Below are 81,115 nucleotides of genomic sequence, written 5' to 3'. Positions count from 1 at the left end.
ACCCAGGGATCCTGACCTGTCGTCCTGACCAGACAGACACCGGGGTTACGAGACGTCCCTTAGTGAGAACCCGAGGTCGGCCCGTTCACTCTCGCCCCGCTCACATCGGACACAGCATCCCGAACCGTTCTCTCAATGCTGGAGATCCGGTTCTGACTGTCGTGTCTCTGATGCCGACCTGGTGGCGAAGCCGCTGCAGTCGGGGCAGGTCGACACCACCGGGTGGGCGCAGGCGAGTACGTGGTCAAGGAACTCCTGCGCGGCCTGCAATCGGCGGATCTGGCCGAGGACCCGGTCTCGCCGGTCCCGCACCAAGGCGGCGCGGCGCTGACCGTCGCCGCGATACAGGTCTCCGATTTCGGCCAGTGACATGCCGGCCCGCTGGCAGAGCCGGATCAGACGCGCCCGCGTGATCGTCTCGTCGTCGTAGATCCGGTGTCCGTTGGCGAGCCGGGCCGGTTCGAGCACCCCGACTTCCTCCCAATGCCGCAGCACATGCGTTGGGACGCCGACCAACGCTGCCGCGTCTCCGATTCGCCACGTCGTCACGCAGGCTCCTTAGGAATTGACTTCAGGTCGACCTGAACTTCTACGGTGCTCCCCCTGGCGCGTGGTGCGCCAGGGTAGGGGAGAAGCTCATGATCCACGGGGTACGTCAGGCTGCGGTGGCGGCCGGTGCGTTGGCTGCGGTGCCGTACCGCATGATTCGGCCGCGCCCGATCGACCGGCACTTCCTGGCCGGGCTGTCCGACGCCGGTATCCCGCGCGGGGATGTCGAGGTCGAGCTGATCGCATTGGACCAGACGGTGCGGACGGTGCCGACGCCACTGATCGCCGAGGCCGTCCGGAAACCGCGCCGGATCGGCAACGCCCTGACCACGTACGTGATCCGGCATCCGGAGGTCACCGTGCTGCTCGACCCGTCGGTCTGTGTCGACGTCAGCGACCGGGTGATCGGCGAGCTGCCGTGGACGTTGCGGCCGGCGGTGCGGCCGCGCTATCAGGTGTTGCCGACCACGACGGCGCTGGAACGGGCCGGCATCCCGGCCGACACGATCACCTTCGCGCTCCCCACCCATCTGCACTGGGACCACGTCTGCGGACTGCTCGACCTTCCCGGCCTGCCGGTGATGGTGCGCGAGCGGGAGCGGGACTGGATGATGTCCGGCGACGCTGCACCAGCAGGCGGCGTCCGCGCTGCCCTGCAGGGCCGCCAGGTGGACAGCTACGAGCTGGAGGGGCCGCCGGTGCTCACCTTCGAGCGCAGTCACGACCTGCTCGGCGACGGGTCAGTGATCATGGTCGAGTTGGCCGGGCATACGCCGGGAAGTGCCGGCGTCCTGCTCCGTACCGCCAGCGGGCCGGTGCTGGTCGCGGGTGACGCCGCCTGGCACGGGTTGCAGATCGAACACGTCCGGCAGAAGGCGCCGTACCCGGGGCGGCTCGTCGACGACGATCGCGACGGAGCCTTCCGTACGCTGCACCGGCTGCACGCCGTCCGGAACCAGGTCCGCATCATCCCGACCCACGACCCGAGCGCCTGATCCCTGGTCCGAATCAGCTGCCTCAGCGGTGTTGTGCACCGTTCGTCAGCGCCGTGAGAAAGGCGGACCATCCGGGACGGCTGAACTGAAGGCTTGGGCCAGCGGGGTCTTTGGAATCGCGTACCGCCACCTGGGAAAGGTTGGTGGCGACCTCGACGCAGTCGCCGCCGTTGTCGCCGCTGCGGGTGCTCTTGCGCCAGACGGCGCCGGTCAGGTCAGTCATGCCGCATCTCCCCAGCGATTTGCTTGATCATGTCAGTCGATTCTGCCTCGCCGAGGGCCAGCGCATCCAGCCCTCGCCAGACGCGCTCGTAGGCGGCCAACTCGTCGGGCTTGTCGAGGTACAAGGCACCGGTCAACGACTCGCTGTAGACCACGGACGGTTCCGGCGCGGTACGACCGCCCTTTGTCGCCGGGAAGTCGAGGATCACGAAGGATCCCGCAACCGCGCCAGGCTGCGGGCCTGCTGCCAGGGGCAGCACCCTGACGCTGACGTTCGGTAGCTCGGACAACTTGGCGAGGTGAGCGAGCTGCTCGGTCATGACGGGCGAGCCGCCAACACCACGCCGAAGCACCGCCTCAGATAGCACGCATTCAACCCTGGGAGCTGCCGGCAGGCGCCGAAAGAGCAATGCCTGCCGTTGAAGCCGGACCTGAACTGCCCGCTCGCGTTCGTCCTCGTTCAGCATCCCGCCAAGGCGATAGAGCGCGCGGGCGTACTCCTTGGTTTGAAGGATCCCAGGGATGAGCGACTCGTCATAACGACGGAGGTGCGCGGCGGCGGATTCCAGGCCGACGTACAGCTCGAACCAGTTCGGCACCGCATCGCCGTACGCGTGCCACCAGCCCTTCGACTTCGTCTCCACGGCCAGCCCGCGCATCGCCTCGGTCATCTCGGGCGACACCCCGTACAGCTCGCACATCGCCTTGACGTCGAGCACCCGGACGGAGCCCTGGCCGCATTCGAGGCGCCAGATCTTCTGCCGGCTGTATTCGAGGGCTTCGGCGGCGGCGTCGAGCGTCACCCCGGCCTCGTTGCGGAACTGCCGCAGCAGCCGGCCGAGTTGCCGGCGCGGGACAGTCGATCCAATGTCGTCGGGCATCCGCACACTCCCTGGTTCCAACACGCAACACTGCGTGACCTGCTCCTGCAACTCCTACGGGTTTCAGCAAAGAAAGTCAATGCACAACGGGGAAATCGCGGTATTGAACGTTGCGTTTCCGATGCGGACTGTCGCAGGCTGGTCACAGCACGGCGGCCGGCCGGTCCCCCCGAACGGCCGCCGTGCATCCCCGAAGATCCCTGCGCGGCGGGAAGGCAGGCAGACATGAACGCCAGAAACCAGCGACCGGAGCCGCCGCGCGGTGGCGCTGGCTACCGCTCCGCCGCGTACACCAGTCTGTTGCCGTGGCAGGTGCGTGAGCGTCGCTTCGCACCGGTCGGGCTCGGACGTCGCGGTCTGAACCCCGACGACGTGTACGCCTTCCTCGACCGGGTCGCCGTCGACATGGCCGCCGTCTACGCCGCTCTCGCCGAGAGCCGCCGCGAGACCGCCCGGATCAAGGCCGGGCTGCGTCGCTGGCAGACCGACCACGCCGGCACCCGCAACGAGCGGGACCAGGCCCGATGAGCCAGCGGTACGTCGTCCACCTGCCCGTCGTTGCCAACGACCTGCCTGCCGCGCAACGCCTGGCCCGGGTCATCGGCCGATGGATGCTGGTGCTGCCCATGGCGGACCCGGGGGAGACTACCGTTTCCGAGGAGGACCAGCAGTTCCTCCGTCACCGGGTCTTCTGTGACCTGCTGATGCCTGGCGGCCGGCGTTGTCTCCTGCGCGACGGCCACGATGGCGACTGCTTCCGCCGCCTGCGCCGGTGAGGGAGGCAAGCGAGCCGATCACCTTGGTCGAGGCGATCGAACGGCTGAGCAGTGGAAGGCAGGCTGGCCAGTTGAGCCCGGCGCTCATCATCACTGAGAACGGCCGGAGGACAGACAAGCCGCTGCGGCTGGTCGCCCCCTACGACCTTCCGCTGCTGACCGCCGCCCTCGCCATTGCGTGAGCACCCCCGTAAACCAAGCGGATGCGCGCCGCTGGTTCGGTAAGCAGGAGTCCGATCCAGCGGCGCCGCTAACTGAACCGACGAGGGTCAGCCCGCGAGGGAGCCCAGGCTGAAGCCGTCGAGCAGGTTGATCAGCTCGTCGTCGCGGGTCACCTCGTAGCCGCGTTGGCGCAGCTCGGCCACCAGTTCGCCCTCGCCAGCAACCGGAACCTCCAGGTAGTCGCCGTCGTGCACGGTGGCCCGGCGCTTGCCGTAGCGGTCCTGGAGGTCCTGTGGCAGCACCGTGAACGCCCGCACCGTGACCATGGGCGGCCAGGTTCCGTCCTCGACCGCACCCACCGCGGTGATGGTGAAGGGCTTGTCGTCGGCGTACCCGTCCTCCGGCTCGTGGTATTCCGGGCCCGCGGGGTTCCACAGGTGGGTCATCTGGACCTGCCGTGCCTCGCCCCAGGTTTGCGCGGCGGCGAGCGCCCGGATCTCCGCGGCCTCCTCGGTCGCGGTGCCGGCGTCGGCGAAGGCGAGGCAGTCGTGCGCCGTGGCGTGGCCGTAGACCAGGCGCTGGGTGTTCGGGTGTTGCGTCGTCATGGCGCACATCCTGCCTCAGACCTACGACTTCCAAGATCGTCTTACGGCCGGGGCCCTCTCCACCGGTCGGTTGACCGAGAGGCCGGCCCTTCCCGGTCTCCCCACCTGGAGAAACGCCCATGTCCGACAGCGTCTTCGCGCAGCGCACCGCCGACGACGACCAGCTCGAAGTTGGGCTGACCGAGCCGTGGACGCGTACGCTGGCCGGCCCCGTCGCGGCCCGGGGCGGACTGCTCCGGTACGGGTCGCCGTGACCAGCGGTCGGCTCCGCTACGACCAGGAGGGCCGCCTCGCCAGAGGCTGACGACAGCCAACACCTCGAACCGGCAACAAGAGCAGGGTGAGTACCGGGTTGGTCACGGCGGATGACGTCGATCCTCTGCTCGATCTGCGGCAGGTGCCGGCGTACTCAGTCGGCTCCGGTCGGGAATCGCTGGCGCCCGCTCGATCCGTCGTCAGGTCACGAGACGGTAGTCAGGAACGTGAGGGTGGCGTTCCTCGATGGGCTTGTCCATCGGTCGGACGGTGACGCCGTCTGGAATAGGCGCCCGACACACATGGATCCCCTCCCTGCAGGTGTCGCACCAGAACGAGACGTACCCGGCGTTGGCTGCGGGCTGAGCGGTGAAGACGATCCGTAGGGTCCGCCGCCCGCAGTTCGGGCAGGCGAGATCTGACGCCGCCGGCAGCGCACGGTAGACGACGTCGTACGCCGTCTGCCACTCATCAAAGGTTGCCATCGCGCCGCACTACCTGGTCGGCCCGCAGCGTGACCATGGCGAGGGTGCGGCCATCGGCGTCGGTGAACTCGACTTCGTAAATAGGCGGGGGGCCTTCGAAGACGTCAACGACGGTTCCCACTGCACCCGCAGACAGTTGTTCACTTGGCCGGGCCTCTCGGAGCTCGACCACGTCGTGCAGCGCCAACTGGTCATCCTTCCTCTTTCGGGAACTGGTGATCGGTCTCCGGCAGTTGTTGCTGGCAGCCGTCACGAGACCGTTGCGCCAGTGGCTGACGATCTCCTGCCGTACGGCGGCCGGTAAGTCGTCGATCCACAACGACCCGAGGTTGTTGTCGACGATCTCCTGCAGGCGATTGGTGGTCTGCCGGTCCGAGAGGCGGGAGATCAGGAACTCCAGCGTCCAGTCGAACAACCCTCCGGTCGCGATCCAGTCGACGCCAGGTTTCAGGACGATGAGACCAGCCATTACTTCCCCACAGTGAATACTCGTGGACCAGGCATCAGTCCAATAGGCGCCGCCTGTTGCGAGTTGAACCTTCGAACGTCTAGGTGACGCATGGGTTTGGTCCTGGTCCTGTGTGGCGTCAGTGGTAGCCGAGGATCCGTGTCCTGCCTCCTGCGCGACGGCCACGACGGCGGCTGCTCCCGCCGCCTGCGCCGCTGACGTTTAGCACGGTCTACTACGGTTGCGCAGCCCGTAGAGACCGGCGCCATTCGCTCAGCTTGCGAACAGCATTCTCGTCGGAAACTCACCGCTCGATCGCCAAGCCTTGACGATCTTTGACGCGATCGCACCCGCAGCTGAGTTGAAATCGCCATCTTCGACACGGGCGTCGAGGGTGTGCGGATCGATCGTGAGGATTCGATCAAACCTGTCATCCAACCCGAACTCGTACCGAACCTCGCCTGCGGCCGCCTCCACGCGCCGTGCGGTCACCATCATCCCCACGTTCTAGCCTCCAATACCCGAGTAGTCTTCGTAGGTCGGCCCGGGTATGAACGTCTCCCAATTGGACACCTGGTTGGCGGCAAGATGGGCTTCCCGGTATGCCGCCTGCGGGTGTGTCCGGTAGTACTGCAGTTCTGCCAACTCGTGCTCCAAGAGTGCGTAATCCTCGGGCAGTGGGCTACCTCGCCGTAAACGCAGCCACGCCTCAGCCATGGGCGGGCTCGGATCGTATCGTTGGTGGATGACTCCGCCCGCATAGTCATCCATTGGGTGGGCGTCGAAGAAGACGTGCCGGCGGATCTGCTCAATCTCCTCCTGAGAGAAACCTCGGGAACCGTCCAGGCGGGGCGCGTCTCCGACGTGGCCAGCTATGACGTCGGCATCGGCCTGCTGGCGGATCGCCTCGTACGCCTCCTCCGCCCAACGGTCCTGCCCTCCGTAGTCTGCAAGGTTACGAGGTCGAGTGGTGTGGCCTCCATGAACGCCGCGAGCCCCATCTGCTGTGTTCGCTGGACGCCCGCGCGGAGTGTCGCCAAGTCGGCCCAGGACTTGCTTGAGTTTCTCGATGAGGTCGCCGAGCCGGCGTACCTCCGGGATCAGCCGCCGCAGACTCGCCAGCAGCCCGCGTAGCAGCCGCGCGATCCGCGCCCCCCAAGACGCGACCAGGGTCGTCACCTGCTCCACGACCAGCGGCGCGGCCAGCCCGCCGGTGATGAGGAGTTCACCCGCGTATACGATGATGCGGGACACGCAGGTGGCGATGGCGTCGCGGACCAGGAGCCGGACGGCCGCTACCAGGCCGGCGGCGCCTTCGGTGATCGCGGCCAGGGTGTCGGCGCCCTGGGCGAGGCCGGTGATGGCCTGGTGTTGTTCGTTGGCCCAGGCCCGGTAGGCGGGGCCGGCGCTGCCTCCCCAGCCAACGACGTCGGTGCGGACGGCGCGAGCCAGTTCGGCGGCGTCGTCGCGCAGTGACCCGGCGACGTTGCGCCAGGTCTGGGCGTGTGCGGTGATCTGCGCGGGGTCGCCGGCGAGCCAGTTCAGCGCCTCGCTGAGCGGCTTGACGTGTTCGATGAGCCAGGCGATCCCGTACTGGAGCAGGGCGCCGACCGGGTCGGAGACCAGGGCGAGGGCGTCCAGGCCGGCGCTCACGACGCCGAGGCTGCCGTCGATCCAACTGCCGTTGCGGACGCCCTGCGCGATGAGGTCGATGTCCTCGCAGATCCACACTCCCGCCCAGGCGCTGGGCGGGGTGTCCGCTGCGGCGGCGACGAGTGGGTTCGACGTCACGGACGCTGCCGCACCCCGTCGGGCCGGTGCTGCCGCACCCCGTCGAGCAGGTTCTTGGCGTGGGCGTCGGAGCTGCGGTAGCGGTCGGCGCCGACCCGCAGCTTGCCGGCGGTGTCCCGTACCGACGTGGCGGCGGTGCCGATGCCGTCGACCAGGGCCTGCTGTAAGCCGTCGAGCAGCACCGGCATCATCGCGCAGAGCTGCCCGTAGGCGTCCGCGCCCAACCGGACGTGCCGGCCTGCCTGGTGGGCGGTGTCGAGGCTGCCGGCGCAGCGGTCGAGGCGCGCGGCATGGGCGGTCAGGTCGTCCGGGTCGACCTGGATGCCGTCACCGGCGGGCATCGTTCGACCCCTGGTCGGGGAGAAGCCGGCTGCGGTACGAGTCGATGATGGCCTGCGCGCTCGCGTCGTCGCCCAATGCCTCCGTGGTTGCGTCGCTGACCTTTCGGAGCAGGTCGGCGCGCGCGGCAGTGGTGGTCTCCAGGATCTGCCGCGCGGTGCGCGCTGCGGGCTGTTGCCGGATGCGCTCGTCGAGTTGCAGGTCGATCAGCAGGCCGGCCGAGTCGACGCTGACCTCGACCGTCCGGTCGGCGTTGCGGGCGGTGCCGGTCAGGTTCCGCGTCGTCGCCGATAGCGTTTTCGCTCGTTCCGCCCGCTCTGCGAGCGACGTTTCCCACTCGTCGAGCCGGCGCTCCGCCGCGTCGAGCGCAGCGTCATCCGCCCACATGCCGACCCTCCCCAGGGGAGCGCCGCCGGCGGCAACCAGCGACATCACCGGCACGCTACCAACCGGTGGCGCTGCGTGCATGCCCCTCAGGGTGGTCACAACGGGCCCGCCCGCTCCGCGCGATCTTGCACTTACTGTCGCGACAAAGGAGTCAGAATCCGGCATCTCGACGACCGAAACTGCAAGATCGGCGCGGTGGGGCGGGGCGGGGCGGGGCGTCCGTATCATCTCGGCATGACGCGGTTCAGTCGGCGGGCGGTGTTGCTGGCCACCGGCGGGCTGCTGGTGGGTTGTTCGCGGCGGCCCGAGGCGGACGAGGTTCACCTGCGGCTGGCGACCGGGCCGGCGGGGGCGGTCTACCGGCGGATCGGCGGTGCGTTGGCCGAGCACATCTCGGCGCGGGTGCCGGGTGCGACGGTGAGTACCGTGCCGAGCGGCGCGTCCACCGACAACATTCGAATGCTGCGGGCTGGTGCGGTGCACCTGGGGCTGACGAGCCTGGACGCGCTGATCACCAGCGACGGCAGCGCGCCCGCCGGCCTCTCGGCGATCTGCCGGCTCTACGACAGCCACCTGCATCTTGTGGTCATGGCCGGTTCGGCGATCGACGAGTTTCGCGACCTTGCGGGCAAGCGCGTGTCGCTCGGTGCGCACGACTCGGGCACCGAGTTCACCTCGCGGCGGGTGCTGCAGCTCGGCCCGGTGCGCGCCGTCGGCCGGAATCTCAGTCAGGCCGAGTCGGCGGCGGCCCTGCGCGACGGCACGATCGACGCGATGTTCTCGCTGACCGGCGTCCCGACCCCCGCCATCACCGAGTTGGCGCAGCGGCACCCGATCCGGATGATCCCGTTGGACGCGCAGGCCGGCGGGCTCTTCACGGCGTACCCGGGTCCGTACGCTCCGGCGACGATCCACGCGGCCGCCTACGCCGGCGTTCCGGCCACCCGCACCGTCGCGGTGCCGAACGTGCTGCTTGCGCGCGACGACCTGCCCGACGACCTGGTCTACGCCATCACCGACACGGTCTTCCGGCACACCGGGGCGATCACCTCCGCTGACCGCGACGATGCCGGGACCCTTCCGGAGGCGTGGCAGATCAACGTGCGGACCGGGATCTCCACTGCATCGGTCCCACTCCATCCGGGCGCGGCGGCCTGGTTCCGCGACCGCAAGCGCTGACGCCCGCGACCCGCCGTCAGACCGGCGTCGATGCGGAAGCGTCGGACGGTGAGGCCACCCGGGGAGCGACCGGCAACACCACCACCGCGGCGAGCCCGTGCCCGGACCCGTCCGGACGCGGCAGGCCCTCCTCCAGCCGCAGCTCACCCCCGGCCGCCCCGACCAGGTCGGCGCAGATGGCCAGGCCCAGGCCGGTCCCGGACACGTTCTGGTGCCGAGGCGACCGCCAGAACCGTCGCAACGCCTGGGCCCGCTCGGACCCGTCGATTCCCTGGCCGTCGTCGCGAACGGCGAGCGTGACGGTGCCCGCACCACCGGGTACGACCCGTGCGGTCACCTCCACGGCCTGCGCGTCGGACAGCCGCAACGCGTTGCTGATCAGCTCGTCGAGGATGCTGCCCAGGCCGCCCGGTGGTTCCAGCAACCACAACCCCGGGGGTACGTCGACCGCCAGCGTCTGCCCGGCCGTGGCCGTGAGCGCCCGCCACCGGTCCACTCGGGTCGCCAGCACCTCGTCGAGGTCCACCGGCGACGCCGTCCGCATGCTCGTTATCCGCGCGCTGGCCTGGAGCGAGCTCAGCAGCCGCTGCATCGCCTTCAATTCGTCGACGGCGACGTCGTACACCTGCTGCCCGTCGCCGTCGGGCCGCAGGTGGGGTGCGAGGCTCTCCACCGCGAGCCGGAGGCTGGTCAACGGGTTGCGTAACTGGTGCGACGCGTCGGAGACGAAGGCGCGCTGTCGCTGCGCGGCGTTCTCGACGGCGTCCATCATGGTGTTGAACGACTGCGCCAGCCGCCGCAGCTCGATGGGGCCGGCCTCGGCGTCGGCGCGGATGGTCAGGTCGCCCGCGGAGATCCGCGAGGTCGCGGCGTCCAGTTTCCGCACCGGCCGCAGCACCCACGCGGACACCGGCCAGGCGACGGCCGTCAGCGCGAGCAGCGGCAGCAGGCCGAGCCCGGCCAGCCGGGCCCAGCGGACGAGGATGAGCTCGCGCGTCTTGGCCAGGTCGGAGATCGTCACGACGGCGCCGACGACCTCACTGTCCCGGCCCACCGGCTCGGCCACGACGAGGGCGGCGTCGTCCCACGGCGCCCACTCCCCGGACGGTTCGGACCGCGCGCCGGCAAGCGCCGCGGTCACGATCCGGGGCAGTGCCGCCTCAACGCGCGCCGCTTCCTCGTACGCCTCGGCCGGCCCGAGCAGCACCGCGCCCGACGTGTCGATCAGCGCGACCGGGATGTCGTAGAGCTCGTGGTAGCGCGTCAACTCCTGCTGCAGCGCCTCGGTACGGCCGGTCGACAGGGCGGTCTCGGCCAGCGAGGCGAACCGGCCGACGTCGTTGAGCCGATTGACGTACGTCTCCTGCATCTCCCGTTCGGCCACGGTGACGCTGAGCGGCAGCCCGAGCGCCGCGACGAGCAGCACCGCGAGGGGGACCAGGACGACGAGCAGCCGGCGGTGCACGGCGGGTCAACCGATCAGCTCCGGCTGGTCGGCCAGCAGCCGATAGCCGACGCCGTGGACCGTCCGGATGACCACGTCCGGCCCCAGCTTGTGCCGTAGCGCCGCGATGTGGGTGTCCAGGGTGCGGCTGGACGACTCCCAGCTCGCGCCCCAGATCTGGTCGAGGATGACGTCACGGCTGACCACGTTGGGCGCCCGCCGGGCCAGCAGCAGAAGCAGCTCGAACTCCTTGCGGGTCAACGACACGAGGGTGCCGCCGACGGTGACCTCGTGGGTGCCGACGCCGATCCGTATCGGGCCGAGGACGAGCGGTTCGTCCGACTGACCGAGGGCGCGAGCGGCCCGGGTACGCCGCAGGACGGCGTCGATCCGGGCGAGCAACTCCGGGATGCCGAACGGTTTGACGATGTAGTCGTCGGCACCGGCGCGCAGGCCACGGACCCGCTCGTGCTCCTCGGATCGCGCGGTCACCGCGATCACGGCCGTCTGTGGGTGGTCCCGCAGCTTGCGGATCAGGTCGAGCCCGTCGCCGTCGGGAAGACCCAGATCGACGAGGACCACGTCGGACGGCGCCGCACGCCCGGCCGCCGCGGCGGTCGCGACGCGGTGGACCTCGAAGCCCGCCTGGGTCAGGACGGTCACCAGACCCCTCGCCACGCGGTCGTCATCCTCGATGACGGTTATCCGCATAGCAGCGGATTGTACGGCCCAGGTCGATGCTCGTGCCGCCCCGCTTCTTGGGATTTTTCTGACACCATCCCGGCCCCGACCAGCCGAGACTGGGTCCACCAACGCACCGAGGAATGTCCATGCGCTGATGGGAGGCCGTCGTATGCGAACGACCAGCAGGTACCGGGCCACCGCGCGAATGATCGCCGCGATCGGTGTCGTCTCGCTCGCCGCCGCCTGTTCCGGCAACGGGGGCGCCGCCGGTGGCGGCGACGCGGCGAGCTACCCGGACGACAACATCACGATCGTCGTGCCGTTCAGCGCCGGCGGCCCGACGGACACGGTCACCCGCATGATCGCCGAGCCGATGGCCGCGAAGCTCGGTGGCAAGATCGTCGTCCAGAACGTCGAGGGTGCCGGTGGCACGGTCGGCGCCGGTGAGGTGGCGCGGGCCAAGCCGGACGGCTACACCGTGCTCATGCACCACATCGGCATGTCGACCGCGCCCGCCCTGTACAAGAGCCTGGGCTACCGGCCTCTGGAGGACTTCGAGACGGTCGGGCTGGTGACCGAGGTGCCGATGACGATCGTCGCCCGCAAGGACTTCGCCCCCGCGACACTCCAGGACCTGGTGACGTACGTGAAGGCGAACGCGAACAAGGTCACGCTGGCCAACGCGGGCATCGGCGCGGCCTCGCACCTGTGCGGTCTGCTGTTCCAGACCACCACCGGTGTGAAACTCCAGGAAGTCCCGTACCAGGGCACCGGCCCCGCGCTGACCGACCTCGTCGGCGGCCAGGTCGACTTCATGTGCGACCAGACCACCAACACCAGCGGTCAGATCGCCGCGGGGAAGGTGAAGGCGTACGCGGTGACCACGCCCGAGCGGGTGAAGAGCCTGCCCGACCTGCCCACCACGGCCGAGGCGGGGCTGCCGCAGCTGAAGGTCAGCGTCTGGCACGGTCTCTACGTGCCGGCCGACACGCCCAAGGAGATCGTCCAGAAGCTGTCCGAGGCGCTGAAGGTGGCGCTGGCCGACCAGGCGGTCATTGACCAGATGGCCAAACTCGGCACCGCGCCGGTCCCGGCCCAGGACGCGACAGCGGAGGCACACCGGGCGAAGCTCGACGAGCAGCTCGGCACCTGGGCGAAGATCATCGCCGACTCCGGGGTCAAGGTCTCCTGAGATGGAGCGCCGTCGGTCGTTCCCGGACGTTCTCGCCGGGGGCGTCTTCGTCCTGATCGGTGGCGCATTCGTGGTGGGGGCGCTCGGCTACGAGTTGGGCACCCCGACGCGGATGGGCGCGGGCGCCTTCCCGCTGCTGGTCGGCGCGGCCGTTGTCGCGCTGGGCCTGGCGATCGCCGGCAAGGGGCTGATCGCCGGTGAGGTGATCTCGTTCGGGCCGATCCCGTGGCGGGCGGTCGCCGCCATCGTGCTCGCGGTCCTGTTCTTCGGGGTCACCATCCGGCGCCTCGGGTTCGTGCCGACGACGGCGGTGACCGCACTGCTCACCACGCTGGCCAGCGCCCGCGTACGACTGCTCACCGCGGTGGCCGTGGCCGCCGGTCTGACCGTGGCCAGCACGCTCATCTTCGTCGTCGGACTTCAGCTGCGGATCCCGCTGTGGGGCCCGTGGCTGGGGTTCTGACGCGCCATCCGGATTGAGGCATGGAACTCCTCGACAACCTCGCGTTGGGCTTCTCGACGGCCCTGCTGGTCCAGAACGTCCTCTACTGCTTCGTGGGAGTGCTGCTCGGGACGGCGGTCGGCGTGCTGCCCGGCATCGGGCCGACGGCGACGGTGGCGATGCTGCTGCCGATCACGTTCAGCTTCGAGCCGGTCACGGCGTTGATCATGCTGGCCGGGATCTACTACGGGGCACAGTACGGCGGGTCGACGACCGCCATCCTGATCAACCTGCCCGGTGAGTCGTCCGCGGCGGTCACCGCGCTGGACGGGCACGAGATGGCCCGCCAGGGCCGGGCCGGCCCGGCCCTGGCGGCCGCGGCGATCGGGTCTTTCGTCGCCGGTACGGCCGCCACCGTGGTGCTGGCCGCCGCGGCCCCGCCCCTGGCCAGTGTGGCGTTGAGGTTCGGCCCGGCCGACTACTTCTCGCTCGTGCTGTTCGGTCTGATCGTGTCGATCGCGCTGGCCCGGGGCGCGGCGCTCAAGGCACTGGCGATGATCGCGCTCGGCGTGCTGCTCGGCACAGTCGGCCAGGACCTCTACACCGGCACGCCGCGCTTCGTCTTCGAGCAGCGCGAGCTGTACGGCGGCATCGACTTCGTGTCGGTCGCCGTGGGCCTGTTCGGGGTGGCCGAGATCCTGCGCAACCTGGAGAACGAGCAGACCCGTACGGCGATCGTCAGCCGGGTGACCGACCTCTGGCCGACCCGCGAGGACCGGCGTCGCATCGTCGCCCCGATCCTGCGGGGCACCGGTCTCGGCGCCGCGCTCGGTGTGCTGCCCGGCGGCGGTCACGTGCTGGCCTCCTTCACCTCGTACGCCGTGGAGAAGCGGATCTCGAAGCGACCGCAGGAGTTCGGGCGGGGCGCGATCGAGGGTGTCGCCGGCCCCGAGTCGGCGAACAACGCCGCCGCGCAGACGTCGTTCATCCCGCTGCTCATCCTGGGTCTGCCCGCCCACCCGGTGATGGCGCTGATGATCGGTGCGTTCATCGTCCACGGCATCACCCCCGGACCGAACGTCATCAACGACGAGCCGGCGCTGTTCTGGGGCCTGATCGCGTCGATGTGGATCGGCAACGTGCTCCTGTTGCTGCTGAACCTGCCACTGATCGGCCTCTGGGTGCGCATGCTGCGCATCCCGTACCAGGTGCTCTTTCCGATGATCATCCTGTTCGCCGCGATCGGCACCTACTCACTGAGCTTCAACGCGTACGACGTCTACGCGATCGCGTTCTTCGGGATCCTGGGCTACATCCTGATCAAGTGCGGGTGTGAGCCGGCGCCCCTGCTGCTCGGCTTCGTCCTGGGCCCGCTGCTCGAGGAGAACCTGCGGCGCGCGCTCATCATCTCCCGCGGCGACCCGTCGGTCTTCCTGACCCGCCCGATCTCCGCGGCGCTCCTGGTCCTGGCCCTCGTCGCGCTCGTCGTCGCCATCCTCCCGACGATTCGCCAGCGCCGGGCGGTCGTCTTCGCCGGGGAGGAGTAGCAATCCGAACCGCGTGACGGTCAGGTCGGCGAAGATTGTCCGCGTGACGAGCGACAACATGCGCCGGGGCTGGACCAGCCGCACGGCCTGGGAGGGGCGGTTCAACGCTCCGCTGCGCGCGTTCCTGCGTACCGAGACCGGCGGCGCGCGGGTGGTGTTGATCGCCGCGGTGATCGCCCTCGGCTGGGCGAATCTGCATCTGTCGTCGTACGAGTCGGTCTGGAGCACCTCCCTCTCGTTCCAGCTCGGCGGCTGGAACGTGTCGCACGACCTGCGTACCTGGATCAACAGTGGCCTGATGACGCTCTTCTTCCTGGTCGCCGGGTTGGAGCTGCGCCGCGAGTTCGACATCGGCGAGTTGCGGGAGCGGCGTCGCCTGGCGTTGCCAGTCCTGGTCGGGGTCGGCGGCATGCTCGTGCCGATCGCGATCTATCTCGTGATCAACGCCGGGCAGACCACCATGGCGGGCTGGGGTGCGGTGATGGCCACCGACACGGCGCTCGCGCTCGGCGCGCTGGCCGTCTTCGGGCCGCGCTTCTCGGAACGGCTGCGGGGTTTCCTGCTGACCGTCGCCGTCGTCGACGATGTGGTGGCGATCGCGGTGCTGGCCATCGCGTACCCGCACCATCCCTCGCTGACGGCGCTGGTCGTCGCGGCGGCGATCTTCGGCGTGGTGCTGCTCGTCCGGGCCTGGGGTGTGCGGTTCGGGCCGGTCTACGGGCTGTTGGGGGTGGCGGCCTGGCTCGCCGTCTCGATGTCCGGTGTCGATCCGGTCGCGGTGGGCCTGGTGATGGGGTTGCTGACCTACGCGTACGCCCCCGGCCGCAGCGACCTGCAGCGGGCCAGCGACCAGTTCCGGCTCTTCCGGGAACAGCCCACCCCGCAACTGGCGCGGACGGCCCGGGCCGGGCTCACCTCGGCGCTGTCGCCGAACGAGCGGCTCCAGACGCTGTACCACCCGTGGGCGAGCTACCTGATCGTGCCACTCTTCGCGTTGGCCAACGTCGGCATCGTGATCGACGGCGAGCTGCTGACCAGGGCGGTGACCTCCCCGGTCACGCTCGGAGTCGTGGTGGCGTACGTCGTCGGCAAGCCGGCCGGGATCGTGCTCACCGCGTGGCTGGTGGCCCGGCTCAGCGGCAACCGGTTCCGGCCACCCGTCGGCTGGATCGCCGTCGTGGGGGTCGGCACGGTTTCCGGCATCGGGTTCACCGTCGCGCTCCTGATCGCCACCCATGCCCTGCACGGCCCGGCACTGGACGAGGCGAAGTTCGGCATCATCGTGGCGACGTTTGGCGCGTCCCTCGTCACCTGGCTGGTGTTCCGCGCCGTCGGGAGGCTCTCGCCGGCGCGGCGCTCACGCGCGCTGCTGGGCGTCACCGAGGGGATCGTCGACCTGATGCCGCCGGTCGATCCGAACCGCGACCACCTGCGCGGGTCGCTTGACGCGCCGGTGACGGTGGTGGAGTACGGCGACTTCGAGTGCCCCTACTGCGGTCAGGCCGAGCCGGTGGTCCGAGAGCTGTTGGCGGATTTCGCCAACGTCCGGTACGTCTGGCGGCACCTGCCGCTCACCGATGTCCACCCCCATGCGCAACTCGCCGCCGAGGCCGCCGAGGCGGCGGGGGAGCAGGGCGCGTTCTGGGAGATGCACGACCTGCTGCTCGCCCACCAGGACGCGCTCAACCCCGCCGACGTGCTCGGCTACGCCGAACAGCTCGGCCTGGACCTGGACGGGTTCCGGGAACACATGGTGAAGCGGGTGGGCGCGGACCGGATCGCCGAGGACGTCGACTCCGCCGACCTCAGCGGTGTCACCGGCACCCCGACCTTCTTCATCAATGGCCGTAGACACCACGGCGCGTACGACATCGCGGCCCTCTCTGCGGCGGTGAAGGCGGCGTTCGCGAGCGCGAAGCTCCGCCCCGAGTACCGCCCTCGCGATCCCGGGCACCGCGCGGGCGGCCAGGCGAGCTGACCGCGCGGGCGCTGGTCGTCACCCGGCCAGGTGGTCGACGGGTACGGATGGACTCCTCGCCTGGTGCCTGGTGCCTGGTGCCTGGTGCCCGGTGCTCGTCGCCCGGTCGGTGCTCGGTGTCCGGTGCTTGGCGCCCAGCGCCCAGCGCCCAGCGCTCGGTGCTCGGTGTCCGGTGTCCGGTGCTCGGTGCCCGGCGCTCATGGCTCGGCGCTCGTGGCTCGTGGCGCCAGCGGATCGATGGCTGAGTCGCTGGCGGGCCTTCGGGTGTATCGGCGGCTGCGCGGGCGCTGTCGTGTGGGTGGGCAGCTTCTGGGCCGAGCCGTGGACCGAGGGGATGGTGGTGGTCGTTGCCTTTGGAGCTGAATCGTTTGCGGCATCGCCGGCCAGTTGGTGTCGGTGGCCTGAATCGTTTGTGACATCAGCTCCAAAGGCAACGGCTAAGCCTGTCGCCCGGGAGCCGCAGGGCCGCGGAGCCGCAGGGCTCCGGGGTCCCGGGGTCCCGGAGTCCCGGGAACCCCGGGAACCCCGGAACCCCGGAACCGCGAGGCCCAGAACCCCGGAACCGCGGGGCCGCGGGGTCGCGGAGCCCTGGAGCCCCGTCGTCGGGTCGGTGGCGGAGTTGGCACGGGTGTATGCGACGGCGAGAATCGCGATGTCCTGACCGACTCCGATTTCGATTCAGACGCCGACGCCGACGCCGACGCCGACGCCGACGCCGACGCCGACGCCGATTCCGATCACGACCAGCGGCAGCGGCAGGCGGCGTCCGGCCCCGTTGAGCCGCCGCCAGCCTCGCGTTCTACGATCCCCGGCATGCCAACCGAGCCTCCCGGCGTGGCCTCCGTGGCCCTCGACTTGGGATCGCTCCCAATCACCTCGGACATCGCGGACGTCTACCGCGACCTGCTGCGGGTGGCACCCGTGCCGCAGCGGGAGTTCCTGTCCACCGCGTCGCCACGGGCCGCCCGCGCGCTCGCCGGGTTGCTGAGTAGCGGGGCGGTGCACCGCGACACGGCCGGTGTACTGCACCTGCGGCCACCGCGAACCGCCCTCGAGAGCTGGGCCGCCCAGCGCGAGATGGAGGCCGCCCGGGCCCGTGCCGCCGCGGAAGCGCTGTCCGGTCTGTACAGCGCGGTCCACGGCACCGGTGCCGCATTCGTCGAGGTCGTCGAGGGCAAGCACGCTGTCCGCGAGCTGTTCCGTCAGCTCCAGGCCGGTGCCCGCTCCGAGGTACGCGGTCTGGAGCGCGGGCCGTACCTGCGCGACACAACCCGGGTGCCGGAAGAGGTCCAGTACGACGGGCTGCGTCGCGGCCTGCGCTATCGCTGCGTATACGAGGGGGAACTGCTGCACGACGAGTCGATGCTGGCTGCGGTACGCGCCGCGGTCGCGGCCGGTGAGCAGGCGCGGGTCTTCCCGGAGCTGCCGCTGAAGATGATGCTGACCGACAGTGACCGTGGCCTCGTCATCCTGCCGCGTGGCAGCGGGGAGGACACCGACGCGTTGCTGGTGCACCGCTCCCGGCTGCTCGACGGGCTCGCCGAGCTGTTCGAGGTGTTCTGGCGACTGGGCGCGCCGATCCACGCCAGCACCGACGCCGCTCAGCCGGACGCCGAGCCGACGGCCGCCACCCAGCGGCTGCTCGCCCTGCTCACCGCGGGCCTCACCGACGAGGCCATCGCCCGCGACCTCGGCGTCAGCAACCGGACCGTGCACCGGCGGGTCAGTCGCCTGCAGGAACTGCTCGGCGCGCGCAGCCGGTTCCAGCTCGGGGTGCAGGCCAGCCGCCGCGGCTGGTTGTGACTGGCCGAATCCTGCCATGGCCGGTCTTCGTCAACGGGAGACCGTCGCCGCGAAACACTCCTGGTCCAGGGTGGAGCCACTCGATCAACCGCTCCACGAGAGGACGGGACGATGCCCCACCTCACGACCAGCTCGCGTCACCCACGTCGGGTGCGCCGGCCGGCCGCCATCCTCGCCGCGACACTGGTCGCGGCCGTCCTGAGCAGCGCTACGGCCGGCACCCCGGCCGCCGCGGCGAAGGCGGCCGAGCCGGACACCGCGGCCCTGGCCGCGACGCTCGCCAGTCAACGGCTCGCCTGGGAGCCGTGCGGGTTGCCCGATGTCAGCGCCGAGGACGAGGCGCAGTTGCGGCTGACCTGCGCGACGGTCACGGTGCCGCGTGACTGGCACAACCCCGGTGACGGCAAGACGATCCAGGTCCGGATCAGCCGCACTGTCGCCTCCGGTAGTGACCGCAAGGGCATCCTGCTGGTCAACCCGGGTGGCCCCGGCGGCAGCGGCCTGTCGCTGGCGCCGTACGTGGCGCGGTCCGCGCCCGCTCTCGCCGAGCACTACGACGTGATCGGGTTCGACCCGCGTGGTGTCGGGCAGAGCACCCCGCTGCTCTGTACGGTCACCTACCGCGACACCGACAACACCAACGACCTGATCACCCGGGCCAACGTGGCCGGCTGCCGTAGCACCGAGCTGACGAAGTACATCACCACCGAGCAGACCACCTACGACATGGACTTCATCCGGGTGCTGCTGGGCGAGCGGAAGCTCAACTACCTCGGCTACTCGTACGGCACCTGGCTGGGCACCTGGTATGCGGCGACGTTCGGGAGCCGCACCGACCGGATGGTGCTCGACTCGGTGGCCGCGGTCGGCTCGCGCACCCTGCAGGAGACCTGGGACCTGCAGCCGTTCACCCGCGACCGGGCGTTCCAGGAGCAGTTGTTGCCGTACATGGCCCGCCACGACGATCTGTACGGCCGGGGCACCGACCCGATGAAGATCCGGGAGATGTTCGAGCGGGCCGGTGGCACGCGCATCGGCATGGGGCCGTTCATGTTCGGCTGGTTCATCCTCGGCGCGCTCTACGACACCCAGAACTACCCGACCGCGGCGGCGGCGGTCAACACGGTGATCCAGTACTACGAGGAGTGGAACGGCTGGACGCCCGAGCAGATTCTCACCGCGGCCACCGCGAAGATGCTCGTCGCCCCGGGGATCACCGCCGACGACCGGGCGTACATCGAGCAGTCGCGGGTCAGCGCCCAGGCGGCGCTGAAGACGCAGCGTGACCGGTCACTGCTGGCCCAGGGCACGGACGAGTACACCTACGACATCGACTACGTCTTCGAGGTGATCCGCTGCCAGGACGGGCAGTGGAACGACAGTGTCGGGTACTGGAACGCGTTCAGTCGGCGACTGACCCGGGACGCTCCGCTGGTCGCGCCGTACCTGCAGAACCCGCCGGCCTGCGCGTACTGGCCGACGAGCAACCGGATGCCGACGTTCGACCGGAAGACCTTCCCGAAGGTGCTGATGCTCCAGGACGAGCTCGATGTCGCCACGGCGTACGAAGGTGCGTTGGCGGCGTCGAAGAAGCTTCCCGGCGCGTCGATGATCAGCGTCGACAACGAGGGCAGTCATGGCGTCTTCCCGTACTACACGCCGTGCGTGGACGACCCGGTGTACGCCTTCCTGCTCGACGGTCGCCTTCCCTCGGAGACGTACACGGGTTGCCAGGCGGTGCCGCTGCCGGGCGAGACGGAGGTGTTCGAGGTGGGCGGCAAGCTGACCGGTAAGGGAACGGTGCGGACCCATCTGATCACCGACGAGATGCGGGCGGCGAACCGCATGCTCAAGCGGATGCTGCGGACCGAGCCGGGGCCCTCGTACCCGGAGTGACCGGCCGGGGTGCGGGCGGCGCAGGCCCGCCCGCACCCCCGTCTGACCGGTGGCGCTGCGCCGGGAACCGGCGACGGCAACTGCGGGACGTGTTCGTGGAACCACGATGGACGCGAACTCTTGACTCGCGGGAAACATCGGTCCACGGGCCTCCGAGGCCGAGGACAACCAGTGGATCCAGGTCAATCTCGGCGCTCCGGTCAGCTTCGACCAGGTGGGCACTCAACAACGTGCCGAGCACCCGACTGTCGACGTCGTCGAGCACCGTACGGGTCGTGGACGGGCGCAACACCGTCACCACGACGGTCCGCAACCAGGGCCGTACGGTCGCCGCGTTGGTCCGGCTCGCCGTGCGTGACCAGCGCGGTGAGCGGGTCCTGCCGGCCCGCTACGACGACAACTACTTCTGGTTGCTGCCGGGGGAGACCCGTGAGGTGCGGATCTCCTGGCCGGCGCGCTCGGGCGTCGCCCGCCAGGTCACGGTGACCGCCCAGGCGTACAACTCCTAGGAGTACGCGGTGGGGGGCGGCGCGGTGCGGGCCGCTTCCCACCGTGGCCCGAGCGGGCCACCTGATGGGGGCGTTTAGGCCCGATACCGCGCCCGGCGCGGAACCGGGACCCATGCTGTACGAGTGACACGGTCCGGTTCCACGTCCGGCGCGGTGCGGGTCGCGTTCGCGTTCTGGATCACGCTCGTGGGCACCACCGTGCCGACGCCGCTCTACCCGCTCTACGAGATGGAGTTCGGGTTCTCGTCGTTGACCGTGACGGTGGTCTACGCGTTGTACGCGCTGGGAGTCGTCGTCGGGCTGCTGGTCTTCGGTCGGCTCTCCGATCAGATCGGCCGACGCCCGGTCATCCTCATCGCGCTGTTCCTCTCCGTCGTCGCCGACGCCGTGTTCCTGACCGCCGTGGACCTGGCGATGATCATCGTGGGCCGGATCATCGCCGGTCTCTCCGCCGCCCTGGTCATCGGAGCGGCGACCGCCGCGCTGGCAGAGCTGATCAGCCCCCGGCACCCGAAGCGTGCCGCCACCGTGTCGATCTTCGCGAACCTGGGTGGCCTGGCCACCGGCACCCTGCTGTCCGGGATCGTGTCGGACGTGGCGCCCGAGCCGCTCCGGTTGCCCTGGGCCATCGTGCTGGTGCTGGCGGTGATCGCGTTCCTCGCGATGATCGGGGTGCCGGAGACGATGCGGGAGCGTTCGCCGGTGACGCTGCGGGTGCAGCGGTTGCACGTGCCGGCGGCCATTCGCGGCGACTTCGTCCGCTCGGCGATCACCGCTGGCGCGGGTTTCGCCGCGCTCGGGGTGCTCACGTCGGTGAGTGGGCTGTTCCTCGGCATGGTCCTGCACGAGACCTCACACACCCTGGCCGCGCTGGTGGTCTTCGTGGCGTTCGCCGGCGCGGCGTTCGGTCAGCTGCTGACCCGCGTGCTGTCCTCGACCGCCGCGCTGGGCAGCGCCTGCGTCGGCCTGGTCGTGGGGGCTGGCCTGCTCGGGTTCAGCATGTGGATGGCGTCGCTGGCGACGCTGCTCGTCAGCGCGGTGCTCGTCGGGGTCGCGTCCGGGGTGGCGGTCGGCGACGGCATCGCGACGATCACGATGCGGACCGAACCGCGGCACCAGGCCGAGGCGGTGTCGACCTTCTTCGCCATCCTGTTCGCCATGCTCGGGGTGCCCGCCGTCGGGGTCGGCGTGCTGATCCGGACGATCGGTCTGCGCCCCGCGGGCGAGATCTTCAGCGCGGTGGTGGCGGTGCTCGCCCTGGTTGTCCTGCTCAGCCTGGCGAGGGGCGGCCGGGCTCGGCCCGCGAGCTGATCACCGGCCGGGCTCGTCCGGCGCTCACTCTGGGTGCCCGGTAAGCACCCGAGGAGGTCTTGCGGCGGTCATCGTATACAACATACGCTCCCCGAATCGCCCACTCGAGGAGCTCTCCATGACGAACCTCTCCCCCCGCGAAACGAACCTGCCCCGCCGTCGGGTGCTCCGGGCCGCCGTTGCGGCGGCTGCCGTCGTCTGCGCGGTCGTCGCCTGCTCACCGGTGTCGGACAACGGCGGCGGCGACCCGTCCGGCGGCGACCAGTCGGCAGGCCAGGATTCCTTCGGTACGCCCGCGGACCCGGCCGCCGTCAAGCAGGGCGGCAAGCTGGTCATCGCCCTCTCCGCCGAGCCCGACGCGCTGGACCCGACGCTGTCGAGAAGCCTCTACTCCCGCTACGTCTTCCAGGCGATGTGCCAGAAGCTCTACGACGTCGACGAGCAGGCGCAGGTCGTACCGCAGCTCGCGACGGCCCTGCCCACCACGAGCGACGACGGCCGCACGGTGACCATTCCGCTGCGGTCCGGCGTGCGCTTCGCGGACGGGACGGTGTTCGACTCCGCTGCCGTGAAGGCCACCCTGCAACGGCACCTCACCAACGCCCGGTCGGCGCGCAAGAGCGAACTCGGCCCCATCGACGGCATCGACACCCCGGACCCGCAGACCGTCGTCCTGCGGCTGAAGCAACCGTTCGCGCCGCTGGTCGGCGCCCTCGCCGACCGGGCCGGCATGATCATGAGTGCGCAGGCGTTGCAGAGCCTCGGCGACGACTTCGCCTCGGCACCGGTCTGCGTCGGCCCCTTCAAGTTCGCGAAGCGGGTGCCACAGAACTCCATCGAGGTCGTCCGGGACCCCAACTACTACGACGCCAGCAAGGTCCACCTGGACACCATCTCGTGGCGAATCCTCACCGACGCGAGCATCCGCGCCGCCAACCTGCGCTCCGGCGACGCGCAGGTGGCCGATTCCGTCTCCACCCAGGACGTCGCCTCGCTCCGGCAGGACGCGGCGGTCTCCGTCCTCCAGTCGCAGTCCCTCGGATACCAGGGCATGACCATCAACGTCGGCAACGTCGACGGCATCGGCACCGCCCCCAAGCCCATCAACCGCCCCCTCGCGCAGAACGCCAAGGTTCGGCAGGCCTTCGAGCACGCCATCGACCGTAAGGCCCTGGTCGACGCGGTCTTCAACGGTCTGCACGCCGCCGCCTGCTCTCCGATCTCGCCCGCGAGCACGTTCTCGTCGCCCGAGGCGCAGACCTGCCCGGCGCACGACCCCGCCAAGGCCAAGCAGTTGCTGGCCGAGGCCGGCGTGCAGACCCCGTACACGGTGACGATGCTCGCCTCGAACACCCCCGACACGCTGCGCCTCGCCCAGGCGTTGCAGTCCATGGTCAAGGACGGCGGCTTCGACCTGAAGATCAACCCGGTGGAGTACTCGTCGCTCCTCGACGAGCAGGACCGCGGCAACTTCGAGCTGCTGCAACTGGGGTGGAGCGGCCGGATCGACCCGGACGCCAACATCACCAACTTCGTCGGCACCGGCGCCAGCCAGAACGTCGCCGGCTACAGCAACCCGCAGCTCGACACCCTGCTGACCCAGGCCCGCCAGGCCGGTGACATCGAGCAGCGCCGGAAGCTGTACGGGCAGGCGGTCACCCTGCTGCAGCAGGACGACGCCCTGATCTACCTCTACCGGCAGCGCAACCTGACCGCCGTCAGCAAGCAGATCCAGGGCCTGCAGGTCTACCCCGACGGCGTCATCCGGGCGGCCTTCGCCGGCTTCGGCAAGTAGGTCGTCGTGGCCCGATATCTGTTCACCCGCGCCTGGCAGTCGGCCCTGACCCTGCTGTTGTCGACGATCGTGGTCTTCGTCGGCGTACGGGCGCTCCCCGGCGATCCGGCCCTCGCGCTGGCCGGGGAGGACCGGTCACCGGAGGCCCTGGCGGCCATCCGTCAGCACTACGGGTTGGACCAGCCGCTGCCGGTGCAGTTCGCCCAGTACGTGGAGCGGATGGCGCAGGGCGACTTCGGGGTGTCGATCCGCACCGGTACCCCGGTCTCGTCGATGCTCACCACCGCCCTGCCGGTGACGGTCGAGCTGTCCGTCCTGGCGATCCTCATCGCGGCGGCGCTCGGCGTCGGTGCCGGGGTGCTCGCGGCGGTCCGTCGTGGACGTCCGGCGGAGTGGTTCGCCAACGGCCTGGCCCTGATCGGCCTGTCGGTGCCGCACTTCTGGCTCGGGCTGCTGGCGATCCTCTACCTGTCCGTGGCGACCGGGCTCTTCCCCGCCTCCGGCTTCGTGCCGATCCTGGAGGACCCCGTGGACAACCTGCACCACATCATCCTGCCCGCGGTGATCCTCGGCACCGGCCTCGCCGCCATCATCATGCGGCAGACCCGGTCGGCGATGCTCGACTCGCTCTCCTCCGACTACGTGCGGACGGCGAAGGCAAAGGGCCTACGACCGCGCGCCGTCATTACCCGGCACGCCCTGCGCAACAGCCTCATCGTGGTGGTGACCGTCGTGGGTCTCCAACTCGGTGGGCTGATCTCGGGCGCGGTCGTCACCGAACAGATCTTCGGGCTGCCGGGCTTCGGCAAGATGACCATCGACGCGGTGTTCCAACGGGACTACCCGGTGATCCAGGCCGTCGTCCTGCTCACCGCGGCGGCCTACATCGTGATCAACCTTCTCGTGGACCTGCTCTACTCGGTCATCGATCCACGCATCCGGGTGACGGGAGAGCCGGCATGACCGTCCTTACCGTATCGATGGCGGAGACCGGCACCGCGAGCGTCACCCGGCGTGCCCGGGTGCTGCGGCGGCTGCGCCGCAACCCGCTCGCCGTCGCCAGTTTCGTCGTGCTCGCGCTGGCGGGCGTCATCGCCCTGTTGTCACCCTGGCTCGCGCCCTACTCGGTCGACCAGACCGACTTCGCCCGCACCTTCGCACCTCCCGGCACCGCCGGGCACCTGCTCGGCACCGACGACCTCGGCCGCGACGTCCTCTCCCGCATCATGCTCGGTGCGCGGGCGTCGTTGCAGGTGGGGCTCCTGGCGGTGGCCACGTCGCTGGTCATCGGGGTGCCGCTCGGGCTCGCGGCCGGCTACTTCCGGGCCTGGGACGCGGTGATCTCGCGCTTCACCGACCTGCTGCTGGCGTTTCCGTTTCTGATCATGGCGGTGGGGTTGGCGGCCATCCGGGGCGCCAGCCTCGGCAACGCCGCGGTGGCCATCGGCATCGCCCAGATCCCCGGGGTGATCCGGGTGGTCCGCTCGGACACCCTGCGCCTCAAGTCGCTCGACTTCGTCGCGGCGGCCGTCGTCGACGGGGCGAGCGACCTGTGGGTGCTGGCCCGACACGTCCTGCCGAACGCCACATCGGTGATCCTGGTGCAGGCCACGGTCGCCATCCCGGCGGCGATCCTCGGCGAGGCGGTGCTCTCCTTCCTCGGCCTCGGCATCCAGCCCCCGGCGCCCAGCCTCGGCACCATGCTCGCCACCGCCCAGCAGTTCGCCGCCCGCGCACCGTGGGCGGCCGTCCTTCCCGGCGTTGTGATCATGGGTCTGGCGCTGGCGTTCAACGTCTTCGGTGACGCCCTGCGCGACGCCCTCGACCCGAAGGGAGACCGGCGATGACCACGGCCTCCGCGCCCGTGCTGGAGATCCGCGACCTGTCGGTGTCGTTCCCCACCGAGACCGGCACCGTCTCGGCGGTCGACGGTGTCAGCCTGGACCTCGCACCCGGGGAGATCGTCGGGATGGTGGGCGAGTCGGGGTGCGGCAAGAGCGTCACCGCGATGAGCATCGCCGGGCTGCTACCGGGCAGCGCCCGGGTCACCGGTTCGGTGCGACTGGACGGCACACAGCTGGTCGGGGCCCGCGAATCGGCGCTTCGTCGGGTCCGGGGCCGGGAGATCGCCTACATCTTCCAGGAGCCGATGACCTCGTTGAACCCGGTGCTCACCGTCGGGCGGCAGATCGGCGAGGTGCTCCAGGTCCACGAGCGGATGTCCCGACGGGCGGCGCGGGCGCGCGCCGTCGAGCTGTTGACGCTCGTCGGGATCCCGTCCGCCGCCCAGCGGGTCGACAGCTACCCGCACCAGCTCTCCGGCGGCATGCGCCAGCGCGTGATGATCGCGATGGCGGTGGCCTGCGGCCCGAAGGTGCTGGTGGCCGACGAGCCGACCACCGCGCTGGACGTCACCGTTCAGGCCGGCATCCTCCAGGTGCTGCGGGACCTGCGCGACCAGCTCGGCACGAGCGTCCTCATCATCACCCACGACCTCGGCGTGATCGCCGACATCGCGGACCGCGTCGTCGTCATGTACGCGGGCCGGGTGGTGGAACGGGCGCCGGTGGACGACCTGTTCGCCCACCCACGACACCGGTACACGGCGGGCCTTCTGTCGGCGTCACCGCAACCGGGCCGGCACGCCGGCACGGATCGGTTGACCGAGATCCCCGGGCTGGTGCCCGTCCTGGCGAGCCAACCGGATGCCTGCACCTTCGCGGATCGGTGCCCGGCCGCCGACCAGCGGTGCCGGACGGCAGCCCCGCCGCTGGAGGGCATCGGTGGCACCGACCACGTCGCGGCTTGTTGGCACCCCTGCGCAACGGCACCGACGCCACCAACGGCAGCTCAGGAGGCGAACCGATGACGCCGCAGCCGAACGCCCTTCAGATCGCGGACCTGGTGATGCACTTCGGCCCGGTGCGCGCCGTGGACGGGGTGTCGCTGACCATCCCGCGCGGCCGGGTCACCGCCCTGGTGGGGGAGAGCGGTTCCGGAAAGTCGACAGTGGGCCGCTGCGTGGTGCGCCTCGTCGAACCGACAGCGGGGACGGTCCGGATCGCTGGCACGGACGTCACCCACCTGTCCCGACGGCAGCTGCGTCCCCATCGCGGTGCGGTGTCGATCGTCTTCCAGGACCCGGCCGCGTCGCTGGACCCGCGCATGCTGGTCGGCGAGATCGTGGCCGAGCCACTGCGGCTGGCCGGCAAGCGGCTCTCCCGGCGCGACCGGGACGCCCGGGTCGCTCCCCAACTGGAACGGGTGGGCCTGCGCGCCGAGGTGGCCCGTCGCTATCCCCACGAGCTGTCCGGCGGGCAACGCCAGCGGGTCAGCATCGCGCGGGCACTGATCTCCGAGCCGATGCTGCTCATCGCGGACGAACCCACCAGCGCGCTCGACGTGTCCGTGCAGGCGTCGGTGCTCAACCTCCTCGCCGACCTGCAACGCGACATCGGGTTCGCCTGCCTCTTCATCACCCACGACCTCTCCGCGGTCGAGTACCTGGCCGACGACATCGCGGTCATGTACCTGGGGCAACTGGTCGAGACGGGCAGCCGCGAGCGGATCTTCGCCCGGCCCGCCCACCCGTACACGCAGGCCTTGCTGTCCGCCGCGCCGGTGGCCGATCCGGTACGTCAGCGGCACCGTCAGCCGGTGCTGCTCGGCGACGACCTGCCGTCCGCGCTCGACCCGCCGTCCGGCTGCCGGTTCCGGACCCGGTGCCCGCTCGCCTTCGACAGGTGCGCGATCGAGGTGCCGGCGCAGACCGCCATCGGTGACGGCATGGCCGCGTGCCACCTGGTCCAGCCGGACGGCACCGGTCCCGACGTTCGCACCACAGATCCCAGTGAGGTGTTGTCATGACGTTCACCACCCGACCCACGTTGCAGGGCACCTTCGGCATGGTGTCCTCGACCCACTGGCTCGCCAGCCAGGCGGCGATGGGCATCCTGGAACGCGGGGGCAACGCCTTCGACGCGGCGGTCACCGCCGGGTTCGTCCTGCACGTCGTCGAGCCGCACCTGAACGGGCCGGGCGGCGAGGTGCCGGCCATCGTGGCCACCGCACAGGACCCCCGGCCGAAGGTGCTGTGCGGGCAGGGGCCGGCACCGGCCGGCGCCACCATCGCGCACTTCCGGTCGCTCGGGATGGACCTCATCCCGGGGGCCGGGCCGCTCGCGGCGGCCGTACCGGGTGCCGTGGACGCCTGGCTCCTGCTGCTGCGCGAGCACGGCACGCTCCCCCTCGCCGAGGTGCTGGAGCCGGCGATCGGCTACGCGAGCGCCGGGCACCCGCTGGTGGCCCGGGTCGGTGACACCGTGGCGGCCGTCCGGTCGTTGTTCGAGGAACACTGGCCCACGTCCGCCGCGCTCTGGCTGCGCGGCGGCCGACCACCGGCCGCCGGGGAGATGGTCACCAACCCGGCGTACGCGGACACCCTGCGCCGGCTCGTCGAGGCGGCGCAGGCGGCCGGCGGCGACCGGGAGGCCCAGATCGAGGCCGCGCGTCGGGCCTGGAGCACGGGTTTCGTCGCCGAGGCGATCGACGCGTTCAGCCGGCGACCGTTCCAGGACTCCAGCGGACGCCCCCACGCCGGGCTGGTCACCGGCGACGACCTGGCCGCGTACTCGGCGAGCTGGGAGACGCCCGCCACCCTCGACTGGCACGGCTACTCGGTGGCGAAGACCGGGTTCTGGGGTCAGGGCCCGGTGCTGCTGGAGTCACTTGCCACCCTGGACGCGCTCGACGACCCGGGCGCGTACGACCCGGGGACCGCGGCGGGCGTGCACGCCCAGGTCGAGGCGCTCAAGCTCGCCTTCGCCGACCGGGAGGCCTGGTACGGCGACGGTGACGGCGTCGACGTGCCCGCCAAGGCACTGCTCTCCCCGCAGTACGCGCGGGAGCGGGCCGCCCTGATCGGCGATCGCGCGTCGGCGGAGTTGCGGCCGGGGCGTCCGGACGGGGCGCAGCCGCGCCTGCCGGCCCACGTTGGACCCGGTGTCGTGCGCCGCGCCGGGCCGACGGATGCCGCGACGGGGGAGCCGACCGTGCAGTCGGACGGGGTGACCCGGGGCGACACCTGTCACGTGGACGTGGTCGACCGCTGGGGCAACATGATCTCCGCTACGCCCAGTGGTGGCTGGTTGCAGAGTTCCCCCACCATTCCCGAGCTCGGCTTCCCGCTGGGCAGCAGGTTGCAGATGTTCTGGCTGGAGGAGGGGCTCGCCTCGTCGCTGGCACCGGGGCGTCGCCCGCGTACGACGTTGAGCCCGACGATGGTGCACCGCGACGGGGAGCCGGTGCTGGCGTGCGGCACCCCTGGCGGCGACCAGCAGGACCAGTGGCAGTTGCCGTTCCTGCTGCGGCATCTCGTCGGTGGTCAGAGCCTCCAGGAGGCGATCGACGCGCCGGCCTGGCACACGCTCAGCCTGCCGGGGTCGTTCTATCCCCGCGACATCGAGCCCGGTGTCCTGGTGGTGGAGGACCGGTACGACGACAGCGTGCTGGCGGCCCTGCGGGCGTACGGGCACGAGGTGCGGGTCGTCGACGGGTGGAGCCTCGGTCGGCTCTGCGCGGTGACCCGCGACCCGGCCACGGGCGTGCTGGCCGCCGGCGCGAACCCTCGGGGGATGCAGGGCTACGCGTGCGGCCGGTAGCGGGGCGGCCGTCAGCGGGCGGCGTAGCCGCCTTCGGCGTTCTCGTACGCCGCGGCGGATGCCGCGTCGAGGTGGTCGAGTGCGGCCCGTTCGGCGCGGTCACCGTCGCCTGACTCGATGGCGTCGACGAGTTGGATGTGCTCGGCCCACGAGTGGGGCGCGCGTTCGGCCGCTCCGAGCCGGAAGATCCACTGGACATGGAGGTAGAGCGACTTGGCGATCGACGACAGCCAGGGGTTTCCGCTGATCTGGAGGATGCGCAGGTGCAGGGTGCTGTTCAGCTCGGCGACCCGGGCCAGGTCCTTCCGCTGCGTCGCCTCGCGGCCCTGGTCGAGCAGTGCCCGCAGGGACGCCACGTCGGCCGCGGTGGCCCGCTCGGCGGCCAGCCGGGCGGCCAGCGCCTCCAGCCGCTCGCGCACGGCGAACATGTCGGCGATGGTCCCGCTGCTCGGTGAGGCGACGACCGCGCCCCGCCGGGGGAGGATCACGACGAACCCCTCCGCCTCGGCGACCCGCAGCGCCTCCCGGACGGGGTTGCGGGAGACGCCGAAGTCCTCGGCGAGCCGATCCTCGGTGAGCCGTTCCCCGGGCAGGTAGTCGCCGTCGATGATGGCGGTCCGCAGCGCGGCGAGGACCTGATCGCGTAGCGGCAGGTGTTGCGCGCCGAGCTTGTCCCGCAGATCTTCAGCCACCTGGTCGCCTCTCCGTGAACGTGTTCGGGCAAAGTGTATACGAAGAACAATTATTGGAAGGTGGCCGACAGTGTCGAGCACAGCGCCCCGCGTGATCCAGCCCGACCTCGCAGCTCAGCAGGAACCGCGCCTGCTGCGGCGACGGCACACGCTCGTCGTCGTGCTGACCTTCCTGACCGGGAGCGCCGACGCTCTCGGGTTCCTCTCCCTCGGCGGCGCCTTCGCCAGCGTGATGACCGGCAACATGGTCCTGCTCGGGCTCTCGACCGGCCGAGGCGAGGCCGACCTGGCCCTGACGTCGGGCTGCGCCATCGTCAGCTTCATCGTCGGTGTCCTCGCGGGGGCCCGCGTCGTCGGCTCGGCACAGCCACACGACCCGGTCTGGCCCCGGCGGGTCACCTGGGCGCTGGTCCTGGAGCTGTCGGTGTTCGTGGTCTTCGCCGTCGTCTGGGAGGTCACGCTGCGCACCCCCGACGCCCGCGTCCACCTGGCGCTGCTGATGCTGTCCGCGGTCGCGCTGGGGGTGCAGAGCAGCGCGATCCAACGCTTCGGCGTGCCCGGCCTGTCCTCCACGTACCTGACCGGCACACTCACCAGCCTGATCGCCGGCGTCGCCGCGCGCAGCCCATGGGCCGACCTGCGCCCCAAGGCCCAGGTGCTGCTGGCCCTCATGGTCGGCGCGGGGGTCGGCGCGCTGGTCGCCCTGCACCTGCCGGTCGTCGCCCCGGCCCTGCTGATCGTGCCACTGGGGCTCGTCATCATGGCGTCCGCGCGAATGCGGGCCTGACCGTTCCGGCTGACGTGCCGGTGTCGTTCAGGCCAACCCGGTATGGCGGAGATCTGCCATGTCCGTGCTCCGCCAGTGATCTTGGTGTTCAACCCGGACCCCGTCGCCTGAGAATCGGCGACGGCGGGTCGGCCTTCCCCTGGCGGCCGCCAGAGGGAGGACGTTCTTCATGCTCAGACCCAGACAGCGGACACGTCGAGCCATGGGCGCCGTCGGTGCGGCGCTGGCCATCGTGCTCGCGCTGCCGACCGGCGCCGCCGTGGCCGCGCCCGCGCCCAGCAACGGCGCCGCCGACCCGCTGCGCAAGGTGGACCCGCGTGTGCTCGGCTCGGCCCGTGTCGGCACCAACGCCAGCTTCTTCGTCGAGCTGACCGGCGAAGCCAAGCTGGACCAGAGCGACCTGGACCGGGTCGAGCGGGCCGCCGGCGGCCGAGCCGGGCGGGTCGCCCGCACCACCCGGGTCTACGAGACCAAGGTGGCGCACGCCGAGAACACCCAGCGCGGCCTGCGCACCCTGCTGCGCGACCGGCACGCCGACTTCACCCCGTACTGGATCGCGAACGTCATCGAGGTCACCGGCGACCTGAAGCTGGTCACCGAACTGGCCGGCCGGACGGACGTCGCGCGGATCACCGCGATCGGTGGGACCAAGCTCGCGGAACCGGTCCGCACCGCCGGCGCCTCCGCCGACAACCCGCAACTGCCGTGGAACCTCACGTCGCTCGGCGCCGACAAGGTCTGGCGCGAGTACGGCACCCGCGGCGAGGGCATCGTCGTCGGCAGCGTCGACTCCGGTGTCCAGTACGACCACCCGGCCCTGGTCCGCCAGTACCGTGGCAACGACGGTGACGGCACCTTCACGCACGACTACAACTGGTACGACCCGACCGGGATCTGCCTGCCGTCGACGCCCTGCGACAACCAGGGGCACGGCACCCACACGGTCGGCACGATGGTCGGCGACGACGGCGACGGGCATGTCACGGGCGTGGCTCCCGGTGCCAGCTGGATCGCGGCCAAGGGGTGCGAGGCCAACTACTGCAGCAACGACGCGCTGCTCGCCGCCGGTCAGTGGATGCTCGCGCCGACCGACCGCAACGGCGAGAACCCCCGCCCGGACCTCGCGCCGGACATCATCAACAACTCCTGGGGCGGCCACGACGGTGACCCCGCCTTCTACGACACCATCATCGACTCCTGGGTCGCCGCCGGCATCTTCCCGATCTTCGCGGTCGGCAACGAGGCCAAGGAGATGCCCGAGCCGTGCGGCTCGGCGGGCCACCCGGCCACCAACCCCCTCGCGTACGCGGTCGGCGCGACCGACTCCGCCGGTGCGATCGCCGACTTCTCCAGCCGGGGGCCGGGCCGGGACGACTCGGTACGGCCGGACATCACCGCTCCTGGCGTGGGGATCCTCTCCACCGTGCCGGGCAGTTCCTGGGCCATGAGCGACGGCACCTCCATGGCCGCTCCGCACGTCGCCGGCGCGGTCGCCCTGGCCTGGTCGGCCGTGCCGAACCTGCGCCGTGACCTGGCCACCACCCGCGAGCTGCTGGACCGCACCGCGCACGACGTCAACGACCTGCAGTGTGGCGGCACCCCGGCCGACAACAACGTCTACGGCGAGGGTCGGATCGACGCGTACGACCTGGTCACCCAGGCCTCGACGGCGCAGCTCGGCGGCGTCGTGGTGCACGCGAACCTGAACGGGACCGTGCTCTCCGGGGCGAAGATCACCCTGACCTCCGCGCTGGTCACCCGCACCGCCCGCACCGACGCGCGCGGCACGGTCCAGCTGGGTCGGGTCCCGGCCGGGGAGTACACGCTGACCGCGTCGTTCTTCGCGCGGCAGACCGTGCGGCAGACCATCACCGTGTCGACCAGCGGCACCACCAATCTGACGCTGGACCTGTCCGCGCCCGCAGCGTGGCAGACGGTCCAGGGTCGGGTGACCGACCCGGCGGGCAAGCCGGTCGTGGGCGCCCGGCTGGCGCTCGCCGGGGAGACGTTCCCGGCGTTCGTCACCGACGCCGACGGTCACTACACCGGGATGCTGCCCGAGGCCGACTACGACCTGCTGGTCGAGTACGGCCGGTGGCTGGCACCGAAGACGGTGGCGCTGACCGTCGACGGGCCGGAGACGGTGGACGTGGCGCTCGCCGCGAAGACCGACCGGCACGGCTACCAGGCGGGAACGACCACCGCGGAGTGGGTCGACGGCGGCACCGTGCTGGCGCTCACCGGAGACACCGCGAGCCGGGGCGTCGACCTGCCGTTCCCGGTGACGTTCTACGGCGGCACCTACCGTCAGCTCACCGTGCACACCGATGGTTACCTGACCGTCGGCGCCGACGCGAGCACCTCGGTCGGCGACAACGGGCCGCTGCCCGCCCCGGCGGTCTCGGCGCCGGCCGTCTACGCGTTCTGGGACGACCTGGTCCTGGACCACGCCTCGACGGTGCGCACCAAGGTGTCCGGCTCCGGCACGGCCCGACAGTTCGTGGTCACCTGGAACCGGGCCGCGCTCAAGAGCGCGCCGAAGAACCGGGTCGACGTCCAGGTGCGCCTCGGCGAGAACGGCACCGTCACCATCCAGTACCGCAAGCTCGCCGCCACCGCGGCGGGGGCCGGCGGCTCGGCGACGGTCGGCATCGAGGACGCCACCGGCCGCGACGCGCTGACCTACTCGCGCGACGAGCAGGTGCTCGACGCGGGCGACGCGATCACCTTCCGGGTGGCCGGTCGTGGCCTGCTGCGGGGCACGGTACGCGACGCGAACGACCGTCAGCCGCTGGCCGGCGCGACCGTGCGGGTCGAGTCGCCGGACGCCCCGCAACCGATCACCGCGACCACCGACGCCGACGGCTTCTACCAGCTGGAGGCTCCGGCCGGGCCGGTCACGGTGACCGCTCTGCAACCGGGCTACGACCTGCCGGCGAGCACCGTCGACGTGGTCGAGTCGACTGTCGTCAAGCACGATCTGGCGCTGCGTACGCCGCTGCTGCTCGCGAACAAGAACGCGATCTCGGTGACCGCGCGGGCCGGGGCGACCCGGACCGCGACGGTGAACCTGACCAACCGGGGTGACGTGCCCGCCACCTGGCTGGCCCGGGAGATCAACTCGCCGACCCCGCCGAGCGGCATCCCCGGCCGGCAACTGAGCTCGTTCCCGCTCAAGGAGCTCTACAACGCCTACGGCGTCGGCTACCGCAACGGCGAGTTGATCGTCTCCAACTCGTACCTGTTCGGGCAGATGCAGCGCTTCAGCACCGACGGCCGGTCACTGGCCAAGGGTGTGCTGCCGATCGACGGCTGGCCCTCGGACATGGCGTACGTGCCGAGCCGGGACCTGATGTGCGCGCCGAAGATGTCGTTCATCGGGGACCTGCCGATCGTGTGCTTCGACCCGGACACCCTGGAGGTGAAGGAGACCATCACCGGGCCGTGGGCCGGCAAGCTCTACTACGGGCTGGCCTACCGCGCCTCGGACGACACCTTCTACCTCAGCGGCGACAACCGCATCCGGCACCTCGCCGGGCTGTCGCACCCGCAGCCCGGATCGGTGCTGGGGGAGTGCACCCCGCCCATCCCGTGGATCACCGGCCTGGCCCTCAACGAGGAACACAACGTGTTGTGGGGCATCAACCAGGACTCCAAGGAGTCGATCTGGGCACTCGACCCGGCCACCTGCCAGCCGCTCGCCTCGATGCCGGACCCCGACCCGAACCCGCTCAGCGGCGCCGGGCTCGACCTGGACGAGCAGGGCAACCTGTGGGTGCTCGGTAACGCCACCAACCGGCCGTACGGTGCCAAGGTCTACCACGTCGACGGCTCACTGCCGGCGTACAGCGACGTGCCGTGGCTGTCCGCCGCCACCTCCGGCGAGGTGCCGGCGGGGGCGAAGGGCGCGCTGACCGTCACCGTGGACACCACCGGCCTGGCGCCCGGCACGCACGTCGCCACGCTGCTGGTCACCAACAACGGTGCGAAGGGCGCGGCCACCCCGATCACCGTGTCGGTGACGGTCACGAAGTGACCACCGGGGCCTGCCGACACCTCCAGTGTCGGCAGGCCCCCACCACCGGGTTTCAGAGCCAGTCGTGGCGGGCGATGAACCAGCCGAGCTGCATCCGGGTGGCGCTTCCGGTCGCGTCCATCAACTGCCGCAACCGCCGCTGCACCGTCCGCAGCGAGATGCCCAACTGGGAGGCGACCGCCTTGTCCGGCAACCCGGTCATCAGCAGTGACAGGATCTGCCGGTCGAGGAGGGTGGGCGTGCTCTGCCGCTCGACGTCGTCGACCACCTCGGTGGCCGGGGCGAGCCGCAGCGGCGTCGCCCGGTCCCACACCTCGGTGAACAGCGCCACCAGCACCTCCACCCAGGTGGTGCCCCGGACCACCAGCGCCCACGGTTCGATGCTCTCGGCGCGGGCCGGGAAGGAGATCAGCGCGACCCGACGGTCGGCGACGGCAAGCTTGCCGGGCACGTTCGCGGCGACCCGTGCCTGTTCACCGGCGGCGACGAACCGGCCGATGTGGGCAGCCGCGCCCGGGCGTTCCAACCCGCGCCGGTCGTACACGACGCGAAAGGCGACGCCCCGGCCGAGCATCTCGACCTCGGTCGGATTGTCGTGCAACACGGACGCGTACGGGGGGCGGTCGAAGCCGAGCACCTCCTCCTGCGCCCCGCGCAGGAACTGGTCGAACGCCTGCATGATCGCGGGAACGCCGACGACCAACTGGACGTCCTGGTCCATGGGGTCCGCCGGGCGTTGCTGCCGCAGCCAGTCCCACAGGCCGACCCGCGCCTCCTGAAGCTCGCGTACCCGCTGGTTCACCAGCGACTCGATCGCCAGGTCGGGTGGCGCGGCACCGGCCCGACCGGCGATCACGCGTACCAGACCGGCCCGGGCGAGGGCGTCGAGCGCGCGCTCGACCTCGTCGACACCGGTGGCGACCCGCTCGGACAGTTCGCTCGCGCTGCCCGACCGGCCACGCACCAACTCCAGGTAGATCTCCTCCTCAAGCTCGGTCAGACCGAATGCGCCCAGCAACCGCCCACCCCGCACCCCCAACCGGGCGTCCCGCCGCCGACGCGGTCCGCTGTGTCGATCTTGGAGCGCTCCCATCGGGCCGTCAAGAGCAACTTTCCTGAGCGACCAGGTCGTTGACGCAGCGCAGCACCGGTCCACCGGCACGGATCTCCTCGCCCGGCGCTCGCCGGTCAGGTCCGGCCCTGCCGCGGTGGGGCCGTGGTCTCGTCGAGGGTGTGCGTACAGGGGAGCAGGATCTGCCGTTCGTGCTCGCCGGCGGGGTCGGTCAGTTGGGCGGTCAGCAGTCGGACCGCCCGGCGGCCCATCGCGTTGCGGGGGGTGTGCAGCGACGCCCAGGACCGACCCCCGACGTCACCGCCGGGATCGTCGACCAGCAGGACGACGGAGAGGTCGTGCGGGACGGTCAAACCCCGTAGGGCGATCATCGCCGCGAGGACCCGCAGCAGGCTGACCGACTCGACCAGCACGGCGGTGGTGCCGGCGGCGAGTGCCTCGTCGAGCCACTGGGCGGTCAACTTCTCCGGCCCGGCGAAGGCGGGAGCGGGTACCGGCAGCCCGAACCGTTCCAGCGCGGCGGCGAAACCCTCCCAGCGGTCCACCTGCGGCTCGTAACGGACGACCTCGCCCAGGTACCCGAAACGACGGTGCCCCATGGCGACGAGGTCGTCCACCATCCGGCCGGTCGCGGCACGGTAGTCGCCGCCCACGTAACAGATCTCCGTACCGGGCACCTCGCGGTGACCGATGTAGACGAACGGGTGGTCGTCGGTGGCGAGCCGGGCGAGGTCGTCGCGGTGCGCGTGGTGACCGAGGAGCAGGCTGCCTGCGGCCTGTCGCAGCCCGTTGACCCCGCCCCGGTAGATCCGGCGCACACCGGCTTCGTCCTGGGCGGCGGTGAACAGCACCAGGTTGCATCCGTCGACCGCCGCCTGCTCCTCGATGCCCTGGAGGAACTCGAAGTAGTAGTCCCGGGCGCTGGTGGGGAAGATCGGCTCGAAGGTGTGCACCCCGAGCAGCAGGGGGGTCTGTCTGCCGCCGGGGGCGGGCCGCTGCGGGCCGCTGGGGGTGTAACGCAGGCGGCGGGCGGCGCTGAGCACCCGGCGCTGGGTGTCGGCGGAGATCCTGCCGAGGTCGCCGGCACCGCTGAGGACCATCGAAACCGTGGACTGGGACACCCCCGCCTCGCGGGCGATGTCCGCCTGGCGTGAGCCGCGGCTGCGTTGCTTCGTCACGCGTCATCCTCCTTAGACGGACGGTGGCCAGGTCAGGATCGCACCTGCGCGGAGCAGATCCTTGCGGAGCGACTCGTACTCGACCTCCTGCACCCCGACCTTGTCCGCCGCGGCCCGGGCGGCCGCCGCGCCGACCGCCTCGCCCACCATCATCAGGACCGGTTCCATGCGGACCGAGGCGAACGCGACGTGTGAGGCCGAGATGGCCGAGGCGACCAGGAGGTTCGCGCACTCGGCCGCGCGGGGGACCACCGACCGGTACGGGATGCCCAGCGGCACGGTGAGCGGGTGCTGCACGTTCCCCTCGTTGCGGACGGCTCCGTCGAGCAGCACCCGCCTGGTGTTGTGTGAGTCCATCACGTACGACGCCAGGGCGATCGGGTCGTCGGCCCGCGCCCGCCCGCTGCCGTCGTGCTGGGTGATGACGTAGTCGGAGACCATCCGGCGAGCCTCGCGGATGTAGAGCTGGTGCGGCCAGTGCGCGGTATCGGTGAACTCGGCCGGCGCGAGACCGTATTCGCGGGTGGCGTCTCGCACGGCGGCCGGCAGCCGGGGGTCGTTGGCCAGGAAATGCAGCAGCCCGGCCTGGTAGCGCACGTGGTCCTGGAAGATCTCCTCGCGGCGGGCGTGGTCCGCCTCCGGCCACTCGTAGTTGGCACCGATGTGGTCCGAGGAGAAGGCGCCGTGGTTGTTCATGTCGAACACGTCGCCGCGTACCCGTGTGGTACGCCCGTACAGCTCGAAGACACCGGCCTCGATGTAGCGGCGCAGCAACTCGTAGCGGCTGGGGTCGTAGCCGTCGGGGCGGGGGAACGGTATTCGACGGGGTGACGTCGTCACGTGCAGCCGGAAGTTGTACGCCTGCACCCGCCGGTCACCGTCACCGACGGCGCCGTACGGGTCCGGTGCGATGCCGGGTAGCAGGCCACTGGCCGGTTGACCGGGAACGACGTACGGGTCGACCGGCCGCTCGAACTGATGGTTCACGCTGTGCTGCACTCCGGCCAACGGCTCGCCGTAGGTGCTGGCGCCCTCACGTCCGACGGTGAAGCTGACACCCGCCCCGGCCATCAGGTCACCCTCGTACGACGCGTCGACGTAGACGGCCGCCCGGTATCGGCTTCCGTCGTCGGTGCCCAGCTCGACGATCCGGCCGGATTCGCACCGGACGGCGCTCAGCCGCTGTCGCCGGTGTACGCGTACCCCGGCGGCGGCCAACCAGCTGTCGAAGATTTCCTCAGCCACCCGTGCCTCGACGTCCCAGTGTGGGGCCGGCGCGTGGTAGATGGCGGCGACCCGGTTGTAGAAGCGTCGGGCCAGGCCCCCCACGGTCGCCGCCCGGCCCACATCGGTGGTGCCGAGCCCGGACGCGCTCATGCCGCCGACGTGGTCGCCGTGGGCGAGCAGCACCACTGTCACCCCGGCGCGGGCCGCCCGCACCGCTGCTGTCACACCGCCGGAGGTCGCGCCGTAGACGACGACGTCGGCCTCGCGGACCTGCGGTGCGGCCGTTGCGGGCGGGGTGGGCGGGCAGTGGTGCAGGCCGGGGAGCGCGGGCGTTGAGGTCATGACTTTTGGTTCTAGCATCGGCGTCTACCGCTGTACAGGTGCTGATAATTGCTAATTCAATCCACTCCGGACACCGCACGAAAGATTGCCGTAACAGTTGTCTTGACATCCATCTGACGAACAGATGTAACGTAGCCGCAATCCAGAAACGAGCAACATCCGCAAATACATTAGCAATCCATGGAGTGATGGGTGGCGATGAGCGTGCAGAGGATTTCGTCCTGCTGGGCCGACCGCCGGAGGGGCCGCGCCGCGGCCGGGGTCGAGCGGGGGACGCGACAATGACCGGGGGAGCGGAGCGGGTAACCGACCTCCTGGTGGTCGGCGGGGGACTCGGCGGTGTCGCCGCCGCGCTGACCGCCGCACGCCTCGGACGGCAGGTCATCCTCACCGAGGAGACGAACTGGCTGGGCGGGCAGCTCACCGCCCAGGCCGTGCCCTCCGACGAGCACCCCTGGATCGAGACCGGGCACATCTCGCCCGGCTACCGCGAGCTTCGCGGCCGGATCCGCGACTACTACCGACGCAACTATCCACTGCGGGACACCGCAGCCGCCGACCCCACCCTGAACCCCGGGCTGGGCAATGTGAGCAGGCTCTGCCACGAGCCCCGCGTCGGCGTCGCGGTCATCGACGAGATGCTGATGCGCTACGTCTCCGCCGGCCGGATCACGGTGCTGTACCACCACGTCCCGGTGGCGGCGGCCACCGACGGTGACCGGATCACCGCGGTGACCCTGGAGAACCGGTGCACCGGGCACCGGCTCACCGTCACGGCCGCGCTGGTCGCCGACGCCACGGAACTCGGTGACCTGCTGGAACTGGCCGGCGTCGAACACGTCGTCGGAGCCGAGTCCCAGGACGAGACCGGCGAACGGTACGCCGCCCCGGTCGCCGACCCGACCGACCAACAGGCCATCACCTGGTGCTTTCCGCTGGAGTATCGGCCCGGTGAAGAGCACGTGGTGGATCGGCCCGCGTCGTACGACCACTGGAAGAACCACGTGGACCCGTTCTGGCCCGGCCCCCAACTCTCCTGGGAAAAGATCGACATCCACACCATGGCGGGCAAGGTGAACCGCATCTTCGAGGGCGACATGGACGCGGTGCGACTGCCCGACCTCTGGCACTTCCGGCGCATCCGCGCCCGCACCCAGTTCCAACCCGACCTGGTGGACACCGACATCACCCTGGTCAACTGGCCCAACATCGACTACTGGGAAGCCCCACTCGTCGGCGCCGACATCGACGAGGTGGCGCGGCAGCGCTCCCTGCAGCGCTGCCGGGAGCTCTCCCTGTCGTACCTGCACTGGATGCAGACCGAGGCCCCGCGCCCCGACGGTGGCCACGGCTACCCCGGCCTGCGGCTGCGCCCCGACCTGACCGACACCGACGACGGCCTCGCCAAGAGCTTCTACGTCCGCGAGTCACGGCGTATCCGGGCCCAGTTCACCGTGTTGGAGCACCATGTGGCGGTCACCGACCGGCCGGAGGGCGCCGGGTCGCAGGTGTTCTCCGACGCGGTCGGCGTCGGGCACTACAACATCGACCTGCACCCGAGCACCGCCGGCATCAACTACGTCAACCTCGAGTGCTACCCCTTCCAGATCCCGCTCGGCGCGCTGATCCCGATCCGGGTACGCAACCTGCTGCCGGCCAACAAGAACATCGGCACCACCCACATCACCAACGGCTGCTACCGGCTGCACCCGGTGGAGTGGAGCATCGGTGAGGCGGTCGGCGCGCTGGCCGCGTACTGCCTCAGTGGTGGGCACGAACCCGCGGCCGTGGCCGACTCCGCAGCCCTGACCACCGACTTCCAGGGGTTGCTCGGCGGGACGCTCGGCATCCCCCTGGCCTGGCCGGACGAGATCCGGCGCACCCGACCGTCCCAGGCCGCCAAGGGCGCCACCCCGCTGCTGGCCCCGCCGCTGCCGCGCACCCCCCGCCCGCAGATCGCCCGCCCGGCCTGACCGCAGGAGGAACGACCGATGGACGTACAGCACGCCGGTGCGGAGAGCATTCCAGCCGATCGCAACGACCGGTACGACGTGGTCATCTACGGCGCCACCCTCGCCGGCATCATGGCCGCGGTGCGGCTGCGACTGAGGGGACTGCGCAGCCTCATCCTGGAGCCGACCGGCCACGTCGGCGGCATCGTGGCCGGTGGCCTGGTCAAGTCCGACGGGCCCAACGTCGACGAGGCCCACGCCGGGCTGACCCGAAGCCGGTTCTTCGGCGGAATCGCCGCGGAGTACGGCCCCGACAGCGCCCCGTTCCAGCTCAACGGCGCGCAGTACCTGTTCGAGCCCAGGGTCGCCGAGCGCGTCGCCAACCGGCTGCTCGCCGAGGCGCAGGCCACCGTCCTCCTGCGGCACCGCATCCACGGGCCCGCCGACGTCGAGGTCACCGGTCGGCGCATCACCGCGATCCGCACCGCTGACGGCTGGCACCGCGCCCGGTTCTTCATCGACGCCTCCTACGAGGGCGACCTCATGGCCGCCGCCGGGGTGCCCTACACGGTCGGTCGGGAACCCGCGAGCCAGTACGACGAGCCGTACGCCGGCTTTCAGCCGGTGCAGGCGTACCGGCGAGGGCCGTTCCGGCCCAACACCCTCTACCCGGTCGGCTCGGCACCCCGCATGGCGGCCGGCGAGGGCGACGACAAGGTGCAGGCGTACAACTTCCGTGGGGTGCTCACCCGCGAGGCCGAGCGGCTGCCCTTCCCCAAGCCGGCTGACTACGACCCGAAGCGGTACCTCTACCTGCGCCAACTCATCGAGCAGCGGGGCGTCGCGGGGCTCTCGTCGATCGTCACCCACACCGCACTGCTACCCAACGGCAAATACCAGACCAACCAGGCCCTCTTCATCGGCTTCGACCTGCCCGGTGCCTCCTGGGCCTACCCGGACGGAAGCTGGAGTCGTCGCGAGGAGGTCATCGCCGAGCAGGCCCGCTGGCACCAGGGCATGCTCTACTGGCTCGCCAACGACCCGTCGCTGCCGCCGAGCTTCCGCGCCGACGCCCAGACCTTCGGCCTGCCCACCGACGAGTTCCTGGACAGTCCGCACGGACCGGGGTTCCCGCACGCGCTCTACATCCGCGAGGGCCGCCGTATGGTCGGCGCGAAGGTGCTCACCCAACACGACCTGCTCAAGCCCAACAACACCACCGCCACACCGGTCTGCTGCTGGAAGTACGGCATGGACTGCCACATCGTGCAGTACTACGCCGAGGGCGACGACACGATCGTCGGTGAGGGCACGCTCAGCGGCACCGAGAGCAACCCGCCCGTCGACCTCTACCAGATCCCCGCCGAGTGTCTCTTCCCCGCCGCGGGCGGGATCGAGAACATCGCGGTACCGCTGTGCTTCTCAGCCAGCCACGTCGGCTACTCCTCGCCCCGGATGGAGCCGAACTACGGGATGCTCGGCGAGGCGTGCGGGGAACTCGCCGCCCAGTCCATCCGGACCGGCCAGCCCGTGCAGGACTACCGCTACCCGGAGCTGGCCGTGGCGCTGACCGAGCACGGCAGCGTGCTCGACCTGCCCGGGCTGCGGTAGGTGGGCAGCGTGACCGTGCCCACCACGGACCTGACGGCGACGCTCGCCATCCCCGGCGTGGACCTGCCGGCGTTCCAGCCCGGGCCGCTCAACGCGGGCACCGGCTGGCAGCCGCACCGTGTCGACGTGCCGCTGCGGGTCCCGCCGGACGCCGTGCCGGCCGCCGGGTGGGTACTCAGGCTGGAATTCGCCGCCGGTCATGGCCCCTGCCCCGACCTGGAGATCGAGGTCGACGGGGCACACCGAGGGCTGTTCCACCCCCGGGTCCGGCGCGCCGACCGGTCCGAGACCTACCGGCACGGGCCGATCGCCGGGGACGTGACCCTCGACGTACGCCTGCCGGCAACCTGGCTCGGGCCGGGCGAGCACACCATCACCATCACCACCACGATGGACGTGACGGCGGCGACCGGGCCGGTGCCGGCCGAATCGGCCGACGCGCCCCGACGCCACCGCGAGCAGTTCGGCAACCACTTCGGGAGCGGCATCACCTGGCACCGCCTCACCCTGCGCCCGGCCCGCGGCCCCGAACCGGCCGATCCCACGGCGGAACTCGTCGCCACCCCGCTCTTCCTGCGCGCCGACCAGGGGCTGCGGGAACTGTTGGAGCTGACCGTGTCGGTGCCGGCGCGGGCAGGTTGGCCCCGGCAGGCCGAGGTGCGCATCGGAGCCGAGCGCCACCTGCTTGACCTGCGCCGCCCCGGCCGGCACTTCGGCGACGTCCGGGTGCGGTTCCCGGTCCCGGAGCCGGCCGCCGGGACCGTCGCCGAGGTCAGCCTCGACGGTGGTACGCCCAGCAGGGTCGAACTGCGTCCACCACGCAAGTGGACGCTGCACCTGATCCCGCATGTGCACCTGGACGTCGGCTACACCGACGTGCAGGGCAAGGTGCTGGAGTTGCACAGCCGCAACCTGGACCGGGCGTTGGACCAGCTCGACCGTGATCCCGGCTTCGCCTTCTCGGTCGACGGCTCCCTGGTGGTCGCCGAGTACCTGGCCAGCCGCTCCCCCGAGCGGGCCGAACGGTTGCTCGCGGCGCTGCGCTCCGGACGGTTGGCGGTGAACGCCTTCCACAGCCTCTTCCTCTCCGGCGTGGCCAGCCTGGAGGAGACGTACCGTGCCGCCTACCTGGCCGCCCGGCTACGCGAGGAGCACGGTGTGCCGGTCAGCTACGCGAATCTGACCGACGTCCCGTCGTACAGCTCAGCCCTGCCGTCGATGCTGAACGCGCTCGGCGTGAGCGCGTTCGTCGGCATCGAAAACCATCACCGTGGCGGTAACGCCGACAGCGACGCGCAGCATCTGAGCAGCCCGGTGATGTGGGAGGGTGCCGGCGGCGAACGGATCCTCGCCCACTTCTCCGACACCTACTCGCAGTTGCGGTTCATGGCCGGTGACCCGCAGACCCTCGCCGGCGGTGCGCACGCCTTCCCCCGGCTGCTGGCCCGCTACGAACGGTCCGACTACCTGCCCGGTGACCTCGCGGTGATCGGCACACACGCCGACAACGAGGATCTGGCCGACGGCGACGCCGGCTTCGCCGACCGGTGGAACGCCGTATACGCCTATCCCCGGATCCGGGTCTCCACCATGGCCGACTATCTGGACGCGGTCCGTCCGTTGGCCGACCGGCTGCCGGTCTGGCGCGGCGACGGCGGGAGCTACTGGGAGGACGGGGTCGGCACCGGCGCCACGATCACCGCGGAGCACCGGCGGGTGCAGAGCGCCCTGCCGGCCGCCGAGGGCATCGCCGCGATGGTCACCCTCGCCGACCCCCGTTACCGGGTACGCCGCGACGCCCTCGACGCCGCCTGGGACGGCGCGCTGTTCGGCTGTGAGCACACCTGGACATGGGCACACGGCACCGCCCACCCGCACGGCGGGCAGGTCCACGACCAGCTCGACTGGAAGCGGCACCAGGTGCACACCGCGCTGCGGACCGCGCTGGACGAGACCCGCCGGGCGCTCAGCCAGCTCGGCGAGCTCGTGCACACCCAGGGGCCCACCCTGCTCGTGCACAACCCGCTCGGCTGGCAGCGCGACGTCGAGGTCGAGGTCGAGGCGCTGCTCGGCGCCCCGTTCCTGCTCGACGGCGAGCCGTTGCCGGCCGAGGTGCTCGCCGACTGCAACGGGCTACAGACACTGCGCCTCACGGTGCCCGACGTTCCCGCGTTCGGCTACCGGGCGCTGCCCATCGGTGCCACCCGTACCCTCGCCCCCGGCGCGGAGGACGGCACCACCACCAGCGGCGCCGGGACCACTGACGGTAAGTGGGGCCAGGTGCCCGCACGCCTGGAGACCGCGCGCTGGCTGATCACCCTCGACCCGGCCACCGGGGCGGTGACCGGTCTACGGCACCGGCCGACCGGCCGGGAACTGCTCGACCCGGCCGCACCCTGGCGGCTCGGCGAGGTCCTCTACGTCCGCGACGGCCCCGATTCACTGACCCGGGGCGACGACCTCGAACACACCTCCGTGCCGCACACGCATCCGCCTGCCCCGCGTAGCACCCTGCTGGGGCGGCGGCTCGGCCCCGGGGCCGACGGACAGGTCGAGGTGGACCCGCCCGAGTTGACCGTCACCCCGGCACGGGTGCGCCCGGTCGGCGTACGCCGTACCTACGACGGCTGGCGGTTGCGCACCGTCGGTACCGCTCCCAGCCTGCCGCGCGTCGAGGTCGACATCCTGCTGCGCGACGGCACCGACCGGGTGGACGTGCTCGTACGCCTGGAGAAGCAGCGGGTGCTGGCCAAGGAGTCGGTCTACGTGGCATTCCCGTTCGCCGGCGAGCACCCGTCGGTGCGCTACGACCGGCAGCAGGGCTGGATCGACCCCGCCACCGACCACGCGCCCGGCGCCTGCCACGACTGGTTCACCACCCAGTACGGCGTGGTGGTGGAGGCGGCCCCGGGCGGCCCGGCGGTGGCCTGGACGTCCGTGGACGCTCCGCTGTTCACAGTGGGCGATGTGGTTCGCGGGGCCTGGGCGCGGCACTTCGCGCCGGGAAGTGCCCTCTTCTCCTGGGTGCTCAACAACTACTGGCCCACCAACACCCCTCCGGAGCAGGACGGCACGCTGACCCTCCGGTACGCCTTCACCCCTCTCGCCGGCTTCGACCCGGTCGCCGCCGGCCGCTTCGGGCGGGAGGTCCGCGCCGCAGCGGCCGTGTCCGAGGTGACCCGGCTGGACAAGTTCGACACCGACGTCCGCCCGTTGAGCGCGACGGCGGGCACCCTGCTCGACCTCGACCTGCCGGACTGGGTGCACGCCACCGTCGGCTCCGCCCGCGGCGGCGGGCTGCTGCTGCGGTTGCAGGACCTGGCCGGTCGGCCCGGCCGACTGCGGCTGCGTCACCCGGCGGGCAGCACCGGCAGTGCCGTGCTCTGCCACGCCGACGAACGGGAGATCACCCGACTGGCACCCGACCAGGACGGTCGGCTGGCCGTGGAGCTGACTCCGTGGCAGGTCGTCTCGCTCGTCCTGCACGTCCCACATTCCACCGCGACACCCTGATTGGAGAGTCGGCCATGCGTGATCCGAATCTAAGCAGACGCCGTTTCCTGACGCTGACCGGAGGCGCCGCCCTCGCCGCCGGCTCCGGCGGCCTGTTGGCCGGATGCGGCACCAGCGAGTCGACCGCCCCGAAGGGCCCGGCCACCGTCAAGCTACCCGACTACCTGCCGTCCCAACTGGTCAAGCCCGACCTGCCGGCCTCGGCCGACGGGTTGATGGCTGGCTACTACAACTATCCGCGCACCCTGGTCGACGCCTACCGGGACAAGCCCGGTGCGGGCGCCGGGGACGTGTCGGTGCTGACCAACATGTTCAACCCGGCGCCGCCGGCAGTAGGCAGCAATCAGTTCTGGCAGCAGCTCAACAACCGGCTCGGCGCGAACCTGAACGTCACCATGACACCGTCGGCCGACTACCTCAACAAGCTCTCCACCGTGATCGCCGGTGGCGACCTGCCGGACATGCTGACGATCTCGGCCCGGTTGACCCGCCGGGCCGATGTGCTGACCCGGCTCTGCGCGGACCTCAGCGACCTGGTGTCGGGCAGCGCGATCAAGGACTTCCCGTTCCTGGCGAACATCCCGACCGACTCGTGGCTGCCCACCGCGTTCGGCTCCGGCATCTACGCCATCCCGGTGCCGCGTGCGGTCGTCGGGACCATCGCGTTCTCTCGTGTGGACCTGATCCGGCAGCGTGATTTGAACCCCGACCCGGCCAACTACCAGGAGTTCCTCCAGCTGGCACGTGGGCTGACCGACGCCCGGGGCAACCGGTGGGCGTTCGGTAACCCCAAGCGGGTCATCGAGTTCGTCGGCAACATGCTCGGTGTGCCGAACCTCTGGAAGGAGGAGGGCGGCAAGTTCGTCTCCGAGTACGAGACCGAGCAGCGCAAGCAGGCGCTCGTCCGGGCCACCGAGATGTACCAGGAAGGGCTGTTCCACCCGGACTCGGTCGGCGGCAAGTTGAACCTGCGGGACCTGTTCGGCAACGGCACCATCGCGATGATCTCCGAAGGTTACGCGGCCTGGGACACCCTCACGACGACCTACTCCGTCGAGGTGGGCGGGATGGCCGCACCCGGTTACGACGGCGGCGCGGGCACCAACCGCGCCGGTACGGCCATCTTCGCGCTGACCGCCTTCAAGAAGGCTGACCCGGACCGGCTACGGCAGCTCCTGCGCATCTGCGACTGGCTCGCCACACCCGTCGGGACCAGCGAGTACATGTTCCGCCGCTTCGGCGTCGAGGGTCAGCACTACACCTGGAAGGACGACGTTCCGGTCCGCACCGGGCTCGGCGCCACCGAGGTGAAACTTCCGTTGGAGTACATCGCCGACGCGCCGCACGTGCTGGGACCCGGCGACCGGCGTCGGGTGGACGCCCAGCGGGTGTACCAGGAGAAGGTCATTCCGCGCATCGTCCGCAACCCGGCCGAGGGGCTCTACTCGGACGTCGCGATCGACAAGGCCGGCGAGCTCAGCAAGATCATCGACAACGCCGAGCTCGACGTCGTCTCCGGTCGCAAGCCGATCGCCCACTGGGACGAGGCGGTGACGGCTTGGCGCCGGGCCGGCGGGGACCAGATGCGCGCCGACTATGAGACCGCCCGGGCCAAGCAGGGCTGATCCGCCCTGCGACGGCGTCGTCACTGAGGCCGTCACTGAGCTCGTCACCGAGAAGAGCGAGAAGAGGAGGAACGAGGATGGCTTCCAGCGTGGTGCCCAGGGGACCGGCGGCGGACCCGCACGCTTCGGCGGGCGTAACCGCGGCCGGCCCGGCGAAGGGCCCCGGCACCACCGGAGCGCCTCCACCGTCGGCGGGCCGCCCGCCGGCTCCGGCCCGCCAGAGACTGTCGGGTTGGCAGCGGTTCAAACGGGATCGTTTCCTACTCCTGCTCGGGTTGCCCGGGGTGTTCGTGGTACTGCTCTTCCAGTACGTCCCGCTGCTCGGCAACGTGATCGCGTTCAAGGACTACCAGCCCTACCTGACCATCGCGGAGTCGCCCTGGGTTGGCTTTGACAACTTTCGGATCATCTTCAACGGCGACCCGGCGTTCCTCAACGCCCTCACCAACACGCTGATCATCTCGTTCCTGCAGATCGCCCTGGTCTTCCCGGTGCCGATCGGCCTCGCCCTGCTGCTGAACAGCCTGCTCAGTGAACGGATCAAACGGATCGCACAGTCGATTCTGTACCTGCCGCACTTCATGTCCTGGGTGATCGTGGTGGCCCTGTTCCAGCACATGCTCGGCAACGCCGGCCTCTACAACACCTGGGCGCGCATGCACGAGCTGCCGCTTATCGAGGTCATCGGCAACCCGGACCTGTTCCTCGCGCTGATCACCTCGCAGGTGATCTGGAAGGACGCCGGCTGGGGCACCATCATCTTCCTCGCCGCGATCTCCCGGGTCGACCTGGAGCTGTTCGAGGCGGTCGCCGTCGACGGCGGCGGCCGGCTGCGCCAGCTCTGGCACGTCACCCTGCCCGCCATCCGACCGGTCATCATCCTGCTGTTCATCCTGAAGCTCGGCGACGTGCTCTCGGTCGGCTTCGAGCAGATCTTCCTCCAGCAGGGACCGGTCGGGTTGGAGGCGTCCGAGGTGCTCGACACCTATGTCTACAACTACGGGATCGTCGGCGGCAACTGGGGCACCTCCGCCGCCGTCGGCCTGGTAAAGGGCCTGGTCGGGGCCATCCTGGTGCTCGGTGCGAACAAGGTGGCACACCTGTTCGGGGAGAGGGGCCTGTACGCGAAATGGTGACCTCGACGAAGCGCCGGCCGGGACCGGCGAAGGCGCTGCCCGCCTCACGCGCAGGACAACTCAGAACGATCAACGGTGCCGCCGCGCCCAACCTGGCGGTACGCGGTCTCAAGGGCGTCGTCCTGCTGATTAGCTGCGCACTGGTGATCGCACCGTTTTTGGCGGTCATCTCGACGTCCCTGGCCGACCAGGCGCAAATCGCCGACGCGGGCGGCTACGTCCTGTGGCCGCAGAACCCGTCCCTCGACGCCTACCGGGCGATCTTCAGCGGCGGCGTGGTGACCCGGGCCACCCTGGTGTCCATCGGGGTCACGCTGGTCGGCTCGGGCCTGTCGGTCGTGGTCGTCGCGTTCCTGGCGTACTCGTTGTCCCGACCGGGCAGCTGGGGGCATCGACCGATCCTGCTGCTGGTCCTCTTCACCATGCTCTTCAACGCGGGCATGATCCCCAACTACCTGCTCATCAAGCAGTTGGGCCTGATCGACTCCTACTGGTCGTTGATCCTGCCGACCCTGGTGTCGGCGTTCCAGGTCGTCATCGTGCGCGCCTTCTTCCTGGAGGTGCCGCAGGAAATCATCGACGCCGCCCGGATCGACGGTGCCAGTGAGCTGCAGATCCTCGTCCGCATCATGATGCCGCTGTCCCGCGCGGTGCTCGCGGTCGTGGCGCTCTTCAACGCGGTCAGCTACTGGAGTGCCTTCTTCAACGCCGTGCTCTACATCAACTCCACCGAGAAGTGGCCGCTGCAGCTCGTGTTGCGCACGTACGTCATCGACAACACCGCCGTCGGGGTCGACCTGCCAGGTGAGGTCGTGCCACCCCAGCAGTCGCTGCAGATGGCCATCCTCGTCGTCTCGCTCGTCCCCATCTGCCTGGTCTACCCGTTCCTGCAGAAGCACTTCGCCAAGGGCGTCGTCATCGGAGCGGTCAAGGGCTGACATCCCCACCACCCAGGAGGAAGCCGTGCAGGAAGACAACAGGCCCCACCAGCGCCCCCGTCACAACGAGCCGGACCGACCCGACGCGCGGATCAGTCGGCGCGCGCTGTCCACGCTGGGCATGGCCGGCGCGGTCCTGGCCGGCGGGCAACTGCTCACGCCGACGTCCGCCCACGCCGAGCCGGCGGACACCGATCGGGGCCGACCGAAGGCGGCCGACGCCACCATCGCGAGCGTCGCGCAGTTGCGGACGACGCCCGGCACGGCGTCCGGCCAGCGGGTCGCCCTGATCGGCTACCACGCGGACAGGCCCGGCCTCGGCGGCGGTGAACTCCACTGGGACGCGAGCAGCACCGAGGCCGACAACGGCGGCACCGTCTTCGCGGTCGCCGGTGTGGCGACCGGGCGCTGGAGGCGTCCGGCGAGCAACCGGCTGAGCCTGGCCTGGTTCGGCTGCACGGGTGAGGGCGTGGCGGACGACTCGGCGCGCGTCCAGGCGGCCGTCGACGCCCTTCCCATCGGCGGTGTGATCGAGGCGGGGCCCGGGAAGGTCCGCCTCGAACGGACGGTGCGGGTGCAGAACGTGCCGGTCCTCTTCCAAGGTGCCGGGGTCACCGACAACGTCGACTACTCCACCCAGTACGTGATCGCGACGGGCGCCGCCGACGGGTTCCAGTTCGTGGCTGTCCGTGGTGGTGGCCTGCGTGACCTACAGGTACGGGGGGAAGGGCTGACCGGGGGATACCTGGTCGCCACGGAACGCTCCGAACTCCAGAACAACTACATGATGACCTTCACCAACGTCCGGTTCCGCGACGGCTTCAACGGCATGGCGCTGCGCGGCTGCAACTCGATCCGGTTCCTCAACTGCGTCTGGAACGGGTTCCGCGGCGAGCAGGTGATCCTGCTCAACGGCGTCGGTGACTTCTCCCGGGCGGATCCGGTCGAGTTCGTGCAGTGCGGCATCGCCGCCGGCACCGGCAACACCAACACGGACAACCTCGTCATCGACGGACTCGGCGGATCCATCAAGTTCATCGCCACCGCGGTGCTCTTCGGTCGGCACGGCATCTGGTTGCGTAACCGCACCGGACAGGCCGGTCCCAAGTTCCTCTACTTCGAGGGCGGCGGCTTCGAGAACGGCCACGGGGTCCCGGTGCTCCTGGAGGCTGGGGCGCAGGCTCAGTTCACCAACACCTACATCTCCGCCGACAACGAGCACGACGCGGTCCGTGTCGGTGCCGGCTTCACCGGCAGCGCGACCATCACCAACAGCGTCATCCGTGGCTGTGGTCGCAACGGCATCGACATCGGCTCGACCCGGGTCACCGTCACCGGCTGTCTGATCGGCAACAACGGGCGAACCGCCCACCCGTCGTTCTCCCGACCTGTGGCCGACGTCGCCGCGAACGGCTCGGGCGGGGTCCGGGTCACCACGAGCGCACCGCACGGGTGGGAGACCGGTGACCGGATCACGATCAGCGACGTCACCGGAAGCACCGAGGCGAACGGCAAGTGGCGGATCACCGTCGTCAGCGAGTCGGCGTTCGATCTGGTCGGCGTCACGTCCAGTCGGGCGTACGCGGGCGGCGGCACGGCCTGGCGCAACGGCACCGGCATCAACATCCGGTCCACCGCGTCCCGCGTGGTGGTCACCGGAAACGCGATCGGTTCGCTGGCCGACGGCATCTCCCGACAGGACTACGGGGTGGTGTGCGACGCCACCGACGTGCTGGTCACCGGCAACGACCTGGCCGGCAACACGGTCGGGGCGTACCAGATCACCGGGAACGAGACGGCGCAGACCCGGTTCGTCGGCAACAAGGGCGTCGCGCAGTACGACGGTTGGCTCAACGCCCGCGTGGACGGGCCGGTCACCGACGGCCTGGTCGACTTCGGCAATTTCCTCTACCTGGACGGTCAACGGATCCGGATCGTCCGGGTCACCCGAAGACTCACCGCCGGCACCTGCAGCGTGCGGCTCGACGCTGACGGGACCGCCGCCGGTGGCGGTGCGCTCGGCACCGACACCACCCTGCAGGCCACCACACTCGCCGCCCCGTACGCCCTGGACGGGATCAGCGGGCCGAAGCGGTTGCGGCTGCGGGTGTCGAATGCCGCCGGTGCGACCGGCCTCGAGGTGCAGTTCGCGTACCAGTTGGTGAGCTGACGGGTTCTCGCTCAGGCACCGCGAGCGAACAGCGCCAGACGTACCCGGTTGGGGCTGTCGGTCTTGGTCATCAGGCTGGTGATGTGGGTCTTGACGGTGGTGACACCGATGTGGAGCCGGTCGGCGATCTCGGTGTTGGACAGCCCTTCGGCGACCAGGTTCAGCACGTCCCGTTCCCGGGCGGTCAGCCCCGGCATGGCCGGTGCGGGCTCGGGGCGGGCGTGCACCGCGCGCTGTACGAGGCGACGCAGCACCTCCGGGCTGAACGGGCTGTCACCCGCGGCGGCCCTGCGGATGCCGTCCAGCAGCTCGGTCGGGGGCGCGTCCTTGAGCAGGAACCCGCACGCCCCGGCGGTCAACGCGGGGTAGAGGTGGTCGTCGTCGCCGAACGTCGTCAACACCAGGATGCGGGTGGTGGGGCGCTCGGCGAGGATCCGGCTGGTCGCGGTGATCCCGTCGACACCGGGCATCCGCAGGTCCATGACGACGACGTCGGGGAGGAGCCGCCCCGCCAGCCCGATCGCTTCGCGGCCGTTGTCGGCCTCCCCGACGATCTCGATGTCGGGTTGGGCGTCGCAGAGCATGCGCAGCCCGGCCCGGATGAGGTGCTGGTCATCGACCAGCAGCACCCGGATCACGCCGGCTCCGGCGCGGGGGCCCCGGCCGACGCCGCGCGGTCCCGGGGCAGCGACCGGGCGGACGGCTCGGCGGCGGAGGCGGGGAGCACGGTACGCACCCGCCACCCGGTGCCGGTCGGTCCCGCTTCCAGTTGGCCGCCGAGGACCTCGACGCGCTCGCGCATCCCGGTGATGCCGTGCCCGCCACCGGCCGGCACGCCCGCTGGCACCCCACCGCGCCCGTTGTCGGTGACCTCCCAGTGCACGGAGCCGTCCCGGACGGCGACCACCAGATGCGCGAGCGCGGACGTCCCCGCGTGTTTGGCCACGTTGGTCAGCGCCTCCTGGGTCAGTCGCAGCACCGCCATGCCGCGCACCGCGTCGAGTGAGCCGATCGCCGGGTCGAGATCGGCCTCGACGGTGACACCCGCCTGCCGGGCCCGGTCGATGGACGCGCCGATCGCCGCCGGCAGCGCGGCCGGTTCGATCGCGGTCAGCGCCGCGTCACCGCGTACCCCGTCGGGGTTGCGCAGCACCGCGACCAGCCGGCGCAGCTCCGCCAGGGCCGCGGTGCCGGTGCCGTGCACGTCGTCGAAGACCTCGCCCACCCGGGGGTCCAGGTCGGTGAGCACGTGCCGGGCGACGCCGACCCGCAGGACCATCGATGCCACGTGATGCGCGACGACGTCGTGCAGCTCGCGGGCGATGGCGCTGCGTTCGTCGGCGCGCGCCGCACGGCTCTCCGACTCGTGCTGGCGTTGTTCGGCCAGGGCCCGCTCGACGGCCTGCCGGCTCAGCTCCCGGTTGGCGCGGATGACGAGGCCGAGCAGCACCGGCACGCCGACCTCCACGGCGAGCCCGACGACCCCGGAGGCGAACCGGCGTGGCGGGTCGCCGATCGAGTCGGTCAGGTCGACCACCGCCAGCAGCGCGGTGGCCAGCCAGATGGCCCGGGGGCCGCGCGCACGCATGGTCATCTCGAGCAACGCCCAACTGGCGCCGACCTGGTTGATGGTGAAGTCGTCGATCAGGCTGATGGCGACCGCCAGCAGGGCGGTCTGCGCCACCATGTTCACCACCGGTCGACGGTGCGCCGCCAGCGCCACCGCGAACGCCGGCACCGCGAGGACCCACTGTGCCATCGTGGGCGTGCTGGTGGAGTGCGGGACGACGAGCAGGTAGCACAACCCGGTGAGGTCGAGCAGCACCATCCGCACGAGTGTGTCCCGCAGGTCGAACAGTCGCCCCAGCCAGCTCACGACGGTCAGCCTAGGCGCTGCGGGCCGGTGACGGCGGCCGCCGGCCGCCGCCACCGGGTCCGGGCCGCGAGGTAGGCGGCCAGGCCGAGCGGTCCGAACAGGATGGTCAGCAGCAGCACCGGAGCCATCACCAGCGCCGGCACCCCCCGTTCCCTGCTGTCCAACCACGCCCACCGCCCGACGAACAGGTCGAACGCGATCATGTGCGCCCAGCCCGCCGCCGCCCCGTCGGAGGTGCCGAGCAGGTCGCGCACCCCGGCCAGGGTCGGCGACGCCACGGCCGGTAGCACCTCACCGAACGCCGGCAGCACCAGCAGCGCGTAGATCACCACGACCGGCAGCACGATCAGCGGCGAGCCGATGATCCGGGCGGTCCACGACCAGTTCGGCAGCAGGACCATCAGCGCCCAGAACGGCGCGGCCACCGCGAACGTCAGCGTGAACAGCGTCGCGGTCATGCCGCCAGCGCCAGTTCCGGTCGGCTACGGCGGGCCAGCACCAGGCCGCTCGCGGTCGCCGTCGCGACCACCAGGGCGGCGACCGCGAGGAGCGTGCCGGCGTCCGGGCGCAACAGCGGCTGTCCGCGCAGGGCCTGCCAGGTCAACAACACGGTGAGTACGCCGTACGCCGCGCCCGCGACCACCACCAGCCGGGCGCGGGTGCGCTCGTCCAACCGCCCGGCGAAGCGGCTCAGCAGGATCGCCAGGATCGGCAGCGCCTGGAGGGCGTGCAGCCCCACGAAGTGCCCGATGCGCAGGTCACCACCGGCGGTGCTCCAGCCGAGCACCGGCAGACCCGCCCCGCCGTCAGGTACGCCGACGCTGTGCGCCCCGGAGATGCCGTCGATTCCCGGCTCCTGCATGGGCAGCACCATCGGCACCGCCGCGAGCATGCCCAGCAGCGACAGGCCGAGCCCCCACCCGACGGCCGTCGCGGCGGCTCGGTCCGGGATCCGTCGGATCAGCACCACGATGCCGATCAGGAGGTGCGCGAGGAAGAGCACCATGATCGCCGCGCCCATCACCGAGAACAGTGCGCTGTTCAGCGCGGAGGTGCCGTTGAAGTGGCTGGTCTGCCCTCGTACCACCTGACCGACGATCACCACCAACTCGATCACCGACATCGCGACGATGACTGTAGCGGCCCACTCGGCGGCTCGGCTGCGCTGTGGCAACAGGGTGAGCATCCAGGCGAGAGTCACGCCGTACAGCACGAAGGACACCGCGAACTTGAACGGCTTGAGCCAGATCGGCGCGCCGACCAGGACGCGCGAGTCGACGAAGACGCCGATCGCGCAGACGACGGCGAGCACCGCCATCACGTACACGAAGAACATCAGGGGGCGGTTCCAGTGCGTCGCCCGACGCAGAACGTTAGTCATGCCTGTAGATGTTCGTGGCCGCGCCCGCCGATCGCGTCCGACCGTGAGCCCCGGTTGTGGCCAGCGGTCGGAGCGGGGTCTCCTCCCTGGGTAGGAGGCGAATCCCGCCGAGGACCGTCGCCCGCGCTGGCACAATGGCCAATCTGCCGACCACACGGGGGAGCGAACAGTGACGACCACAGAGGATCGCGTCCAGCCGAACGAGACGACACTGCCGCTGCTGCCCTGCCCGGCGCCGGAGGAGACCCTGGCGTTCTGGCAGGCGCTCGGGTTCGAGGTGACCTACAAGCAGCTCAAGCCGTACGTGTACCTGGCCTTGCAGTGGAGTGGGTTCCAACTGCACTACGGGCCCGCGCCCAAGGATCTGGACCCGGCGAAGGAGACGTCCGGCGGCTGCCTGGTGATGGTCGACGCGGTCGCGCCGTACCACGCGACGTTCGCCGAGACGATGCGTCGCGGCTACGGAAAGGTACTGGTCAAGGGCCTGCCCCGGATGACCCGCTACCGCGCCGGGGCGTCGCGGTTCAGCATCGTCGACCCGTCGGGCAACACCATCACCTTCATCCAGCGCGACGAGCCGGAGGACCTGGAGTACGGCGGGTCGGCGGAGTTGCAGGGCCTGGCGCGGGTGCTCGACAACGCGCGGATCCTGCGCGAGTTCAAGATGGACGACCGAGCTGCCTACCGTGCGCTCGACTCGGGGATGCGCCGCCACGCCGACGACGCGCCGGTGGTCGAGCAGGCGATGGCGCTGGCCGCCCTGATCGAGCTGTCGGTGGCGTTGGGGAAGGCGGAGCGCGTCCCCGAGTGGGGCGCCCGCCTCCGGGCGCTGACCCTGACCGAGCCGGAGCGTACGCAGGCGGAGCAGTTCGTCGCCGACCCTGCCGTCCTCACGCCGTGGCTGGCCGACCCGACCTGATCATCCGCCGGACCCTGCGACCGCATCGCTCAAGGGCGCAGACTGCCGTCGTCGTCGAGGACAGCTTCTGCCAACCGCTCCGGGAACATTCGACGCACGCTCGGGGGGTATTCACTGCCGTCGCCGGGCTGTGTGACGCGGTCGCCGTCCACCCGTACCGGTGTCGAGACACCGGAGACGGACCCTGGGCCCAGTGCTTCGCAGTGCGCCCAGGCGAACGAGGACGAGGCGTCCCGCCCGAGCAGGCGAACCTTGCAGGTGCCCGGTCCGCCGAGCAGCACGCTGGGGAGGAGCGTCGCGAGACGCTCCTCCTCGGCCTGAACGTCGACCGCGCTTCGATCCGGGAATCGGTACGGCGGCTCGGAGCAACCGGCGAGCAGCCCGATCGCCAAGCCGAGCCAGACGAAGTGTCGACGGATCACCCGTCGAGCGTCCCACCCGCTGGCCCGGAAACGCCACCAACTCAGCCAGCGTGCTGAGCCGGAGCGCAACAGGTTCCGCATCGGCCAAGATCTGCACAAGTTCAGGGATGTAGGTGCCTCTGCGGCGAGTGAGGCAGCACTTTCCCTGTTCCTGTGCGGATCATGGCCTCGTGTCGGACCCTACGAGGCCAGCCGCTCGACCGGTTCGCGGCCTGAGCCTGCCAGCCCGGCCCCCTCGTCGGAGTGGTTGATCTCCGCCCACACCGCGTCGAGGGAGAGGCCGAGCACGTCGGCGATCGCCGCGATTGTCGGGAAGGCGGGGGTGGCTATCCGGCCGGACTCGATCTTTCGAAGGGTCTCCGGCGAGACGCCCGCGTCCAGCGCGGTGAGGAGCATCGAACGCTCTCCGCGGGCTCGACGCAGCAGGGCGCCGAGGCGCTGTCCGCGTTCGACCTCCGCGGGAGTGAGTGGCAACCTGACCATGCTCCGATTCTAGTACCGGGATAATATGGCCGGGATACTTATTGGTTGCCCGAGGAAGGCGCTGCATGATCGAGATCCTGAGCCCCACCGACGTGCTGCGAGCGAAGGAGACCGGCGCGCTGGTCGGCGGCATCCTGCAGACGCTCAAGAGCCGCTGCGTGGTCGGCACCAACCTCCTGGACATCGACAGGTGGGCGCAGGCCATGATCACCGAGGCCGGGGCGCAGTCCTGCTACGTCGACTACGAGCCGTCCTTCGGGCGCGGGCCGTTCGGCCACTACATCTGCACGTCGGTGAACGACGCCGTGCTGCACGGGTTGCCGTACGACTATTCGCTCGCCGACGGCGACCTGCTCTCGCTCGACCTCGCCGTCTCCCACGGTGGAGTTGTCGCGGACTCGGCCATCAGCTTCATCGTCGGCGACGTGCGGCCCCCGGAGAGCGTCGCGCTGATCGACGCGACCGAGCGCGCGTTGCAGGCGGGGATCGCAGCCGCCGGCCCCGGCGTTCGCATCGGTGACATCTCCCACGCGATCGGCTCGGTCCTCAGCGCGGCGGGATACTCGATCAACACGGAGTTCGGCGGCCACGGCGTCGGGTCGACGATGCACCAGGACCCGCACGTCTCCAACACCGGGCGTCCCGGTCGCGGATACCGCCTGCGCCCGGGGCTGCTGCTGGCCCTGGAGCCGTGGGTCATGGCGGACACCGCCACGCTCGTCACCGACGCCGACGGCTGGACACTCCGAAGCGCGACGGGCGGCCGGACGGCGCACAGCGAGCACACCATCGCCATCACCGACGACGGCGTGGACGTGCTCACCCTGCCGACGCACTGACCCGCACGTCACGACCGACGCCTCGACGGTCAACCGACGACGGGCCGCCCACGGTGGACGATTAACCCGCCGACGAAGGGGCACGTACCTCCGCGGCGCCCTGCCAGGTCGCGTTCAGAATGAACCGATCGGTCATGTTTTCCGTGATGACGGTCAGGGTCACCCACCAGAGTCACGGAGGCACGATGTCAATGGTTCGAACTGGTCCGGTCCTCGGGCTGCTCGTGCAGATCGTCCTGCTGGCGGTGCTCGGCGAGACGGTCGGTCTGGGCGCGGCGGGCTGGGTGGCCGGGCTGGCGTACGGGGTGGGCCTGTGTGCCCTGCTCAGCCGAGGAATGTCCCGCTCGGGCGCGGATGCGCTGAGCCCCGCCGACCGGGTGACCCTGAGCCGGGCGATCCTCGTCGGCGGGGTGACGGCCCTGGTCGCCGACTCGTTCGGCCGGTCGGCGCCGATCACCCTGATGGTCGTCCTCACCAGCGTGGCGCTGGCCCTCGACGCCGTGGACGGGTACACGGCCCGCCGCACCGGGACCACCAGCGAACTCGGCGCGCGCTTCGACATGGAAATCGATTCGTTCCTGGTCCTGGTGCTCTGCCTGCACGTGGCCCCCTCGGTGGGTGGCTGGGTGCTCGCGATCGGCGCGATGCGCTACGTCTTCGTCGCCGCGAGCTGGGTGCTGGGCTGGATGCGCGGCTCCCTGCCGCCGCGCTACTGGCGCAAGGTCGTCGCCGCCGTCCAGGGCGTGGTGCTGACGGTGGCGATGGGCGACGCGCTGCCCCCGGCACTGACGACATTCGTGCTGGTGGCGTCGCTGGCGCTGCTGGTCGAGTCGTTCGGGCGTGACGTCAGGTGGCTCTGGACGACCCGCCACCTCCGCCACCTCGTCAGCCCCGACACCGTCGGCGCGATGGCCCACGCGAGCAGCCCGGTGAGCCACAGTGCCCCGAGCGCCGGCGCTGGGCTGGGCTCGGGCCGAACGGATGGGCTGACCTGGCCGGACCGTCCCACCGTCACGGTGGCCCGACGCGGGATCGCCCGCGTCTGACCCGCCCGGACGCCGCGCCCAACAAAGATCATGGAAGGATGCCCGGGTTGTCGCTCTTGACGCGCGTACGTCAGCTGCCGAGCCAGGGACGGAGACCGATGAGGGACGAAGTCCCGGACGGCACCGCCACCGACGGCACCGAGGCCGAGGGCCCGCCGAAGCGCTCGATCGCGGCCCGGCTGACGACGGTCCTCGCCGCGCTGCTCGTGCTGCTCGTCCTCACCGTGCCGTACGACTTCGGTCGACTCAGCCCGGCGGCGTTCGTACGGATCCCGCTGGAGGCGCTGCTGCTCGTGGCCCTCCTGCTCGCTCTGCCGTCTCGTAGCAGCCGACTGGTCGCGACGCTCGCCGGTGCGGCCCTCGGCCTGCTCGGCCTGCTGAAGCTGTTCGACCTGGGGTTCTCCGCCTCGCTGAGCCGGGCGTTCGACCCGGTGCTCGACTGGGCGCTCCTCGACGAGGGCTTCGCCTTCCTCAGCGAGTCGTACGGCCGGCCCGCCGCCATCGGCGCCGCGATCACCCTGGCGGTCGTGGTCGTTGGTCTGCCCACACTGGTCACCCTGTCGATGCGGCGACTGCGCCGGCTGGTGCTCCGGCACCGCACCGCGACCACCCGGATGGTGGCCGCGCTGGTGGTCGTCTGGGTGGCCTGCGCCGCGTTCAACGTGCGGGTGGTCGAGGGCGTGCCGGTCGCCGACACGTCCGCGACCACCCTGGCCAACGGTCACGGCTTCCAGGTGCGCCTGCGCCTCGACGACCGCAAGACGTTCGGCGCGCTGATCGAGGCCGACAGGTTCGGTGACACCCCGGGTGACCAGCTCCTGACCGCGCTGCGCGGCAAGAACGTGGTCGTCGCCTTCGTGGAGAGCTACGGCCGGGACGCCGTCGAGGACCCGGAGTTCGCGCCGCAGGTCGGTGCGGTGCTCGACCGCGGCACCAGCGAGCTGGGCGCGGCGGGCTTCGCCGCGCAGAGCGGTTTCCTCACCTCGCCGACCTTCGGTGGCGGCAGTTGGCTCGCGCACGACACCCTGCTGTCCGGCCTGTGGATCGACAACGACCAGCGACACCGCACCCTGCTGGCCAGTGACCGGATGACGCTCAACGGTGCCTTCCGACGGGCGAACTGGCAGACCGTGGGCGTGATGCCCGCCGTCACCAAGGCGTGGCCGGAGGGCTCCTTCTTCGGCTACGACCGGTTCTACAACGCCAAGACGCTCGCGTACCGTGGCCCGAAGTTCAGCTTCGGCACTCCGCCCGACCAGTTCACCCTGGCCAGCTGGCAGCGCCTGGAGCAGACGAAGAGCAACGGCAACGTGATGACCGAGCTGGCGTTGGTGTCGAGTCACGCGCCCTGGACACCCGTTCCGCCGCTGCTCGACTGGGCCGACGTCGGCGACGGCGCGGTCTTCCGCGGGGCCGGCGCTGGCAGGTCGGACGACAAGCGCCGCACCACCACCCAGATCCGGGCGGACTACCGAAAGTCGATCGAGTACACCCTCGGCACGCTCATCTCCTACGTGCAGACCTACGGAGACGACGACCTGGTGTTCATCGTCCTCGGTGACCACCAGCCCGCCGCGGTCGTCACCGGCGAGAACGCCAGCCACGACGTACCCATCTCGATCATCACCCGGGACCGGGCCGTGTTGGACCGGATCTCCGGGTGGGGCTGGCAGGACGGGCTGAAGCCGGGGCCGCAGGCACCGGTCTGGCGGATGGACGCCTTCCGGGACCGGTTCCTGACCGCTTTCGGACCGTAACCCCGGCCACCTCCCTCACGGACTGGACACCGACAGATGACGGCTACCACCAGCACCAGGATCGCGGCGCTCCGCACCGATCCGGCCCTGTCCCCGCTGCACCGGTCGCTGGACGTCTACTACGGCGATCCCGAGCGGGACGCGAGGATGGACGCCTTCTACTCGCGCTTCGTCAACAGCGGTGACCTCGTCTTCGACATCGGCTCGCACGTGGGCGACCACATCGGCAGCTTCCGTCGCCTCGGCGCCCGCGTCGTCGCCGTGGAACCGCAGCCGCTGTGTCTGCGCGCCCTGCGGGCGATCTACGCCGACGACGGCCAGGTGACAGTGGTCGACGCCGCGTGTGGCGCGCTCCCCGGGCGAACCCGCCTGCACGTCAACTCCGCCAACCCCACCGTGTCGACCGCCTCGCCCGACTTCGTGCGGGCGGCGAAGGGCGCGGGCGGGTGGGAGGGCGAGGTGTGGGACGCCGACATCGAGGTCCCGGTGGTCACCGTCGACGCGCTGATCGAGACGTACGGCGTGCCGGCCTTCGCCAAGATCGACGTTGAGGGTTTCGAGGACGAAGTGCTGGCCGGGCTGAGCCGCCCACTGCCCGCGCTGTCGTTCGAGTTCACCACCATCGCGCGGGCGGTCGCCTACCGGTGCCTCGATCGCGTGACGGCGCTCGGCTTCGACGGCTTCGACGTCGCGTTGGGCGACGACAAGTCGATGACCTTCCACCGCTGGATGCCCGCGACCGACCTGGCGACGTACCTGCACGACCTGCCGCACGCCGCGAACTCCGGCGACGTGTACTGCGTGTCCGGGAGCCAGGCGGCCACCACCGACAGCTGACCGGAGCAGTCGTCACCCCCTTCGGTCCGGCGCTGAACGGCACCGGGCCCGACGATCAGATGATCGGCCGCTGGCGGTGGGACGGGCCGGCGCGGGATGATCGACGTTCGTCTCGACGCCGAGCCGAGTCACGCGATCGCGGGGGAGAGGGTGACGCCGGTGACCCCGACACAGCTGCGCGCGTACGTCGCCGTGGTCCGGTTTGGCTCGGTCAAGCAGGCCGCCGCGGAGCTTCAGGTCTCCGAGTCGGCGGTGTCGCTGCACATCGCCCAGCTGCGCAAGGAGTTCGGCGACAAGCTCTTCGCCCGGACGGCGGCGGGCCTCGCGTTCACCCCGGGTGGGCTGCGGCTGGCCAGTCGCGCGGCGGAGCTGCTGGGCCTGCAGGACCGCACCATGCTGGAGGTCAGCGCCGCGACGCGCGGGCGACGGATGTTGCGGGTCGCCGCGTCGAGCCTGTTCGCCGAGTTCGCCGCGCCGGGGCTGATCGAACTCTTCGCGAAGCGGGCCGCCGACCTCGACGTCGAGTTGAGCGTGCGCAACCCGGGCTCGTTCGAGTCGCTGTTGTTGACCCGCGCCGCGGACATCGCGATCGGGCCGCAACCCTCGGTCGTCGACAGCGCCATCGGCTGCCGGCCGGTGATGAACTACCGGCTCGTGATCGCCGTCGGTCCGGAGCATCCACTGGCCGGCCTGGCGGCGTCCCCGGGGCAGCTGCGGGAGCAGACCTGGCTGCTCGGGCCGTCGGCCGCCACCGAGTGGGGCGCGGTCCCGGCGCTGCTGCGCCGGCTCGCCGTGCCGGAAGAGCGGCAGCAGATCTTCCAGAGCCACGCGGCCGCGCTGGGCGAGGCCAAGCGGGGCAGGGGGGTGGCACCGGCCCTCGCGTTCACCGTCGCGCCGGACATCCGTCAGGGCCAGCTCGGGCAGGTGGTGGGGCCGCACGCGACGATGGAGGCGGTGTGGCATGCGCAGGTGCTCGCCACCCCCGACGCGATGTCGGCCGCCGACGAGCTGGCGCGCTTCTCGTCGACGCCGAGGGCGATTCAGGCGATGATGCGCGGCGCGGGCGTCAGCGTCGGCCATTTCCGACCATCGGTGCACGTGACGCTCTGGAGCTGACGGGCGACGACCAGCAGGTCCTGGAAGGTGCCGGCCGGCAGCATCCGGTCGCAGTAGGGGAGTGCGGCGGCCATCCCGCCGACCCGGGGGGCGAAGCCGGGAGCGCCGGCGCGGGGATTCAACCAGACGATTTGGTACGCGCGGCGGCTCAGCCGGGCCATCACCGCCGCCAGGTCGGCGGGCGGATCGCTGTCCCAACCGTCCGACCCGATCACCACCACCGCCCCGCGTACGGCCTCCGCGTGGTGGGAGGTGAGCAGGGCGCGCAGGTTCGTGGCGATCCGGGTGCCGCCGTATCGGTCGGTCACGGCGGCGCTGGCCTGCGCGACCGCCTCGGCCGCCGAGGTGTCCCGGAGCACCACGGTGAGCCGGGTCAGCGTCGTGGCGAACGCGAACACCTCCGCGTCGGCGACCACCGCGAACGCCCGCATCAGATGCAGGTACGCGGTCGCCTGCGCCCGCATCGACTCGCTGACGTCACAGAGCAGCACCACCCGGCGCGGCCGCCGTACCGGGCGCGCGCGGACGACCTCGACGGGTTCCCAGCCGGTACGACGTGCCCGGGCGATGGTGGCCCGCAACGCGATCCGGGCACCGGACGAGCCGACGGTGTGTCGCCGGGTGCGTCGGGTCGGCCAGCCGGCGACGGCCGCGCGCAGGGCGTCGCCGAGTTGCGTGACCTGTGCGGCGTCGAGGTCGTCGAACGGACGGTCGGCGAGCCCGGTGTGGGCGCTCGGGCGCCGCTCGGGCAGTCGTAGCGCGGTGTCGTGTTCGGGCGTCTCGGCGACCGCCGGCGGCACTGTCGCCCACGGCAGGCCGCCGCCCGACCCCGCGTCGTCGGTGTCGGCCGGCACCCGTGCGTACACGTCGTCAGGGCGGTCGGTCGGGGGCGTGGACCGCTGCGATCGGGGCAACGGTGGAGGGTCCGCGAAGATCGCCGCGAAGACCCGGTCGAACGCGGGGACGTCGGTGTGCCGTCGCACCAGGCTGATCCGGGCGGCCCAGTAGAGCGACGACATCGAGTCGGGCGGGCTGGCGGCGAGCGCCCGGACGAAGTCGTCGACGGTGGTCAGCCCGGCCGCGACGCCGGCTCGGCGCAGCCGGCCGGCGAGGGCCACAGCGAACGCGGCCCGGTCGACGCCGCGCAGCACACCCGGACTCACCGGCGCGCGACCAGCCAGGCGATCACCGCGCCGACCGCGACCACACCGACGAGCACCGGTACGAGGCGCTTGGTGACCGACCCGCCGGCGATGCTGAGCAGGTCGAGCGCCTCCGGCTCGACGGGTGAGGGTGCGACGGCGGCCGTGCCGGGGGTGGTCGCGACCGCCGTGGCGGACGCGGCCGGAGTTGGCTCGGGCGGCGCGGCGGACGCCGCCGGGGTTGACTCGGACGCCGCCGGGGTTGGCTCGGGCAGCGCGGCGGACGTGGCCGCCACGGGTTCGGCGTTCGAAAGCGGGGCCGGCGGTTCGGCAGCGAGCTTGGCCTCCAGGTTGGCGACGAACTGGGCCAGCAGCTTGCTCGACACCTCCCTGATCATGCCGCTGCCGAACTGGGCCAGCCTGCCGGAGATCTTCAGATCGGTGTCCACACTGACCAACGTCCGGTCGCCGTCCGGCCGCAGGTGCGCGGTGACCAACGCGGACGCGGTGCCTGCCGAGCGGGCGTCACGGCCCTTCGCGTCGATCACCCCGCGGTACGCGGCGTCGTCCTTCTCGACGAACCGGGCGGTGCCCGCGAACTCCGAGACGACCGGCCCGACCTTGACCCGCACCCGGCCCTGGTAGACGTCGCCGTCGACGTCGGTCAGCTGAGCACCCGGCAGGCACGGCGCGAGCCCTTCCAGGTCGGTGAGCACCGCCCAGGCCCGTTCGATCGGGACGGTGACCGCGAACTCGTTGGTGATCTTCATGGCGGGCTCTCCTGGTGGGCGCCGAGCGCGGAGGCGACCACGGCGCGGTCGTCGGGGGTCTTGGCGATGGTGCCGATGGTCTGCGCGACACCGTCGGCGGCCAGGTCGGTGACGCCCAGTACGGACAGCGCACCCACCCAGTCGATGGTCTCCGCCATCCCGGGCGCCTTCTCCAACTCCCGGTGGCGTACGCCGTTGATGAACTGCACGGCCGTCTGGATCAGCGGCCCGGTCGCGTCCGGTACGGCCCGGCGGACGATTTCCACGGCGCGGGCCGGTTCGGGGAAGTCGATCCAGTGGTACAGGCAGCGGCGGCGCAGCGCGTCGTGCAACTCCCGGCTGCGGTTCGAGGTGAGCACCACGACGGGTGGTGTGCGGGCGGTGAAGGTGCCGAGTTCGGGGATCGTGATGCCGGCCTCGCCGAGAAACTCGAACAGCAGCGCCTCGAACTCGTCGTCGGCCCGGTCGATCTCGTCGATCAGCAGCACCGGCGGGACCGGCCCACGGTGGCGTACGGCCCGCAGGATCGGCCGTTCCTGGAGGTACTCGGCGGTGAACAGGTCCGCGTCGGTGAGCCGGGTGTGATGCGCCTCGGCAAGCCGGATCGCCAGCAGTTGCCGCTGGTAGTTCCATTCGTAGAGCGCCTCGCCCGCGGTGAGCCCCTCATAGCACTGCAATCGGATCAGCGGTGTCTCCAGCGCGCGGGCCAGAGCCTTCGCGGCGGCGGTCTTGCCAACCCCCGGCTCGCCCTCCAGCAGCAGGGGCCGGCCGAGGCGCAGGGCCAGGAACAGGGCCATCGCCATGCCGTCGTCGACCAGGTAGTCGACGGCGTCGAGGCGATCGCGGACGGCCTGGGCGTCCTTCATGCCTCGCCCGCCAGCAGGCGCTCGTAGTCGGTCCGGGTGTCCACGTCGATCGGCACCGGCCCGTCGACGGGCACCTCGGTCACCGGGTGGCGCCCGGAGTGCAGGAGCTTCCAGACGGCCTTGTCGCCGTGCAGGTCGTACAACTCGGGCAGGACCTCGCGGCCGAAGCGGAAGGGGTGGCCGAGGCCGTCCGCGTACCGGCACACGGCCAGCGGGGTGCCCGCCGCGGCGACCCGGCGGACGTCCGCGGCGCGGACGCCGGGCTGGTCGCCGAGGAGCAGCACGAGCGCGTCGGCGCGCGGGTCCACCGCACGCGCGGCGGTGCGCACCGACGACCCGCAGCCGGTGCTGAACGCCGGGTTCTGCACGACCTGGCAGCCGGTCAGGTCCACCCGGTCGCGGATGCCGCCCGCCGCGCCGCCCAGGGTGACGAGCAACTGGTCGAAGCCGCACGAGCGGGCCAGGTCGAGGGTGGCGTCGAGCAGCGTCCGCCCCCGGTACGGGAGCAGTTGCTTGGCCTCGCCGAGCCGCACCGACGCTCCCGCGGCGAGCACCACGCCGGTCAGGAACACGGGTCACGCCGCCGAGTAACTCGCGAGGCAACCGGCGCAGCAGAACCAGAGGTCCTGCCCGTCGACGCGCGCGTGCGGCGTCTCCGCCCCGACCAGCACTGTCATCCCGCACACCGGGTCGACGGCCTGCTGCGGCCGGGCGGCCGGCGCGCCGGAGGCCGGGGCCAACCCGTCCATCCGGATGGCCCGGACCACCTCACCCATGATCGCCAGGGCGATCTCCGCCGGCGTACGCGCGCCGATCTCCAGCCCGGCCGGGGTGTGGACGCGGGCGCGTTCCGCGTCGGTGAGGCCCAGTTCGTCGAGCAGGGCCACGCCGCGTTTGCCGCTGGCGACCAATGCGACGTACCCGACGCCGGCGTCGAGCGCGGCCCGGATCGCCTCCGGCTCGCCCTTGCCCAACCCGGCCACCACCACCGCGGTGCACCCGGTGCTGTCGTCGGCGGCGACGACGTCGAAGTCGAGGAACGCTGCGAGGGTCGCCACGGCGGCGCTGATCGGGGTGTCACCGACCACGTGCAGCGCCGGTGCCGGCAGTATCGGTCGGAGGAAGACCTCGATCGCTCCACCGGAGTGGCACGGGTTGACCACCACCCGCGCCCCCGGCGTGTCCGGGAACGGGGTCGCGCCCTCCGGCAGCACCCGCAGCAGCAGGGCGGTGCCGTCGCGCAGGGTGTCGAGGGCGGCGGCGCGCACCGAACTCTCCGCGCACACCCCGCCCACGAAGCCCTCGATCGAGCCGTCGGACCGGATCACCGCGTCGTCGCCCGGCCGGGCCGACGTCGGATCCTGCGCGCGGACCACTGTGGCGTGGACGAACGGCTCCCGGGTGTCGGTCAGCTCCCGGGCGCGTTCGGCGATGCTGGTCATCCTCGGCTCCTCAGATCGGCGGCCGGGCCTGGCCGCGCATCGCGTCCCAGACCCGCGACGGCGTCAGCGGCATGTCGGCGTGGCGGACGCCGAAGGGCTTCAGGGCGTCCACGACCGCGTTGACGATCGCGGGCGGCGACCCCACGGTGGCGGACTCGCCCACGCCCTTCGCGCCGATCGGGTGGTGCGGTGATGGCGTGACGGTGAAGCCGGTCTCCCAGTCGGGCACTTCGAGGGACGTCGGGATCAGGTAGTCCATCAGGGACGCGCCGAGGCAGTTGCCGTCCTCGTCGAACGCGATCATCTCCATCAGCGCCATGCCGACCCCGTCGGTCAACCCGCCGTGCACCTGCCCCTCGATGATCATCGGGTTGATCCGGGTGCCGCAGTCGTCGACCGCGATGAACCGTCGTACCGTCACCTGTGCCGTGCCGGGGTCGATGTCCACCACGCAGATGTACGCGCCGTGCGGATACGTCAGGTTCGACGGGTTGTAGCAGATCTGCGCCTCCAGGCCACCCTCGATGCCCTCGGGCAGGTCGCCCGCGCCGTGCGCGCGCAGGGCGATGTCCTGGATCGTGACGGACCGGCCCGGGTCACCGGCGACGTGGAACGCGCCCTTCTCCCACTCCAGGTCGGCGACCGACACCTCGAGCATCCCCGAGGCGATGATCCGGGCCTTGTCGCGGACCTTCCGGGCCACCAGGGCCGCCGCCGCGCCCGAGACGGGCGTCGAGCGGCTGCCGTACGTGCCGAGGCCGAACGGGGTGTTGTCGGTGTCGCCGTGCAGCACCTCGATGTCCGACGGGGGGATCCCGATCTCCTCGGCGACGATCTGCGCGAACGTCGTCTCGTGCCCCTGGCCCTGCGACTGCACGCTGAGGCGTACCACCGCCTTGCCGGTCGGGTGGACGCGCAGCTCGCAGCCGTCGGCCATGCCCAGCCCGAGAATGTCCATGTCCTTGCGCGGCCCGGCGCCGACGGCCTCGGTGAAGAACGCGATGCCGATGCCCATCAGCTCGCCCCGGGCGCGCTTCTCGGCCTGCTCGCGGCGCAACTCGTCGTAGCCGGCCATCTCCATCGCGAGCCGCATCGTCGGCTCGTAGTTGCCCGAGTCGTACACCCAGCCGGTCTTCGTCGTGTACGGGAACTGCTCCGGCTGGATGAAGTTCTTCAAGCGCAGCTCGGCCGGGTCCATGCCGAGTTCGTCGGCGAGGCAGTCGACGATCCGCTCGACCAGGTAGACCGCCTCGGTGATCCGGAACGAGCAGGCGTACGCGACGCCGCCGGGCGCCTTGTTGGTGTAGACCGCGGTCATCTTGCAGTACGCGGCCTCGATGTCGTAGCTGCCGGTGAAGACCCCGAAGAAGCCGGCCGGGTACTTCACCGGGGCGGCGGTGCCGTTGAACGCGCCGTGGTCGGCCAGCACGTTGGTGCGGATGCCGAGGATCCGGCCGTCGCGGGTCGCCGCGATCTCCCCGCGCATGATGTAGTCGCGGGCGAAACCGGTGCTGATCAGGTTCTCCGAGCGGTCCTCCATCCACTTCACCGGCTTGCCGGTGACGATCGAGGCGACGATCGCGCAGACGTACCCGGGGTAGATCGGCACCTTGTTGCCGAACCCGCCGCCGATGTCCGGCGAGATCACCTGGATCTTGTGCTCGGGCAGGCCCGCCACGATGGCGTAGAGGGTGCGGTGCGCGTGCGGGGCCTGGGTGGTCGACCAGAGCCGCAGCTTGCCGTCGACCGCGTCGTAGTCGGCGACCGCCCCGCACGTCTCCATCGGCGCCGGGTGCACCCGCGGGTAGACGAGATCCTGACTGACCACGACGTCGGCGCGGGCGAAGACCGCCTCGGTTGCCGCCTCGTCGCCGGTCTCCCAGTCGAAGCAGTGGTTGTTCGTCTTGCCGTCCAGATCGTCGCGGATCAGCGGTGCGTCCGACGCCAACGCCCGGCGCGCGTCGATCACCGGGTCGAGAACGTCGTACTCGACGTCGATCAGTTCCAGCGCGTCACGCGCCGCGTACCGGTCCTCGGCGACGACGAACGCCACCTCCTGGCCCTGGAAACGCACCTTGTCGGTGGCGAGCACGGCCTGCACGTCGTTGGAGAGCGTCGGCATCCAGGCCAGGTTCTGCTGCGCCAGCATCGCCCCGGTCACCACCGCCTTCACCCCGGGCGACGCCTCGGCGGCGCTGGTGTCGATGCTGACGATCCGGGCGTGTGCCACCGGCGACCGGAGGATCGCGAGGTGCAGCATGCCGGGCAGTTGGACGTCGTCGACGTACCGGCCACGACCACGCAGGAAGCGCGGGTCCTCCTTGCGCAGCATCCGGCCGTACCCGACGGGCTTCTGGTCGTTGTCGTGGAACGTGTCCACGCGCTCGTGCACAGTGGTCATGCCACGGCCTCCGCGGGTTGGCCAGCGTTGTCGATCTCGCCGGCCTCGGACGATTCGGTGGTCTCGGTGACCTGGGCCGCGGCCTGCGCCTCCGCCACGGCGGCCCAGCGGACCGAGCGCACGATGGTGGCGTAACCCGTGCACCGGCAGATCTGACCCGAGATCGCCTCCCGGATCTCCGTCTCGCTCGGGTCGGGGTTGCGGTCCAGCAGTGCCCGCGCGGTCATCATCATCCCCGGGGTGCAGAAACCGCACTGCAGACCGTGGCACTGCATGAACCCCTGCTGGATCGGGTCCAGCTCGGCGCCCTTGGCGAGGCCCTCGACGGTACGCACCTGGTGGCCGCCGGCCATCGCCGCGAGCACCGTGCACGACTTCACCGGCTCGCCGTCGAGCCAGACCACGCAGGTGCCGCAGTTGCTGGTGTCGCAGCCCCAGTGCGTGCCGGTCAGACCCAGCACGTCGCGCAGGAAGTGCACCAGCAGCAGCCGGGCCTCGATCTCCCGGGTGACCTCGACGTCGTTGACGGTCATGGTGACCTGCATGCTCAGCTCCTCGCCCGTTCGACGGCCCGGCGCAGGGTCCGCCGGGTCAGCTCGGCGGCCAGATGCCGCTTGTAGTCCGCGCTGCCGCGCTGGTCGGTCACCGGGTCGCAGCTGTCCGCCGCGATCGCCCCGGCCTGCTCGTAGAGGCTCTCCGAGGGTTCCTGCCCGCGCAGCGCCGCCGAGATCGCCGGGATGCCCGTGGTGTTGGGGCCGACGGCCGCGAGCCCGACCCGGGCGTCGACGATCGCGCCGCCGTCGAGCCACACCGCCGCGCCTGCCGACACCACGGCCCAGTCGCCGGCCCGGCGCTCGACCTTGGCGTACGCGCTGCCACAGCCGGGCCGTACCGGTAGCCGGATCTCGACCAGGATCTCGTCGTCCGCGACGGCCGTCTCGTACGGCCCGACGTGGAACTCCTCCATCGACACGACCCGCTCCGCGCCGCCCGGACCACGGATCACGCACCGCGCGTCCAGCGTCGTGCAGACCGCCGACAGATCCTCGGACGGGTCGGCCTGGCACAGCGAGCCGCCCAGCGTGCCCCGGTTGCGCACCACCGGGTCGGCGATCACCCGTTCGGCGTCGGCGAAGATCGGGAACGCTGTCGCCAGCACGGGGGATTCGAGGAGTTCCCGATGGCGGGTCAGCGCACCGATGCGGATCTCGTCCGGGCCCGCCTCGACGTAGCCCAACTCGCCGTGCAGGTCGTTGATGTCGATCAGATAGTCGAAGTTGGCCAGCCGGAGCTTCATCATCGGCAACAGGCTGTGCCCGCCGGCGATCAGGCGGGCTGTCCCGCCCAGCCGCTCCAGCAGGCTGATCGCATGGTCCACACTGGTGGCTCGCTCGTACTCGAACGGTGCCGGCACCTGCATGTCGCACCTCCGCATTCCGGCAAAATCTCTGCCCGGCGGTGGTCAAAGTCAACGGTGACCTAAGCAACTGCTTAGGTCACCGTTGACGGTGCTGCCGGGGCTCGCGGATCGTGCGGCCATGCGGGACATCGTCGACGGGCTGGCCGGCTGGCGCGCCGCGGGCGTCGCGTTCGCCGTCGCGACCGTCGCGCGAACCTGGCAGTCCGCGCCCCGGCAACCTGGCGCGGCGATGGCCGTCTCGGCGCACGGAGACGTGGTGGGCAGCATCTCGGGCGGCTGCGTCGAGGGCGCCGTCTACGAACTCTGCCGGACCGCGATCCGGACCGGCGCGGCGCACACCCAGACCTTCGGCGTCAGCGACGACGACGCGTTGGACGTCGGTCTGACCTGCGGTGGCACCATCCAGGTCCTGGTGCAACCGAGCGTCGCGATGACCGAGTTCGATCAGGTCCTCGCCGCGATTCGCGACGGCCGTGCGGTCGCCACCGCATCGGTCGAGAACGCTCAACTGGTGATCTGGCCCGATCGGGTCGCGGGCAGCCTCGGCGCACCCGACCTGGACGACGCGGCGGCCCGGCAGGCGACCGGGATGCTCGCCCTCGGCGTCACCGGCACGATCCACCTGGGCCGGCAGGGGCAGCAGCGCGGCGACGAGGTGGCCGTGTTCGTCCAGTCGTACGTGCCACCACCCCGTATGATCATCTTCGGTGCGATCGACTTCGCCGCCGCGATGGCCCGGATCGGCAAGTTCCTTGGCTACCACGTCACGGTCTGCGACGCCCGCCCGGTGTTCGCCACCCGTGCGCGTTTTCCGGACGTCGACGACCTCGTCGTCCGCTGGCCGCACGCGTACCTGGAGTCGACGACCGTCGACGACCGCACGGTGCTCTGCGTCCTGACCCACGACCCCAAGTTCGACGTGCCGCTGCTCCGGGTCGCCCTCGCCACGCCCGCCCGTTACATCGGCGCGATGGGCAGCCGGCGTGCGCACGACGATCGGATGCGCCGGCTGCGCGAGGCGGGTGTCCCGGAGAGCGCGCTGGCCCGCCTATGCTCACCGATCGGGCTGGACCTGGGCGCGCGGACGCCGGAAGAGACGGCCGTGGCGATCGCCGCCGAGATCACCGCCCAGACCTGGGGCGGCTCGGGTCGCCCGCTCAGCGACCTGGCGACCCCGATCCACCACCACACCTGACACCAACCGGGGACACCACGACTCATCGACGCGGCTTAAGATCGGCAGCCGTAGATGACGTCTGTTGAAACACGGGGGTTTCGATGGAATTCCGACAAGGTCTTGCCGCGCTGACGGCGGTGGCTTCGGTGGTGGCGAGCGTGACCACCCTGCCCTCGACCGCCACGGCCGTGGAGGCGGTCGAGGTGGGCCCGCCGTGCGTCCGCGAGAATCTGCGGGTGCCGGCCGGGTCGTGGCAGGCCATCAAGGTCCACCACGCCGACCCCAGCGGCCGGTTCCAGATCGCGTACGCCACGGACACCGACTGGCGCGAGCACGTCATCCGGTGGGACAACGGCGTGCCGACCAACCTCGGCACGCCGGCGGGCTCGCTGAAGGAGGTCAACGAGCAGGGCGACTTCGTCGGCAACGCGTCCTCCGAGGATGGGCTCTACCGCAGCACCGCGTGGCGGTATTCGGACGGGCAGGTAACCGCGCTGCCGGGTCTGCCGGACAGCGTGCAGACCATCGCGAGCGCCATCGCCGGGGACGGCACCGTGGCCGGATGGGTACGGTCCGCCGACGGGCAACCGACGGCGGTGACCTGGGCGCGGGACAACACCGTACGGGCACTGCCCGGTTCCGGCGACAGCCGGGCGATCGATGTCGACGCCGATGGCACCGTCATCGGCTACCTGGCCGACAAGCCGGTGCGGTGGGCGCCCAACGCCCAGCCGGAGATCCTGCCGGGCTACGCGCCGGGCCCAGACACCTTCTGGGACCTGACCGGGATCAGCGCCGGCGTGGTGGTAGGCGAGGAATACACCGGGTCCAGCCAGCTCGCTCTGCTGTGGGCACCCGGAACGGCCCCGGCCCTGCTCGCTCACGGGGCGGCGGTGCACGCCGTCAACGCGCGTGGCTCGGTGGCCTACGAGCAGGTTTACGAGAACAAGCAGTGGCTCCGGCAGAACGGCGTCGACCGTACGTTGCCGTTCGGGCCGTCGCCCTCCTCGATCGCCGACATCACCGGGCTGACCGATGACGACATCGCGTACGGCAACCACTACTCGACCCCGGTCCGATGGATCTGCGCCTGACCCGGCCGGCCCGCAAGGCACCGCAACGGCAAGGCCCAGGTCGGACCTCCGGTCTGGGCCTTGCCGTATCCGGCACGCGCACTTAGATCATGCGCAGGATCAGCACGGTGGAGACCGCCAGCTCACGATCGAACACCTCGTCCCGGGGGATGAACACCATCGCCTGCCCTTCGCCGACCACCACGTCCTTTTGACGAGCCGTGGTGGTGCCACGGAACACGTGAACGGTCACGGTGTGCGGAAAACCCGCTTCGTACGGACGCGGACCGCTCCACAGCGGGTGCAGCTCACCCGCCGTCAGACCAGTTTCCTCCAGCAACTCGCGGCGGGCCGCCGCCTCCGGTGACTCGCCGGGCTCGACATGGCCACCCGGCAGGCTCCACTGGCCCGGCGAGACGACCGCATCCTCGTCGCGGTGCTGCAGGAGCACCGCACCCGACGGATCGACGAGCAGCACGAGGGCGACGTCATAGGTGGCCATGACGAGACCGTGCCACTCCGCCGCGAGCTTGTCGACGACGGACCCCCAGGATGCACGGGATGGCATACCCTCCACGGATGCACCTCGATGATCTTCCACTCGCCGAGTTCGCCTTTCCAGGGCCGCTGCGCGACAAGCTGGTGGGCGCGATCCTGTCCGGGGCGAAGACCTCGACGACCGGCCTGCTGGTCGGCTACGAGCACGCGGACGAGCCGCTGCCCGAGGTGGGCCAGCTGTCTGCCGTGGTGGACTCGGCGGGTCGGCGGGTCGCGGTCATCGAGCTGACCGACGTACGGGTGGTCCGGCTCGCCGACGTCGACCTGTCACATGCCCTGGCCGAGGGGGAGGGCGACGAGTCGGTGGCGCAGTGGCGCGCGGGGCACGAGACGTTCTGGCACAGCGCGGAGTTGCGCGCCGAGCTCGGCGACCCCGACTTCACGGTGGACGACGACACTCTGGTGGTGACCGAACGCTTCCGGCTGGTGCACATCGCCTGAACCGCGCGTCCACTATGGATCGAGCGGGCCACACAGTCGCGTACGGTCACCTATGCTCGGCGCGTGATCCCCCCGGCACTTGAGATCCGTGGCCTGGTCAAGACCTTCGCGGCGCACCGCGCGGTGGACGGCATCGATCTGACCGTCCATCCCGGCACGTTCCACGGCATCGTCGGGCCCAACGGCGCCGGCAAGTCCACCACCATCGGGGTGGCCGTCGGGCTGGTCACTCCGGATTCCGGGGAGATCCGGATCCTCGGCCACGACGCGCTGCGCGACCGCAGCCTGACCCGCGCGCTGATCGGCGTGCTACCCGACGGTCTCGACTTTCCGGAGCGCCTCACCGGCGCCGAGCTGCTGCGCTACAGCGCCGGCCTGCGCGGGCTGCCCCGGGCCGCGGCCACCGACCGTGCCGCCGAACTGATCGACGTGCTCGGCCTGGCCAAGGGTGCCAGCACGCCGCTGGCCGACTGCTCCACCGGCACCCGCAAGAAGTTGGGCCTCGCCCAGGCGCTGCTGCACGCGCCCCGGCTGCTCGTCCTCGACGAACCGTTCGAGGCGGTCGACCCGGTGTCCGCGGCCACCATCCGCCGGGTGTTGCGGCGGTTCGTGGCCGGCGGCGGCACCTGCGTGCTGTCCACCCACTCGATGCTGCTGGTCGAGCAGATGTGCGACGAGGTGACGGTGATCCATCAGGGCCGGGTGGTCGCCGCCGGGCCGGTCGCCGAAATCGCCGCCGGCGGCAGCCTGGAGGACCGGTTCGTCGAGTTGGTCGGCGCTGACGCCTCCGGCAGCGCCGGACTGGACTGGTTGACCGGGGCACGATGAGCGCCGAACCGCACGTCGCCGGCCGGTCGGTTGGCATCCTCGGCGCGATCGCCGTGCCGGCCCGGATGCGCGCGACGATGCTGCGCCGCTCGCTGCGCGAGCATCCCGGGCCAACGGTGGCCGGCCTGGTCGGTCTGCTCGCCGCCGCCTGGCTGATCCGGTACGCGCTCCGCGGCGACCAGCACACTCTCGGTCTGCTCGCCGGGGCGTGGGTGCTCGGCTGGATCGTGTTGCCGCTGCTGCTCGGCGGCGGGCGCGGCCGGATTCGCCCTGCCCACCTGCGGTTGGAGCCGATCGGTGCGGTCCCGGCCGCGATCGGTCTGCTCGGCGCGTCGGCGATCGGTATCGGTCCGGCTGTCTCGCTGGTGGCGCTGGCCGCCCTGCCGGTGCACGCCGCCCGGCACGGCACTGTCGCGGTCCTCGTCACCGCCGTCGGCGCACTGCTGCTCTGGCTGCTCGGGCTGATCGGCTCGGCCATCGCACTGGAGGTCGTCGGCCACGCCGGTGGCCCGGTCGGGGCGCTGCTCACCGGCATCTTCACCGGCACGGCGATGGGCGTCGCCGGGTCGCTCTGGGCGGTCTTCCCGTGGGTGTCGGTCCTGCTCGTGGCAGCGCCGCAGGAGGTGGTCCGTGCCATGGCGTACGTGCCGAGCGGTTGGCCGATCACCGCCGTGACCGGGCCGGCCGGGCAGGGAGTACGCCTGATGGCAACCCTGGTGGGCATCGTGGCGCTCTGCGCCGCCGCGTACCTGATGCTTGTTCGACGGGTGCTCACCGCCGGCGTGCCGTTCCGACCGCGCCGGACCGCGGCGGCGTCACCGGCCGCCGCTGGGCGCGAGTGGCTGGGGTGGGTGCCGGCGGCGACGCGGGCGGTTGCGGGCCGCGAGCTGCGGTCCTGGACGCGGCACCCGCTGCGGTTGCAGTATCTGGCGTTCGCGGTGGTGTACGGGGCCCTGCTCGCCGGCCTGCCGCTGCTGTCCGATGTGGACCTGCTGCTGCCGTGGGCCGGACCGCTCGCGGTGCTCGGCGCGGCGGCGATGTCGGCCGGGCTGGTCGGGCTGGACGGCACCGCGTTGTGGCTGCCGCTCACCACGCCGGGCGGCGAACGGGCCGAGGTCCGGGGTCGGGCCGCGGCGTGGTTGGTGCTGCTCGCCCCGATCGGGGTGCTGCTCACCGTCGCCGGCGTCGTCCTCGCACCCGACGTCGACGCGCTGGCCGCGCTCTCCACCCTGCCGGCTCTGCTCGGGGCGGGCGCCACAGTGCCGGTGTGGGTGTCGCTGCTGCGCGTGCGCTCGGTGGCCGACCCGCGACACCCCACTGCGGCCGACAACCCGACCGACATCGTCAGCGTCCTGGTCGCCACCGCGGCGGGGCTGATCGCCGTCGCACCGGTGCTCGCGCTGGTGGTCTGGGGCCCACCGGAGGTGGCACCGCTCCTGCCGCTGGTCGGGTTGTTGTGCGGTGTCGCGGCCTGGTGGGGTGGCCTGTGGCTGGCCGACGAGCGCCTCGCCCGGCGCGGGCTGGAGGTGCTCGCCGCAGCCGGCCAGCGCAGCCGACCCGCGGAGACGGTGCTCCCGCTGACCTGGGACGCGCAGTGGTACCGGGAGAACAGAACGACCGCGTGGGCGCTGGGGTTGCTCACGGTGGGGTGGATCCCGGTGATCCCGCAAGGGCTGATGCCGCTGGCGTTCGGGATCGACGGTGGGTGGATCGTGGCGGGCCACCTGGACGGCGGCGCGCGTACGGCGGTGGGGTCGGGCATGATCGGTCTGGGCGCGGCGATGCTGCTCGCCGGCCTGGTGCTGTGGGATCGCCGACCGCAGCCAGGCGTCTCTGCCCACTCTGTCTCAAGAAAAGCGGGCACCGTCAACGTCGCTCGGTCACGGCAGTAGCCCGAGACGTCCCCGGTCGACGCAGCCAGGGTGTAACCCTGGGCGCCGCGGCGATAAGGCCGACCGCGAGCACCATGACGAACGCTTGCCCGATCCGGCCGAGCGTTATCCCAGGAGCGGTGTCCAGTACGTAGTTGGCATACCCGTTCGCCGCCGCGTCGCTGGCGAGCACGACGCAGCCGAGCAACAGCCCTTCAAGCCGGCGCAGCACCAGCAACAGCGCCGCAAGTAGGTCGAGCACGGTCAGCGAGGTGAAGTACCACATCAGCCACACCGGCATGGACGGACTGGGACCACCCGGCCGGACACCGAGCACGTCACCCACATGAACAATCCCGCCATACGCAAAGACACAAACAACGGCGATCACCACAACCCGAACCCACCCGGGCACACCAGCCCACCGCCGCAGCGATGTCCGCGTCGCCAATGGCCCCCCTCGCTCGGACAGTGGCCGACCCATCGATGCTAACGCCGTGTGCTGGCGGTCTTAATCGAGTGCGAGAGTCCCGGTCCGGGTGATACAAGGTCTGCGTGCCTGAGCCTCTGTACTTCCCCACCCTGCTGCGGATGATTGACGAGCGTTCCGCCGCGTTCCGCGCCACCGTCGCCGCGGCGCCCAGCCTCGACGCCGACGTCCCGTCCTGCCCGGGCTGGACGCTGTACGACCTGGCGAACCACCTCAGTGAGGGGGACCGCTTCTGGGCCTACATCGTGCTGAACACCGCGCCGGGCGACGAGCGGCCGAGCAAGGACGGGCTGGCGGCGCCCAGGGAGCGCGAGGCCCTCATAACCTGGCTGGCCGACTCGACGGAGCAGCTGCTGACTGCTCTGCGCGAGGCTGGCCCGGACCGGGGCTGCTGGGCCTGGTGGGAGCCGCTGGCCTCGCCGCACACGGTGGCCGCCGTGGCCCGCCGCCGCGTCCCGGAGTCGCTGATCCACACCTACGATGCCCAACTGGCCTCCGGTACCCCGCAGGAGCTGCCGACGACCGAGGCGGGCGACGCCGTCGAGGAGTTCCTTGCCACGGTCTGCACCGGCACGGTCCCGTGGCCGGGCGAGCCCGCCACCATGGACTACCACGCAACCGAGGCTGGCTCCTGGCGCCAGACGGTGGACGCCGCCGGTTCCCGCTTCACCCGCCTCACCGCGGCGGAGGCGGCCGGGAGCAAGCCCACCGCCGCCATCTACGGCACGGCGAGCGAGATGGCCCTGCTCATGTACATGCGCATCCCGGCTGTCTCGCTGCGAATGGAGGGCGACGCCGACCTGCTCCAGCAGCTGCAGGACTGGGGCTGAGACCGACCGGCAAGTGGCGTGCTGGGCATGTCCAGCACGCCTAATACCGGTCTCTCTAACTCGACTGCGTGGGCTCGGCTACATAGACGCCCTTGCCTGGGTGCCCCTCCACCAGTGCACGGTCCTTGAGGATCGTCATGACCCGGTTGATCGTGGAGATGTGGACGCCGTACTGCTCGGCCAGCTCGCGAGTGGACGGTAGCTTCTCGCCCGGCGCGAGTTCTCCAGATTTGATCTTTTCGGTGATCTCGGTAGCGATGCGCCGGTAATCGACCTTCTCAGTCGGCATGAATCGATCTCCGTTGGGTCCCTGGCTTCGGCACCCCAATTCGATCACGAGCAGACCTGTTCCAACAAGTTCCATGTCTTGCTTGACCTGCTCCTACAAGTTGGAATAAGTTGTGCCTGGTCGGGTTCCCTGGTTTCGGCAAACTCCGAGGTTCCCGGCGACAAGCCCACCTGGGGGAGCGCGAGGCACGGATTCTGCCCCCAGGTGGGACTCATCATGATCGCGGGAAGGGTGCGACCATGCCGATCGACGAGCCGGCCTCCAAGGCAACTGAGCTGTTCATTGCCAAGAGGATTCTGGACGCGCACTGGACTCGGGCAGTCGACCGACCATGGCGGGTAGGTGGCTGCCCGCAGTGTCAAGGTCGCAACGACTGTCCGCAGCTTGATTGGGCGATCGAGGTGACCGCAGAAGCAGCGGCGTTGATGTTCCAGAAGCGTTGACCGGCACCCGTCGATCGTTGTCGGACTACGCCTCCGTGTGGAGTAGTCAGGATCTCAGGTCCGTGGTTGGCCTTCGTAACCTTGGTCCGCCAGACTGCGCGCTATGGGTGATCGATCGCGCAGGTGGGCGTGGGTGGCAGTCTTCGTTGTCGGACTGATCCTCTACCTGGCGGTGCTGCGGACTCTCGTCAGCACCAAGAATCCGAACTTCGTGCCGGCGTTGATCCTGCTCGGGGCGACGCTGGTGCCGTTGACGTTCCTGACGTTCGCGCAGGCCCGCACCGGGCGGTGGCAGGTGCCGGCGTCGGTGTTGGTGACGTCGGCGTTCTTCGGCGGTGTGATCGGCACGGTGGTCGCCGGCACCCTGGAGTACGACACCCTGCGCGGGCTCGGCACCCTGCCGATGCTGTTCGTGGCACTGATCGAGGAGTCGGCGAAGCTGATCATCCCGGTGGTGTTGCTGTTCACGGTCGTGGCCCAGCATCGGCGTCGGGTCCCCTCCGACGGGCTGATCATCGGTGTGGCGGCCGGTATGGGCTTCGCCGCGCTGGAGACGATGGGCTACGCCTTCACCGCGCTGCTGAGTTCGCAGGGCAACATCGGCGCGGTGGAGCAGACGCTCTTCATCCGGGGGCTGACCGCGCCCGCCGGTCACACCGCCTGGACCGGGCTCACCGCCGGCGCGCTCTGGGCGCTGTTGGCGACCCCGAGCGTCGGTCGCCTCTTCGGGTTCATCGGCACGTTCCTGGGCGTCGTCGTCCTGCACACCCTGTGGGACACGTTCTCCGGCTCACTGGTCTTCGTCGTGTTGGCGATCATCAGCATCGGCTGGTTGTTCTGGGAGTTGCGCCGCTACCGGACCTTCAGCGACCAGTTGCAGCCGCACTGACCAGCGCCGTGCCCCATGCCTCTCCCGTCCGGAACGAAACGGCCGAGGGAGGCATGACTGTTCGTGATCCCGCTGCGACCGGGCCGGCACCTCATCTAACGTCAGAGTGTTCATATTTGGCGGGATTGGTCGGGAAGGTGTGGCGATGGGGGTGCGCAGCTGGTTCGAGGGCTGGCCGGTCTATCGCCAGCTCACCGGCACGGACCCGCTGGGCCGGGGTGCGGCGGCGAAGTCCGACGGGTCCCGCGCGCTCACCGCCCGCACCGACACCGCCGATTCGATGGCCCGGTCGGTCTGCCCGTACTGCGCCGTTGGCTGTGGTCAGCGGGTGTTCGTCAAGGACGGGCAGGTCACCCAGATCGAGGGTGATCCGGACAGCCCGATCTCGCGGGGTCGGCTCTGCCCGAAGGGTTCGGCCAGCAAGAGCCTGGTCACCAGTCCGTTGCGGCAGACCACCGTCCGCTACCGCCGGCCGTACAGCACCGAGTGGGAGGACCTTGACCTCGACACGGCGATGAACATGATCGCCGATCGGGTCCTGGCCGCCCGGGACGAGACCTGGGAGGACGTCGACGCCGAGGGTCGACCGCTGAACCGGACGATGGGTATCTCCAGTCTGGGTGGGGCGACGCTGGACAACGAGGAGAACTACCTCATCAAGAAGTTGTTCACCGCGATGGGGGCGCTCCAGATCGAGAACCAGGCCCGTATTTGACACTCCGCCACCGTCCCCGGTCTGGGGACCAGCTTCGGTCGCGGCGGCGCCACCCAGTATCAGCAGGACCTGTCGAACTCCGACGTCATCGTCATCCAGGGTTCGAACATGGCCGAGGCGCACCCGGTGGGTTTCCAGTGGGTGATGGAGGCCAAGCGCCGAGGCGCGAAGATCATCCACGTCGACCCACGGTTCACCCGGACCAGCGCGTTGGCTGACTCGTACCTGCCCATCCGGGCGGGCACGGACATCGCGCTGCTCGGCGGGGTGATCCGCTACATCCTCGACAACGAGCTGGACTTCCGGGAGTACGTGGTCGCCTACACCAACGCGGCGACGATCGTGACCGAGGAGTACGCCGACACCGAGGACATGCACGGGCTGTTCTCCGGCTTCAACGACGACAACGCCACCTACGACCAGGCCAGTTGGCGCTACCAGGGCCACAGCCAGAACCAGACGACCCGCGACAGCGAGACGCAGCGGGAGACCGCGGCCGGGTTGGAGAACGAGTCGCACGGCGCACCGGTCGGTGGCGAGACCGAACGTGACGAGACGTTGCAGCACCCGCGCTGCGTCTACCAGATCCTCAAGCGGCACTTTGCCCGTTACACGCCGGAGATGGTGGAGCGGGTCTGCGGCATCCCGCAGGAGAAGTTCTTCGAACTGGCCCGGGCGTGGACGGAGAACTCGGGTCGGGACCGCACCGGCATGCTCGTCTACTCGGTGGGGTGGACGCAGCACAGTGTGGGTGTGCAGTACATCCGTACCGGTGCGATCATCCAGCTGTTGTTGGGCAACATGGGCCGTCCGGGTGGCGGGGTGATGGCGCTGCGGGGGCACGCCAGCATCCAGGGTTCGACCGACATCCCGACGTTGTTCAACCTGTTGCCCGGGTATCTGCCGATGCCACACCATGCCGAGCACCCGAGCTTCGACGAGTGGGTGGACAGCATCCGCCACCCGGGGCAGAAGGGCTTCTGGGGCAACGCCCGCACCTACGGTGTCAACCTGCTCAAGGCGTACTGGGGCGATGCCGCCACCGCAGAGAACGACTACTGCTACGGCTACATGCCCCGGATGACCGGTGATCACGGCACCTACCAGCAGGTGCTCGACATGATCGATGGAAAGATCAAGGGGTACTTCCTGCTCGGGCAGAACCCGGCGGTCGGGTCGG

75 protein-coding genes and 1 pseudogene are annotated in these 81,115 nt (G+C 70.7%); 44 read left to right on the top strand and 32 right to left on the bottom strand.

The genetic code is table 11. The annotated features are described in order from the left end of the window. Positions 1 to 132 precede the first annotated feature (132 nt). A complete protein-coding gene (locus V6U86_RS27830) occupies positions 133 to 549 on the bottom strand; it encodes a MerR family transcriptional regulator (protein ID WP_334508287.1) in 417 nt (138 codons plus the stop codon). Positions 550 to 638: 89 nt separating this feature from the next. Here V6U86_RS27830 and V6U86_RS27825 point away from each other — a divergent pair, with 89 nt between their 5' ends. After that, positions 639 to 1,544: an MBL fold metallo-hydrolase gene (locus V6U86_RS27825; protein ID WP_334508285.1), complete on the top strand. Its 906-nt coding sequence runs from the start codon at positions 639 to 641 to the stop codon at positions 1,542 to 1,544. A 22-nt stretch (positions 1,545 to 1,566) separates the two neighbouring features. Here the strand turns inward: V6U86_RS27825 and V6U86_RS27820 are convergent, their stop codons facing one another. Both V6U86_RS27820 and V6U86_RS27815 read right to left on the bottom strand, forming a co-directional pair. After that, positions 1,567 to 1,767: a DUF397 domain-containing protein gene (locus tag V6U86_RS27820; RefSeq protein WP_334508283.1), complete on the bottom strand. Its 201-nt coding sequence runs from the start codon at positions 1,765 to 1,767 to the stop codon at positions 1,567 to 1,569. Continuing rightward, positions 1,760 to 2,647, bottom strand: coding sequence for a helix-turn-helix domain-containing protein (locus V6U86_RS27815; RefSeq protein ID WP_334508281.1), 888 nt, complete (start codon positions 2,645 to 2,647; stop codon positions 1,760 to 1,762). The genes V6U86_RS27820 and V6U86_RS27815 overlap by 8 nt, the downstream gene beginning before the upstream one ends. 225 nt (positions 2,648 to 2,872) lie before the next feature. On the opposite strand from V6U86_RS27815, the gene V6U86_RS27810 reads away from it, so the two are divergent. From V6U86_RS27810 to V6U86_RS27800, 3 genes are read left to right on the top strand one after another with little or no spacing between them, the layout of a single operon-like run. Continuing rightward, on the top strand, positions 2,873 to 3,175 hold the full coding sequence (locus V6U86_RS27810; RefSeq protein ID WP_334508278.1) for a DivIVA domain-containing protein: 303 nt from the start codon (positions 2,873 to 2,875) through the stop codon (positions 3,173 to 3,175). Further along, the gene (locus V6U86_RS27805) at positions 3,172 to 3,423 is read left to right on the top strand and encodes a hypothetical protein (RefSeq protein ID WP_334508276.1); all 252 of its coding nucleotides are present in this window, start codon (positions 3,172 to 3,174) and stop codon (positions 3,421 to 3,423) included. The genes V6U86_RS27810 and V6U86_RS27805 overlap by 4 nt, the downstream gene beginning before the upstream one ends. Then, positions 3,420 to 3,605 (top strand): hypothetical protein, encoded by a 186-nt coding sequence (locus tag V6U86_RS27800; RefSeq protein WP_334508274.1) that lies wholly within the window; start codon positions 3,420 to 3,422, stop codon positions 3,603 to 3,605. Before V6U86_RS27805 ends, V6U86_RS27800 begins: the two co-directional genes overlap by 4 nt. Before the next feature lie 87 nt (positions 3,606 to 3,692). Here the strand turns inward: V6U86_RS27800 and V6U86_RS27795 are convergent, their stop codons facing one another. Next, positions 3,693 to 4,190, bottom strand: a complete 498-nt coding sequence (locus tag V6U86_RS27795) for a hypothetical protein (RefSeq protein ID WP_334508272.1) — start codon at positions 4,188 to 4,190, stop codon at positions 3,693 to 3,695. Positions 4,191 to 4,309: 119 nt separating this feature from the next. Between V6U86_RS27795 and V6U86_RS27790 the strand changes: the two genes are divergently transcribed. Then, positions 4,310 to 4,444 carry a hypothetical protein gene (locus tag V6U86_RS27790; RefSeq protein WP_334508270.1) on the top strand — a complete coding sequence of 45 codons (135 nt, stop codon included), beginning with the start codon at positions 4,310 to 4,312 and terminating at the stop codon, positions 4,442 to 4,444. A gap of 472 nt (positions 4,445 to 4,916) precedes the next feature. On the opposite strand, the gene V6U86_RS27785 is transcribed toward V6U86_RS27790, so the two are convergent. From V6U86_RS27785 to V6U86_RS27765, 5 genes are all read right to left on the bottom strand, one after another. After that, positions 4,917 to 5,399: a DUF4926 domain-containing protein gene (locus tag V6U86_RS27785; RefSeq protein ID WP_334508268.1), complete on the bottom strand. Its 483-nt coding sequence runs from the start codon at positions 5,397 to 5,399 to the stop codon at positions 4,917 to 4,919. A gap of 252 nt (positions 5,400 to 5,651) precedes the next feature. Further along, positions 5,652 to 5,876, bottom strand: a complete 225-nt coding sequence (locus V6U86_RS27780) for a hypothetical protein (RefSeq protein ID WP_247675012.1) — start codon at positions 5,874 to 5,876, stop codon at positions 5,652 to 5,654. Between the two features lie 9 nt (positions 5,877 to 5,885). Then, complete coding sequence (locus V6U86_RS27775; protein ID WP_334508263.1) at positions 5,886 to 7,169, bottom strand: WXG100 family type VII secretion target; 1,284 nt, start codon at positions 7,167 to 7,169, stop codon at positions 5,886 to 5,888. Beyond that, on the bottom strand, positions 7,166 to 7,510 hold the full coding sequence (locus tag V6U86_RS27770) for a type VII secretion target (RefSeq protein WP_334508261.1): 345 nt from the start codon (positions 7,508 to 7,510) through the stop codon (positions 7,166 to 7,168). Before V6U86_RS27770 ends, V6U86_RS27775 begins: the two co-directional genes overlap by 4 nt. After that, on the bottom strand, positions 7,497 to 7,940 hold the full coding sequence (locus V6U86_RS27765) for a YbaB/EbfC family DNA-binding protein (protein WP_334508259.1): 444 nt from the start codon (positions 7,938 to 7,940) through the stop codon (positions 7,497 to 7,499). The genes V6U86_RS27770 and V6U86_RS27765 overlap by 14 nt, the downstream gene beginning before the upstream one ends. 189 nt (positions 7,941 to 8,129) lie before the next feature. Here V6U86_RS27765 and V6U86_RS27760 point away from each other — a divergent pair, with 189 nt between their 5' ends. Beyond that, a complete protein-coding gene (locus tag V6U86_RS27760; RefSeq protein ID WP_334508257.1) occupies positions 8,130 to 9,074 on the top strand; it encodes a TAXI family TRAP transporter solute-binding subunit in 945 nt (314 codons plus the stop codon). Between the two features lie 16 nt (positions 9,075 to 9,090). Here the strand turns inward: V6U86_RS27760 and V6U86_RS27755 are convergent, their stop codons facing one another. Both V6U86_RS27755 and V6U86_RS27750 read right to left on the bottom strand, forming a co-directional pair. Beyond that, positions 9,091 to 10,539 carry a sensor histidine kinase gene (locus V6U86_RS27755; RefSeq protein WP_334508255.1) on the bottom strand — a complete coding sequence of 483 codons (1,449 nt, stop codon included), beginning with the start codon at positions 10,537 to 10,539 and terminating at the stop codon, positions 9,091 to 9,093. A gap of 6 nt (positions 10,540 to 10,545) precedes the next feature. Beyond that, positions 10,546 to 11,229 carry a response regulator transcription factor gene (locus V6U86_RS27750; RefSeq protein WP_334508253.1) on the bottom strand — a complete coding sequence of 228 codons (684 nt, stop codon included), beginning with the start codon at positions 11,227 to 11,229 and terminating at the stop codon, positions 10,546 to 10,548. A gap of 142 nt (positions 11,230 to 11,371) precedes the next feature. Between V6U86_RS27750 and V6U86_RS27745 the strand changes: the two genes are divergently transcribed. The 14 genes from V6U86_RS27745 (at position 11,372) to V6U86_RS27680 (ending at position 29,335) form a co-directional block, all read left to right on the top strand. Further along, positions 11,372 to 12,394: a tripartite tricarboxylate transporter substrate-binding protein gene (locus V6U86_RS27745; RefSeq protein ID WP_334508251.1), complete on the top strand. Its 1,023-nt coding sequence runs from the start codon at positions 11,372 to 11,374 to the stop codon at positions 12,392 to 12,394. Position 12,395: 1 nt separating this feature from the next. Further along, complete coding sequence (locus V6U86_RS27740; RefSeq protein ID WP_334508248.1) at positions 12,396 to 12,857, top strand: tripartite tricarboxylate transporter TctB family protein; 462 nt, start codon at positions 12,396 to 12,398, stop codon at positions 12,855 to 12,857. A gap of 20 nt (positions 12,858 to 12,877) precedes the next feature. Then, positions 12,878 to 14,383, top strand: coding sequence for a tripartite tricarboxylate transporter permease (locus tag V6U86_RS27735; protein ID WP_334508246.1), 1,506 nt, complete (start codon positions 12,878 to 12,880; stop codon positions 14,381 to 14,383). Positions 14,384 to 14,441: 58 nt separating this feature from the next. Next, positions 14,442 to 16,361, top strand: coding sequence for a Na+/H+ antiporter NhaA (locus V6U86_RS27730; RefSeq protein WP_442935016.1), 1,920 nt, complete (start codon positions 14,442 to 14,444; stop codon positions 16,359 to 16,361). A gap of 813 nt (positions 16,362 to 17,174) precedes the next feature. After that, the gene (locus V6U86_RS27725; RefSeq protein WP_334508241.1) at positions 17,175 to 18,164 is read left to right on the top strand and encodes a LuxR C-terminal-related transcriptional regulator; all 990 of its coding nucleotides are present in this window, start codon (positions 17,175 to 17,177) and stop codon (positions 18,162 to 18,164) included. Between the two features lie 111 nt (positions 18,165 to 18,275). Next, a complete protein-coding gene (locus V6U86_RS27720) occupies positions 18,276 to 20,060 on the top strand; it encodes an alpha/beta hydrolase (RefSeq protein ID WP_334508239.1) in 1,785 nt (594 codons plus the stop codon). A 230-nt stretch (positions 20,061 to 20,290) separates the two neighbouring features. Further along, positions 20,291 to 20,569 carry a glycoside hydrolase family 2 protein gene (locus tag V6U86_RS27715; protein ID WP_334508236.1) on the top strand — a complete coding sequence of 93 codons (279 nt, stop codon included), beginning with the start codon at positions 20,291 to 20,293 and terminating at the stop codon, positions 20,567 to 20,569. A 123-nt stretch (positions 20,570 to 20,692) separates the two neighbouring features. After that, positions 20,693 to 21,880 carry an MFS transporter gene (locus V6U86_RS27710; protein ID WP_334508234.1) on the top strand — a complete coding sequence of 396 codons (1,188 nt, stop codon included), beginning with the start codon at positions 20,693 to 20,695 and terminating at the stop codon, positions 21,878 to 21,880. A 118-nt stretch (positions 21,881 to 21,998) separates the two neighbouring features. Beyond that, on the top strand, positions 21,999 to 23,675 hold the full coding sequence (locus V6U86_RS27705; RefSeq protein WP_334508232.1) for an ABC transporter substrate-binding protein: 1,677 nt from the start codon (positions 21,999 to 22,001) through the stop codon (positions 23,673 to 23,675). A gap of 6 nt (positions 23,676 to 23,681) precedes the next feature. After that, positions 23,682 to 24,638 carry an ABC transporter permease gene (locus V6U86_RS27700; protein ID WP_334508230.1) on the top strand — a complete coding sequence of 319 codons (957 nt, stop codon included), beginning with the start codon at positions 23,682 to 23,684 and terminating at the stop codon, positions 24,636 to 24,638. Then, positions 24,635 to 25,522, top strand: a complete 888-nt coding sequence (locus V6U86_RS27695; RefSeq protein ID WP_334508229.1) for an ABC transporter permease — start codon at positions 24,635 to 24,637, stop codon at positions 25,520 to 25,522. The genes V6U86_RS27700 and V6U86_RS27695 overlap by 4 nt, the downstream gene beginning before the upstream one ends. Next, positions 25,519 to 26,544, top strand: coding sequence for an ABC transporter ATP-binding protein (locus tag V6U86_RS27690; protein WP_334508227.1), 1,026 nt, complete (start codon positions 25,519 to 25,521; stop codon positions 26,542 to 26,544). Before V6U86_RS27695 ends, V6U86_RS27690 begins: the two co-directional genes overlap by 4 nt. Then, positions 26,541 to 27,542, top strand: a complete 1,002-nt coding sequence (locus V6U86_RS27685; RefSeq protein ID WP_334508225.1) for an ABC transporter ATP-binding protein — start codon at positions 26,541 to 26,543, stop codon at positions 27,540 to 27,542. Before V6U86_RS27690 ends, V6U86_RS27685 begins: the two co-directional genes overlap by 4 nt. Beyond that, entirely contained in the window at positions 27,539 to 29,335 is a 1,797-nt protein-coding gene (locus V6U86_RS27680) for a gamma-glutamyltransferase family protein (protein ID WP_334508223.1), read from the top strand. The genes V6U86_RS27685 and V6U86_RS27680 overlap by 4 nt, the downstream gene beginning before the upstream one ends. 11 nt (positions 29,336 to 29,346) lie before the next feature. Here the strand turns inward: V6U86_RS27680 and V6U86_RS27675 are convergent, their stop codons facing one another. Further along, positions 29,347 to 30,027 (bottom strand): GntR family transcriptional regulator, encoded by a 681-nt coding sequence (locus V6U86_RS27675; protein ID WP_334508221.1) that lies wholly within the window; start codon positions 30,025 to 30,027, stop codon positions 29,347 to 29,349. Positions 30,028 to 30,097: 70 nt separating this feature from the next. On the opposite strand from V6U86_RS27675, the gene V6U86_RS27670 reads away from it, so the two are divergent. Continuing rightward, complete coding sequence (locus tag V6U86_RS27670) at positions 30,098 to 30,814, top strand: YoaK family protein (protein WP_334508219.1); 717 nt, start codon at positions 30,098 to 30,100, stop codon at positions 30,812 to 30,814. A 169-nt stretch (positions 30,815 to 30,983) separates the two neighbouring features. Further along, a complete protein-coding gene (locus V6U86_RS27665; protein WP_334508217.1) occupies positions 30,984 to 34,850 on the top strand; it encodes a S8 family serine peptidase in 3,867 nt (1,288 codons plus the stop codon). Between the two features lie 52 nt (positions 34,851 to 34,902). Here the strand turns inward: V6U86_RS27665 and V6U86_RS27660 are convergent, their stop codons facing one another. The 3 genes from V6U86_RS27660 to V6U86_RS27650 form a co-directional block, all read right to left on the bottom strand. Continuing rightward, positions 34,903 to 35,868, bottom strand: coding sequence for a helix-turn-helix domain-containing protein (locus V6U86_RS27660; protein ID WP_334508215.1), 966 nt, complete (start codon positions 35,866 to 35,868; stop codon positions 34,903 to 34,905). 170 nt (positions 35,869 to 36,038) lie between these two features. After that, positions 36,039 to 37,100 carry a LacI family DNA-binding transcriptional regulator gene (locus V6U86_RS27655; RefSeq protein ID WP_334508213.1) on the bottom strand — a complete coding sequence of 354 codons (1,062 nt, stop codon included), beginning with the start codon at positions 37,098 to 37,100 and terminating at the stop codon, positions 36,039 to 36,041. Positions 37,101 to 37,112: 12 nt separating this feature from the next. After that, entirely contained in the window at positions 37,113 to 38,669 is a 1,557-nt protein-coding gene (locus V6U86_RS27650; protein ID WP_334508211.1) for an FAD-dependent oxidoreductase, read from the bottom strand. Positions 38,670 to 38,950: 281 nt separating this feature from the next. Between V6U86_RS27650 and V6U86_RS27645 the strand changes: the two genes are divergently transcribed. The 7 genes from V6U86_RS27645 to V6U86_RS27615 all read left to right on the top strand — a co-directional run bounded on the left by V6U86_RS27645 (position 38,951) and on the right by V6U86_RS27615 (position 51,614). Beyond that, the gene (locus V6U86_RS27645) at positions 38,951 to 40,642 is read left to right on the top strand and encodes an FAD-dependent oxidoreductase (RefSeq protein ID WP_334508209.1); all 1,692 of its coding nucleotides are present in this window, start codon (positions 38,951 to 38,953) and stop codon (positions 40,640 to 40,642) included. 18 nt (positions 40,643 to 40,660) lie between these two features. Continuing rightward, a complete protein-coding gene (locus V6U86_RS27640; RefSeq protein WP_334508207.1) occupies positions 40,661 to 42,232 on the top strand; it encodes an FAD-dependent oxidoreductase in 1,572 nt (523 codons plus the stop codon). A 9-nt stretch (positions 42,233 to 42,241) separates the two neighbouring features. Beyond that, on the top strand, positions 42,242 to 45,745 hold the full coding sequence (locus tag V6U86_RS27635) for a hypothetical protein (protein WP_334508205.1): 3,504 nt from the start codon (positions 42,242 to 42,244) through the stop codon (positions 45,743 to 45,745). A 14-nt stretch (positions 45,746 to 45,759) separates the two neighbouring features. Continuing rightward, positions 45,760 to 47,370, top strand: a complete 1,611-nt coding sequence (locus tag V6U86_RS27630) for an extracellular solute-binding protein (RefSeq protein ID WP_334508203.1) — start codon at positions 45,760 to 45,762, stop codon at positions 47,368 to 47,370. Positions 47,371 to 47,447: 77 nt separating this feature from the next. Next, positions 47,448 to 48,506, top strand: a complete 1,059-nt coding sequence (locus tag V6U86_RS27625) for an ABC transporter permease (RefSeq protein WP_334508201.1) — start codon at positions 47,448 to 47,450, stop codon at positions 48,504 to 48,506. A 143-nt stretch (positions 48,507 to 48,649) separates the two neighbouring features. Next, the gene (locus V6U86_RS27620) at positions 48,650 to 49,444 is read left to right on the top strand and encodes a carbohydrate ABC transporter permease (RefSeq protein ID WP_334508199.1); all 795 of its coding nucleotides are present in this window, start codon (positions 48,650 to 48,652) and stop codon (positions 49,442 to 49,444) included. Positions 49,445 to 49,469: 25 nt separating this feature from the next. Next, entirely contained in the window at positions 49,470 to 51,614 is a 2,145-nt protein-coding gene (locus V6U86_RS27615; protein ID WP_334508197.1) for a ubiquitin-activating E1 FCCH domain-containing protein, read from the top strand. Between the two features lie 11 nt (positions 51,615 to 51,625). Here V6U86_RS27615 and V6U86_RS27610 read toward each other — a convergent pair whose 3' ends face one another. The 4 genes from V6U86_RS27610 to V6U86_RS27595 are packed head-to-tail and all read right to left on the bottom strand — an operon-like array spanning position 51,626 to position 54,871. After that, complete coding sequence (locus V6U86_RS27610; protein ID WP_334508195.1) at positions 51,626 to 52,252, bottom strand: response regulator transcription factor; 627 nt, start codon at positions 52,250 to 52,252, stop codon at positions 51,626 to 51,628. Further along, positions 52,249 to 53,490, bottom strand: coding sequence for a sensor histidine kinase (locus V6U86_RS27605; protein WP_334508193.1), 1,242 nt, complete (start codon positions 53,488 to 53,490; stop codon positions 52,249 to 52,251). Before V6U86_RS27605 ends, V6U86_RS27610 begins: the two co-directional genes overlap by 4 nt. Before the next feature lie 5 nt (positions 53,491 to 53,495). After that, a complete protein-coding gene (locus V6U86_RS27600) occupies positions 53,496 to 53,948 on the bottom strand; it encodes an ABA4-like family protein (RefSeq protein WP_334508191.1) in 453 nt (150 codons plus the stop codon). After that, positions 53,945 to 54,871, bottom strand: coding sequence for a hypothetical protein (locus V6U86_RS27595; protein WP_334508189.1), 927 nt, complete (start codon positions 54,869 to 54,871; stop codon positions 53,945 to 53,947). Before V6U86_RS27595 ends, V6U86_RS27600 begins: the two co-directional genes overlap by 4 nt. A 169-nt stretch (positions 54,872 to 55,040) precedes the next feature. Between V6U86_RS27595 and V6U86_RS27590 the strand changes: the two genes are divergently transcribed. Beyond that, a complete protein-coding gene (locus V6U86_RS27590; RefSeq protein WP_334508187.1) occupies positions 55,041 to 55,790 on the top strand; it encodes a glyoxalase in 750 nt (249 codons plus the stop codon). A 29-nt stretch (positions 55,791 to 55,819) separates the two neighbouring features. On the opposite strand, the gene V6U86_RS27585 is transcribed toward V6U86_RS27590, so the two are convergent. Both V6U86_RS27585 and V6U86_RS27580 read right to left on the bottom strand, forming a co-directional pair. After that, a complete protein-coding gene (locus V6U86_RS27585; protein ID WP_334508185.1) occupies positions 55,820 to 56,293 on the bottom strand; it encodes a hypothetical protein in 474 nt (157 codons plus the stop codon). 99 nt (positions 56,294 to 56,392) lie between these two features. Then, entirely contained in the window at positions 56,393 to 56,695 is a 303-nt protein-coding gene (locus V6U86_RS27580) for a helix-turn-helix domain-containing protein (RefSeq protein WP_334508183.1), read from the bottom strand. Positions 56,696 to 56,760: 65 nt separating this feature from the next. On the opposite strand from V6U86_RS27580, the gene map reads away from it, so the two are divergent. The 5 genes and pseudogenes from map (at position 56,761) to V6U86_RS27555 (ending at position 62,290) form a co-directional block, all read left to right on the top strand. Next, a complete protein-coding gene (map, locus tag V6U86_RS27575; RefSeq protein WP_334508181.1) occupies positions 56,761 to 57,534 on the top strand; it encodes a type I methionyl aminopeptidase in 774 nt (257 codons plus the stop codon). 185 nt (positions 57,535 to 57,719) lie between these two features. Continuing rightward, a pseudogene (locus tag V6U86_RS27570) lies at positions 57,720 to 58,427 on the top strand (CDP-alcohol phosphatidyltransferase family protein); the annotation flags it as partial. A gap of 251 nt (positions 58,428 to 58,678) precedes the next feature. Beyond that, positions 58,679 to 60,337 carry a sulfatase-like hydrolase/transferase gene (locus V6U86_RS27565; RefSeq protein ID WP_334508179.1) on the top strand — a complete coding sequence of 553 codons (1,659 nt, stop codon included), beginning with the start codon at positions 58,679 to 58,681 and terminating at the stop codon, positions 60,335 to 60,337. Between the two features lie 36 nt (positions 60,338 to 60,373). Beyond that, complete coding sequence (locus V6U86_RS27560) at positions 60,374 to 61,174, top strand: FkbM family methyltransferase (protein WP_334508177.1); 801 nt, start codon at positions 60,374 to 60,376, stop codon at positions 61,172 to 61,174. A gap of 159 nt (positions 61,175 to 61,333) precedes the next feature. Further along, positions 61,334 to 62,290: a LysR family transcriptional regulator gene (locus V6U86_RS27555; protein WP_334508175.1), complete on the top strand. Its 957-nt coding sequence runs from the start codon at positions 61,334 to 61,336 to the stop codon at positions 62,288 to 62,290. On the opposite strand, the gene V6U86_RS27550 is transcribed toward V6U86_RS27555, so the two are convergent. From V6U86_RS27550 to V6U86_RS27515, 8 genes are read right to left on the bottom strand one after another with little or no spacing between them, the layout of a single operon-like run. Next, positions 62,215 to 63,453: a vWA domain-containing protein gene (locus V6U86_RS27550; RefSeq protein WP_334508173.1), complete on the bottom strand. Its 1,239-nt coding sequence runs from the start codon at positions 63,451 to 63,453 to the stop codon at positions 62,215 to 62,217. The genes V6U86_RS27555 and V6U86_RS27550 overlap by 76 nt on opposite strands. Further along, positions 63,450 to 64,202, bottom strand: coding sequence for an SRPBCC family protein (locus V6U86_RS27545; RefSeq protein ID WP_334508171.1), 753 nt, complete (start codon positions 64,200 to 64,202; stop codon positions 63,450 to 63,452). Before V6U86_RS27545 ends, V6U86_RS27550 begins: the two co-directional genes overlap by 4 nt. Then, entirely contained in the window at positions 64,199 to 65,068 is an 870-nt protein-coding gene (locus V6U86_RS27540; RefSeq protein ID WP_334508169.1) for an AAA family ATPase, read from the bottom strand. Before V6U86_RS27540 ends, V6U86_RS27545 begins: the two co-directional genes overlap by 4 nt. Beyond that, positions 65,065 to 65,640: a nucleotidyltransferase family protein gene (locus V6U86_RS27535; RefSeq protein ID WP_334508167.1), complete on the bottom strand. Its 576-nt coding sequence runs from the start codon at positions 65,638 to 65,640 to the stop codon at positions 65,065 to 65,067. Before V6U86_RS27535 ends, V6U86_RS27540 begins: the two co-directional genes overlap by 4 nt. 3 nt (positions 65,641 to 65,643) lie before the next feature. Continuing rightward, positions 65,644 to 66,510, bottom strand: coding sequence for an XdhC family protein (locus V6U86_RS27530; protein ID WP_334508165.1), 867 nt, complete (start codon positions 66,508 to 66,510; stop codon positions 65,644 to 65,646). 10 nt (positions 66,511 to 66,520) lie between these two features. After that, positions 66,521 to 68,911: an aerobic carbon-monoxide dehydrogenase large subunit gene (locus tag V6U86_RS27525; protein WP_334508163.1), complete on the bottom strand. Its 2,391-nt coding sequence runs from the start codon at positions 68,909 to 68,911 to the stop codon at positions 66,521 to 66,523. Continuing rightward, positions 68,908 to 69,456 (bottom strand): (2Fe-2S)-binding protein, encoded by a 549-nt coding sequence (locus tag V6U86_RS27520; RefSeq protein ID WP_091399278.1) that lies wholly within the window; start codon positions 69,454 to 69,456, stop codon positions 68,908 to 68,910. Before V6U86_RS27520 ends, V6U86_RS27525 begins: the two co-directional genes overlap by 4 nt. 2 nt (positions 69,457 to 69,458) lie before the next feature. Further along, positions 69,459 to 70,331 carry an FAD binding domain-containing protein gene (locus tag V6U86_RS27515; RefSeq protein ID WP_334508155.1) on the bottom strand — a complete coding sequence of 291 codons (873 nt, stop codon included), beginning with the start codon at positions 70,329 to 70,331 and terminating at the stop codon, positions 69,459 to 69,461. Between the two features lie 118 nt (positions 70,332 to 70,449). On the opposite strand from V6U86_RS27515, the gene V6U86_RS27510 reads away from it, so the two are divergent. Further along, positions 70,450 to 71,526 carry an XdhC family protein gene (locus V6U86_RS27510; RefSeq protein ID WP_334508153.1) on the top strand — a complete coding sequence of 359 codons (1,077 nt, stop codon included), beginning with the start codon at positions 70,450 to 70,452 and terminating at the stop codon, positions 71,524 to 71,526. 83 nt (positions 71,527 to 71,609) lie between these two features. Beyond that, a complete protein-coding gene (locus V6U86_RS27505; RefSeq protein WP_334508151.1) occupies positions 71,610 to 72,602 on the top strand; it encodes a hypothetical protein in 993 nt (330 codons plus the stop codon). Between the two features lie 82 nt (positions 72,603 to 72,684). Here the strand turns inward: V6U86_RS27505 and V6U86_RS27500 are convergent, their stop codons facing one another. Further along, the gene (locus V6U86_RS27500) at positions 72,685 to 73,083 is read right to left on the bottom strand and encodes an NUDIX hydrolase (protein ID WP_334508150.1); all 399 of its coding nucleotides are present in this window, start codon (positions 73,081 to 73,083) and stop codon (positions 72,685 to 72,687) included. Positions 73,084 to 73,160: 77 nt separating this feature from the next. Here V6U86_RS27500 and V6U86_RS27495 point away from each other — a divergent pair, with 77 nt between their 5' ends. The 3 genes from V6U86_RS27495 (at position 73,161) to V6U86_RS27485 (ending at position 76,300) form a co-directional block, all read left to right on the top strand. Next, the gene (locus tag V6U86_RS27495) at positions 73,161 to 73,580 is read left to right on the top strand and encodes an ASCH domain-containing protein (RefSeq protein ID WP_334508148.1); all 420 of its coding nucleotides are present in this window, start codon (positions 73,161 to 73,163) and stop codon (positions 73,578 to 73,580) included. Between the two features lie 63 nt (positions 73,581 to 73,643). Next, positions 73,644 to 74,408, top strand: coding sequence for an ABC transporter ATP-binding protein (locus V6U86_RS27490; protein WP_334508146.1), 765 nt, complete (start codon positions 73,644 to 73,646; stop codon positions 74,406 to 74,408). Then, on the top strand, positions 74,405 to 76,300 hold the full coding sequence (locus V6U86_RS27485) for a hypothetical protein (RefSeq protein ID WP_334508144.1): 1,896 nt from the start codon (positions 74,405 to 74,407) through the stop codon (positions 76,298 to 76,300). The genes V6U86_RS27490 and V6U86_RS27485 overlap by 4 nt, the downstream gene beginning before the upstream one ends. Here the strand turns inward: V6U86_RS27485 and V6U86_RS27480 are convergent. Beyond that, the gene (locus V6U86_RS27480) at positions 76,275 to 76,580 is read right to left on the bottom strand and encodes a hypothetical protein (RefSeq protein ID WP_334508142.1); all 306 of its coding nucleotides are present in this window, start codon (positions 76,578 to 76,580) and stop codon (positions 76,275 to 76,277) included. The two genes, V6U86_RS27485 and V6U86_RS27480, sit on opposite strands and share 26 nt — an antisense overlap. A 254-nt stretch (positions 76,581 to 76,834) precedes the next feature. On the opposite strand from V6U86_RS27480, the gene V6U86_RS27475 reads away from it, so the two are divergent. Then, positions 76,835 to 77,599: a maleylpyruvate isomerase family mycothiol-dependent enzyme gene (locus V6U86_RS27475; protein ID WP_334508140.1), complete on the top strand. Its 765-nt coding sequence runs from the start codon at positions 76,835 to 76,837 to the stop codon at positions 77,597 to 77,599. Positions 77,600 to 77,654: 55 nt separating this feature from the next. On the opposite strand, the gene V6U86_RS27470 is transcribed toward V6U86_RS27475, so the two are convergent. Beyond that, on the bottom strand, positions 77,655 to 77,888 hold the full coding sequence (locus tag V6U86_RS27470; protein WP_334508138.1) for a winged helix-turn-helix domain-containing protein: 234 nt from the start codon (positions 77,886 to 77,888) through the stop codon (positions 77,655 to 77,657). 239 nt (positions 77,889 to 78,127) lie between these two features. On the opposite strand from V6U86_RS27470, the gene V6U86_RS27465 reads away from it, so the two are divergent. From V6U86_RS27465 to V6U86_RS27455, 3 genes are all read left to right on the top strand, one after another. Then, positions 78,128 to 78,331, top strand: a complete 204-nt coding sequence (locus V6U86_RS27465) for a hypothetical protein (RefSeq protein WP_334508136.1) — start codon at positions 78,128 to 78,130, stop codon at positions 78,329 to 78,331. A 133-nt stretch (positions 78,332 to 78,464) separates the two neighbouring features. Then, positions 78,465 to 79,220 (top strand): PrsW family intramembrane metalloprotease, encoded by a 756-nt coding sequence (locus V6U86_RS27460; RefSeq protein WP_334508134.1) that lies wholly within the window; start codon positions 78,465 to 78,467, stop codon positions 79,218 to 79,220. A 145-nt stretch (positions 79,221 to 79,365) separates the two neighbouring features. Continuing rightward, positions 79,366 to 81,115 (top strand): molybdopterin-dependent oxidoreductase (locus V6U86_RS27455; protein ID WP_334508132.1); only part of this gene is annotated, 1,750 nt, incomplete at its 3' end.

The sequence above is a fragment of the Micromonospora sp. CPCC 205558 genome (assembly GCF_036902955.1).
Taxonomy (GTDB): domain Bacteria; phylum Actinomycetota; class Actinomycetes; order Mycobacteriales; family Micromonosporaceae; genus Micromonospora.
This window is presented reverse-complemented; position numbering and strand designations above follow the sequence as displayed.

What these genes read in the sequence shown, in the direction of transcription:
- V6U86_RS27825 (WP_334508285.1), top strand. Translation starts at nt 639, where the DNA reads ATGATCCACGGGGTACGTCAGGCTGCGGTGGCGGCCGGTGCGTTGGCT.
- V6U86_RS27820 (WP_334508283.1), bottom strand. Translation starts at nt 1,767, where the DNA reads ATGACTGACCTGACCGGCGCCGTCTGGCGCAAGAGCACCCGCAGCGGC.
- V6U86_RS27815 (WP_334508281.1), bottom strand. Translation starts at nt 2,647, where the DNA reads ATGCCCGACGACATTGGATCGACTGTCCCGCGCCGGCAACTCGGCCGG.
- V6U86_RS27810 (WP_334508278.1), top strand. Translation starts at nt 2,873, where the DNA reads ATGAACGCCAGAAACCAGCGACCGGAGCCGCCGCGCGGTGGCGCTGGC.
- V6U86_RS27805 (WP_334508276.1), top strand. Translation starts at nt 3,172, where the DNA reads ATGAGCCAGCGGTACGTCGTCCACCTGCCCGTCGTTGCCAACGACCTG.
- V6U86_RS27795 (WP_334508272.1), bottom strand. Translation starts at nt 4,190, where the DNA reads ATGACGACGCAACACCCGAACACCCAGCGCCTGGTCTACGGCCACGCC.
- V6U86_RS27790 (WP_334508270.1), top strand. Translation starts at nt 4,310, where the DNA reads ATGTCCGACAGCGTCTTCGCGCAGCGCACCGCCGACGACGACCAGCTC.
- V6U86_RS27785 (WP_334508268.1), bottom strand. Translation starts at nt 5,399, where the DNA reads ATGGCTGGTCTCATCGTCCTGAAACCTGGCGTCGACTGGATCGCGACC.
- V6U86_RS27780 (WP_247675012.1), bottom strand. Translation starts at nt 5,876, where the DNA reads ATGATGGTGACCGCACGGCGCGTGGAGGCGGCCGCAGGCGAGGTTCGG.
- V6U86_RS27770 (WP_334508261.1), bottom strand. Translation starts at nt 7,510, where the DNA reads ATGCCCGCCGGTGACGGCATCCAGGTCGACCCGGACGACCTGACCGCC.
- V6U86_RS27765 (WP_334508259.1), bottom strand. Translation starts at nt 7,940, where the DNA reads ATGTCGCTGGTTGCCGCCGGCGGCGCTCCCCTGGGGAGGGTCGGCATG.
- V6U86_RS27760 (WP_334508257.1), top strand. Translation starts at nt 8,130, where the DNA reads ATGACGCGGTTCAGTCGGCGGGCGGTGTTGCTGGCCACCGGCGGGCTG.
- V6U86_RS27750 (WP_334508253.1), bottom strand. Translation starts at nt 11,229, where the DNA reads ATGCGGATAACCGTCATCGAGGATGACGACCGCGTGGCGAGGGGTCTG.
- V6U86_RS27745 (WP_334508251.1), top strand. Translation starts at nt 11,372, where the DNA reads ATGCGAACGACCAGCAGGTACCGGGCCACCGCGCGAATGATCGCCGCG.
- V6U86_RS27740 (WP_334508248.1), top strand. Translation starts at nt 12,396, where the DNA reads ATGGAGCGCCGTCGGTCGTTCCCGGACGTTCTCGCCGGGGGCGTCTTC.
- V6U86_RS27735 (WP_334508246.1), top strand. Translation starts at nt 12,878, where the DNA reads ATGGAACTCCTCGACAACCTCGCGTTGGGCTTCTCGACGGCCCTGCTG.
- V6U86_RS27730 (WP_442935016.1), top strand. Translation starts at nt 14,442, where the DNA reads ATGCGCCGGGGCTGGACCAGCCGCACGGCCTGGGAGGGGCGGTTCAAC.
- V6U86_RS27725 (WP_334508241.1), top strand. Translation starts at nt 17,175, where the DNA reads ATGCCAACCGAGCCTCCCGGCGTGGCCTCCGTGGCCCTCGACTTGGGA.
- V6U86_RS27720 (WP_334508239.1), top strand. Translation starts at nt 18,276, where the DNA reads ATGCCCCACCTCACGACCAGCTCGCGTCACCCACGTCGGGTGCGCCGG.
- V6U86_RS27705 (WP_334508232.1), top strand. Translation starts at nt 21,999, where the DNA reads ATGACGAACCTCTCCCCCCGCGAAACGAACCTGCCCCGCCGTCGGGTG.
- V6U86_RS27695 (WP_334508229.1), top strand. Translation starts at nt 24,635, where the DNA reads ATGACCGTCCTTACCGTATCGATGGCGGAGACCGGCACCGCGAGCGTC.
- V6U86_RS27690 (WP_334508227.1), top strand. Translation starts at nt 25,519, where the DNA reads ATGACCACGGCCTCCGCGCCCGTGCTGGAGATCCGCGACCTGTCGGTG.
- V6U86_RS27685 (WP_334508225.1), top strand. Translation starts at nt 26,541, where the DNA reads ATGACGCCGCAGCCGAACGCCCTTCAGATCGCGGACCTGGTGATGCAC.
- V6U86_RS27680 (WP_334508223.1), top strand. Translation starts at nt 27,539, where the DNA reads ATGACGTTCACCACCCGACCCACGTTGCAGGGCACCTTCGGCATGGTG.
- V6U86_RS27665 (WP_334508217.1), top strand. Translation starts at nt 30,984, where the DNA reads ATGCTCAGACCCAGACAGCGGACACGTCGAGCCATGGGCGCCGTCGGT.
- V6U86_RS27650 (WP_334508211.1), bottom strand. Translation starts at nt 38,669, where the DNA reads ATGACCTCAACGCCCGCGCTCCCCGGCCTGCACCACTGCCCGCCCACC.
- V6U86_RS27645 (WP_334508209.1), top strand. Translation starts at nt 38,951, where the DNA reads ATGACCGGGGGAGCGGAGCGGGTAACCGACCTCCTGGTGGTCGGCGGG.
- V6U86_RS27640 (WP_334508207.1), top strand. Translation starts at nt 40,661, where the DNA reads ATGGACGTACAGCACGCCGGTGCGGAGAGCATTCCAGCCGATCGCAAC.
- V6U86_RS27630 (WP_334508203.1), top strand. Translation starts at nt 45,760, where the DNA reads ATGCGTGATCCGAATCTAAGCAGACGCCGTTTCCTGACGCTGACCGGA.
- V6U86_RS27625 (WP_334508201.1), top strand. Translation starts at nt 47,448, where the DNA reads ATGGCTTCCAGCGTGGTGCCCAGGGGACCGGCGGCGGACCCGCACGCT.
- V6U86_RS27600 (WP_334508191.1), bottom strand. Translation starts at nt 53,948, where the DNA reads ATGACCGCGACGCTGTTCACGCTGACGTTCGCGGTGGCCGCGCCGTTC.
- V6U86_RS27595 (WP_334508189.1), bottom strand. Translation starts at nt 54,871, where the DNA reads ATGACTAACGTTCTGCGTCGGGCGACGCACTGGAACCGCCCCCTGATG.
- V6U86_RS27585 (WP_334508185.1), bottom strand. Translation starts at nt 56,293, where the DNA reads ATGCGGAACCTGTTGCGCTCCGGCTCAGCACGCTGGCTGAGTTGGTGG.
- V6U86_RS27580 (WP_334508183.1), bottom strand. Translation starts at nt 56,695, where the DNA reads ATGGTCAGGTTGCCACTCACTCCCGCGGAGGTCGAACGCGGACAGCGC.
- map (WP_334508181.1), top strand. Translation starts at nt 56,761, where the DNA reads ATGATCGAGATCCTGAGCCCCACCGACGTGCTGCGAGCGAAGGAGACC.
- V6U86_RS27565 (WP_334508179.1), top strand. Translation starts at nt 58,679, where the DNA reads ATGAGGGACGAAGTCCCGGACGGCACCGCCACCGACGGCACCGAGGCC.
- V6U86_RS27560 (WP_334508177.1), top strand. Translation starts at nt 60,374, where the DNA reads ATGACGGCTACCACCAGCACCAGGATCGCGGCGCTCCGCACCGATCCG.
- V6U86_RS27545 (WP_334508171.1), bottom strand. Translation starts at nt 64,202, where the DNA reads ATGAAGATCACCAACGAGTTCGCGGTCACCGTCCCGATCGAACGGGCC.
- V6U86_RS27540 (WP_334508169.1), bottom strand. Translation starts at nt 65,068, where the DNA reads ATGAAGGACGCCCAGGCCGTCCGCGATCGCCTCGACGCCGTCGACTAC.
- V6U86_RS27530 (WP_334508165.1), bottom strand. Translation starts at nt 66,510, where the DNA reads ATGACCAGCATCGCCGAACGCGCCCGGGAGCTGACCGACACCCGGGAG.
- V6U86_RS27525 (WP_334508163.1), bottom strand. Translation starts at nt 68,911, where the DNA reads ATGACCACTGTGCACGAGCGCGTGGACACGTTCCACGACAACGACCAG.
- V6U86_RS27520 (WP_091399278.1), bottom strand. Translation starts at nt 69,456, where the DNA reads ATGCAGGTCACCATGACCGTCAACGACGTCGAGGTCACCCGGGAGATC.
- V6U86_RS27515 (WP_334508155.1), bottom strand. Translation starts at nt 70,331, where the DNA reads ATGCAGGTGCCGGCACCGTTCGAGTACGAGCGAGCCACCAGTGTGGAC.
- V6U86_RS27510 (WP_334508153.1), top strand. Translation starts at nt 70,450, where the DNA reads ATGCGGGACATCGTCGACGGGCTGGCCGGCTGGCGCGCCGCGGGCGTC.
- V6U86_RS27505 (WP_334508151.1), top strand. Translation starts at nt 71,610, where the DNA reads ATGGAATTCCGACAAGGTCTTGCCGCGCTGACGGCGGTGGCTTCGGTG.
- V6U86_RS27500 (WP_334508150.1), bottom strand. Translation starts at nt 73,083, where the DNA reads ATGGCCACCTATGACGTCGCCCTCGTGCTGCTCGTCGATCCGTCGGGT.
- V6U86_RS27495 (WP_334508148.1), top strand. Translation starts at nt 73,161, where the DNA reads ATGCACCTCGATGATCTTCCACTCGCCGAGTTCGCCTTTCCAGGGCCG.
- V6U86_RS27485 (WP_334508144.1), top strand. Translation starts at nt 74,405, where the DNA reads ATGAGCGCCGAACCGCACGTCGCCGGCCGGTCGGTTGGCATCCTCGGC.
- V6U86_RS27480 (WP_334508142.1), bottom strand. Translation starts at nt 76,580, where the DNA reads ATGCCGGTGTGGCTGATGTGGTACTTCACCTCGCTGACCGTGCTCGAC.
- V6U86_RS27470 (WP_334508138.1), bottom strand. Translation starts at nt 77,888, where the DNA reads ATGCCGACTGAGAAGGTCGATTACCGGCGCATCGCTACCGAGATCACC.
- V6U86_RS27465 (WP_334508136.1), top strand. Translation starts at nt 78,128, where the DNA reads ATGCCGATCGACGAGCCGGCCTCCAAGGCAACTGAGCTGTTCATTGCC.